General features: G+C 46.4%; 96 protein-coding genes and 1 pseudogene (1 of these 97 only partly in view). 80 read left to right on the top strand and 17 right to left on the bottom strand.

What is annotated here, in order from left to right; translation table 11 throughout:
• Nucleotides 1-509 precede the first annotated feature (509 nt).
• Together BTO30_RS02080 and BTO30_RS02075 are read right to left on the bottom strand one after the other, a co-directional pair.
• Nucleotides 510-1,592 (bottom strand): AI-2E family transporter, encoded by a 1,083-nt coding sequence (locus tag BTO30_RS02080; RefSeq protein ID WP_075397037.1) that lies wholly within the window; start codon nt 1,590-1,592, stop codon nt 510-512.
• Between the two features lie 78 nt (nt 1,593-1,670).
• A complete protein-coding gene (locus BTO30_RS02075; RefSeq protein ID WP_075397036.1) occupies nt 1,671-3,008 on the bottom strand; it encodes a YjiH family protein in 1,338 nt (445 codons plus the stop codon).
• Nucleotides 3,009-3,222: 214 nt separating this feature from the next.
• Here BTO30_RS02075 and BTO30_RS02070 point away from each other — a divergent pair, with 214 nt between their 5' ends.
• Nucleotides 3,223-4,095, top strand: coding sequence for an HAD family hydrolase (locus tag BTO30_RS02070; RefSeq protein ID WP_075397035.1), 873 nt, complete (start codon nt 3,223-3,225; stop codon nt 4,093-4,095).
• 76 nt (nt 4,096-4,171) lie between these two features.
• Nucleotides 4,172-5,419, top strand: coding sequence for a threonine ammonia-lyase IlvA (gene ilvA / locus BTO30_RS02065; protein ID WP_143331890.1), 1,248 nt, complete (start codon nt 4,172-4,174; stop codon nt 5,417-5,419).
• Between the two features lie 32 nt (nt 5,420-5,451).
• Here ilvA and bshB2 read toward each other — a convergent pair whose 3' ends face one another.
• Both bshB2 and BTO30_RS02055 read right to left on the bottom strand, forming a co-directional pair.
• On the bottom strand, nt 5,452-6,153 hold the full coding sequence (bshB2, locus tag BTO30_RS02060) for a bacillithiol biosynthesis deacetylase BshB2 (RefSeq protein WP_425429437.1): 702 nt from the start codon (nt 6,151-6,153) through the stop codon (nt 5,452-5,454).
• 27 nt (nt 6,154-6,180) lie between these two features.
• Nucleotides 6,181-6,528: a YojF family protein gene (locus tag BTO30_RS02055; protein ID WP_075397033.1), complete on the bottom strand. Its 348-nt coding sequence runs from the start codon at nt 6,526-6,528 to the stop codon at nt 6,181-6,183.
• A 123-nt stretch (nt 6,529-6,651) separates the two neighbouring features.
• On the opposite strand from BTO30_RS02055, the gene BTO30_RS02050 reads away from it, so the two are divergent.
• Entirely contained in the window at nt 6,652-7,212 is a 561-nt protein-coding gene (locus BTO30_RS02050) for a nitroreductase family protein (protein ID WP_075397032.1), read from the top strand.
• A 232-nt stretch (nt 7,213-7,444) separates the two neighbouring features.
• Here the strand turns inward: BTO30_RS02050 and pdxK are convergent, their stop codons facing one another.
• A complete protein-coding gene (pdxK, locus tag BTO30_RS02045) occupies nt 7,445-8,242 on the bottom strand; it encodes a pyridoxine/pyridoxal/pyridoxamine kinase (RefSeq protein ID WP_075397031.1) in 798 nt (265 codons plus the stop codon).
• Nucleotides 8,243-8,390: 148 nt separating this feature from the next.
• On the opposite strand from pdxK, the gene BTO30_RS02040 reads away from it, so the two are divergent.
• The 4 genes from BTO30_RS02040 to BTO30_RS02025 are packed head-to-tail and all read left to right on the top strand — an operon-like array spanning nt 8,391 to nt 9,952.
• Nucleotides 8,391-9,074, top strand: a complete 684-nt coding sequence (locus BTO30_RS02040) for a uracil-DNA glycosylase (RefSeq protein ID WP_075397030.1) — start codon at nt 8,391-8,393, stop codon at nt 9,072-9,074.
• 51 nt (nt 9,075-9,125) lie between these two features.
• The gene (locus tag BTO30_RS02035; protein WP_075397029.1) at nt 9,126-9,305 is read left to right on the top strand and encodes a uracil-DNA glycosylase; all 180 of its coding nucleotides are present in this window, start codon (nt 9,126-9,128) and stop codon (nt 9,303-9,305) included.
• Nucleotides 9,302-9,568 (top strand): YwdI family protein, encoded by a 267-nt coding sequence (locus tag BTO30_RS02030; protein ID WP_075397028.1) that lies wholly within the window; start codon nt 9,302-9,304, stop codon nt 9,566-9,568. Before BTO30_RS02035 ends, BTO30_RS02030 begins: the two co-directional genes overlap by 4 nt.
• A 12-nt stretch (nt 9,569-9,580) precedes the next feature.
• Nucleotides 9,581-9,952, top strand: coding sequence for a DUF423 domain-containing protein (locus BTO30_RS02025; RefSeq protein WP_075397027.1), 372 nt, complete (start codon nt 9,581-9,583; stop codon nt 9,950-9,952).
• Between the two features lie 42 nt (nt 9,953-9,994).
• On the opposite strand, the pseudogene gerQ reads toward BTO30_RS02025, so the two are convergent.
• The 3 genes and pseudogenes from gerQ to hemQ all read right to left on the bottom strand — a co-directional run.
• Nucleotides 9,995-10,243: pseudogene (gerQ, locus tag BTO30_RS02020) on the bottom strand (spore coat protein GerQ); the annotation flags it as partial.
• A 109-nt stretch (nt 10,244-10,352) separates the two neighbouring features.
• Nucleotides 10,353-10,775, bottom strand: a complete 423-nt coding sequence (locus BTO30_RS02015; RefSeq protein ID WP_075397069.1) for a cell wall hydrolase — start codon at nt 10,773-10,775, stop codon at nt 10,353-10,355.
• A gap of 137 nt (nt 10,776-10,912) precedes the next feature.
• On the bottom strand, nt 10,913-11,659 hold the full coding sequence (gene hemQ / locus BTO30_RS02010; RefSeq protein ID WP_075397025.1) for a hydrogen peroxide-dependent heme synthase: 747 nt from the start codon (nt 11,657-11,659) through the stop codon (nt 10,913-10,915).
• Nucleotides 11,660-11,770: 111 nt separating this feature from the next.
• Between hemQ and lipL the strand changes: the two genes are divergently transcribed.
• Nucleotides 11,771-12,601 (top strand): octanoyl-[GcvH]:protein N-octanoyltransferase, encoded by an 831-nt coding sequence (gene lipL, locus BTO30_RS02005; RefSeq protein ID WP_075397024.1) that lies wholly within the window; start codon nt 11,771-11,773, stop codon nt 12,599-12,601.
• Nucleotide 12,602: 1 nt separating this feature from the next.
• On the opposite strand, the gene BTO30_RS02000 is transcribed toward lipL, so the two are convergent.
• A complete protein-coding gene (locus BTO30_RS02000) occupies nt 12,603-13,145 on the bottom strand; it encodes an RsfA family transcriptional regulator (protein ID WP_075397023.1) in 543 nt (180 codons plus the stop codon).
• Nucleotides 13,146-13,364: 219 nt separating this feature from the next.
• Between BTO30_RS02000 and BTO30_RS01995 the strand changes: the two genes are divergently transcribed.
• The 4 genes from BTO30_RS01995 to BTO30_RS01980 all read left to right on the top strand — a co-directional run bounded on the left by BTO30_RS01995 (nt 13,365) and on the right by BTO30_RS01980 (nt 16,296).
• Nucleotides 13,365-13,589 carry a YuzB family protein gene (locus BTO30_RS01995; protein ID WP_075397022.1) on the top strand — a complete coding sequence of 75 codons (225 nt, stop codon included), beginning with the start codon at nt 13,365-13,367 and terminating at the stop codon, nt 13,587-13,589.
• 138 nt (nt 13,590-13,727) lie between these two features.
• Nucleotides 13,728-15,035, top strand: a complete 1,308-nt coding sequence (locus BTO30_RS01990; RefSeq protein ID WP_075397021.1) for an HD domain-containing protein — start codon at nt 13,728-13,730, stop codon at nt 15,033-15,035.
• A 129-nt stretch (nt 15,036-15,164) separates the two neighbouring features.
• On the top strand, nt 15,165-15,767 hold the full coding sequence (locus BTO30_RS01985) for a site-2 protease family protein (protein WP_245796295.1): 603 nt from the start codon (nt 15,165-15,167) through the stop codon (nt 15,765-15,767).
• Between the two features lie 22 nt (nt 15,768-15,789).
• Nucleotides 15,790-16,296 carry a YwhD family protein gene (locus BTO30_RS01980; protein WP_075397019.1) on the top strand — a complete coding sequence of 169 codons (507 nt, stop codon included), beginning with the start codon at nt 15,790-15,792 and terminating at the stop codon, nt 16,294-16,296.
• 156 nt (nt 16,297-16,452) lie between these two features.
• On the opposite strand, the gene BTO30_RS01975 is transcribed toward BTO30_RS01980, so the two are convergent.
• The gene (locus BTO30_RS01975) at nt 16,453-18,396 is read right to left on the bottom strand and encodes a transglycosylase domain-containing protein (protein WP_075397018.1); all 1,944 of its coding nucleotides are present in this window, start codon (nt 18,394-18,396) and stop codon (nt 16,453-16,455) included.
• Between the two features lie 142 nt (nt 18,397-18,538).
• On the opposite strand from BTO30_RS01975, the gene speE reads away from it, so the two are divergent.
• The 12 genes from speE to BTO30_RS01915 all read left to right on the top strand — a co-directional run bounded on the left by speE (nt 18,539) and on the right by BTO30_RS01915 (nt 31,768).
• Nucleotides 18,539-19,366, top strand: coding sequence for a polyamine aminopropyltransferase (gene speE / locus BTO30_RS01970; protein WP_075397017.1), 828 nt, complete (start codon nt 18,539-18,541; stop codon nt 19,364-19,366).
• Nucleotides 19,367-19,368: 2 nt separating this feature from the next.
• Nucleotides 19,369-20,238 (top strand): agmatinase, encoded by an 870-nt coding sequence (gene speB, locus BTO30_RS01965; RefSeq protein WP_075397016.1) that lies wholly within the window; start codon nt 19,369-19,371, stop codon nt 20,236-20,238.
• A 193-nt stretch (nt 20,239-20,431) separates the two neighbouring features.
• Entirely contained in the window at nt 20,432-20,866 is a 435-nt protein-coding gene (locus BTO30_RS01960; protein ID WP_245796285.1) for a YwiB family protein, read from the top strand.
• Nucleotides 20,863-22,533 (top strand): arginine--tRNA ligase, encoded by a 1,671-nt coding sequence (gene argS / locus BTO30_RS01955; RefSeq protein ID WP_075397015.1) that lies wholly within the window; start codon nt 20,863-20,865, stop codon nt 22,531-22,533. Before BTO30_RS01960 ends, argS begins: the two co-directional genes overlap by 4 nt.
• 214 nt (nt 22,534-22,747) lie before the next feature.
• On the top strand, nt 22,748-24,832 hold the full coding sequence (locus BTO30_RS01950; RefSeq protein ID WP_075397014.1) for a (Fe-S)-binding protein: 2,085 nt from the start codon (nt 22,748-22,750) through the stop codon (nt 24,830-24,832).
• A gap of 89 nt (nt 24,833-24,921) precedes the next feature.
• Nucleotides 24,922-25,773, top strand: coding sequence for a 3-hydroxybutyryl-CoA dehydrogenase (locus tag BTO30_RS01945; RefSeq protein ID WP_075397013.1), 852 nt, complete (start codon nt 24,922-24,924; stop codon nt 25,771-25,773).
• 15 nt (nt 25,774-25,788) lie between these two features.
• Nucleotides 25,789-26,922, top strand: coding sequence for an acyl-CoA dehydrogenase (locus tag BTO30_RS01940; protein WP_075397012.1), 1,134 nt, complete (start codon nt 25,789-25,791; stop codon nt 26,920-26,922).
• Nucleotides 26,919-28,043, top strand: a complete 1,125-nt coding sequence (locus BTO30_RS01935; RefSeq protein WP_075397011.1) for an acyl-CoA dehydrogenase — start codon at nt 26,919-26,921, stop codon at nt 28,041-28,043. The genes BTO30_RS01940 and BTO30_RS01935 overlap by 4 nt, the downstream gene beginning before the upstream one ends.
• Nucleotides 28,044-28,057: 14 nt before the next feature.
• Nucleotides 28,058-28,696 (top strand): TetR/AcrR family transcriptional regulator, encoded by a 639-nt coding sequence (locus BTO30_RS01930; protein ID WP_075397010.1) that lies wholly within the window; start codon nt 28,058-28,060, stop codon nt 28,694-28,696.
• A 270-nt stretch (nt 28,697-28,966) separates the two neighbouring features.
• Nucleotides 28,967-29,206, top strand: a complete 240-nt coding sequence (locus BTO30_RS01925; RefSeq protein WP_075397009.1) for a hypothetical protein — start codon at nt 28,967-28,969, stop codon at nt 29,204-29,206.
• Between the two features lie 95 nt (nt 29,207-29,301).
• Nucleotides 29,302-29,847, top strand: coding sequence for a DNA-directed RNA polymerase subunit delta (gene rpoE / locus BTO30_RS01920; protein WP_083632247.1), 546 nt, complete (start codon nt 29,302-29,304; stop codon nt 29,845-29,847).
• Nucleotides 29,848-30,166: 319 nt separating this feature from the next.
• Nucleotides 30,167-31,768, top strand: a complete 1,602-nt coding sequence (locus tag BTO30_RS01915; RefSeq protein WP_075397008.1) for a CTP synthase — start codon at nt 30,167-30,169, stop codon at nt 31,766-31,768.
• Between the two features lie 45 nt (nt 31,769-31,813).
• On the opposite strand, the gene BTO30_RS01910 is transcribed toward BTO30_RS01915, so the two are convergent.
• Entirely contained in the window at nt 31,814-32,320 is a 507-nt protein-coding gene (locus BTO30_RS01910; protein WP_211272810.1) for a DUF2529 family protein, read from the bottom strand.
• A gap of 145 nt (nt 32,321-32,465) precedes the next feature.
• Between BTO30_RS01910 and BTO30_RS01905 the strand changes: the two genes are divergently transcribed.
• From BTO30_RS01905 to spoIID, 37 genes are all read left to right on the top strand, one after another.
• A complete protein-coding gene (locus tag BTO30_RS01905) occupies nt 32,466-32,828 on the top strand; it encodes a response regulator (RefSeq protein WP_075397006.1) in 363 nt (120 codons plus the stop codon).
• A gap of 102 nt (nt 32,829-32,930) precedes the next feature.
• Nucleotides 32,931-33,794: a class II fructose-bisphosphate aldolase gene (locus BTO30_RS01900; RefSeq protein ID WP_075397005.1), complete on the top strand. Its 864-nt coding sequence runs from the start codon at nt 32,931-32,933 to the stop codon at nt 33,792-33,794.
• Between the two features lie 130 nt (nt 33,795-33,924).
• On the top strand, nt 33,925-34,572 hold the full coding sequence (gene fsa / locus BTO30_RS01895; protein WP_075397004.1) for a fructose-6-phosphate aldolase: 648 nt from the start codon (nt 33,925-33,927) through the stop codon (nt 34,570-34,572).
• A gap of 92 nt (nt 34,573-34,664) precedes the next feature.
• Nucleotides 34,665-35,951, top strand: coding sequence for a UDP-N-acetylglucosamine 1-carboxyvinyltransferase (locus BTO30_RS01890; protein ID WP_075397003.1), 1,287 nt, complete (start codon nt 34,665-34,667; stop codon nt 35,949-35,951).
• A gap of 96 nt (nt 35,952-36,047) precedes the next feature.
• Nucleotides 36,048-37,013, top strand: a complete 966-nt coding sequence (glpX, locus tag BTO30_RS01885) for a class II fructose-bisphosphatase (RefSeq protein ID WP_075397002.1) — start codon at nt 36,048-36,050, stop codon at nt 37,011-37,013.
• Nucleotides 37,014-37,167: 154 nt separating this feature from the next.
• Nucleotides 37,168-38,451: a transcription termination factor Rho gene (gene rho, locus BTO30_RS01880; RefSeq protein WP_075397001.1), complete on the top strand. Its 1,284-nt coding sequence runs from the start codon at nt 37,168-37,170 to the stop codon at nt 38,449-38,451.
• A gap of 133 nt (nt 38,452-38,584) precedes the next feature.
• Complete coding sequence (rpmE, locus tag BTO30_RS01875) at nt 38,585-38,797, top strand: 50S ribosomal protein L31 (RefSeq protein WP_075397000.1); 213 nt, start codon at nt 38,585-38,587, stop codon at nt 38,795-38,797.
• A gap of 74 nt (nt 38,798-38,871) precedes the next feature.
• On the top strand, nt 38,872-39,444 hold the full coding sequence (locus tag BTO30_RS01870) for a thymidine kinase (RefSeq protein ID WP_075396999.1): 573 nt from the start codon (nt 38,872-38,874) through the stop codon (nt 39,442-39,444).
• A 71-nt stretch (nt 39,445-39,515) separates the two neighbouring features.
• Nucleotides 39,516-41,456: a sigma-54-dependent Fis family transcriptional regulator gene (locus tag BTO30_RS01865; protein ID WP_143331889.1), complete on the top strand. Its 1,941-nt coding sequence runs from the start codon at nt 39,516-39,518 to the stop codon at nt 41,454-41,456.
• A 188-nt stretch (nt 41,457-41,644) separates the two neighbouring features.
• Complete coding sequence (locus BTO30_RS01860; RefSeq protein ID WP_075396998.1) at nt 41,645-42,634, top strand: thiamine pyrophosphate-dependent dehydrogenase E1 component subunit alpha; 990 nt, start codon at nt 41,645-41,647, stop codon at nt 42,632-42,634.
• Nucleotides 42,635-42,664: 30 nt separating this feature from the next.
• Nucleotides 42,665-43,684: an alpha-ketoacid dehydrogenase subunit beta gene (locus tag BTO30_RS01855; RefSeq protein ID WP_075396997.1), complete on the top strand. Its 1,020-nt coding sequence runs from the start codon at nt 42,665-42,667 to the stop codon at nt 43,682-43,684.
• Nucleotides 43,685-43,697: 13 nt separating this feature from the next.
• On the top strand, nt 43,698-45,038 hold the full coding sequence (locus tag BTO30_RS01850) for a dihydrolipoamide acetyltransferase family protein (protein ID WP_075396996.1): 1,341 nt from the start codon (nt 43,698-43,700) through the stop codon (nt 45,036-45,038).
• Nucleotides 45,039-45,116: 78 nt separating this feature from the next.
• Nucleotides 45,117-46,187, top strand: coding sequence for a peptide chain release factor 1 (gene prfA, locus BTO30_RS01845; RefSeq protein ID WP_075396995.1), 1,071 nt, complete (start codon nt 45,117-45,119; stop codon nt 46,185-46,187).
• Complete coding sequence (gene prmC, locus BTO30_RS01840; RefSeq protein WP_075396994.1) at nt 46,187-47,035, top strand: peptide chain release factor N(5)-glutamine methyltransferase; 849 nt, start codon at nt 46,187-46,189, stop codon at nt 47,033-47,035. The genes prfA and prmC overlap by 1 nt, the downstream gene beginning before the upstream one ends.
• 43 nt (nt 47,036-47,078) lie before the next feature.
• The gene (locus BTO30_RS01835; protein WP_075396993.1) at nt 47,079-47,615 is read left to right on the top strand and encodes a stage II sporulation protein R; all 537 of its coding nucleotides are present in this window, start codon (nt 47,079-47,081) and stop codon (nt 47,613-47,615) included.
• Nucleotides 47,616-47,787: 172 nt separating this feature from the next.
• Nucleotides 47,788-48,837: an L-threonylcarbamoyladenylate synthase gene (locus BTO30_RS01830; protein ID WP_211272807.1), complete on the top strand. Its 1,050-nt coding sequence runs from the start codon at nt 47,788-47,790 to the stop codon at nt 48,835-48,837.
• A gap of 59 nt (nt 48,838-48,896) precedes the next feature.
• Complete coding sequence (locus BTO30_RS01825) at nt 48,897-49,424, top strand: manganese efflux pump MntP (RefSeq protein ID WP_075396991.1); 528 nt, start codon at nt 48,897-48,899, stop codon at nt 49,422-49,424.
• A gap of 86 nt (nt 49,425-49,510) precedes the next feature.
• Nucleotides 49,511-49,939 carry a low molecular weight protein arginine phosphatase gene (locus BTO30_RS01820; protein ID WP_075396990.1) on the top strand — a complete coding sequence of 143 codons (429 nt, stop codon included), beginning with the start codon at nt 49,511-49,513 and terminating at the stop codon, nt 49,937-49,939.
• Nucleotides 49,936-51,225, top strand: coding sequence for a methyl-accepting chemotaxis protein (locus BTO30_RS01815; RefSeq protein WP_075396989.1), 1,290 nt, complete (start codon nt 49,936-49,938; stop codon nt 51,223-51,225). The genes BTO30_RS01820 and BTO30_RS01815 overlap by 4 nt, the downstream gene beginning before the upstream one ends.
• Before the next feature lie 57 nt (nt 51,226-51,282).
• Complete coding sequence (rpiB, locus tag BTO30_RS01810) at nt 51,283-51,729, top strand: ribose 5-phosphate isomerase B (protein ID WP_075396988.1); 447 nt, start codon at nt 51,283-51,285, stop codon at nt 51,727-51,729.
• Nucleotides 51,729-52,307 (top strand): TIGR01440 family protein, encoded by a 579-nt coding sequence (locus BTO30_RS01805; protein ID WP_075396987.1) that lies wholly within the window; start codon nt 51,729-51,731, stop codon nt 52,305-52,307. Before rpiB ends, BTO30_RS01805 begins: the two co-directional genes overlap by 1 nt.
• A 168-nt stretch (nt 52,308-52,475) precedes the next feature.
• A complete protein-coding gene (gene glyA, locus BTO30_RS01800; protein ID WP_075396986.1) occupies nt 52,476-53,717 on the top strand; it encodes a serine hydroxymethyltransferase in 1,242 nt (413 codons plus the stop codon).
• A 207-nt stretch (nt 53,718-53,924) separates the two neighbouring features.
• Nucleotides 53,925-54,554: a uracil phosphoribosyltransferase gene (upp, locus tag BTO30_RS01795; RefSeq protein WP_075396985.1), complete on the top strand. Its 630-nt coding sequence runs from the start codon at nt 53,925-53,927 to the stop codon at nt 54,552-54,554.
• A 21-nt stretch (nt 54,555-54,575) separates the two neighbouring features.
• Nucleotides 54,576-55,724 carry a non-hydrolyzing UDP-N-acetylglucosamine 2-epimerase gene (wecB, locus tag BTO30_RS01790; protein WP_075396984.1) on the top strand — a complete coding sequence of 383 codons (1,149 nt, stop codon included), beginning with the start codon at nt 54,576-54,578 and terminating at the stop codon, nt 55,722-55,724.
• 254 nt (nt 55,725-55,978) lie between these two features.
• Nucleotides 55,979-56,203, top strand: a complete 225-nt coding sequence (locus tag BTO30_RS01785; RefSeq protein ID WP_075396983.1) for an AtpZ/AtpI family protein — start codon at nt 55,979-55,981, stop codon at nt 56,201-56,203.
• 6 nt (nt 56,204-56,209) lie between these two features.
• Complete coding sequence (locus BTO30_RS01780; RefSeq protein ID WP_075396982.1) at nt 56,210-56,599, top strand: ATP synthase subunit I; 390 nt, start codon at nt 56,210-56,212, stop codon at nt 56,597-56,599.
• Nucleotides 56,600-56,605: 6 nt separating this feature from the next.
• Nucleotides 56,606-57,328: a F0F1 ATP synthase subunit A gene (atpB, locus tag BTO30_RS01775; protein ID WP_075396981.1), complete on the top strand. Its 723-nt coding sequence runs from the start codon at nt 56,606-56,608 to the stop codon at nt 57,326-57,328.
• 77 nt (nt 57,329-57,405) lie between these two features.
• Nucleotides 57,406-57,618, top strand: a complete 213-nt coding sequence (gene atpE / locus BTO30_RS01770) for a F0F1 ATP synthase subunit C (protein ID WP_045852010.1) — start codon at nt 57,406-57,408, stop codon at nt 57,616-57,618.
• A 339-nt stretch (nt 57,619-57,957) separates the two neighbouring features.
• A complete protein-coding gene (gene atpF / locus BTO30_RS01765) occupies nt 57,958-58,482 on the top strand; it encodes a F0F1 ATP synthase subunit B (protein WP_211272806.1) in 525 nt (174 codons plus the stop codon).
• On the top strand, nt 58,479-59,021 hold the full coding sequence (locus BTO30_RS01760) for a F0F1 ATP synthase subunit delta (protein ID WP_075396980.1): 543 nt from the start codon (nt 58,479-58,481) through the stop codon (nt 59,019-59,021). Before atpF ends, BTO30_RS01760 begins: the two co-directional genes overlap by 4 nt.
• Before the next feature lie 49 nt (nt 59,022-59,070).
• Nucleotides 59,071-60,579: a F0F1 ATP synthase subunit alpha gene (gene atpA / locus BTO30_RS01755; RefSeq protein ID WP_075396979.1), complete on the top strand. Its 1,509-nt coding sequence runs from the start codon at nt 59,071-59,073 to the stop codon at nt 60,577-60,579.
• 80 nt (nt 60,580-60,659) lie between these two features.
• The gene (locus BTO30_RS01750; RefSeq protein ID WP_075396978.1) at nt 60,660-61,520 is read left to right on the top strand and encodes a F0F1 ATP synthase subunit gamma; all 861 of its coding nucleotides are present in this window, start codon (nt 60,660-60,662) and stop codon (nt 61,518-61,520) included.
• 63 nt (nt 61,521-61,583) lie between these two features.
• On the top strand, nt 61,584-63,002 hold the full coding sequence (atpD, locus tag BTO30_RS01745; RefSeq protein WP_075396977.1) for a F0F1 ATP synthase subunit beta: 1,419 nt from the start codon (nt 61,584-61,586) through the stop codon (nt 63,000-63,002).
• Nucleotides 63,003-63,025: 23 nt separating this feature from the next.
• Complete coding sequence (locus tag BTO30_RS01740; protein ID WP_075396976.1) at nt 63,026-63,433, top strand: F0F1 ATP synthase subunit epsilon; 408 nt, start codon at nt 63,026-63,028, stop codon at nt 63,431-63,433.
• A gap of 153 nt (nt 63,434-63,586) precedes the next feature.
• Nucleotides 63,587-63,823, top strand: coding sequence for a DUF1146 family protein (locus BTO30_RS01735; RefSeq protein WP_075396975.1), 237 nt, complete (start codon nt 63,587-63,589; stop codon nt 63,821-63,823).
• A gap of 307 nt (nt 63,824-64,130) precedes the next feature.
• Nucleotides 64,131-65,420: a UDP-N-acetylglucosamine 1-carboxyvinyltransferase gene (gene murA, locus BTO30_RS01730; protein WP_075396974.1), complete on the top strand. Its 1,290-nt coding sequence runs from the start codon at nt 64,131-64,133 to the stop codon at nt 65,418-65,420.
• An 80-nt stretch (nt 65,421-65,500) separates the two neighbouring features.
• Nucleotides 65,501-66,466 carry a stage II sporulation protein D gene (gene spoIID / locus BTO30_RS01725; protein WP_075396973.1) on the top strand — a complete coding sequence of 322 codons (966 nt, stop codon included), beginning with the start codon at nt 65,501-65,503 and terminating at the stop codon, nt 66,464-66,466.
• Between the two features lie 22 nt (nt 66,467-66,488).
• Here spoIID and BTO30_RS01720 read toward each other — a convergent pair whose 3' ends face one another.
• Complete coding sequence (locus tag BTO30_RS01720; RefSeq protein WP_083632245.1) at nt 66,489-66,923, bottom strand: VanZ family protein; 435 nt, start codon at nt 66,921-66,923, stop codon at nt 66,489-66,491.
• Between the two features lie 212 nt (nt 66,924-67,135).
• On the opposite strand from BTO30_RS01720, the gene BTO30_RS01715 reads away from it, so the two are divergent.
• The 9 genes from BTO30_RS01715 (at nt 67,136) to BTO30_RS01670 (ending at nt 73,121) form a co-directional block, all read left to right on the top strand.
• Nucleotides 67,136-67,759: a M23 family metallopeptidase gene (locus BTO30_RS01715; RefSeq protein WP_158023554.1), complete on the top strand. Its 624-nt coding sequence runs from the start codon at nt 67,136-67,138 to the stop codon at nt 67,757-67,759.
• Nucleotides 67,760-67,920: 161 nt separating this feature from the next.
• Nucleotides 67,921-68,172, top strand: a complete 252-nt coding sequence (gene spoIIID / locus BTO30_RS01710) for a sporulation transcriptional regulator SpoIIID (protein WP_075397063.1) — start codon at nt 67,921-67,923, stop codon at nt 68,170-68,172.
• Between the two features lie 181 nt (nt 68,173-68,353).
• Nucleotides 68,354-69,358 (top strand): rod shape-determining protein, encoded by a 1,005-nt coding sequence (mreB, locus tag BTO30_RS01705; protein WP_075396971.1) that lies wholly within the window; start codon nt 68,354-68,356, stop codon nt 69,356-69,358.
• A 253-nt stretch (nt 69,359-69,611) separates the two neighbouring features.
• Entirely contained in the window at nt 69,612-70,412 is an 801-nt protein-coding gene (locus tag BTO30_RS01700; RefSeq protein ID WP_075396970.1) for a flagellar hook-basal body protein, read from the top strand.
• 13 nt (nt 70,413-70,425) lie between these two features.
• Nucleotides 70,426-71,214: a flagellar hook-basal body protein gene (locus tag BTO30_RS01695; RefSeq protein WP_075396969.1), complete on the top strand. Its 789-nt coding sequence runs from the start codon at nt 70,426-70,428 to the stop codon at nt 71,212-71,214.
• Between the two features lie 16 nt (nt 71,215-71,230).
• Complete coding sequence (locus BTO30_RS01690) at nt 71,231-71,434, top strand: DNA-directed RNA polymerase subunit beta (protein ID WP_075396968.1); 204 nt, start codon at nt 71,231-71,233, stop codon at nt 71,432-71,434.
• A 14-nt stretch (nt 71,435-71,448) separates the two neighbouring features.
• Nucleotides 71,449-71,868, top strand: a complete 420-nt coding sequence (gene fabZ / locus BTO30_RS01685; RefSeq protein WP_075396967.1) for a 3-hydroxyacyl-ACP dehydratase FabZ — start codon at nt 71,449-71,451, stop codon at nt 71,866-71,868.
• Nucleotides 71,869-72,284: 416 nt separating this feature from the next.
• Complete coding sequence (locus tag BTO30_RS01675; protein WP_075396965.1) at nt 72,285-72,569, top strand: hypothetical protein; 285 nt, start codon at nt 72,285-72,287, stop codon at nt 72,567-72,569.
• A 153-nt stretch (nt 72,570-72,722) separates the two neighbouring features.
• Nucleotides 72,723-73,121, top strand: a complete 399-nt coding sequence (locus BTO30_RS01670; protein WP_075397062.1) for a hypothetical protein — start codon at nt 72,723-72,725, stop codon at nt 73,119-73,121.
• Nucleotides 73,122-73,336: 215 nt separating this feature from the next.
• Here the strand turns inward: BTO30_RS01670 and BTO30_RS01665 are convergent, their stop codons facing one another.
• Complete coding sequence (locus tag BTO30_RS01665; RefSeq protein WP_075396964.1) at nt 73,337-73,759, bottom strand: YwpF family protein; 423 nt, start codon at nt 73,757-73,759, stop codon at nt 73,337-73,339.
• 242 nt (nt 73,760-74,001) lie between these two features.
• Here BTO30_RS01665 and BTO30_RS01660 point away from each other — a divergent pair, with 242 nt between their 5' ends.
• Nucleotides 74,002-74,373: a single-stranded DNA-binding protein gene (locus BTO30_RS01660; protein WP_075397061.1), complete on the top strand. Its 372-nt coding sequence runs from the start codon at nt 74,002-74,004 to the stop codon at nt 74,371-74,373.
• 17 nt (nt 74,374-74,390) lie between these two features.
• Nucleotides 74,391-74,516, top strand: a complete 126-nt coding sequence (locus BTO30_RS17805; RefSeq protein WP_281248567.1) for a hypothetical protein — start codon at nt 74,391-74,393, stop codon at nt 74,514-74,516.
• 106 nt (nt 74,517-74,622) lie between these two features.
• On the opposite strand, the gene BTO30_RS01655 is transcribed toward BTO30_RS17805, so the two are convergent.
• Together BTO30_RS01655 and BTO30_RS01650 are read right to left on the bottom strand one after the other, a co-directional pair.
• On the bottom strand, nt 74,623-77,352 hold the full coding sequence (locus BTO30_RS01655; protein ID WP_075396963.1) for a DEAD/DEAH box helicase: 2,730 nt from the start codon (nt 77,350-77,352) through the stop codon (nt 74,623-74,625).
• Nucleotides 77,345-78,646: a hypothetical protein gene (locus tag BTO30_RS01650; RefSeq protein ID WP_075396962.1), complete on the bottom strand. Its 1,302-nt coding sequence runs from the start codon at nt 78,644-78,646 to the stop codon at nt 77,345-77,347. The genes BTO30_RS01655 and BTO30_RS01650 overlap by 8 nt, the downstream gene beginning before the upstream one ends.
• A gap of 248 nt (nt 78,647-78,894) precedes the next feature.
• Between BTO30_RS01650 and BTO30_RS01645 the strand changes: the two genes are divergently transcribed.
• The 8 genes from BTO30_RS01645 to BTO30_RS01610 all read left to right on the top strand — a co-directional run bounded on the left by BTO30_RS01645 (nt 78,895) and on the right by BTO30_RS01610 (nt 91,519).
• Nucleotides 78,895-80,325 (top strand): N-acetylmuramoyl-L-alanine amidase, encoded by a 1,431-nt coding sequence (locus tag BTO30_RS01645; RefSeq protein WP_075396961.1) that lies wholly within the window; start codon nt 78,895-78,897, stop codon nt 80,323-80,325.
• 96 nt (nt 80,326-80,421) lie between these two features.
• Nucleotides 80,422-82,368, top strand: coding sequence for a S8 family peptidase (locus tag BTO30_RS01640; protein WP_075396960.1), 1,947 nt, complete (start codon nt 80,422-80,424; stop codon nt 82,366-82,368).
• A gap of 271 nt (nt 82,369-82,639) precedes the next feature.
• Nucleotides 82,640-83,650 (top strand): C40 family peptidase, encoded by a 1,011-nt coding sequence (locus BTO30_RS01635; RefSeq protein ID WP_075396959.1) that lies wholly within the window; start codon nt 82,640-82,642, stop codon nt 83,648-83,650.
• A 99-nt stretch (nt 83,651-83,749) separates the two neighbouring features.
• Nucleotides 83,750-85,747 (top strand): S-layer homology domain-containing protein, encoded by a 1,998-nt coding sequence (locus BTO30_RS01630; RefSeq protein ID WP_075396958.1) that lies wholly within the window; start codon nt 83,750-83,752, stop codon nt 85,745-85,747.
• Nucleotides 85,748-85,880: 133 nt separating this feature from the next.
• Nucleotides 85,881-87,395: a murein biosynthesis integral membrane protein MurJ gene (gene murJ, locus BTO30_RS01625; protein ID WP_211272805.1), complete on the top strand. Its 1,515-nt coding sequence runs from the start codon at nt 85,881-85,883 to the stop codon at nt 87,393-87,395.
• Complete coding sequence (locus tag BTO30_RS01620) at nt 87,392-88,828, top strand: putative periplasmic lipoprotein (protein ID WP_075396956.1); 1,437 nt, start codon at nt 87,392-87,394, stop codon at nt 88,826-88,828. The genes murJ and BTO30_RS01620 overlap by 4 nt, the downstream gene beginning before the upstream one ends.
• A gap of 60 nt (nt 88,829-88,888) precedes the next feature.
• On the top strand, nt 88,889-90,301 hold the full coding sequence (gndA, locus tag BTO30_RS01615) for an NADP-dependent phosphogluconate dehydrogenase (protein ID WP_075396955.1): 1,413 nt from the start codon (nt 88,889-88,891) through the stop codon (nt 90,299-90,301).
• Between the two features lie 288 nt (nt 90,302-90,589).
• The gene (locus tag BTO30_RS01610) at nt 90,590-91,519 is read left to right on the top strand and encodes a nuclease-related domain-containing protein (protein WP_075396954.1); all 930 of its coding nucleotides are present in this window, start codon (nt 90,590-90,592) and stop codon (nt 91,517-91,519) included.
• 395 nt (nt 91,520-91,914) lie between these two features.
• Here BTO30_RS01610 and BTO30_RS01605 read toward each other — a convergent pair whose 3' ends face one another.
• Both BTO30_RS01605 and csaB read right to left on the bottom strand, forming a co-directional pair.
• Entirely contained in the window at nt 91,915-93,081 is a 1,167-nt protein-coding gene (locus BTO30_RS01605) for a glycosyltransferase family 4 protein (protein ID WP_075396953.1), read from the bottom strand.
• Between the two features lie 12 nt (nt 93,082-93,093).
• On the bottom strand, nt 93,094-93,837 hold the 3' portion of the coding sequence (gene csaB / locus BTO30_RS01600) for a polysaccharide pyruvyl transferase CsaB (protein ID WP_075396952.1). It continues 363 nt past the right edge of the window; only the last 744 of its 1,107 coding nucleotides appear in the window; its start codon lies off the right edge, out of view; the stop codon is at nt 93,094-93,096.

Raw genomic sequence — 93,837 nt, 5'->3', positions numbered from 1 at the left:
TATTGTTTCACAGCTTTCATTTTTTCTTCATCCGTAAATTTAGCCAAAAGAAAAGCACCTCCAAATGTTAGATGATGTCTAACATTCGGGGTGCAGTCCAAGATGCAGAGCTCTTTTTTCTTTTGCCGTAATACGTGAAGAAAAGAATAACGGTCAAAATAAACGTCCAACCGAAAAGATAAACCCCATCCCAGTCATATGAATGCCCTGCCAATGCCCACACATTATAGGGGATAAACAAAATAAGAAAAACAAGCGGGATTCCACAGGAAAGGATCAATATATTTTTGATGACTGTGTCAGCGATTACGTTCTCAAGAAAGATCATTATCCTGACAAAAAATAATAAGGCGAATAGAGCTGCAATAAGCAAAAGCATTTCATCTATACAGCCGGATTTTCTGTTTTTAGGCCGGTTTTCTTGCGTTTTTGGACGGGTTTTCCATAAATTCAGCCTTCATGGAGCAGAATTCTGCCTTCCACTCGCACTTATGGGACAAGCCCGCTTATTATTCTACTTCTTTCGCGGCAGCATGGCGAATTTCAGTTCTTTTTTGGTATAAATTGGACAAAATCGTTTTGACAACAGCATAAAATGGAATTGCTAAAATGATTCCCCATATACCGGCGATATTGCCGGCTGCCAGAATGACCGTGATGACCGTCAGCGGGTGAATGTCGAGTGCTTTACCCATCACGTTCGGAGAGATGAAGTTCCCTTCAATCTGCTGGGCGACGAGCATAATAATCCCGACGTAAAGAACCATTTGCGGCTCTTGCAAAAAGGCAATAAAGATCGCCGGAATAACCGCAAGATAGGGGCCGAGAAATGGGATTACATTTGTGAACATTCCAAAGAGCGCAAGCAAAAGTGCGTAATCAAGGCCGATGATTAAGTAGCCGATCAATAGCATAACCCCAACAAGGAAGCTGACTAACAGCTGCCCTTGAATGTACGAACGGAGTGTCACATCGAGATCACTGAGTGTTTTGCGAATCCATGTTTTTCGTTCACCTGAAAAGAACCCGGCAATAAACGGGGCAAATTTTTCATGATCTTTCAGCATGTACACAAGGAAAAATGGTACAAGGATAATTAAGAACAGTCCCTGTACAAAGCCTTGAATAAAATTGATCAGCCATGTGCCGAAGCCCATAACGTAATCGTTCAGCTTGCCTGTCGCATTTTCAAGCGATTCAATGGCAGCGGGAGGCAGCCGGTCTTTTTGGTTGAGTACGAAATCCATCGCTTTTTCGCCTTCTTTGATCATTTGCGGCGAATTATCCACGAGTGACGACACCTGGCTGTTCACGACCGGACCGATAATAGCGTAAATAAGCCAAAATACGAGTCCGAGGATAATGAGAACAGTCGTTAGTGAAGCCCATCGCGGCAGCTTTTTGGATTCAAGCCATTTCATCAGAGGGCGTGTTAAATAAAATAAGACGCCGCCAAGCAATAAGGGCAGGAACACCGTTTTCGCGACAATCACAAGTGGATTAAACACTTCGCGAATTTGCTGGAACATAAAAATAATCAACATGGTTAATAAAATCCCAATTCCGGCTTGGAACCAGAGCTTATTTGTCACAGAAACACATCCTTTCTTCCATTCAACATACCATATTTACCCGATTATACGAAAAAAAAGCCGGAGAGTTCCGGCTTTTTAAAAATAAATATGTGCGGCCGCTGCAATAATCGGCAGAGAAATGAGTGTGCGGATCAAGAAAATGATCAATAAATCTTTAAATGATACAGGAATTTTTGTGCCCAGCAGGAGTCCGCCGATTTCTGACATATAAATGAGCTGTGAAACAGACAGAGCGGCAATGACAAACCGCGTCAGTTCGCTTGGAATGCTTTCACCGAGTATAGCAGGCAAAAACATATCCGCAAATCCGATCATAATGGTCTCGGATGCTTCCCGGGCAAACGGGATTTGCAGCAGCTCAAGCAGCGGGATGAACGGCAGGCCAAGCCATTGGAAGACAGGCGTTGTTTCGGCAATAATGAGAGCGGTTGTACCGAGTGCCATAACGATCGGCGCCACGCCAAGCCACATATCGAGCACGTTTTTACATCCGTCCTGAACGGTTTCGGACAGCTTATTTTGACCCGCGCGTTTAACCGCTTGCTCGTAACCGTATGAAATCGAACTGTAGCCTGCAGGGACGGCTTCATCGTCTTCCTTACGCGGGGTGCCGTCAATAAATGTATCCGGCTTTCTTGATAACGGCGGAATGCGGGGCATAATGAGTGCGCAGGCAATGCCGGCTAAAATCACCGTTACATAAAACGGAATAAAATAATCTGCCAGACCGACTTGCTGGATAACCACAAGGCAAAACGTAATTGATACAACGGAAAACATGGTGCCGATTATAGCTGCTTCTTTTTTCGTATACAAGCCATCTTCGTATTGCCTGCTTGTCAACAGCACACCGACTGTCCCATCACCGAGCCATGAGGCAAGCGCATCTACAGATGAACGGCCCGGCAGTTTAAATAATGGACGCATCACTTTTGTAAGTGAGTAGCCGACAAACTCAAGTAAGCCGAAATTTAACAAAAGCGGCAAAAGAAGCCCGGCAAACAAAAAGACCGAGAATAAAACAGGCAGCAGGGTAAGCAGCAGTGTGCCGCCTGTAACGTCAGACCAGACCGCTTCCGGACCGATCTGAAAAAACGTCATGACAGCAAATATTGCGCCGATCACGCGGACAACAGCCCAGACCGGCGTCACATCAAAGAGCGCTGCAAGAAATGCGGAATGACTTATAAAGGCAGGACGTGTTATTTTAACCATTACAGTCGCGGACGCAGCGAAGACGATTAAAAACGTCATGATGGATGGAATGTACGGGCCGATTAATTCCTGCAGGGCATTGGACATAACCGCGATTGGTATCGTTAAACCATCTTCCACAGGCACAGGTGTCATAAACAACAAAATCCCGATCAATGACGGAACAATGAACAGCCAAGGGGACGTCTTTTCATGCATATATAAAAACCCTTCCTTGTATAAATATTCACACCTTGCCCAGTTTAGTTTATCTATTCCCGAAAATCTACGGAATCAGCCATATTCATAAAATACAGATTTCTGTATACGTTTACAATGCGCATCCCTTATAGATCAGGGCTTTTTTACGTATCCCGAAGGATTTTCATGTTAAAATAAGAAAGGATTAAATATAAACGAGAAGGTGAAAAGAATGATCACAAGCATCGCAACGGATATGGACGGCACGTTACTGAACGGGAAAATGGAAGTGAGCGAAGCAAATCAGGCCGCAATTAAAAAAGCGCAAGGGCTTGGTGTGGAAGTGATTGTCGCAACAGGACGTTCCTACGCTGAAGCCCGCTTTGCATTGGAGGGTACAGGGATTGAGTGCCCGATCATTGCAGTGAATGGAGCGGAAGTGCGCAATGCCGCAGGCGAAGTCATTCAATTCACGGCACTTGCCGATGACATTGCCGACGACATTTACCGCCGGCTGAAAGATGTCGGGGTCTATTTTGAGCTTTACACAAACCAAGGTACATACACAGATAATCCGGATAAAGCAGTTGAGCTGTTAATCGATATTGTCCAATCCGCTCATCCGGAAACATCGGTCGAGGAAATTCGCGAATCGGCTAAGCAGCGGGTAAACCGGAAGCTCGTCCTGCCGGTTGAAGGCTATGAAAAAATTCTTCGTGATATGAATCAGCATATTTATAAATTTTTTGTGTTTTCGACAGATTACATTCTGCTGCAAAAAGCGGCGGACCGGCTTGAAGGTATCTCCGGGGTCGCCGTCAGTTCATCCGGCAATGAAAACCTGGAAGTGACAAACGATCAAGCTCAAAAAGGGATTGCGCTTGAAGCGTATTTATCATCAAAAGGGCTGTCGATGAAAGATGCGCTTGCAGTCGGTGATAATTACAATGATTTGTCGATGTTAGAACGTGTCGGTTATTCGTATGCCATGGGCAATGCGGATGTGAACATTAAAAGAGCCTGCCGGTTTGAAACAGCTGTAAACAACGAGAGCGGTGTGGCGCAGGCGATTGAAGACGCGCTGGAACGAAGTACTGTCAAATAACAGAGGCCCTGTTTAAAACGGGCCTTCTCTATGTTACAATTGTTCATAAAATTCGCAATAAAGAAGGGGAGCCATTTTGAGTAAAGTATCAATCGAAGAAATCGTCGTGGCGAATCAAGTTTTAAAAGATGTCGTCGTGAAAACGCCGCTTCAAAAAAATGAAATTTTATCAGCGCGCTATGGCTGCAACGTGTATTTAAAACGGGAAGATTTGCAAATTGTCCGCTCTTTTAAGCTGCGCGGCGCGTATAACTTTATCCGCAGCCTGACAGAGGAAGAACGCGCAAAAGGGGTTGTTTGCGCAAGTGCCGGCAACCATGCGCAAGGGGTGGCGTATTCATGTTATGCCCTCGGCATCGAAGGGAAAATCTTTATGCCGTCGACAACGCCCCGCCAAAAAGTATCGCAGGTAAAACGATTCGGCGGCGACAAAGTATCCGTCGTTTTGACAGGTGACACATTTGATGATTCGTATACAGCCGCAATGGAATATTGTACAGCGGAAGAAAAAATGTTTGTTCATCCTTTCGACGACTACCGGACGATTGCCGGACAGGGCACAGTCGGCGTTGAAATTTTGAATGACATGCAGGCGCCGATTGATTATTTATTCTGTTCAATTGGCGGAGGCGGCCTTGCTGCTGGTGTTGGCTCTTATTTGAAAGGCATCAGCCCGAGCACGAAATTGATCGGTGTTGAGCCGGCAGGAGCGGCCGGCATGAAAGCGTCGCTGAACAATGGAGAGGTGACACGCCTCGATACGATTGATCCGTTCGTTGATGGCGCTGCTGTAAAACAGGTCGGCGATTTAACCATGGATATTTGCATGGACGTATTGGATGGCATTTCGGTTATTCCGGAAGGCAAAGTATGTACGACGATTTTACAGCTTTATAATGAAAATGCGATCGTTGCGGAGCCTGCGGGCGCATTGTCCGTAGCCGCGCTCGATTTTTATAAGGATGAAATTAAAGGGAAAAATGTCGTGTGTGTGGTCAGCGGCGGTAACAACGATATCGAACGTATGCAGGAAATTAAAGAGCGTTCGCTCATTTATGAAGGGCTCAAGCATTATTTCATCGTTACATTCCCGCAGCGCGCCGGTGCACTTCGTAAATTTATGGATCAAGTACTCGGCGAACATGATGACATTACCCGCTTTGAGTATACAAAGCGCACAAACCGTGATGAAGGACCGGTTCTGGTCGGCATCGAATTGAAACATAAAGAAGATTATGAACCGCTCGTTAAACGCATGAAAGAAAACGGCTTCCCATACATGGAAATCAACAACGACCCGCTGTTGTTTAACTTGTTGATTTAAAGCAAAACGCAGGCATAACGCGCCTGCGTTTTTTACTTTATTTCGCTCACTTTATCATTTTCATCAAACTTGTACGTCCAGAAGTGTTCGTAATTAAACCGGTCATGCAAGTCGCTTCCTTCTTGTGCTACGCCGGATTCAAGCTCTTTCAGCATCCAGATCGTCTGCGAAATGTGCGCTTTCATGGCGGCCATTTTTTGATCATAAACGTGGCGGATATCATATGTGATATCTGCCGCGCCGATTTCATTAAGCGTATTGTTCGCAAATGCGACGCAGTGAAGTTTTGGACGCTTATCCGGTTCAATAGCCCGCACGGCACGAACAACAGCCCGCGCTGTTGCTTCATGGTCCGGGTGAACGGAGTAGCCGGGATAAAAAGTAATAATTAATGATGGGTTCAGCTCGTTAATTAAATCGGTCACGAGATCCATCATTTTTTGATCATCTTCAAATTCGAGCGTTTTATCACGAAGCCCCATCATGCGCAGATCCTGAATGCCGATTGCTTCCGCGGCATTTTTCAATTCCGCTTTGCGGATGTCCGGGAGGGATTCACGCGTCGCAAATGGAGGATTCCCGAGGTTACGGCCCATTTCACCGAGTGTCAGACATGCGTATGTCACCGGTGTTTCACGGGCTGTATGAACTGCAATTGTACCCGATACGCCAAATGCTTCATCATCAGGGTGCGGAAAAATGACGAGCACGTGCCGTTCTTGTTCGATTTCCATCGTTTTCATCCTCTTCATTCCTTTCGTTTACTTAAACGGCGTTTTGCCCATTTGCAAAGCAACAGCCAGTTTTCCGTCAAAATCGTGGCCCGCCATTAACAAGCGGCCATCTTCATCAAAACCATAATGCGTTAATCCTTCCGCATACACCCAGCCGATTTCGAGCTTTAGTCCAACCCGATACGGCCCGTCTCCGACAATCTTTCCATGTTCATATGTAAGCTTTGCATTGCGGATATAGGCGCCTGCAGAAAAAAATTTTTCATTAAAGTGAGAAGCATATGCACCGTTCGTTGTTTCCAGGTGAAGATAAATTTCCTCACCGGCAAACCGGTCAATGAGTTCCTGCACTTTTTCCGGTAAAATCGGTTCCATGCCGTCCAGCCTCCAGTCAAAATCAGTTATTTGTTCATTGTACTAAACTTTTATTCGGATGGCGAAAATCTAGCTTTTTAAGTATGATGGTAGTGGAAACTAATTTGAATAGGGGTGCAATTTATGAATCAATCCATAAAGACAATCATTGCGGAACGCCGCTCCATTAAAAAATTTAACGGAAGCCCGGTTGCAAAGTCGGATGTGACGGCCATTTTGGATGCAGCCGCGTGGGCGCCGAATCATGGTAACCGTGAGCCTTGGCGGTTTATCGTTGCAGCAGAGAGCGGACTTAATGAGATCCGGGATACAATGAAAGAATGCACCATTCAAAAATGGGAAGAAATGCCGGCGGATGAGCTAGAGAAGAAGACAGCCGGATTTAAATTGCCGGGCGCATTTGTGTTTGTCATCGTCCCGGAAGATGTGCGTCAAAAGGAAAGACTTGAAGACTTTTCCGCCGTGAGCGCACTTATTCAAAATGCACAATTGCTCGCGTGGGAGAAAGGGATCGGCACATGCTGGAAAACGCCGGTGTGGATCGATGCGCCGAAATTTAGACAGGCACTTGATGTGAAGCCGGGCGAACGCATTGTAGCGATGCTGCAATTCGGTTATTATGATGAATTGCCAAAAGCGAAAGCGCGCACACCGATCGAACAGAAAATCACATTTTTCGGATAAGGGACTGTCATTAGCAGAAGGACGGCCGAATTCTGACCATTTAGGCCGATTTATTGATGTATGAGCCGGATCCTGCATTAAGGCCGGATTACTGGATATCCGGCCAAAGACCAAAAAAACCGGCCCAAAACCAGAAATTCCGGCTATCTCCTTTATTCGGGTGTGCGGTTTGATGTCAATTAGGGTCATCTTTATAAAAAAAACACCGGCGCAGGCCGGCGGTTAAAAATCCTTATTTTTTATTGTAAGCGCCGTGCATAACCGGGCCGACGTATTCGTTCAGCTTCCAGCCATGTTGAATCGCGGCATTAACAAACTCTTTCGCGTTGTTTACAGCATCTTTTACGTCTTCGCCATTGGCAAGATTCGCTGTGATCGCCGCAGCAAATGTACAGCCGGCACCGTGGTTGTACGTTGTAGGATGCTTTTCGCCTTCAAGCAAAACAAACGCATGGCCATCATAGAAAAGATCAACAGCTTTCTCATGTTCAAGCTGTTTGCCGCCTTTGACAACAACATTTTTCGCGCCAAGTTCATGAATTTTTTTCGCGGCTTCTTTCATGTCCTCAATCGTGCGGATCGGGCCGATTCCTGATAGCTGCCATGCTTCAAATAAGTTTGGTGTGACAACTGTCGCGAGCGGCAAAAGCAAATCGCGCGTTGCTTCAGCTGCTTCCGGATTTAACACTTCATCTTCGCCCTTACAAACCATCACCGGGTCAATGACAACTTTCTCAACACCGTTTGCTTTAATTGATGCTGCCGCAGTCTGAATGATTTCCGGTGTGGCAAGCATACCCGTTTTTAAGGCATCGATGCCTGTAGACATGGCCGTTTTCAGCTGCGCCTCCAGTGCGTCAATCGGGAGCGGGAACACACCATGGCTCCAGCCGTTATCGGGATCCATCGTGACAATCGTCGTCAAAGCCGTCATCCCGTACGTACCATGCTCTTGAAATGTTTTAAGATCAGCCTGGATACCAGCGCCGCCGCTCGTATCCGAACCGGCAATTGTTAATGTTTTTTTCATGTTGAAGTCCCTCCTTTTTACATTTCCTCTAGTGTAAAAAACGATCGGCAAAAGTACAAGAAAAAACACCACAGTTCAGCGTAGACCCGCTCACATTGTTTTTAAACAAACAATGATTCGATTATAATGAACTCAAGAGGTGAACTAGATGGCAAAAAAAATCTTGAAAAACGATTGGGGTCCGCTTCTCGAATCTGAATTTGACGCGCCTTATTATGAGCAGCTCCGGTCCTTTTTAAAAGAAGAATATAAAACCAAAACAATTTATCCGCATATGAACGATATTTTCAACGCGCTTCACTATACGCCCTATGAAAAGGTGAAAGTGGTGATTCTCGGGCAGGACCCATATCACGGGCCCGGACAGGCACACGGACTCAGCTTTTCGGTTCAGCCGGGTATCGCCCCTCCGCCTTCATTAAAAAATATGTATAAAGAACTGCATGAGGATCTAGGCTGTCCCATACCTACTCACGGCTATTTGAAGCAGTGGGCAGACGAAGGAGTGCTGCTTTTAAACACGGTGCTCACGGTTCGGGACGGACAAGCACATTCGCACCGCGGAAAAGGTTGGGAGAGATTCACGGATAAAATCATTTCCCTCATTAGCGAACGTGAGAAGCCGGCCGTATTTTTGCTGTGGGGCCGGCCTGCTCAAAGTAAAAAGTCTTTGATTGACGACAACAAGCATCGGGTGATTCAATCACCGCATCCCAGCCCGCTGTCAGCATCCCGCGGTTTCTTTGGAAGCCGTCCATTTTCAAAGGCGAATGACAGTCTTGTTGAAATAGGCGAAACGCCGATTAATTGGTGTCTCGATGAATTGTCGTAAATGTTTCACGTGAAACATGTCGATTTTTGATAAAATAAAGGGGAGAATGTGTTGTCGAATGAACCGAATTGCTTAAAATGCCGCCATTTTTACGTGACGTGGGACCCTGCCGCACCGCGCGGATGCCGGGGATACGGATTTAAAACGAAGCAGGTTCCGTCTATTGTCGTCCGCGGGTCATCGGGGCATCCATGCTATAAGTTTTCTGCGAAAGCAGGTGAGAAGAAGTGAATGTACCGCATGAAAGAGTGCTTGCGAAAATGGAGCAGGAAATAGCCGCTGCGAGAAGTGCTTCACCGGGTGATATTGAGCGCCATGTGTATGCGATCAAATCCATGTGTGAATTAATAATCGGGTCGAGGGAAAAAGATTATGCGCCCCGATCTGTTTCTGTACAGCCGGTTGTCACACCGTCACCGCAGCCGGCGATTCAACAGACAGAACGGATCGTAACGGATGACGGGTCTAACGGAGATTCAATTTTTGATTTTTAAAGGAGAAGAAGCATGAAATTATTTATGATTTTAGGGGCGGTAAATGCCTTTTTAGCTGTCGCACTCGGCGCATTTGGCGCACACGGTCTTGAAGGAAAAGTCGAGCCAAAGTATTTGGAGATATGGAAAACAGCCGTTCAGTATCAAATGTTTCACGCGATTGGCTTGATGATTGTCGGCTTGTTAATGGGGCAGTTTCCGGGCAGTTCGCTGCTGAACTGGTCCGGCTGGCTTATGCTTGCGGGGATCATCCTATTCTCGGGCAGTTTATTCGTTCTCGCTGTGACAGCAATCAGCAAACTGGGCGCCATTACACCGCTCGGCGGATTGGCTTTTTTAGCTGCATGGGTGCTGGTCATTGCTGCGGCAGTAAAAAATATGTAATTAAACAGGTGATCCCGTCTGCCGGGATCACCTGTTATGTTTTCAGCCTCTGTAAGGATATTCATAGGCGATTTCGCCTTCAAACGTGGCGTAATCAAGATAAAGTAGAGGGATTAAGTAACGCCGGCCCGTAGACGGATCGCTTAATATTAAATGATCACGGCCCGCTGATTCTATACGGCCCCGAAAAACTTTGGCGTTCCATTCTTTATTATTTTCAAACGTCGTGTACAAAGTGGTCATTTTGCCGCGGTTGAGGCGAAAAATGTTTTCGATATAAGATTCTTCCACCACGGGCTGAGCCGGTGCAGCGCCTGGTCCCTGGCCTGGTCTTGGTCCTTGCGACGGCATTGCCATGTAGCCATATCCATAAGGATTCATCTGCATTTTTCCCCCTTATTTAATAAACTCGTGGACAATCAGATGGGAGCGGACTGAAAAAACAGTGTGACTTGTATCGTCCTGTGTTCCACTGGCCGAACCATTGAGCCGGGCAGTCTCCTTCCGGACGAAAAAACCAGAGTGAGTTTGAGGCGGGGTGATACCGGCCGCCATGGATGACTTTTCGGGCAAGGTCTATATCTTTTTCGCGTGCACGTTGATAAAAATAACTCTTCTGAGTCGCTTCAAAACCGCCCGGTGATTGAAAGACCATATCGCGGATATTGCGAATGGCGGTAAAATCCAGACAATCTGCACGTGTTCGATTGACGCCCACATTGCCGACCATCAGCATGCCAAGCGCGCCGTCTCCTTCCGCTTCTGCCCGCATAAGACGGGCGAGAAGCTTTACATCTTCTTCCGTATGAGCAACAACCGCCACATGAACACCTCCCTTTGCAATGTATGCAAATTCACCGTGACTTGTGACCAGCCGGCGGGATTCTTTATCAATAGCCTGCAAATGGTGTGATGCAATCAAAAAAGACCCCATCCTCGGACGGGGTCTGATGCCTTTGTTTAGTTCACATGCATCATTTGGGCAAATTTCTCATCTGTCAGCAAGTTTCCGACGAAAAATGAACCGAATTCGCCGTAGCGTGCGCTTACTTCGTCAAACCGCATTTCGTAAATCAGCTTTTTAAACTGAAGCACGTCATCTGCATAGAGCGTGACTCCCCATTCGTAGTCGTCGAAACCGACAGAACCGGTAATAATTTGCTTCACGAGACCGGCATATTGGCGGCCGATCATGCCATGGCTTCGCATTAAATTGCCGCGGTCTTTCATCGGAAGCATATACCAGTTATCGTCACCTTGACGGCGTTTGTCCATTGGATAGAAGCAGACATACTGTGTTTTTGGAAGCTCCGGATACAACCGCGCACGAATTTGCGGATTTTGGTATGGATCTTCATCGGAAGAAAGATAGTTGCTCAATTCCACAACAGATACGTATGAGTAGGCTGGAATGGTAAATTCAGCGATTTTCAGCTTGTTAAATTCATTTTCAATGACGTTTAATTCTTCCATCGTTGGGCGTAAAATCATCAGCATAAAATCAGCTTTTTGACCGACAATACTATAAAACGAATGGCTGCCCGCTCTTACATCCTGCACCGCATCCAATTTTTCCAGAAACTTGCGGAACTCGCTGATGGCTCCTTCACGCGCATCACTTGACAGCATCTTCCATGTTGTCCAATCAATCGACCGGAAATCATGAAGGCAATACCAGCCTTCTAGCGTTTTTGCTGCTTCACTCATGTTCTTCACTCCTATGTAATGTAGTCTCATTCACACTATACCATAAAACACTTGAACTGATCCTGTCATAGCGCTACAGTAAAAGAGAACAATTTGTGAAGGAGAAGCTTAATGGATCAATCACAAGAATTACTTCGCCGTCCGGTCTGGCGCTTCATCGATCACTCCGCTTACGGACCGGGATTCAACCCCATTCATTCATTTGCGGCCGATGATGCCATCACGACGGCAGTCGGCGCCGGGGAAAGCCCAGCTACGGCCCGGGCGTGGGTACATCACGATACCGTCGTTCTCGGCATTCAGGATACAAAGCTTCCATTTTTAAAAGAAGGGGTTCAAGTACTGGAAGACGCGGGCTTTCGTGTCATTGTCCGCAATTCAGGCGGTCTCGCGGTCATGCTCGATGAAGGCGTGCTGAATTTGTCACTGATTATGCCGGATACGGAAAAAGGCATCGACATTGACCGCGGCTATGAAGCGATGTACGCACTTATCCGCCGGATGTTTCCCGGCGTAACGATTGATGCATATGAAATTGTTGGATCGTACTGCCCGGGGAGCTATGATTTGAGCATTGGCGGAAAAAAATTTGCCGGTATTTCGCAGCGCCGTCTCCGAAAAGGGGTCGCAGTCCAAATTTATTTATGCGTAAACGGCAGCGGGTCCGATCGCGCTGAGCCAATTCGGGATTTTTATGAAGCGGCGAAAAAGGGAGAAGAGACGAAATGGATCTATCCCGATATTCAGCCGGATGTGATGGCATCGCTCGCTGAATTAATCGGGATAAATTTGACCATACAGGATGTCATTGTCCGTTTTTTACAATCGCTGAAAGAAATCGGCGGGCCGCTCGAAGGAGGCGCCATGTCGTCGTTTGAAGCAGCCGCGTTTGACGGGTATTTGGTCCGCATGATCGAGCGTAATGAAAAAGCGTTTAAGTAGTTCATTCAGCCATTTTTTCTAAATTGCCGTTTCGCTCCATTTTGAATGTGACGGCAGCGGGATCTTCATCGTCAAGAGCAACAAACTTTCTGGCACGGTTCATAATCTTCATTAATGTTTCATAGTCTTCCTGCATTGTTTCGGATGATTGCTCTATTTTTTGCAGTTTATGCTGCAGTTTTTCGTTTTCCTCGCGGAGTCTATTGTTTTCCGCTTTTAACATGTCGATGGACTCTAAGCTTTGCAAATAGCCGATCACGTCGGCCATCGTGATACCGTCTGTCTGCGGTGTGTACAGCACTTTTTTCTCGAGTGCCCGGCTTCGCTGCTTCCGCTGTTTTTTTGCAAGACTGAGTGCTTTTTCATATTGCTGGCGGACGACCGCATTCCAGCGAAAGCCGCATGCAGCTGATGTCCGGTTCAGCACATCTCCGACTTCTTCAAAAGCATTCAGCTGCGTGCTCCCTTCACGTACGTGACGGAGAACCGTTTCCGCGAGCAGCAAATCATTTTCTTCGGACCAGGCATCTTGACGAATTTTCATTTGGATGATCTCTCCTTTATGGAATAGTCTTTAAAAAAAGGATTGCCAGAGAAGACTTATTTTATACAGGCTGTACAAAGAAGATTAGAAAGCTTGCAAACACCTTTTTTTCCATGTAAAATACCGTGATGAAGCCTGCACGATGCGGGCCGCAAAGGCGTGGCGGCTGATGCCGGGCTCTTCGCCTTTGATTTATATTGATGGAAAGGAATGTTTTAAATGGCAAATGAATTTCGCGTTTGCGATGATTGTCAGGCAGTTGAACTTAAAACATTGATTCCAAAGCTCGAAAAACTTGACCCGGAAGCAATAATTGATATTAAATGTCAATCATACTGCGGGCCAGGCCGTAAAAAGACATTTGCTTTTGTGAACAATCGACCGGTTGCCGCGCTCACAGAAGACGAGCTTATGGAAAAAATCGTTAAAAAATTAAAATTATAAACACCATCACCTTTTCTTTTGGAACAGGTGATTTTTTATATTATGAAACAGTATATGCGCATTGGAGTGCGAATTTTCCCATAAAGATATGTTTTTCCGTTATAATGGACAAAAATAAGGACTGGCGGGAGGTAGGTCATGAGCTACGCGAAGCAGAAGTTGAAGGAAGAAAAAGTGTTCAAAGATCCGGTTCACCGGTATGTGCATGTGCGTGATGCGGTTATCTGGGATTTAATCGGCACGAAAGAGTTTCAACGGCTGCGCCGGATCCGCCAGCTCGGAACGACGTATTTTACGTTTCACGGGGCAGAGCACAGCCGCTTTAATCACTCCCTTGGCGTGTATGAAATTGTACGCCGTATAGTTGATGATGTGTTTCGCGGCCGGCCGGAGTGGAATTCAGATGAACGTCTCTTAAGCTTGTGCGCGGCGCTACTGCACGATGTCGGCCACGGTCCATTCTCCCATTCGTTTGAAAAGGTATTTGGATTGGATCACGAGATCTATACGGAACGCATTGTACTCGGAGATACGGAGATTCATCGTGTATTGTTAAAAGTGGGTGCTGATTTTCCGGAAAAAGTGGCGGCTGTTATTAATAAAACCTATAAAAATAAACTCGTTGTCAGCTTAATATCAAGCCAGATAGATGCGGATCGGATGGATTATTTACAGCGGGATGCCTATTTTACCGGTGTCAGCTATGGTCATTTTGATATGGAGCGCATCCTGCGGGTTATCCGGCCGCGCGAGGAGCAGGCTGTATTTAAGCAGAGCGGGATGCATGCGGTCGAGGATTACATTATGAGCCGCTATCAAATGTACTGGCAAGTTTATTTTCATCCGGTGACGCGCAGCGCTGAAGTGCTTTTGTCTAAAACGCTGCACCGTGCAAAAGTGCTGTATGAAGAAGGCTATACGTTTGCGCATCATCCGGTTCACTTCCATTCCCTTTTTAAAGGAAACTGTACCCTTTCAGACTACTTGAAGCTCGATGAATCGGTTGTCATGTATTATTTTCAAGTGTGGCAAGATGAAGAGGATGCCATTTTGCGTGATTTATGCAGCCGGTTTATGGATCGGAATTTATTCAAATATGTAGAATTTGATCCTGCGGAAGAGAAGCAGAAGTATGCAGAGTTGGAAGAATTGTTCCGCAAAGCGGGGATAGACCCGGACTATTATCTCGTTCATGATTCATCATCCGATTTGCCATATGACTTTTACCGGCCGGGTATCGAGTCCGAGCGGCAGCCGATCTATTTATTAATGAAAAACGAGACGCTGCAGGAGTTATCCAGACGTTCTGAAATTGTTGATGCGATTTCCGGAAAACGGCGTACGGATCATAAACTGTATTTTCCGGTAGATGTGCTGAGGGATGAATCATCAAACCGGACCTTGAAACGGAAAATTAGAAACATCTTAGAAATTTACCGTAAATGACATTGTGTGCATCATAGATTTGATCTTTTTCAACTTGTTACATAATTATGAAAACGACTATTAAAAATGAAGGAGAATGGCTTTTTGGAAAATTTCTCATTAAACTTTTTAGCCTTTCCACTTGAACAAATGCCGTTTGTGATTATTTCCCTGCTTGTCGCTTTTACAGTGCATGAATTTGCGCATGCGTATACAGCATATAAACTGGGCGATGATACGGCGAAAGAACAAGGCAGATTGACACTCAATCCCATTCAGCATCTTGATCCGATCGGCACGATATTCATTCTTTTGGCAGGATTTGGATGGGCACGTCCTGTGCCGGTGAACAGGCGGAATTTTGCAAATCCGAAGCTTGCCGGCGTACTTGTTTCGCTGGCCGGTCCGCTCAGCAACTTTATCATCGCATTTATCGCGTTCGGGATTTTATTTTTTATGATCGGCAGTGCGCCGCCGTTCGCTGTCCAGCTGTTGAACATGATGGTGTGGCTGAATGTATTGCTGTTTGTATTTAACTTGCTCCCATTTCCGCCGCTTGATGGCTACCGCATTATAGAGGATCTGGCACCGCCGCAAGCGCGCGTGAAAATGACACAATATGAACAGTACGGGGTGCTGCTGTTTTTAGTTTTAGTCATTACGCCGCTTGGAAATTACACTATACATCCATTTTTATCTGTTATGACCGGTGCTGTCAGGGCCGGTTTTCAATCGATTTTCAGTATATTTTAATAAAATAGAGGAGGATCAGTGAATGGAACAAAAAAAGAAAGTCGGCTTCAATATTATTAAAAATGATCCGACAGATGGTCATAAAGGATTTGGAAAAGGTGCGCTCAGTTTAGAGAACGTGTCACCGGTTATCGTCGACGTGGAAGACGGATCGGCTCACATTGACATCGGCGCGATGCATGCGCGCAGTGCCATAGAAAAAGGGATTAAATTTTTGCCGAATAAAGACGAGGCAGCAGGAGCGAAACCGTACTGGCTCGTCTGGGTAACGGTGGACCGGAACGAATCAGGACCATATTACGCGGGGGTAACAGCGTGTGAAATGACCGTCAACCGCGACATCCGCCGCGGTTATAAGTCGCTGCCGGAGCATGTAAACCGGATGGACAAATCATTGAAGAGACATATTATTGTGTCACATATGGACGATCCTTCAAAAAAAATATTGCGTGATTTTCTTGTGGCGCATAACAAAGAAATGTGGGAACGGTCATCCGATGAGCTGAAAGACGGTTTAACGGCCGGATAAATTCGGGTAAGAATGTGTCGGAAAAGTGAACGTTTCGGATTTCGGTTTTCTTCTGTTGCCGGACTTCATGAAAAAAAGTAAACTGAAAGTAATGCATAAAATGCATAAGCTAGGACATGCAAAAGCCCGGGGACAGCACCCCCGGGCTTTTGCATGTCATCGAAACCAATCGGGAAGTTCCGGAAAGACGATATCCTCTTCTTGATCGGCCGCTGGAGGACAGGATTCAACCGGTTCTGTCCCTTTTTCAAAGAGAATGGTATGCCCGTCCGGACAGTCACTGGATGCAAGCTTGCCGCTTTTTAAATCGATGGCCGCCGCTGTCACACCATCGGGCTGCTCAAAAAAGGTCGGTTTTTTTCCTTTATGGATGGTTTCCATGTAGTCCGCCCAAATGACTTTCGCCCGTGACCGGTCTTCTGTTTTGGTAATTTCTGATCCATCATCATAGCCGGTCCATACAACGGATACAGCGGATGGACTGAAGCCGGCCATCCAGTAATCAAAGGGTGTTGAACCTGATTTCCCTGCATATGTCCGCGATAACTTATTAGACATGGATGCCCCCGTAGGCGTCGCATAGTCGCTCATCGATCCGTCGAACATCCCCATCATCATGTGTGTCAATACAGCGATTTTTTTCTCATCAAATCGCTGCTCCGTCCGCTCCTTATATCGATACAGCACTGCTCCATCCGAACTTTCCACTTTTGTAATGAATACCGGCTTCGCATACAGACCGCCTGCTGAAATAACCTTATATGCATTTGCCACTTCCAGAACGGAAACACCGGACGTTCCGAGTGCGAGAGACGGAACAGCCTCAAGCTTTGAGGTCACCCCAAACTGTTTCGCGGTTTGTGCGAGCGTCTCCGGTCCAAGCAGCATATTTGTTTTCACGGCATAAATATTATCTGATACGGCGAGCGCTTCGGCCATCGTTACATTGCGTTCCGCGTACTGGCTGTTGAAATTTTTCGGTGTGTACGTGTCGTTGAATGTTGTCGGTTCACTTTTCCGCATCGTCACCGGTGTAAAGCCGTTTTCAAGTGCCGCGTAATACAAAAACGGCTTCATAAGCGATCCAGGCTGGCGGATTGCCTGAACGGCACGGTTAAAGGGACTGACACTGTAATCGCGTCCGCCGGTTAATGCGGTAACAAAATGATTGGACGGATCAATGGATACGAGAGCGGCTTCGATGCCGGCGTTCGGAGCAATCCCGTTGGCAATGGCTGCGTCCGCCGCCTTTTGATGTTCCGGATTCAGCGTTGTATATACTTTTAGCCCGCTCTGCTCGCGAAACCCGAGTGATTCAAGTTCCGCCCGCACCGCATCAATAAAGTAAGGCGCTTTTATTTTATTTTCAGCATAGGAACCGGTAATGTCAGGAATGTCTGCGTCCGCTTCCTTATAATCATTCGCCGGCAAATCCATTTCCGACAAAATAAGCCGGCGCCGCTCTTCCGATTTTTCACGTGAAGCAAGAGGTGAATAAATGGAAGGGCCTTTCGGTATACCGGCTAAAAGAGCTGCTTCTGAAAGGGTTAAGGCGTCTGCTGATTTATTAAAATAAAAGCGGGATGCAGCTTCAATTCCGTAGGCGCCATGCCCAAAATAAACCGTATTTAAATATCCCTCTAAAATTTCATCTTTCGTATAAAAAAGTTCGAGCCGCGCCGCATACCACGCTTCTTTTAATTTTCGCTGCCAGGTTTTATCATTCGTTAAAAAGACATTCCGCGCATATTGCTGGGTAATCGTGCTCGCTCCCTGCACTTTCGCCATCGCTTTCACATCGGCAATGGCTGCACCGGCAATCCGCTTAAGATCAAAACCGGCATGGCGGTAAAACTTTTTGTCCTCAATCGCGATAACCGCATCCGTTACATGGGGAGAAATATGGTCGAGCTTTACCCAGTAACGCTTTTCGCCGGCATGTGTTTCCGCTGTTTTCGTTCCGTCAGCCGCATAAAAAATGGTCGAGCGGGATACGGTTGTGTCCGGCGGTCCGGCGCTGTACAGTGCATATAAAAGCAACGCTGCTGCGCCGATAAGCAGAACTATAATAGCACCGATCCACTTGATCCATTTTTTCATACAATGCGGCCTCCTTTTTCGTTATGATCTTCAGTATGAAAACAATTCCCCTTTTTTAAACGTCTTTGCACAAAATTACTATGATTTTTCGTCAAATTGTTCTATACTTTTTCGGTAAGTCTTGAAAGGGAGGATTAAAATCATGAGTGAATTATGGTATACCGAAAAGCAGACAGACAATTACGGCATCACGATGAAAGTGAAACGTACTTTGCATACAGAACAAACCGATTTTCAATATTTAGAAATGGCGGAAACAGAAGAATGGGGCAATATGCTGTTTTTGGACGGCATGGTCATGACAAGCCAGCGCGATGAGTTCGTTTATCATGAAATGGTGGCGCACGTGCCGCTTTTCACACATCCGAATCCGGAAAATGTGCTTGTTGTCGGCGGCGGTGACGGCGGTGTCATCCGTGAAGTGCTGAAACATCCTTCTGTGAAAAAAGCGACTCTGGCTGAAATCGATGGAAAAGTCATTGAATACTCGAAAAAATACTTGCCTGAAATTGCCGGCGAATTGGAAAATCCTCGCGTGGAAGTAAAAGTGGGCGATGGTTTCATGCACATTGCTGAGTCTGAAAACGAATATGACGTGATTATGGTTGACTCGACGGAGCCGGTAGGACCTGCCGTAAACTTATTCACAAAAGGCTTTTATGCCGGTATTTCAAAAGCGTTGAAAGAAGACGGTATTTTCGTGGCGCAATGTGACAACCCTTGGTTTAAAGCGGACTTGATTCGTCAAGTGCAGGCGGATGTAAAAGAAATTTTCCCGATTACACGCCTATACACAGCAAACATCCCAACCTATCCGAGCGGTTTATGGTGCTTCACGATCGGTTCGAAAAAATATGATCCACTGGCGGTGGAAGACAGCCGTTTCCACGAAATCGAAACGAAATATTACACGAAGGACCTGCATAAGGCGTGCTTCGCTTTACCAAAATTCGTGCAGGATTTGACATAATTATGAGATTTGACGAAGCGTACTCAGGAAATGTATTTATCGGCACGCAGACGTCTTATGAAGACAGCGATGTCGTGTTGTATGGCATGCCGATGGATTGGACGGTCAGCTACCGTCCCGGTTCCCGTTTCGGCCCGGCACGCATTCGGGAAGTATCGATCGGTCTTGAAGAATACAGTGCGTATTTAGACCGGGAATTGCATGAAGTTGCTTATTTTGACGCCGGTGATATTCCGCTTCCGTTCGGAAACGCGCAGCGCAGCCTCGATATCATTGAAGAATACATTGAAGGGCTGCTTGAGGCAGGTAAAAAACCGCTTGGCATGGGCGGCGAGCATCTTGTGTCATGGCCGGTTATGAAAGCCGCCGCGAAAAAATACAAAGATCTTGCCATCATTCATTTTGATGCGCATACGGACTTGCGTATGGAATATGAAGGGGAGCCCTTGTCCCACTCAACGCCGATCCGAAAAATCGCCGAGCATATCGGTCCGTCAAATGTATATTCATTCGGTATCCGCTCCGGCATGAAAGAAGAATTCGAATGGGCGAAAGAAAACGGCATGCACATTTCAAAATTTGAAGTGCTGGAGCCGCTGAAAGAAATATTGCCGACACTTGCCGGCCGTCCGGTATATGTGACAATTGATATCGATGTTTTGGATCCGGCACACGCACCAGGTACTGGAACGGTTGACTGCGGGGGGATCACGTCGAAAGAACTGCTTGCCTCGATACATGCCATTGCCGGTTCTGATGTCAACGTGATCGGCGCCGATCTCGTTGAAGTTGCACCCATTTACGATAACTCTGAACAAACGGCGAATACAGCGTCCAAGTTAATTCGCGAAATGCTGCTTGGTTTCTTTTAAAAGCGTGTCCGGCTTTAAGCCGGGCGCTTTTTTTGTGCGCCAAAGGGAACATTTCGTCACGAACAAAGCTGAATGGTCACGGAAAGCGGATTTTGGTCACGTTCAAAGCGAAATACTCACGAAAAAACAAGATTTCAGCCTTCGTCGTTTCTGTGATAAAATAAACACACATTGACAAAGGAAGTGATTCGGCGTGGCAGATGAGCGGATGCCGGTGAAAATCCGGGTGAAGACGGATGTGGCGCACGAAGGGGAAAACGAGACTTTTGAACTGTCGTTGTTCGGGAGGCTTTTTAAAAAAGACGGCTCAACATTTTTAAAATACGACGAAGTGCAGGAAGAAGGTGTCGTCCATACAATCGTAAAACTGGCTGAGGAAAATGCGCTTATTTTACGGAGCGGGGCGCTGAAGATGCGAATGATTTTTGAACAAGGGCAGCAGCTGAACGGCTCCTACGAAAGTCAGTATGGCACACTGCTCGTGACAACGGATACGACAGCTTTCAAACACAAAACGAACGACAAAGGCACTGGACAGGCGCAGCTGACATACCGGCTGCTTATGCAAGGTGACCCGGTCGGCACGTATACGATGAACATTCATTACGAACTGGAGGAACAATTGTGAACATTGCAGAACAAATGCAGGCGCAGCTGAAAGAAGAAATTAAAGCAGCTGTGCTGAAAGCGGGACTCGCCGCCGAAAACGAAATTCCGGCGGTCATTTTAGAAACACCGAAAGAAAAAGCGCACGGCGACTATTCAACCAATATGGCGATGCAGCTTGCCCGCGTGGCAAAAAAAGCACCGCGTCAAATTGCGGAAGCCATTCAAGCCAATATCGACCTGTCCAAAGGCTCGATTGAAAAAATTGATATTGCGGGCCCGGGCTTTATCAACTTTTACATGAACAACAGCTACTTAACGAATCTTGTTCCGGCTGTTCTTGAAGCAGGGGATGCATATGGCGAATCAAACGCCGGTAACAATCAAAAAATTCAGGTCGAATTCGTATCCGCTAACCCGACTGGCGATCTTCATCTCGGTCATGCCCGCGGTGCGTCAGTCGGCGACTCTTTGTGCAACGTCCTGACTAAAGCAGGCTATGATGTTACACGCGAATACTATATTAACGACGCCGGCAATCAGATTCATAACCTTGCTCTGTCCGTTGAAGCACGCTATTTCCAAGCGCTCGGTCAAGAGAAAGAGATGCCGGAAGACGGCTACCACGGCAAAGACATTATCGGCATCGGCAAAGAGCTGGCCGACAAATACGGCGACAAGTTCGCCCAAATGTCAGAAGAAGACCGCTACAAAGCGTTCCGTGAACACGGTTTAAAGCTGGAGCTGGCAAAATTACAGCGCGACCTCGCTGATTTCCGCGTCAAATTCGATGTATGGTTCTCTGAAACATCATTATACGAAAACGGCAAAATCGATGAAGCGCTTGAGGCGCTCTGCCAAAATGGACACGTGTATGAAGAAGAAGGCGCGGTCTGGTTCCGTTCCACAACGTTCGGTGACGATAAAAACCGTGTTCTTCGCAAACAGGACGGTTCATACACATATTTAACACCGGATATTGCGTACCATAAAGACAAATTTGAAAGAGGCTTTGAAAAAGTCATTAACATTTGGGGTGCTGATCACCACGGCTACATCCCGCGTATGAAAGCAGCCGTTGAAGCACTTGGCATTGACCGTGACCGCCTTGAAGTAGAGATTATTCAAATGGTACAGCTGTACAAAGACGGCGAGAAGATGAAGATGAGCAAGCGGACAGGAAAAGCTGTCACGATGCGTGAGCTGGTAGAAGAAGTCGGCTTAGATGCCGTCCGTTATTTTTTTGCCATGCGCAGCGGCGATACGCATCTTGATTTTGATCTGGATCTGGCTGTTTCCCAGTCGAATGAAAACCCGGTTTACTACGCGCAGTACGCGCACGCCCGCATTTCGAGCATTTTGCGCCAGGCGGCTGACCAAGGTCTTAATGTGTCCGCTGATGCGAAAGCCGCTCTCTTGACGGCGGAAAAAGAAATCGATCTGCTGAAAAAAGTCGGTGATTTCCCGCAGGTTGTCGCAGAAGCCGCTGAGAAGCGCATTCCACATCGTATCACGAACTATGTGCAGGACCTTGCTGCAGCGTTCCACAGCTTTTATGGAGCAGAAAAAGTCGTGGATAAAGACAATGAAGAACTGTCACAAGCACGTCTTGCACTTGTGAAATCTGTGCAGATCACATTGAAAAATGCGCTTGCCTTAATCGGTGTATCCGCACCGGAAAAAATGTAATGAAGAGAAGCTGCCAGGCGCGAACCTGGCAGCTTTTTAAAAATAAAATGGGAACTAGGAGCGTGCTGCTTAAATAAATATCCCGCAGTTTTCCATGTAAATGAGGAAAGAAATCAAAAAATTTCATCAAAAGACGGTTGACTGAATGCTCATTCATATATTAGGATAAGAGTAATCAAAGGGGTATTTTTTATGGGGAAGGAAGTGCGCGGATATGACTGGTTTGCTTTGGCTCAATTTAATCGCCGCCATTTTTGTAATCGCTTACGCGGTGTGGTTATTTGTTTATTTGCTGAAAACGCGCTACGAATTTATTCAGCTCGGCAAAAAAGAAGAGTTTGACCGGCGCAAAGACGAACGCATCCAAAATATAATGGTCAATGTCTTTGGACAGAAAAAATTACTAAAAGATAAAAAGAGCGGCGCGATTCACGTGATGTTTTTTTACGGCTTTATTCTTGTGCAGCTCGGAGCGGTTGATTTTATCATCAAGGGGATCGTACCGGGCGCGCGTTTGCCGCTGGGACCGCTGTACGGGGGATTCAAGTTTTTCCAGGAAATTGTTACACTCATGATTCTTGTCGCGGTCGTCTGGGCGTTTTACCGACGCTACATTGAAAAGCTTGTCCGGCTGAAACGCGGCTGGAAAAGCGGGCTTGTACTGATTTTTATCGGATCGTTAATGGTATCGGTACTCGTAGGAAATGGGATGGACCTCATCTGGCATGAAGACAATGTCCATTTCACATGGATGGAGCCGGCCGCTTCATCCGTTGCGGTTTTATTCGCCGGCCTCCCGCAGCAAATGGTCATCGCTTTATTTTACGTTATGTGGTGGATTCACTTATTTGTGCTGCTTACGTTCCTTGTGTACGTGCCGCAGTCGAAGCATGCGCATTTAATTGCCGGCCCGGTGAATACGTATTTCCACCGGTTAAATAAAGCAGGCACTCTCCGGAAAATTGATTTTGAAGATGAAACACAGGAATCTTTCGGGGCAGGAAAAATAGAGGACTTTACACAGGCACAGATGATCGATTTTTATGCCTGTGTGGAATGCGGCCGCTGTACCAATATGTGTCCGGCCACCGGCACAGGCAAAATGCTGTCGCCGATGGATTTGATCGTCAAGCTGCGTGATCATCTCACGTTTACCGGTGCTGCGGTTACGTCCAAGCAGCCGTGGGTTCCGGCGTTCGCCTTTGCGGATACGCAAGGGAATAAAATCGCCAAAGGCATTGAACCGTACAGCCCGGCGATGATCGGTGACGTGATCACGGAAGAAGAGATCTGGGCATGTACGACGTGCCGCAACTGTGAAGATCAGTGTCCAGTCATGAATGAGCACGTCGATAAAATTATCGACATGCGCCGTTACCTTGTGCTGACAGAAGGAAAAATGAACCCAGATGCCCAGCGTGCTATGCAAAACATCGAGCGTCAGGGCAATCCATGGGGATTGAACAGAAAAGATAAAGAAAAATGGCGCGAGCTGCGCGATGATGTTCACATTCCGACGATGAAAGAAGCGCAAAAAGCCGGAGAAGAACCGGAGTATTTATTCTGGGTCGGTTCCATGGGCGCGTTTGACAGCCGCAGCCAAAAGATAGCGCTGTCATTTGCGAAATTGCTCAATGAAGCTGGTGTATCTTTTGCCATTCTTGGCAACAAAGAAAAAAATTCAGGAGATACACCACGCCGTCTCGGCAATGAATTTTTATTTCAGGAGCTGGCGGCAGCGAACATTGCTGAATTGGAGAAGAATAATGTAAAAAAAATCGTGACAATCGACCCGCATGCATACAATATTTTTAAAAATGAATATCCGGATTTTGGTTTTACAGCAGATGTCTACCACCATACAGAACTGCTGGATGCGCTCGTAAAAGAAGGCCGGTTAAAACCGCGGCATGCCGTGGAAGAAACGATTACGTTCCACGACTCATGCTACCTCGGCCGCTACAATGAGGTATATGATCCGCCAAGGGAAATTTTGAAGTCGATACCGGGTGTGAAGCTTGTGGAAATGGCCAGACGACGCGAAACCGGCATGTGCTGCGGTGCCGGCGGCGGGCTGATGTGGATGGAAGAGGACACAGGCCACCGTGTGAACGTCGCCCGCACCGAGCAGGCACTGGATGTCAACCCGTCTGTCATCAGCTCAGGCTGTCCATTTTGCCTAACAATGCTGTCGGACGGAACGAAAGCGAAGGAAGTGGAAGAGAAAGTTGCCACGTATGACGTCGCAGAGCTGCTTGAAAAATCCATTTACGGCATAAAAGAAGAGGTAAGTGCATAAGCAAGCGGGGAGCGGATTTTCAAGCTTCCCGTTTTACCCATTTAAAATGGTATCAACTAAAAAAACTGCAGGAAGCTGGAGGGTGAAGGATGAAACTGAAAAAAATTATGGTGATCGGAGCGGGACAGATGGGGTCTGGAATCGCGCAGGTTTGCGCACAGGCGGGCTTTGATGTGCTGCTGCATGATCTGGAGAAAGATCGGATTGACCGGGGACTTCACGCAATTGCTAAAAATTTGACCCGCCAGGTAGAAAAAAATCGGATGACTGAAAGCGAAAAATCAGCTGTACTTGAGCGGCTGATTCCGTCAATGGACCTTCATGATGCTGGTGGAGTGGATATTGTCATTGAAGCGGTTGTGGAGAACATGGACGTTAAACGTGACATTTTTGCGCAGCTGGATGAAATTACGCCTGACCATACAATTCTGGCATCGAATACGTCGTCTTTGCCGATTACGGAAATTGCGGCAGCGACGGACCGCCCGGAGAACGTGATTGGGATGCATTTTATGAATCCGGTGCCGGTGATGAAGCTGGTGGAGATTATACGCGGTCTGGCGACGGCAGATGATGTGTACAAGAAAATTGAAGACTTGACGAAGATGCTCGGGAAAATCCCGGTGGAAGTAAATGATTTTCCGGGATTTGTGTCAAACCGTATTTTGATGCCTATGATTAATGAAGCAATTTATACGCTTTATGAAGGGGTTGCAACAAAGGAAGCAATTGATGATGTGATGAAGCTTGGGATGAATCATCCGATGGGGCCGATTGAGCTCGCTGATTTTATCGGACTCGATACGTGTTTATCCATTATGGAAATTTTACATGAAGGGTTTGGTGACGATAAATATCGGCCGTGTCCGCTGCTCCGGAAATATGTAAAAGCCGGCTGGGTCGGTAAAAAAGCAGGGCGCGGATTCTACACGTACGAATAAACGGAGGCGATTCGGATGGAATTTCGGCTGACTGATGAGCAGGAAATGATGAGGAAGATGGTGCGTGGCTTTGCCGAAAAAGAAGCGGCGCCCTTTGTGGAAAAAATGGAAGCGGGAGAATTCCCGCATGAGCTTCTGAAAAAAATGGCGTCAATCGGGCTGATGGGCGTGACCGTTCCGGCTCAATATGGCGGCAGTGAAATGGATCATACATCGTACGTGATTGCGATTCATGAGCTGTCAAAAGTAAGTGCAGCGGCCGGTGTTATATTATCCGTGCACACATCAGTCGGCACGAATCCGATTCTCTATTTTGGGACGGCCGCTCAAAAGGAAAAATATGTGCCGAAGCTCGCATCTGGCGAATGGCTCGGCGCCTTTTGTTTAACTGAGCCGTCGTCCGGTTCAGATGCGGCATCGCTGAAAACGACCGCTGTTAAAAAAGGCGGTGATTACGTTATAAACGGCTCCAAAGCGTTTATTACGAACGGCGGCGCGGCAGATACGTATATTGTTTTTGCCAAAACAGACCGCGGGATTTCCGCATTTATCGTGGAAAAAGACGCACCGGGGCTTGTCATCGGCAAGGAAGAACAAAAAATGGGCTTGCACGGGTCAAATACGGTACAGCTGACATTTGAGGATATGAAGGTACCGGCTGAAAGCCTGCTCGGTGAAGAAGGGGAAGGATTTAAAATCGCGATGGCCAATCTCGATGGGGGGCGGATTGGGATCGCGGCACAGGCACTTGGCATAGCGGAAGCGGCTTATGAGTCTGCGGTGAAATATGCAAAGGAACGTCATCAGTTTGGGAAACCGATTGCCGCGCAGCAAGGAGTTGCCTTTAAAATCGCGGATATGGCAACGGCCGTTGAAGCGGCGCGTCTACTCGTTTACAGAGCGGCGGATCTTCGTTCAAAAGGGCTGCCATGCGGCAAAGAAGCGTCAATGGCTAAATTATTTGCATCGCAGACAGCCGTTGACACGGCCATTGAGTGCGTGCAAATTTTCGGTGGATATGGTTATACGAAAGACTATCCGGCCGAACGGTATTTCCGCGACGCAAAAGTGACGCAAATTTACGAGGGAACATCGGAAATTCAACGCATTGTCATTGGCAAGCATTTGCTGAGGGGGAATGGAAAATGAACTTTACATTAACAGAAGAACATGACATGATCCGCAAGATGGTCCGTGATTTCGCCCGGAAGGAAGTCGCGCCTACAGCTGCAGAGCGCGATGAGGAAGAGCGGTTTGATATAGAGATCTTCTGGAAAATGGCGGAGCTCGGCTTAACAGGCATCCCGTGGCCGGAAGAATATGGCGGAATCGGCAGTGATTATCTTGCTTATTGCATTGCTGTTGAAGAATTGTCCCGTGTGTGTGCGTCAACGGGCGTCACATTGTCTGCCCACACATCGCTTGCCGGGTGGCCCGTTTACACATTCGGTACAGAAGAGCAGAAGCAAAAGTATTTAAAACCGATGGCTCAGGGAGAAAAAATCGGCGCGTACGGATTGACCGAACCAGGTTCAGGCTCAGACGCGGGCGGAATGAAAACGACAGCCCGTAAAGATGGCGATGATTACATACTCAACGGCTCGAAAATTTTCATTACAAATGGCGGTATTGCCGATATTTACATTGTGTTTGCCTTAATGGAGGAAGGAGTGACCGCCTTTATTGTCGAAAAAGAGTTTGACGGTTTTTCAGCCGGCAAAAAAGAAAAAAAGCTTGGCATTCGCTCATCACCGACAACTGAAATTATTTTTGATCAGTGCCGTGTGCCGGCAGAAAATATTCTCGGTGAAATCGGCAGCGGCTTTAAAGTGGCAATGATGACGCTTGATGGCGGACGGAACGGGATTGCGGCACAGGCAGTCGGCATTGCGCAGGGGGCACTTGATGCATCAATTGAATATGCAAAAGAGCGGCATCAATTCGGCAAGCCGATTGCAGCTAATCAAGGAATTTCTTTTAAGTTAGCTGATATGGCAACGGCGATAGAAGCATCAAGGCTCTTGACGTATCAGGCGGCATGGCTCGAATCAGAAGGGCTGCCGTACGGAAAAGCGTCAGCGATGTCGAAACTGATGGCAGGTGATACGGCGATGAAGGTGACAACAGAAGCGGTGCAGATTTTCGGCGGGTACGGCTATACGAAAGACTATCCGGTCGAACGGTTTATGCGTGATGCGAAAATAACGCAGATTTATGAAGGAACGCAGGAAATCCAGCGGCTCGTTATTTCCCGCATGCTGACAAAGTAAGGTGGTTCGAAACAATGACAGATCGAAAACGGCAAGTATACGCATCTGTGAAAGATGTCCAGCTCATTGAAAAACGGCGCTCGGAGATGATTCGCGGAGCCGTTCAGTTATTTAAACAAAAAGGATTTCACCGGACGACAACACGCGAGATTGCCAAAGCGTCCGGTTTCAGTATCGGCACATTATATGAATACATCCGGACGAAGGAAGATGTTCTTTATCTTGTGTGCGACAGTATTTATGATCAGGTAAAAGCCCGCTTGCAGCAAATCGACCTTGAGCAGGGAACACTTGAAAATTTAAAATTGGGCATCAGTTATTATTTCCACGTCATGGATGAAATGCAGGATGAAGTGCTGGTCATGTATCAGGAAGCAAAATCTCTTTCAAAAGAAGCGCTTCCTTACGTACTGAAAAAAGAAACGGAAATGGCGGAAGTATTTGAAACACTCATTCAGCGATGTGTCGACCGCGGTGTGCTCAATATGAACAAGGAACAGGTCCATTTAATGGCACAAAATTTGTTTGTGCAGGGACAAATGTGGGGGTTCCGCCGCTGGATACTGCAAAAATCATTCACACTTGATGAATACATTGCTTTGCAGACCGATTTGTTCTTTTCCGGTGTGAATGGATACAGACGAAGAGAGTAGTGGAAAATGGCCACATAAATTGGAATTTCATCACATTTAGAAGCAAAGAGCCTGCTCTAAGGATAGAGCGGGCTGGATGCATTTTTTTGGGAACGTCTAGAAGAAAGCAAACTTTCATAAAATCGGTACAAAAAGAGAAATGTCCGACGAAAGTTTCTTTTTTTTTCGGATAGCGATTATTTTCAAAAAATAAGGGAATATTTATAAAATCATTTACAATAATGATATATACATAATACATTAAAGAAGTAAAATGAAAGAAAAAGTCGAATGGAAGGACGTGAAGGTGTGAAGCGTGTCATGCAATATGCTGCGATTGTGGTTGTTGCCATTATTTCTTACTGGTTTTATTTAAAACAATTTGGAGCAGTTCCATTCCTTCTCATCTCCATTTTTTTCTTCTATAAAGCATATCGGGAATACCGCGGACGGACGATCAAACAGAAAAGCACGCCCCAAATAGACCATTCAGCCTCATCTACTGGAAAAAAAGCAGAAATCATCACATAAATATGGCATACAGCCATATTTTTTGTTTATAATGGAGAATATGCTAAAAACGTTTTGCTCTTTTGAGGGCGTGCTAATAGAGAAGGGAAGTGCGGATGGTGAGTTTGCAACAATATTCCACAGAACAATTAAAAGAAATGTCATTCCTTGAGCTGGCGCATCTAATTCTTGCTGATAAGCGGAAGCCGGTTTCGTTTAAAGAAATGCTTTCACAAATTCAAAAATACCTTGAAATTTCAGATGACGAAGTAAAATCACGTATGGTTCAATTTTATACGGATTTGAACATTGACGGAAGTTTTTTGCCTTTAGGTGAAAACCGCTGGGGGCTGCGTGCATGGTATCCGGTTGAGAAGCTTGAAGAAGAAACGACCACGGCTGCTGTGAAGACACGCAAGAAAAAGACGAAAAAAGCCGTGGAAGAAGATTTTGAAGAAGAAATCATTGAAGACGAAGATGATCTGGATGTTTTCGAGGAAGAAGATTTCGACGACATTGAAGATGATATTGATGTGGACGAAGACGATTTGGATGACGATCTTGAAGATGATCTCGATGTGGAATTGGATGACGACATTGAAGATGACGATTTTGAGGAAGAAGAAGGCGCTGAAGACGAGTACGATCTCGGCGATAAATAACCAATAATCTTCGCTTGACTATTTGATCGTCGAATTGTAGTATTTTATTTGGGCTCTTTTACGAGACGATTAAATTTAGTCGATGACGCTCCTCTTACTGAGAAGTAAGCGGGGCGTTTTTTGTATTTCCCTCACCTAAGGGGCAGTAAAACCCCCATCTCAAAACGTGGCAATATACTGCATACTGCAGCTTTAAGCAGGGGTCAACTGCCCCTAAAGGTCCGATTTGATCAACTAACAACCAGCGGGGTTGTTTTATCCCCGCTGTTTGAAGTTTCACTTTATGGAGAAAAAGAAGCATCGAAGGAGGATTTTCACTTTGACGAAATATATTTTCGTAACAGGCGGGGTTGTTTCATCACTTGGAAAAGGAATTACCGCTGCATCACTCGGCCGTCTTCTAAAGAACCGCGGCTTAAAAGTATTTATTCAAAAGTTTGATCCGTACATTAACGTGGACCCGGGTACAATGAGCCCGTATCAGCACGGTGAAGTATTCGTTACAGATGATGGTGCAGAAACGGATCTGGACCTTGGGCACTATGAGCGTTTTATCGATATTAACTTAACGAAACTAAGCAATATTACAACGGGTAAAGTGTATTCAACCGTCCTCCGAAAAGAGCGCCGCGGCGAATATTTGGGCGGCACGGTGCAGGTCATCCCGCACATTACGAATGAAATTAAAGAGCGCGTCTTCCGCGCCGGCAAAGAGTCCGGTGCAGATGTCGTTATTACGGAAATCGGCGGCACGGTTGGCGATATCGAGTCACTTCCATTCCTTGAGGCGATCCGTCAAATTAAAAGTGATGTCGGTCAGGATAATGTTCTATACATTCACTGTACGCTTATCCCTTATTTAAAAGCAGCCGGCGAAATGAAAACGAAGCCGACACAGCATAGCGTAAAAGAATTGCGCAGCCTCGGCATTCAGCCAAATATTATTGTGGTCCGCACCGAAATGCCGATTTCTCAGGATATGAAAGATAAGCTTGCGTTATTCTGTGATATTGCGAAAGAAGCCGTTATCGAAGCAACAGATGCGGATACACTTTATGCGGTTCCGATCATGCTTCAAAAGCAAAAAATGGACGACCTTGTGTGCCGTCTATTGAAAATACAATGCCATGACGCGGATATGACGGAATGGAATGCGCTCGTTGAGAAAGTCCGTAATTTGCCGAACAAAACGCGTATTGCGCTTGTCGGTAAATATGTGGAACTGCAGGATGCTTATATTTCCGTTGCCGAGTCATTGAAACATGCCGGTTATCAGTTCGATACAGATGTGGAAATTGATTGGGTGAACTCAGCCGAACTTTCAGAAGAAAATGCGGCAGAGCGTTTGAAAGACGCAGCCGGTATTCTTGTACCGGGCGGGTTTGGCGACCGCGGTATCGACGGGAAGCTTGCAGCGATTAAATATGCCCGTGAAAATAATGTGCCGTTTTTCGGTATTTGCCTTGGCATGCAGCTGGCATCTATTGAGTATGCCCGCAACGTATTGAACCTGGATGGTGCGCATTCGGCGGAAATCGTTCCGGATACCCCATACCCGATTATCGACCTGCTGCCTGAACAAAAAGACATTGAAGATCTGGGCGGAACACTTCGCCTTGGTTTGTATGCATGTAAATTAAAAGAAGGGACGCGTGCCCGCGAAGCGTATAATGAAGAAATCGTATACGAGCGTCACCGTCACCGTTATGAATTTAACAATGAATTCCGCGAACAAATGGAGAAAAAAGGATTTATTTTCTCCGGCACAAGTCCGGATGGCCGTCTTGTGGAAATCGTGGAGCTTGCCGACCATCCATGGTTTGTGGCAGCGCAGTTCCATCCGGAATTCACATCACGCCCGACACGCCCGCAGCCGCTATTTAAGCAATTTGTGCAGGCTTCGATCGAAAATCATAAATAAAAAGAAGAAAAGAGCTGTCTCAGATCTAAGAGACAGCTCTTTTCTTCATTTATATTCGCGTACAATTTCTTCAATCGTCATTTTTAATAAAAAGTAGGCAAATAAGCCGGTGATGGATGATGGGAACCCCGTTCGCCCGCCTTCATCATCTGGTAAAAGGCCTTTTGTTAATCGCATATCGATAAAGGCATCCGCCAGCTCCTCAATGCCGCCCTCGTCTCGTTTGGAAGAAATTGCTGCGAAGGGGATGCCTGCAGCCGCTAATGTTTTTGCCAGCTCCATCGCTCCATCATGGTCTGAAAAGCGGGAGGCAATCAATACGCGATCCGCTTCCGTTAACCGGGCAGAAGGTGACCAACTCTGAACGCGTCCCAATGTTTCTGCTCCATTGATGGCTTCCATTTCAATAGCGGCCATCTCGTCAAATCCCTTCATATATATAGTCCCTTCGCTAATCAATGCCTGGGCAAGAAGACGTCCTGCATCCTCAATTGAAAATTCTTCTTTTTCACTGATTCTTTTTAACAATCCGCTCAACTGTGTCATAAACATTTTTGACAACACGATCACTCTTTCTCTTTTTATTCTTTATTATAGTATGCGTAAGAAAATGAAGGAAGGAATTTGAAAAAGAACGGCGAATGTAACAATAAAAGGGAATGAAGAACGGGAAGCATATAATATAGGGGGAAAAAAAGTGGCAGCAAACATTTTAATTGTCGATGATCAATATGGTATACGTATTTTATTGAATGAAGTGTTAAAAAAAGAAGGGTACAATACTTTACAGGCGGCGAGCGGACCGGAAGCCGTAAAATTAGCAAAGGAACATATTCCTGATCTTGTGCTGCTGGATATGAAAATTCCGGGCATGGACGGGATTGAAATTTTAAAACGCATGAAAGCGGATAACCCGAATATCCGCGCCATTATTATGACGGCTTATGGTGAACTGGATATGATCCAGGAAGCAAAAAATATCGGGGCGATCATGCATGTTCCGAAACCGTTTGATATTGATGATATTCGTAAAACGGTTAAGGATCATTTACTCCATTAAAGGAATAACGTATTTTCTGTTGGTAATGAAAAGATGAATTTGATATGATACAAATGTGGTTTTCACATAAAGCAACAAATTCCCTTACAGGAGGAAACAATAATGCCATTAGTATCCATGACAGAAATGTTAAACACAGCGAAAGAACAAAAGTACGCTGTAGGTCAATTCAACTTGAATAACCTTGAATTCACACAGGCGATTTTACAGGCTGCTGAGGAAGAGAAATCACCGGTCATTCTGGGTGTATCTGAAGGGGCAGCACGTTATATGGGCGGCTTCAAATTAGTTGTCGCAATGGTAAAAGAATTAATGGACGAATACGGCGTAACAGTTCCTGTTGCGATTCATCTTGATCACGGTTCAAGCTTCGAAAGCTGTGCAAAAGCGATTCATGCAGGTTTCACATCTGTCATGATCGACGGTTCCCACCATCCGCTTGAAGAAAATATTGCGTTGACGAAAAAAGTGGTTGAGCTTGCTCATTTCCACGGTGTTTCTGTTGAAGCGGAACTTGGCCGTATCGGCGGCCAGGAAGATGATTTAATCGTTGACGATGCGGATGCAATGTATGCAATCCCGTCTGAGTGCGATCAGCTTGTCCGCGAAACAGGCGTTGATTGCTTCGCTCCTGCACTTGGTTCTGTACATGGTCCGTATAAAGGCGAACCAAACCTTGGTTTCGACCGCATGAAAGAAGTAATGGAATTGACAGGTGTACCTCTAGTCCTTCACGGTGGTACTGGTATTCCGACAAAAGATATCGAAAAAGCCATCTCTCTTGGTACAGCAAAAATTAACGTGAACACGGAAAACCAAATCGCTTCTGCGAAAGCAGTCCGCGAAACACTTGCTGCAAAACCGGAAGAGTATGATCCGCGTAAATACCTCGGACCAGCACGCGATGCCATTAAAGAAACAGTTAAAGGCAAAATGCGCGAATTCGGTTCTTCAGGCAAAGCGTAATTTAGCACCATAATTGAACGAGACGCAATAACCGCCTTTTTTAATAAATAGGCGGTTGTTGTATATAATCGAACAGGACGCTGCGCATGAAGCCATTGATCCTTAATAAATTGAAAAGAGGGAATATTTAATGAAATTTTTTATCGACACAGCTAACATGGACGAAATCCGCGAAGCACACTCTTGGGGCATTCTTTCAGGTGTGACAACAAACCCGTCACTCGTAGCAAAAGAAACAGTCCCTTTCCACGATCGTCTTCGTGAAATCACAGAGCTTGTTTCGGATTCTGTCAGCGCGGAAGTGATTGCTCTTGATGCGGAAGGCATGATTGAAGAAGGCCGTGAACTGGCGAAAATTGCACCAAATATTACAGTTAAAGTGCCGATGACGCCAGAAGGCTTGAAAGCGGTAGCGGTCTTTGCAAAAGAAGGTATTAAGACGAATGTAACACTTATTTTCAGTGCGAACCAGGCGTTGATGGCAGCGCGTGCAGGTGCCACTTACGTATCGCCGTTCTTGGGCCGGCTTGATGATATCGGGCATGATGGACTGGAACTCATCGAAACCATTGCCGACATTTTTGCGATCCACGGTATTGAAACAGAAATTATTGCCGCATCGATCCGTCATCCGCAGCACGTGACAGCAGCAGCACTTAAAGGAGCACACATTTCAACAACTCCGTTTAAAGTGCTTCAGCAATTATTTAAACATCCATTAACGGATAAAGGAATTGAAGGATTCCTTGCTGATTGGGAAAACCGCAAAGCGAAATAATATCGTACATGAGACGAATTTATATAGGTTAAACTAGGACTACCAAGAAAGCTTTCCCGCTTTCCGTTTACGCTGAAAGAAGGGAGTACAAGATGGAAAAATTAAAAATTGAAGGGGGACGCCGGCTCAAGGGCACGGTGAAAGTGGACGGTGCGAAAAACAGCGCCGTCGCACTTGTGCCGGCTGCCATTTTAGCGGAGTCGCCCATTACGATTGAAGGCTTACCGGATATTTCAGATATCCACATGTTAAAAGGACTGCTCGAAGAAATAGGCGGCGGTGTGACATTTGAAGACGGTGAAATGACCATTGACCCGACAAAGATGACGGCAATGCCTCTTCCGAACGGGAAAGTGAAAAAATTGCGTGCGTCTTATTATTTAATGGGCGCGATGCTTGGCCGTTTTAATAAAGCGGTTATCGGTCTCCCGGGCGGCTGTCATCTCGGCCCGCGTCCGATTGACCAGCACATTAAAGGATTTGAAGCGCTCGGAGCGGAAGTGACGAATGAGCAGGGTGCTATTTATTTGCGTGCCGCTGAACTGCGCGGCGCCCGCATTTATTTAGATGTTGTCAGCGTCGGTGCGACAATTAACATTATGCTTGCGGCTGTCCGTGCCAAAGGGCAGACGATTATCGAAAATGCCGCCAAAGAGCCTGAAATTATTGATGTGGCGACATTGCTGTCAAATATGGGTGCCAAAATTAAAGGTGCAGGGACTGATGTGATTCGAATTGACGGTGTGGAAGAGCTGCATGGCTGCCGACACACCATTATTCCGGACCGTATTGAAGCAGGAACGTTTATGATTATGGCCGCAGCGGCAGGAAGCGGTGTTGTCATTGATAACGTCATTCCGCTCCATCTTGAATCATTAACAGCGAAACTCCGTGAAATGAACGTGCCGATTGAAATTGGAGAGGACCGTATTTTTGTCGGAAAAGCTGGACCGCTCAAAACAGTAGATATTAAAACACTTGTCTATCCGGGATTTCCGACCGATTTGCAGCAGCCGTTTACCGCTCTTTTGACGAAAGCGGAAGGTTCTGCGATTGTGACCGATACAATTTATCCAGCCCGTTTCAAACATATTGACGAGCTGCGCCGCATGGGTGCCAATGTGAAAACGGAAGGCCGTTCAGCCATTGTAAACGGGCCGGTCGCGCTGCAGGGAGCTAAAGTAAAAGCGAGTGATTTGCGGGCAGGAGCGGCACTCGTACTGGCAGGGCTCATGGCCGATGGTGTAACGGAAGTAACAGGGCTTGAACATATTGACCGCGGCTACAGCCGTTTAACAGAAAAGCTGACATCGCTGGGCGCAAATATTTGGCGTGAAGAAATGTCTGAAGAAGAATTTGAAGAGATAAAAAGCTCATAAGTTTTTTTCGGTAAAAGAGCTAATTGTGTTACAATATATAAAATAATGAGTTATACAAATTTACTATTTGTTTGTAACACGGGAGGAAAAAGAGCTATGGAGAGAAGTTTATCGATGGAACTCGTTCGCGTAACAGAAGCAGCAGCACAGGCTTCTGCGCGCTGGATGGGACGGGGCTTAAAAGATGAAGCGGACGGCGCAGCAACTTCCGCCATGCGTGATGTGTTTGACACAATTCCGATGAAAGGAACGGTTGTCATCGGTGAAGGTGAAATGGATGAGGCCCCGATGCTGTATATCGGGGAAAAGCTGGGTACTGGCTACGGTCCGCGGGTTGATGTGGCAGTAGATCCGCTTGAAGGTACAAACATCGTTGCGGCGGGCGGCTGGAATGCACTGGCTGTTTTGGCGGTAGCCGATGACGGCAACTTGTTGAATGCACCGGACATGTACATGGATAAAATTGCTGTCGGACCGGAAGCAGTCGGCCAAATCGATATTAATGCTTCAGTAACGGACAATTTAAGAGCGGTGGCACGAGCGAAAAATAAAGATATTCAAGATGTTGTAGCCACGATTTTGAACCGTGAACGTCATGAGCATATTATTGCGGAACTGCGCGAAGCAGGAGCGCGCATTAAACTTATTAATGATGGTGACGTTGCAGGTGCAATTAACACGGCATTCGATATGACAGGCGTGGACATTTTATTCGGCTCTGGCGGTGCACCGGAAGGCGTTATTTCAGCGGTTGCTTTAAAAGCGCTTGGCGGCGAAATTCAAGGACGTCTGTTACCGCAAAGCGATGCAGAGCTGGAACGCTGCAAAAAAATGGGGCTCGATGTGGATAAAGTGCTTCGCATGGAAGACCTTGTCCGCGGTGATGATGCCATTTTTGCCGCAACAGGCGTAACAGATGGTGAACTATTACGCGGTGTCCAATTTAAAGGAACATATGCGGAAACACAATCGGTCGTTATGCGTGCGAAATCCGGCACTGTTCGTTTCATTGACGGCCGTCATAGCTTAAACAAAAAACCAAATCTGGTCATTAAGCCATAAGAATATTCTTCTTTGACCAACAGCGGTGAAGCCGGTCCGGTTCTCCGCTGTTTTGTTTGATCTGAAAACCACTGACCTATTGCTTCAAGACAGACGGACGAGGCGTGCCGTCCCTTCCTTTTACTAAATCAATCTAATAAAGCGTGGTGCCATAATGGAAGAATTAACAATTAATCATCTTGAAAATTTAAAATTGAAAGAATTATATGAGCTTGCGAAAACATATAAAATTTCCTATTACAGCAAACTAACGAAAAAAGAGCTCATTTTTGCGATTTTAAAAGCGCGTGCAGAACAACAAGGATTCTTCTTTATGGAAGGGGTCCTTGAAATCATTCAATCGGAAGGCTTTGGTTTCCTTCGCCCGATCAATTATTCTGCGAGTTCGGAAGACATTTATATTTCGGCATCGCAAATTCGCCGCTTTGACTTGCGCAACGGCGATAAAGTATCCGGAAAAGTGCGTCCTCCGAAAGAAAATGAACGATATTACGGCCTGCTTCATGTAGAAGCGGTCAATGGCGAAGACCCGGAAACAGCGAAGGAACGTGTCCATTTCCCGGCCTTGACGCCGCTTTATCCCGATCGCCAGATTATGCTGGAAACAGAAGCGAGGCATTTATCAACGCGTATTATGGATCTCGTTTCGCCGGTCGGTTTTGGCCAGCGCGGTCTGATTGTGGCGCCGCCAAAAGCGGGGAAAACGATGCTGTTAAAAGAAATAGCCAACTCCATTACAGCAAATCACCCGGATGCGGAACTGATCGTCCTTTTAATTGACGAGCGCCCGGAAGAAGTCACCGACATCGAGCGTTCGGTTCAGGCGGAAGTCGTCAGCTCCACGTTTGATGAAGTGCCTGAAAACCATATAAAAGTAGCGGAGCTTGTACTGGAGCGCGCCATGCGCCTCGTTGAACATAAGCGTGATGTCATTATTTTAATGGACTCGATTACCCGTCTTGCCCGCGCCTACAACCTTGTCATTCCGCCAAGTGGACGAACGCTTTCCGGCGGTATTGACCCGGCAGCATTTCACCGCCCGAAGCGCTTTTTCGGTGCTGCCCGGAACATTGAAGAAGGCGGCAGCCTGACGATTCTTGCCACCGCGCTCGTTGATACAGGCTCCCGTATGGATGACGTGATCTATGAGGAATTTAAAGGAACGGGCAACATGGAGCTTCATTTGGACCGGTCGCTTGCGGAACGCCGTATTTTCCCGGCAATCGATATCCGCCGCTCCGGCACACGGAAAGAAGAGCTTTTAATCGGCAAAGAACAGCTTGAAATGGTATGGGCGATCCGTAAAACGATGTCGGATACGCCGGACCTTGCAGAGAAAGTGCTTCGCCGTCTCCGCCAGACAAAGAGCAATGAGGATTTCACCGCTCAGCTGCAGGCGGAAATGAAGAAGACCGGCGCTTCAAAAAAAATGCTGTGAAAATAATTTGCGAAAAAGGGAGTACCCTGTTATAATATGTTTTGTGTGATTTGAAGAAAAGTACAAAAAACTTGTGCTTATTCATATAACAACTCTGTTTCGGAATGACTCAGGGCGGAAGGAGAGAAAAGACATGCAAGCAGGAATTCATCCTAACTACAAGAAAGCACTAGTTAAATGTGCATGCGGCAACGAGTTCGAAACTGGTTCCGTGAAAGAAGAAATTCGCGTAGAGGTTTGCTCTGAATGCCATCCATTCTACACTGGACGTCAGAAATTCGCTGACGCAGGCGGACGTGTGGATCGCTTCAACAAAAAATATGGCCTTAAAGATCAAGCAAGATAATGATAGACAAGGACAGGTAAGGAGTGCAAACTGCTTGCCTGTTTTTTTGTACAAAAAAGGGAGGACCACCCATTATGGCCCAGTTATTTTTTAAATATGGCGCAATGAACAGCGGCAAATCAATTGAAATTTTAAAAGTTGCCCATAATTATGAAGAACAAAATAAACCGGTTCTTCTTTTTACATCCGGTCTCGATACACGCGATGAAGTCGGTTATATTTCAAGCAGAATTGGCCTGCGCCGCCAGGCAAACCCCATTTTTACAGAGACAAATGTCTTTGAAGCTGTACGCGGTGATCATTCGGATCCATCCTGCATTTTAGTGGATGAAGTGCAGTTTTTAACAAAGGAACATGTACTGCAGCTCGCTCAAATTGTCGATGAACTGAACATTCCGGTCATGGGATTTGGCTTGAAAAATGATTTTCAAAATGAATTGTTTGAAGGCAGTAAGTACATGCTGATTTATGCGGATAAAGTAGAGGAAATGAAAACGATCTGCTGGTTTTGTGAGCGGAAGGCAACGATGAATCTTCGTGTGGATGAAGCCGGAAAACCAGTCTACACCGGTGAGCAGATTCAAATTGGCGGCAATGATTCCTATTATCCGGTCTGCCGTAAATGTCACCAAAACCCGCCGCTTTAAAGAAGCGGCAGGTTTTTTTTGCGTTTTGTCGAAATAATCAAATAGAAACCGATGAGAAAGGAGCTGGAGCAGTGCAAAAAGACAAGCAGCAGCTTTATGAAATATGGAAGCGCTTTATCGGAGAGGGTGAAATGGACAGACGGCTGGCCCCTTTTATTCAAACGTCATGGATCCGTTCAAAAAAAAATGGCGTAAATGCTTTTCGCCGCGGCGGATCGGTCGCGAAAGAGCAATTGAAAAAAGCCTTGAAGGAAAAATCGCTGCTTATTGAAGTGTCGCTGCCGCTTATGGAAAGTCTTTATGCTATTGTGGAAGGTTCTGGATTTCTGGTCATTTTGTGCGATGAAACGGGGATGTTGTTAAAAGTAATTGGAGATGAAGAAACGATTCGGGAAGCGGAAAAAATGTCATTTGTAGAGGGAGCGGTCTGGAATGAGCGTGAACTTGGGACCAATGCGATTGGAACAGCGATTGTCGAAGGGCAGCCGCTTCAAGTATATGCGCATGAACATTATTGTGCAGCCTGTCATGCGTGGACGTGCTCAGCAGCCCCTATTCGCGGAAAAAATGGAGAGATTATTGGCGTGCTCAATATGTCCGGTCCGTTTGATAAAGTAAATCCGCATACACTTGGAATGGTTGTGTCAGCAGTGAAGGCAATTGAAACACACCTTCAGTTACTGGAAAAATCCGAAAAAAACGAAAGGATGAAACGATATTTAGAGGCGACAACCAATACACTGACAGATGGACTGCTTATCATGGATCAAAACGGGCGCATCGTCAAAACAAATGGAGCCCTTCAGAAAATTGCGGGAATGAATGAAGAAGAGATGACGGGGAAAATGGTGATTTCTATCTTTAAAAACCGTATTTTTCATGACGTGCTGGGAGGGCGTGCGCGGGAGGGAGATAAAGAGATTCGCCTGCATATAAATGGACGGGAAGAAAGGAAGCATGTTCTTCTCGGGATGCATCCGATTGCCGGCAGTATTGGCTGGCTCATTCAATTTAAAGAAATACAGCAGGTGCGGCAGTTTGTGAATGCAATGACGGGCAGCCAGGCGAAAATAACCTTTCAGGGAATAATCGGGCGCTCTCCCGCTTTTATGACGCAAATTCAAGAAGCGAAACAAGCCGCGATGACTGATGCGAATGTACTTCTGCTTGGAGAGAGCGGAACAGGAAAAGATGTGTTTGCCCAGGCGATTCATAATGCGGGCGAACGGCGTCATAAACCGTTTATCGCGATTAATTGCGGAGCCATCCCCCGCGACTTGCTCGGCAGTGAGTTGTTTGGCTATGAAGAAGGGGCATTTACAGGCGCACGAAAAGGCGGCAGTCCGGGGAAGTTTGAATTAGCGGACGGCGGCACGATTTTCCTTGATGAAATCGGGGAAATGTCGCTCGAAATGCAGGTGGTGCTATTGCGTGTTCTGCAAACAAAAGAAGTGACCCGAATCGGCGGACACCGGGTGCTGCCGGTGAACGTCCGGATCATTGCGGCAACGAATAAAAAGCTGGAAGAGGAAGTGCGGAATGAAACGTTTCGCGAAGATTTATTTTACCGGCTGAACGTGATTCCGATCCGGATTCCGCCGCTCCGTGAACGAAAAGAAGATATTCCGCTGCTTGCCCGCTATTTTGCCGGCGAATGCAGCCGGCGGATCGGCAAGCAAATTGACAGCATCTCGCCGGCGGTTAATGAAATGCTTTGCAGGTATGAATGGCCGGGCAATGTCCGTGAACTGCAAAACATACTGGAGCGCTCTATTCATAAAACAACCGGTACCATCCTTGATATGAGTACACTGCCGGATGAACTTTTTCATCAATATACAGCTGCACCTTTAAAACCATCCAAAACCATCATGACAAAAGAAGAATGGAAAAAGCAGGCGCTTCTGCATGCTCTATCGCTTCATGAAAATAACTACAGCCGTGCTGCCAAAAGCCTCGGTATATCAAGAAGTACGCTTTACCGGCAAATGGAGCGGTTTCATTTAAAATAAGTGTCCCTTTATCGTACAACTGTCCTGTTTTGAAGCAATTTTTGTTGCAAAATGGGACAGTTTTTATGTGAAACAAACTATTTTTGTAAGCGCATACAAAATGGTGGTGATTTATCCGTATCTTTCACGCTGGCACGGTATTTGCAAGTAAGAGGGTGAATCCAATAATGGTTAAAGGGGGCTCTATCATGACAATTCCTGTTGAACAAGCGAAATGGATGTATGTAACGATGGTGAAAATCCGGTATTTTGAAGACGAAATGGAGAAAGCGTACGGAGAAGGCAAAAGCCCGGTATTTAACATTGGTTCCGGGCCGGTCCCGGGCGAAATGCATTTAGCGACCGGACAGGAGCCGGCCGCTGTTGGAATTTGTGCTCATTTAACAGCGGAGGATACGGTGACATCGCCGCATCGGCCGCATCATCACGCGATTGCTAAAAATGTAAATCTCGATAAAATGGCCGCTGAAATTTTCGGAAAAGTAACGGGGCTTGGCAAAGGAAAAGGCGGCCATATGCATTTGTTTGATCCAGCGGTAAAATTTTCGTGCGGCGGTATTGTCGGCGCTGGTATTCCTCATGCTGTCGGCGCGGCGTTAGCAGCAAAAATGAAGAAAAAAGACTGGGTCGCAGTTTCGTTTATTGGTGAAGGGGCTGCGAATCAAGGCGCATTTCATGAATCATTAAATATGGCGGGTCTCTGGAAGCTGCCGCTCATTATTGTTGTAGAAAATAATGATTACGGAATTTCGGTTCCGAAATCCGCTTCCACCGCCATTGAATCGAATGATAAACGGGCTGCCGCCTATTCAAATGTCGCCGGTGCCTACGTAAAAGACAACGATCCTGCGGAAATGTACCGCGTATCTGAAGAAGCAGTGAGACGGGCGCGCAATGGAGAGGGACCGACCATTATTGAAATTGAAACGTATCGCTACCTCGGACATTTTCAAGGTGATCCTGAATTGTACCGTGAAAAAGATGAGGTGCCGGCATTGAGAGAGAAAGATCCAATTGTTAAATGGAAAACCACATTACGGAATGAGTTTTCTGTTTCTGAACAAGAGATTGAAGAAATGGAGAAGCGGGCGAAACGAGACGTGGAAAATGCCTATCGATTTGCGCGTGAAAGTGAAGAGCCGTCCCTTGAATCAGCGCTTGAAGATGTCTTTATTTAATCAAAATTAGATGAAAGGAAATGATGAGCGATGACAACAGTAAAACAGCGGATGCTGACAGGAAACAAAGCAATGGCAGAAGCAATTGCGATTGAAATGGAGCGAAATCCGAATGTGTTTGTGCTTGGGGAAGATGTCGGAAAATACGGCGGCATTTTCGGATCGACACAAGGGCTCATAGACCGATTTGGTGAACAGCGCGTCATGGATACTCCTATTTCCGAAACAGCCTTTATCGGGGCGGCCATTGGGGCGGCGGCAGAAGGAATGCGCCCGATTGTTGAATTAATGTTTGTCGATTTTTTCGGTGTTTGTATGGATCAAATATACAACCATATGGCTAAAATCCCGTATATGTCGGGCGGAAATGTTAAGCTGCCAATGGTATTGATGACGGCAGTGGGCGGCGGTTATTCCGATGCTGCGCAGCACTCACAAACATTGTATGCGACATTTGCGCACTTGCCGGGTATGAAGGTGGCGGCGCCGTCTACACCGTATGACTTGAAAGGAATGATGGCGTCCGCGATCCGGGATGACAATCCGGTTGTCTTTATGTTCCACAAAGCGCTTCAAGGACTTGGCTGGATGGATCAGCTTGACGCGGCTGTCGGCGAGGTGCCGGAAGGGGAGTACACCGTTCCGCTTGGCAAAGCAAAAGTGGTGCGTGAAGGAAAAGATGTCACCATCGTAGGACTGCAAATGACGGTGCACTATGTACTTGAAGCAGCGGCGAAACTGAAGGAAGACGGCATCGATGCAGAAGTCATTGATTTGCGTTCGCTTGTGCCGCTTGATCGGGAGACGATCATTGAATCAGTGAAAAAGACCCATCGGCTTGTTGTGGTAGACGAAGACTATTTATCATACGGAATGACGGCTGAAGTATCCGCGAGTGTGGCAGAAAAGGCTCTTTATGACCTTGAAGCGCCGATCCGCCGTATTGCTGTTCCAGATGTGCCGATTCCATACAATAAAAAGTTAGAGCAGTTTGTACTCCCGAATGCCGGACGTATTTATGATGAAGTCATCCAATTAATGAACGAGTAAGGGGATATGAGCCATGACCAATACCGATTTAACAACGGTAACACTCCCGCGATTATCGGACAGCGATGACGAAAGTGTCATTGTGTTCTGGCATAAATCAGTGGGAGATGAAGTGAAACAAGGCGATGTGCTTGTTGAAGTGCAGACCGCCAAAGCCGTCAATGAAATTGAAGCACCGGCAGACGGTATTTTAACAAATATCCACATCGCCAGAGGAGATGTGGCATCCGTTGGGAATGTGCTGGCTGAGATTGAAGCTGGCACATCCCAATCTGCCGGCCAAACGTCAGAAACAGCAAAGCAAAATTTTGTTAAAGCTTCTCCGCGTGTGCGGAAAATTGCAAAGGAGCTAGGGGTAAATTTAGCTGACGTTTCACCTACTGGACCGAATGGACGGCCGACTGAAGAGGACGTCCGGCAATTTGCAGAGCAGCCAGCCGAAACAAAAACAGAAACGTCACAACAGAAACACCGTGTCATTGCCACGCCTTCTGTGCGCAAATACGCCCGTTCAAAAGGCGTTAACATTGATGATGTACAGGGGATGGGCGGCAATGGGCGCATAACGGGAGACGATATCGACCATCACATAAAGCTGAAGCAGTCTGCCTCCCTTTCAGACGAGTCTAAGGCAATCTCTCTCTCTTCTGAAAAAGACAGCCGGATAGAAGTGGAGAAAATGTCCATTACCCGAAAAGCGATTTCCGCTGCCATGACACACTCAAAGCAAACGATCCCGCACGTTACGCATTTCAGTCAGGCAGAAGTGTCGGAGCTTGTCCGTTTACGTCATTCATGGAATGAAACGGCTGTTGGAAACATCACGTATTTGCCGTTTATTATCAAAGCGCTTGTACAAACCTTGAAAAAACATCGGTTATTAAACGCCTCGATTCGTGAAGAAACTGATGAAGTCGTCTATAAATATTTTTACAACATCGGCATTGCCGTTCAAACAGAAGACGGCCTTCTCGTGCCTGTCATAAAAGACTGCGATCAAAAATCCGTCATTGGCCTCGCAGAGGAACTGCATGAGTTAACGGAGAAAGCGCGAGCCGGTAACTTATCGGCTGCGGATATGAAGGATGGGACATGCACCATTTCCAACATTGGATCTGCGAAAGGCAGCTGGTTTACACCGGTCATTCATCACCCGGAAACCGCTATTTTAGGTGTTGGCATGATTGAAAAACAGCCGGTTGTCAAAGACAACGACATTGTGATTGGTCAGGTTATGCCGCTTTCATTAAGCTACGATCACCGGTTAATTGACGGGGCAGCCGCTCAACATGCATTAAACGACTTAAAAGCGTCGCTTGAAAACCCGGCTAAACTGTTCATGGAGCTCATATAAATAGCAGAGCGGCATTGTCGAAGTGAATCCCTCTATACTATAATGAAACCATTATGTAAAAAGATAGAGGTGAACGGCATGTTTGACCGACTGCAGGCGGTGGAAGACCGCTATGAAAAATTAAATGAGCTGTTAAGTGATCCGGATATTGTCAACGATTCGAAAAAGCTGCGCGATTACTCGAAAGAACAGTCCGATATTCAAGAGACGGTTGAAGTGTACCGTGAATATAAAGAAGCGAAAGAGCAGTACGCCGATGCAAAAGCGATGCTTGAAGATAAACTTGATGCAGAGATGCGTGACATGGTGAAAGAAGAGCTGAATGAGCTGGAAGAAACGCTTGCTGATCTTGAAGCCCGGTTGAAAATTTTATTGATCCCAAAAGATCCGAATGATGATAAAAACGTTATTATGGAAATTCGCGGGGCAGCGGGCGGAGATGAAGCTGCCCTGTTTGCCGGCGACCTGTACCGCATGTACTCGCGCTATGCAGAAGCAAACGGCTGGAAAATTGATGTGATTGAAGCGAACGCAACGGGACTCGGCGGCTACAAAGAGATCATTTTTATGATTAACGGCCGCGGTGCGTATTCCAAATTGAAATATGAAAACGGCGCCCATCGTGTGCAGCGCGTGCCGGAAACGGAATCAGGCGGACGCATTCATACATCGACGGCAACCGTTGCCGTTTTGCCGGAAACGGAAGAAGTAGAAGTGGAAGTGCACGAAAAAGATATCCGTGTCGATACGTTTGCATCAAGCGGTCCCGGCGGGCAGTCGGTTAATACGACGATGTCCGCCGTCCGGCTGACGCATGTGCCGACGGGTATTGTCGTGTCCTGCCAGGATGAAAAATCGCAAATTAAAAATAAAGAAAAAGCAATGAAAGTACTCCGCGCCCGCATTTACGATAAATTTCAAAAAGAAGCACAGGCGGAATACGATGCCGTTCGCAAATCAGCGGTTGGCACAGGCGATCGTTCCGAGCGGATTCGCACATATAATTTTCCGCAAAACCGTGTAACCGATCATCGCATCGGGTTGACGATTCAAAAGCTCGATCAAATTCTTGAAGGAAAAGTCGGCGAAGTCATCGATGCCCTCATCGTGGAAGATCAATCAAGCCGTCTTGAAAACCTGGAGGATTAATGGTGGCCAACAAAATTTACGAAGCCCTTCATTGGGCTTCTTCGTTTTTAATAAAGCATGACCGCGATGCCAATGCTGGCGAGTATATGATGAAACATATACTGCAGGCAGAGCGCCCGCAGCTGCTTGCCAGACTTCATGAGACGCTGACGGATGAGCAGGCAGCTGAATTTGACCGTCTTGTCCGCCTACATGCGGATGGCGTGCCGGTTCAGCATATTACCGGTACGGAAGAATTTTACGGCCGGACATTTATGGTCAACGGTCATGTACTGATTCCACGTCCGGAAACAGAAGAACTTGTGTATCATTCACTTGAAAAAATCGCTCATATGAAGTCGCCTGTCATTGCGGACATCGGGACAGGAAGCGGCGCCATTGCGGTGACGATGAAAAATGAACGGCCCGATGCAGCCGTGTATGCGGTCGACCTATCAGAAGCGGCACTTCAAACAGCCAGACAGAATGCCCAAATACTCAATGCGGACGTGCATTTTTTATACGGTGATTTGCTTGAACCGCTGATCAGCCGCCATATAAAAGTGGATTTGCTCGTATCGAATCCCCCGTACATTCCGATTGATGAGCGTGAAACGTTATCCACAGTCGTGGTGGATCATGAACCGCATATGGCTCTTTTCGGCGGCGAAGATGGACTGGATTTATACCGGAAAATGGCCAAACAGCTGCCGTTTGTTTTACAAGAAGGCGGAGTCGCCGGTGTAGAAACAGGTGCGGGCCAGACAGAAGCTGTCGCCGCTCTTTTTCAAAAGGCATTTCCTGATGGAAAGGTCCAAATTATAGATGATATTAACGGAAAAGATAGAATGGTATTTTTGCACGTATAAAAGGAATCCGCCCCGGCGATACTGAAGCCGGGAGGGATTTTTAATGAAAACAATGACAATGATTCTATATTTATATGGACTTTCGGCAGCTGCTTCTTTTATGATGTATTTTGCTCCGGCAGACGAGACAGCCGGCGGTATTCCGGATGATTCGATCCGCATCCGTGTGGTTGCGCATGATAATAGCGTGGACGAACAGAAGCGAAAAGAAGACGTACATCTTGCCATTGCAGCAGAAATCAGTAAATGGGCGCAGACAGCCGATTCGGCAGAAGAATCCCGGCTCATGATTAAAAAAAATATGGATGCGATAAAAAAAATCGCCGGTGAGGCAGCGGGCACTGAACACAATGTTCAGATAACATTGGGCCAGGAAGAGTTTCCGGCCAAGCAATATGGCCGCTTCTTATATCCGCCGGGTATATATGAGTCGCTTGTCGTCACAATCGGTGAGGGGAATGGCGCTAATTGGTGGTGTGTACTGTACCCTGCACTTTGTTTTCCGGAAGAGCAAGAACGGGAAAAAGAGACCGAATATAAATGGGCGGTTGTCGAATTATGGGGACAACTGCGAAATTGATTGCATTTTTCTGATAATATCCACATTCATCCACAGAGTTATTCACAAAATGGGATAATCTATACACATATTGTGGATAAATGTGTGCAAAACAAAAACCGAGAGTCGATTTATGTATAGAATTGGACTGGAAAATAGAGATTTTGTAAATAAATAAGCAAAGGTGACGAAAATGGAGACAAAACACTGGAATGTGGATAAGTCGGGTATAACTGAAAAAAATTATCCACAAATTAAAGAAGCGGCCGGCTTAATTCAAGCGGGTGAAGTGGTAGCATTCCCGACTGAAACGGTTTACGGCCTTGGCGGACAGGTAAAAATGGATAGTGCGGTGCAAAAAATATTCACAGCAAAAGGGCGTCCGTCCGATAATCCGCTTATTGTTCATATTGCAGAGCGCGATGATGTGGATAACTTAGCCGAAAAGATACCGGATTATGCACAAAAACTGATGGATGCCTTTTGGCCGGGGCCTTTGACGATCATCGTACCCAAAAAAGACGGGGTGCTGTCAGAGCTTGTGACAGCAGGTCTTGATACTGTTGCGATTCGTATGCCCGATCATCCGGCAGCGCTCGCGATCATTAAAGAAACCGGTATCCCGGTCGCCGCACCAAGCGCGAATCGATCAGGAAAACCAAGTCCGACAAAGGCGGCCCATGTAATTGACGATCTTAACGGCCGCATTGCGGGAGTCGTGGATGGCGGTGAAACGGGCGTTGGACTTGAATCAACCGTGGTAGACTGCACGGGGCCATTTCCGGTGATTTTGCGTCCTGGCGGTGTGACGCAGGCGGATATTGAAGCCGTCGCCGGGAAAGTGGGGACAGAATCCGGCATGAAAAATAAAGAAGAAACACCAAAGTCACCGGGAATGAAGTATACGCATTACGCTCCTGAAGCACCTCTCTATTTAATAGAAGGAACAACCGCGCAAATTCAACAGAAAATTAACGAATTACGAGCAGAAGGGAACAAGGTCGGCGTCCTGGCGACGGAAGAAAGCAGGTCTTTTTATGCGGCGGATACCATTATATCCTGTGGACGACGTGCCGATCTGGAATCAGTTGCTAAAAGCTTGTATGGAGCGCTCCGCTCATTTAATGAGCATCCCGTTGATCTCATTTTGGCCGAAACGTTCCCGTCAGAAGGAGTGGGCGCGGCGATTATGAACCGGCTCGAGAAGGCAGCCGGCGGGCGCTGGTTAAAAAAAGTCGATTGATCCGGTGATCAACCGGCTTTTTTTGTGGATAAAATACGATTTGATGAATATAGATAGGCATGGACATCATCATACTTTCACTGGCGTTGTCGGCGGATGCATTCGGGGCGGCATTGGCGGTTGGAATGCGCAGGATGGGTTTGTGGAATATGCTTGTCATGAGCTTGACTGTCGGTATTATGCATATCATCATGCCGCTTACCAGCATGACAGCAGGGAACGAATTGCAGGAGATATTCGGCCGTGCCATTTTTTCGGCGGGCGGTGTGATTTTAGTGCTGACGGGACTGCAGATGGTGCTGTCACTGCTGAAAAATGAATCGGACATAAAACGGCCGGTGGGCATTGGTATTTTATTTTTTGCTTTTGGCGTGAGTATGGACAGTTTTTCAACGGGGCTTTCACTCGGGGTACTTGGGATGGACAAGATGATGGCGGTTGTCAGTTTTGGTTTATCATCCGCTTTATTTACGATGGCGGGGCTCCTGCTCAGCCGGCGGCTGGGTGCTATGGCCGGCAAAGCAGGAGAAGCGGCGGGCGGTCTGGTACTCATGTTTCTCGGATTAAAATGGCTGCTTTCAGTATGAATAGTCCTTTTCTAAATGAAAAGGACTATTTTCCTGTTTATAGATGCATTATAATGAAAGAAAACGTACATAAAAGGTGGTTGTTCATGAATATTTTGTTTGTTTGCACGGGCAACACGTGCCGCAGTCCGATGGCGGCGGCTATTTTACGGAAAAAGCGGCCGGAGTGGAATGTGCGGTCTGCCGGTTTATTTGCCAGTCCGGGTGAGCCGGCTTCAATCGGTACAAGGACTGTTTTGTCAGAAAAAGGAATTGATTTGCAGCATTCTTCTGCACAATTAACGGAAGAACTGGTGGAGTGGGCTGATCTCATTTTGACGATGACGGCTTCTCATAAACAGACAATTGATATTCATTTTCCGCATGTTAAAGAAAAAACTTATACGTTAAAAGGCGCGCACGGAGATGTGATCGATCCATTTGGAGGACCGGTGGAAGTTTACCGCCAAACCTATGATGAATTGCTTTTTTTTATTGAAAAATGGCTTCGCGGGGAGAAAGGAAGTAGACAATGAGAGAAAAGAAGTCGTATTCATTTGGAATCCGAAAAAAAATCGTGTTACTCGTCACCCTGCTGGCGGTTATTACATACACCGTAAGCGCTTTGTTTATATATTATGTGTATCCGCTCTACTTTTCACATATGAATGAAACGTTTTTCACCTTTTTAACGCTTACTTTAGGAATACTCTGGTCGGGCATTCTCGCCTATTTTGCAGCGTCTTATTTTGTCAATCCGATCGTCCGTCTGGAAGCGGCATCAAGGGAAGCGGCAAACGGGCATATTGACAAAGAAGTCGAACTGCCGGACGGAGACGATGAAATCCGGGCGCTTGCCGTTGCTTTTAACGACATGATGACGAATTTGCGGACGATGGTCAGCAGCATTGAAAGCAATTTTTCCGATACAAATGAAAGTGTCAGCCATATTGCCGGGATAAGCGGACAGGCGGCAGAGAAAGCAGAAGAAATGGCCCGTACCGCAGCGGAAATTTCAACAGGCGCTGAAAGTTCCGCTATGGCAGTTCAGGCCACAGCGGAAGCAATGGAAGAAGTGGCCGGAATTGCCGGAGATGTACAGCGGAAAGCGAAAGAATCGGCACAGCAGGCAGAAGGAATGGTGCAGGATTTGAATGTGAGCAGAGAGACATTCCAGTCGCTCATTTCCGGCATGGACGCGCTTTCGGCGGACAATACAGAATCGCTTGAAGCGGTGCGCTCACTGGAGGAAAACGCCCGAAAAGTCGGCAAAGTTATCGGGCTTGTCGGTGACATCGCCGCACAGACGAATTTACTCGCATTAAATGCATCAATTGAAGCGGCCCGCGCCGGTGAACATGGCAAAGGATTCGCAGTGGTAGCGGAAGAAGTGCGAAAGCTGGCCGATGAAAGTGCGTCAGCTGTACAAAGCATTTCCGACCTGGTGAAACAAATTCAGCAGGAAGTGGACCACGTTGTCCATAAAATTACCGTTCAGGCGGAAGCGGCCGGTGAAGGGGTAAGAAAAGGCGCATCTGCCCAAGAAGCTGTCGGACAGATGAGCGGCAAAATTACAAGTATGGCGGAGGCTGTTGAAGAGATCTCCCGTCTTGTTGACCGCCAAATGGTGAAAATTGAGCAAACATCAAGACAGTCTCAAGAAGTCGCGGCGATTGCCGAAGAGACATCCGCCGGTGCCAATGAAGTGACGCGGGCAGCGGAAGACCAATCGGATGTTATCGGCGAAATCGGCCATGTCAGCCGTCATTTGCAAGAGCAGGCAGCTGCATTAAAATCGGTTATTACGCGGTTTAAATTGTAAATCGTCATAAAAATATGAGAAAATAACCTAATACAGAGCATGAAAGGGGCGTTTTAAATGAAAGTGGCAATTGCATCTGATCACGGAGGCGTGAATATTCGTGAAGAATTAAAACAGCTGCTTGAAGAACTCGGCATAGAATATGAAGATTTTGGATGTGACTGCAGCACATCTGTTGATTATCCTGACTATGCCCTGCCGGTCGCGAAAAAAGTGGCAGCCGGTGAATTTGACCGCGGCATTCTCGTGTGCGGAACCGGCATTGGGATGTCCATTGCGGCGAACAAAGTAGAGGGCATTCGCTGTGCGCTTGTTCACGACGTGTTTAGTGCTAAAGTGACACGCCAGCATAACAACAGCAACATCCTCGCGATGGGTGAACGTGTTATTGGCCCAGGGCTTGCGCGTGAAATTGCGCAAACGTGGCTGACGACTGACTTTGAAGCGGGGCGTCATGCGAATCGGATCGGTAAAATTACCGAATATGAAAAGAGAGTGCAGTAATGGAAGCGGCCGCAGGGTGGAAAGAGGAGCTCAATGTCCTTTTGACCGAACTGCATGAACAGGCACAATTTAAACCGGGTCAGCTGTTTGTGGTCGGCTGTTCCACATCAGAAGTGTCAGGCGGACGGATCGGGACAGCAGGTACAGAGGAAACAGCCGCTGCTTTATATGAAGCTTTTGATTCATTTGCTTCGATGACGGGCGTTCATTTGGCGTTTCAATGCTGTGAGCATTTGAACAGGGCCATTGTGATGGAACGGAAAGCGGCGGAAAAATTCGGGTACGAAGAGGTCGCTGCTGTTCCGGTCCGCACAGCAGGCGGCGCGATGGCATCTTATGCATATCGGCAAAAAGACTGCGTACTGGTCGAGTTTGTAAAGGCAGACGGCGGCATTGACATTGGCGACACATTTATCGGCATGCACTTGAAGCATGTAGCCGTTCCGGTGCGCACGTCAGGAAATTCGGTCGGCGCGGCCCATGTGACAATGGCGAAAACGCGGCCAAAGCTCATTGGCGGCCCGCGCGCTGTGTATGAAAAAACGAATGTAAGCGATTCGATTGATGATGAATGTTAAGGATTTGCTGTCTTTTTCGTGAAAGACAGCTATTTTTTTATGAAAAAATACGTGAAAAGCATAAAATGCAGTTGAAAGATTCGGAAAACGTGTTAGAATGAAAGAGAATTTTTTAACGGATATCGGTCAATACTATTTTCATTTCATAGATTGGGAAGGAGAACAACGATGAGTAAAATTCAAACGCAAGATCCCGCTGTATTTGCAGCAATTGAAGATGAACTAAAACGCCAGCAAACGAAAATTGAGCTGATTGCTTCTGAAAACTTTGTTTCTGAAGCCGTTATGGAAGCCCAAGGTTCTGTTTTGACAAACAAATATGCAGAAGGTTACCCTGGCAAACGCTACTATGGCGGCTGTGAGCATGTGGACGTTGTGGAAGATTTAGCGCGCGACCGAGCGAAAGAAATTTTCGGTGCCGAGTATGTAAACGTGCAGCCGCATTCAGGTGCACAGGCAAACATGGCGGTTTACTTCACCATTTTGGAAACAGGCGACACGGTTCTTGGTATGAATTTGTCTCACGGCGGTCACTTAACGCACGGAAGCCCTGTTAACTTCAGCGGCGTACAATACAATTTCATTGAGTACGGCGTAACGAAAGATGAGCAAGTAATCGATTATGAAGATGTCCGCCAAAAAGCGCTTGAGCACAAGCCGAAATTGATCGTTGCCGGTGCAAGTGCGTATCCGCGTGCCATTGATTTTGCGAAATTCCGTGAAATCGCTGATGAAGTAGGCGCATACTTGATGGTTGACATGGCACACATCGCCGGTCTTGTGGCAGCCGGCCTTCATCAAAATCCGGTTCCTTACGCTCACTTTGTGACAACGACAACGCATAAAACATTGCGCGGTCCACGCGGCGGCATGATTTTGTCCAGCGAAGAGTTCGGCAAAAAGCTTGATAAATCCATCTTCCCTGGTATTCAAGGCGGCCCGCTTATGCACGTGATCGCGGCAAAAGCTGTTGCATTTGGCGAAGCGCTTCAAGAAGATTTCAAAGTATATGCACAAAACGTCATTGACAATGCAAGCCGTTTGGCAGCAGGCCTTTCAAAAGAAGGAATCGATATCGTTTCCGGCGGCACAGACAACCACTTATTGCTGATCGATCTTCGCTCACTCGGTTTGACTGGTAAAGTAGCGGAAGCGGTTCTTGATGAAGTTGGTATTACGGTAAACAAAAACACAATTCCATACGATCCGGAAAGCCCGTTCGTTACAAGCGGTATCCGAATCGGTACAGCAGCTGTTACATCACGCGGTTTTGACTTGGCTGCAATGGACGAAGTGGCATCCATCATCGCAAAAACATTGAAAAACCATGAAGACGAAGCGGTATTAAAAGAGTCAGCTGAGCGTGTAGCAGCATTGACATCACAATACGCTCTTTATCAACAAGCATAAGATAGACAAAGGACTGCCGGTCATGAACCGGCAGTTTTTTTGTTTCGCCGCGGAAAAGCAAAAATGGCTGCGCTTCCTGCAGTTTATTCACGAAAATTTCGATTTTTCCATGCGCCGGTCATTTTGTTGCCCGCCCTACTCTTTTCAAGTAAAATAGGAAAGAACTTTGACAAGGAAATTGTGAATGTAACATTGAGGAGTGGAATAATGGGAAAAGTATATGTATTCGATCATCCGTTAATTCAGCATAAGCTGACGATGATCCGTGATAAAGAAACAGGAACAAAAGATTTTCGTGAACTGACAGATGAAGTAGCGACATTGATGGCGTTTGAAATTACACGCGATCTTCCACTTGAAGAAGTAACGGTTCAAACACCTGTATGCGATGCGAAAGCGAAAGTTCTTGCCGGTAAAAAGCTTGGCATCGTGCCTATTTTGCGCGCGGGTATCGGCATGGTTGACGGTGTATTGAAGCTGATTCCGGCTGCGAAAGTGGGACATGTTGGTCTGTATCGCGATCCGGAAACATTGCAGCCTGTTGAATATTACGTCAAGCTGCCGTCAGATGTGGAAGAGCGCGATTTTATCGTTGTTGATCCAATGCTTGCAACAGGCGGCTCCGCGGTTGAAGCGATCAACTCGCTCAAAAAACGCGGTGCGAAAAACATTAAATTTATGTGCCTGATTGCTGCTCCGGAAGGCGTTGATGCCATTAAGGATGCACATCCGGACGTGGATATTTATATTGCCGCACTCGATGAAAAATTAAACGAAAAAGGGTACATTGTTCCAGGTCTTGGCGATGCCGGGGACCGTTTATTCGGAACAAAATAAAGAAAAGCAGGTGGAGAGATAATGGATCGCCCGATTAAAGTAATGACGATTTTCGGCACGCGGCCGGAAGCAATTAAAATGGCGCCGCTCGTTTTGGAACTCAAAAACCGCCCGGATGAATTTGAAGCCATTGTGACTGTCACAGCGCAGCACCGCCAAATGCTTGACCAGGTGCTCAATATTTTCAACATTACGCCGGATTATGACTTGAACATTATGAAAGACCGGCAAACGCTGATCGATGTGACCACGCGCGGTCTTGAAGGACTGGATGCGGTCATGAAAGAAGTGAAACCGGATATTGTGCTTGTTCATGGGGACACAACAACGACATTTATAGCCGGCCTTGCCGCGTTTTATAACCAGATTGCCATCGGTCACGTAGAAGCGGGCCTTCGCACATGGAATAAATATTCACCGTACCCGGAAGAAATGAATCGTCAGCTTACGGGCGTTATGGCAGATCTTCATTTTTCACCAACCGAGCAATCCGAGCAAAATCTGCTGAATGAAAACAAAAAGAAAGAATCGATTTTCGTAACAGGAAACACGGCTATTGATGCATTGAAGACGACAGTGAAAGAAGACTATACACATGAGGTACTGGAGCAGCTCGGCTCGGACCGTCTCGTATTGATGACCGCACACCGCCGTGAAAACCTGGGCGAACCGATGAAAAATATGTTCCGCGCGATTAAACGTCTCGTTGACGATCATGAAGGTATACAAGTGGTCTATCCCGTTCATTTAAATCCGGTCGTTCGGGAAACCGCGGATTCCATTCTCGGCAATGATCCGCGCATTCATTTAATCGAACCGCTTGATGTGATTGATTTTCATAACTTTGCGGAGCGCGCGCACATTATTTTGACCGATTCCGGCGGCGTTCAGGAAGAAGCACCGTCATTGGGGGTACCGGTTCTTGTGCTGCGTGATACGACAGAGCGTCCGGAAGGGATCGACGCGGGCACGCTGAAACTTGCCGGTACAGATGAAGAAACCATTTACTCACTGGCGTCAGAGCTGTTAACAAATGATGCGGCCTATGAGAAAATGTCGAAAGCGTCCAATCCATACGGCGATGGCGAAGCGTCACGCCGAATCTGCGATGCCATCCGCTACTATTTTAACGCGGCGGACAAAGCACCGGAGCGTTTTAGAGCGAAATAAAATAAGAAGGTCGTCCGTAAATAACGGACGACCTTCTGTTATATTGAAATAATTGTTCGGGAAACAGTGAAAAAATTTGAGCATTTTGTGAATAATCCCTGCATTCCAATGAGGTTTTCGTTCACAACACATTGACATTGAAAAAGGGCTATTGTATGCTAACAAAGGGTAAGGAGATTGGATTTTATACATAGTGAAACCGTTTTTTTTGCCGCTGCTTTAAACGTATTCAAGCATGCTAAACGAGGTGTGTGATGAACCGGGATCAAGAAAACCGACCTTTTAGGGCTATGGCGCTTTATAGCACCGTTTTAGCCCAGCTCGCCGGATCCATGATCGCCGGTATTTTTGCCGGCTTGGCGCTTGACAAACGTTTCAATACAGTGCCTCTTTTTTTAATCATCGGACTGCTGGGAGGACTCTCGGCAGGAATTTATGCCATGCTGCGTACAATTCAACATTTCAACTCAGGAGACTAGCTTTTTATGCCCGAACTCCAGCATTCCATTAAACGACAGCGAAAATACTTGCTTTATCTGCTCGCCATCTTTGTACTTGGCTGGGGATTCACATCGGCGCAGGCTATATACGCAGGTCTTGTTCTTGGGACTTCGCTCAGCCTTTATAATCACTGGATTATTTCGAAGCGGATTGAACGCTTCAGCAAAGCAGTGGAAGAAGGCCGTAAAATTCCGTCTCTTGGTACGATTTTGCGAATGGGTTCAGCGGCACTTGCGGCGATGATCGCTCTCCAAAACCCTGATCAATTCCATTTGATCAGTACCGTTATTGGATTAATGACTGCTTATGCGGTGATTATGATAGATTTTGGAATCCAACATTTTATAAAACGCACGAACGGGAAAGAGAGGTGAAATAATTTGGGTCACGAGTCTCCGTTACGTGACGTCGATATTTTCGGGGTCACTTTGACGTTCAACCTGTCCAACATTTTAATGGTTACCGTTGCAAGTTTAATTGTCTTTTTAATTGCGATTGCCGCAACACGTAATCTGGCGATGAAACCGACAGGCATTCAAAACTTCTTTGAATGGGTTATGGACTTTGTTAAAGGAATTGTTAAAAGCAACATGGACTGGAAAACCGGTGGTCGCTTTCACATTCTTGGCATCACATTAATTATGTACATTTTCGTATCGAACATGCTTGGACTTCCGTTCGCAATTGTATACGATAATGAACTATGGTGGAAATCACCGACAGCTGATCCGGTTATTACGTTGACGCTGGCAGTGATGGTTGTCGGATTGTCACATTACTACGGCATCCGCATGAAAGGTTTTTCCGAATATGGAAAAGACTTTTTCCGTCCGATGTGGTTTATGTTTCCGCTGAAGCTGATTGAAGAGTTTGCGAATACGCTGACGCTCGGTCTGCGGCTTTACGGTAACATTTTCGCGGGGGAAATTTTGCTGACGCTCCTTGCAGGATCACTTGCAACTGGAGTCGGCGGTCATCTGGCGGCGGTTATTCCAACGCTTGCTTGGATGGGATTCTCAGTCTTTATCGGTGCCATTCAGGCATTCATTTTCACAATGTTAACAATGGTTTATATTGCCCACAAAGTGAGCAGCGACCATTAAAATATTTACTGTTCAGTTTCTGGACAAATCTTTATGCTAGTAAATCATGCTTTTAAAAATAAGGAGGAAAAATTAAAATGGGTCTTTTAGCAGCAGCAATTGCAATTGGTTTAGCGGCCGTTGGTGCCGGTGTAGGTAACGGTCTGATCGTATCGAAAACAGTCGAAGGTATGGCTCGTCAGCCAGAAGCACGTGGTATGCTTCAAACAACAATGTTCATCGGGGTAGCACTAGTAGAGGCGATTCCGATCATCGCCGTAGTTATCGCGTTCATGGTACAAGGTCAATAATTAAGGGATCGAATGCTAAGAACGCCGCGTCCTGCGGCAACGCATTCGTGACCCGCATCACGCGGGCCCGCGGCTGGCGTTCGTTTAGAGGCGACAGGCATAAGGCTGACTTATGACCCGAGCCTCTAGCGCCCGGAGCTGGACAATAATAAGGATTGAATGCTGTGCCGCGTCCTGCGGCAACGCATTCATGACTCACGTCGTGTGAGCCCAATGGCGAAGATCACATTTCAATGCGAACCTTCGCCATTGCTTTATGTTTAAATGGCAATTAAGGCATATTATGAATGAATTTCTTTCCCTATGCAGGGAGAGTCGGAACCTCTTGAAGGGAGTGAAATGATCGTGACGACAAACGCATACGTACTTGGAGCCGGAGCCGGTTTTAATGGCGGCGATATCCTGTTCCAGCTTGCTATGTTTATCATCTTGCTCGCATTGCTGAAGAAATATGCCTGGGGTCCGCTTATGGGCATCATGCAGCAGCGTGAAGAGCACATTGCATCTGAAATCGAAGCGGCAGAAAAAAGCCGTGTCGAAGCGAATCAACTATTGGAAGAAACGCGTGCCGAGTTAAAAGCAGCTCGTCTTGAAGCGCAAAATACAATCGAAAATGCCAAAAAACTTGGCGAAGAGCAAAAAGCGGAGATCATTGCGGCTGCCCGCGCTGAATCTGAACGCTTGAAAGAATCTGCGAAGCTTGAAATCGCACAGGAAAAAGACCAGGCGATGGCTGCACTGCGCGAGCAGGTTGCCGCATTGTCTGTAATGATCGCATCGAAAGTCATTGAAAAAGAACTTTCAGTTGCCGATCAAGAACAGCTGATTAATGAGTACATTAAAGAGGCAGGCGAAGAGCGATGAGTAAATCCGGAGCGGCAAAACGCTACGCGATCGCGCTTTTTGAACTGGCGAAAGAACAGAACCAAGTGGTGGAAATAGAACAGGAACTGCGCGTTGTCAAGCAGGTATTCAGTGAGAACAAAGAACTTCAAACACTTCTCGAATCACCGAAGCTCTCTATTGTAAACAAACAGGCTTTCGTTCAATCCGCTTTTGCACAGGCTTCTTCACCTGTGGTCAATACATTGAAATTGCTCGTTCAGCGTCACCGCACAATTGAAGTGACATTTGTTTGTGATGAATTTATTGAATTGGCAAATGAAGAGCGTGGTACAGCAGATGCACGTGTGTATTCTGTCCGTCCGCTATCACCTGTTGAAGAAACAGCTGTATCTGCTGCTTTCTCCCGAAAAGTCGGGAAGCAGACACTTAACATTGAAAACATTGTGGATCCGGAATTGCTGGGCGGTTTAAAAGTCCGCATTGGAAACCGCATTTTTGACGGCAGTTTGCGCGGCAAGCTGAACCGTCTTGAAAAACAACTTACAACGAATTCATAAATTAGAAAGAAGCAGAAATGCTTCTTGAAGAAACTGAGGGGTGACATGCATGAGCATCAAAGCTGAAGAAATCAGTGCGCTGATAAAAAAGCAAATTGAAAACTTCCAGTCCGATATTACAGTTAGCGACGTCGGTACTGTCATCCAGGTTGGGGACGGTATCGCACGTGCTCATGGCCTCGACAACGTTATGGCGGGAGAGCTTCTTGAGTTCTCAAACGGCGTCATGGGTATGGCTCAAAACCTGGAAGAAAACAACGTAGGTATTATCATTCTTGGTCCTTATACAGGCATCAAAGAAGGCGATGAAGTGCGCCGCACAGGCCGCATCATGGAAGTACCGGTTGGCGAAGAGCTGATCGGCCGCGTTGTTAACTCACTTGGTCAGCCAGTCGATGGTCTTGGTCCAATTAACACGACAAAAACTCGTCCAATCGAAAGCCCGGCAACAGGCGTTATGGACCGTAAATCAGTTCATGAGCCATTGCAAACAGGGATTAAAGCGATTGACGCCCTTGTGCCAATCGGCCGCGGTCAGCGTGAATTAATCATTGGTGACCGTCAAACAGGTAAAACAACGGTTGCAATCGATACAATCTTGAACCAGCGTGATCAAGATATGGTTTGTATTTACGTTGCGATCGGCCAAAAAGAATCAACGGTACGTAACGCAGTTGAAACACTTCGTAAACACGGTGCACTTGACTACACAATCGTTGTGACGGCTTCAGCATCACAGCCGGCTCCAATGTTGTTCCTTGCACCTTACACAGGCGTTTCAATGGCGGAAGAATTTATGTTCAACGGCAAGCACGTTTTGATCGTATATGATGATCTTTCTAAACAAGCGGCAGCTTACCGTGAACTTTCCCTTCTTCTTCGCCGTCCTCCAGGTCGTGAAGCTTACCCTGGTGACGTATTCTACTTGCATTCTCGTTTGCTTGAGCGTGCAGCGAAGTTGAACGATACACTTGGTGCCGGTTCAATTACAGCTCTTCCTTTCGTTGAAACACAAGCGGGTGATATCTCTGCTTACATTCCAACGAATGTTATTTCTATCACAGATGGACAGATCTTCCTTCAATCTGACTTGTTCTTCTCCGGCGTACGTCCGGCGATCAACGCGGGTCTTTCTGTATCACGTGTTGGTGGTTCAGCGCAAATTAAAGCGATGAAAAAGGTAGCAGGTACACTTCGTCTTGACCTTGCCGCTTACCGTGAGCTTGAAGCATTCGCGCAGTTCGGTTCTGATCTTGATGCGATCACGCAGGCAAAATTGAACCGTGGTGCACGTACAGTTGAAGTGTTGAAACAGGACTTGAACAAACCGCTTAAAGTTGAGCGCCAGGTTGTCATTCTTTATGCTTTGACACGCGGTTACCTTGACGATATTCCGGTTTCTGATATTACTCGTTTCGAAGATGAACTGTTACACTGGCTCGATAAAAACCACACAAATGTGTACGATCATATTCGCACAACGAAAGAACTTCCGTCTGATGACGAATTGAAGTCAGCGATCAACGAGTTTAAAAAATCGTTTGTGAAATCCGAATAATGGCAGATTGAGGGCGGTACCGTCAACCGGACGTCCGCCCTGTCTGCGTCATCAAACACAGTAAAGGGTGGTGAGAGAAAGTGGCATCGTTACGCGACATACAAACACGTATTACATCGACAAAAAAGACGAGTCAGATTACGAAAGCCATGCAAATGGTATCTGCTTCTAAATTGAACCGTGCGGAAACAAATGCGAAAAGCTTTGTTCCCTACATGGAGAAAATTCAGGAAGTGGTGGCGTCAATCGCACTCGGCAGTAAAGATGTAACACATCCGATGCTCGTCTCCCGCCCCGTTAAAAAAACCGGGTACCTTGTCATCACATCGGACCGCGGTTTGGCGGGAGCCTATAACAGCAGCATTTTGCGCTACGTATATAAGAAAATTCAAGAACGTCATAAATCGAAAGATGAGTATGTGGTTATTGCTGTCGGACGTGTCGGACGGGATTTCTTCCGCATGCGCGGCATCGAAGCAATTGAAAGCATCACCGGTCTTCCGGATCAGCCATCTTTTGCAGACGTGAAAGAGATCGTACGTAAAACCGTCGATCTATTTTCAGAAGGTACATATGATGAGCTTTATATGTACTACAACCATTTCGTCAACGCGATCCAACAGGACGTGACGGAGAAGAAAGTCTTGCCTTTGACGGATATTGAATCGTCAGGCGGCCGTCTTTCTTCATATGAATTTGAACCATCCGCAGAAGAAATTCTTGAAGTTTTGCTTCCTCAATATGCAGAAAGCTTAATTTACGGAGCCCTTCTTGACGGAAAAGCGAGTGAGCACGCTGCGCGTATGACGGCTATGCAAAATGCGACCGACAACGCCAAAGAGCTTATCAGCTCGTTAACTCTTCAATACAACCGTGCGCGCCAGGCAGCCATCACGCAAGAAATTACAGAGATTGTCGGCGGAGCAGCAGCACTAGAATAAATCGAAAAAGTGGACGTTAATAGTCCCAATCACTATACATTTAGTAAAACAGGAGGGAAAAAGATGAACAAAGGACGCGTTCTTCAAGTCATGGGTCCGGTCGTTGACGTTAAGTTTGAAAACGGTCAACTTCCTGCCATTTATAACGCCTTGAAAGTTCAAATCGCCGCTGAAGCCGGTGATAAAGCTTCAGAACTGACGCTGGAAGTAGCGACGCACCTTGGCGATGATTCCATCCGTGCAATCGCGATGGCGTCTACAGACGGCCTTCAGCGTAACCAGGAAGTAATTGATACAGGAAGCGCGATTTCTGTACCGGTTGGAGATGTTACACTCGGCCGTGTATTTAACGTACTTGGTGAAACAATTGACCTTGCAGCACCAATTGAGGCAGGCGCACGCCGCGATGCCATTCACCGTCAGGCACCTACATTCGAACAGCTTTCAACAGAAGTTGAAATCTTAGAAACGGGTATTAAAGTTGTTGACCTTCTTGCTCCTTATATTAAAGGCGGTAAAATCGGTCTCTTCGGCGGTGCCGGTGTAGGTAAAACAGTACTTATTCAGGAATTGATCAACAACATCGCACAGGAGCACGGTGGTATTTCCGTATTCGCAGGTGTTGGAGAACGTACTCGTGAAGGAAATGACCTTTTCCACGAGATGAGCGATTCCGGCGTTATTTCAAAAACAGCGATGGTATTCGGTCAAATGAACGAGCCGCCTGGTGCGCGTATGCGTGTTGCCTTGACAGGTCTTACAATGGCTGAATATTTCCGTGATGATCAAGGACAGGACGTACTGTTCTTCATCGATAACATCTTCCGTTTCACGCAAGCAGGTTCTGAAGTATCTGCCCTTCTTGGCCGTCTTCCATCTGCGGTAGGTTACCAGCCGACACTTGCAACGGAAATGGGTCAGCTTCAAGAGCGTATCACATCTACTAACGTAGGTTCCGTCACATCGATCCAGGCGATTTACGTCCCGGCCGATGACTATACGGATCCGGCACCGGCGACAACATTCGCCCATTTGGATGCGACAACGAACCTTGAGCGTAAACTTTCTGAGATGGGTATTTACCCTGCGGTAGATCCACTCGCGTCCACATCACGTGCCCTTTCTCCTGAAATCGTAGGTGAAGAGCACTACAATGTTGCGCGTGCGGTTCAGCAAACATTGCAGCGCTACAAAGAATTGCAGGATATCATTGCAATCCTTGGTATGGACGAATTGTCAGAGGATGATAAATTGACGGTTGCGCGTGCGCGTCGTATTCAATTCTTCCTTTCACAAAACTTCCACGTTGCCGAGCAGTTCACAGGCCAAAAAGGATCGTATGTACAGGTACAAGATACAGTACGCGGATTTAAAGAAATTCTTGACGGCAAACACGACAACCTTCCTGAAGATGCGTTCCGTCTTGTTGGCGGCATTGAAGAAGTTGTTGCGAAAGCGCAAGAGATGGGTGCACAAGTTTAATATAGGGATCAGGAGGTTTAGCTATGAAGACATTTAACGTCAATATCGTCACTCCTGACGGCCCGGTAGTGGATACGAACGTGGAACTCGTCAGCGCGAAAGCACAAAGCGGCGAGCTGGGCATCATGGCCGGCCACGTGCCGATGGTCGCTCCCTTACAAATCGGTGCTGTCCGTCTTGTTTTGGGCGGAAACACATCCGAAGTGGTCGCTATCAGCGGCGGCTTTCTCGAAGTTCGTCCTGATCAGGTAACGATATTAGCGCAAGCTGCTGAAAAAGCGGAAAACATTGATGTTGCCCGTGCAAAAGAAGCGCAAATGCGCGCCGAACGCCGTTTGCAGGATAAGCAGGATCATATCGATTTTAAACGTGCCGAACTCGCATTGAAACGGGCGACTAACCGGATTAATGTGTCTCAAGGCAAATTATAAGAAAAAAAGCTGTCCATCGTTTCTACGATTGGACAGCTTTTTTCAATCCGCGGGCATCGCGGATTAATAAACTGCAATTATGAATGATGGAACAATGATTCAAGGGAAACGAACCCGGATCGCTGAATAAACTAAAGAAGGAGCCATGTAACTATGATTGAATCATTCGGACAGGAAGCGCTTATTAGCATGATCATGAGCTTATTTTTCATCGGTCTTTCGTTTTGGGCGCTGCAGGCGATCCGCTTTGAAAAATTACTGCGAAAAAATCAGGTGGCGAGAGCGCGTCTCCTTTATTTGCTGCTTTCGATTGTCATTGGTTCCGCCGTCAGCAGCTTCTTTCTTGACTACTTGCTCTGGTCCCGGCAGCTGCCGATGTTATTCTCATAAAAAATCAGTGTGTTGACCTACTTGCCTTTTTTTGAAAAATAATATAAATTTGGATGGGGTTATTTTGTGAAAAGCTCATCATTTTGGTTTGCCGGTTATCTATAGGGGGAAACAAAAAAAGATGGATTTCTTGAGCAATTTCACAAATTTTCTACAATATGTGCTTAATTTCACTTGTTAGAAACGTGAACAAGATGATAAGCTTTAAGAAGTTTTGTCGAAGTTATGAAAAGACATTGGAAAGGGCTGGCACGTCAGTCCACTGATTTGAATATGTATAATAGAAAAGGACGCGGAGGGGAACAGTTTGGACAAAATTATCGTCCGCGGCGGCCGTCAATTGAACGGGACCGTCAAAGTTGAAGGTGCAAAAAACTCGGTGCTGCCAGTGCTTGCAGCGACATTACTGGCTAAAGAAGGGAAATGTGTCATTCGTGACGTACCGACTTTATCCGATGTATATACGATCAACGAAGTATTGCGCCACTTAAATTGCGAAGTAACATTTGAAAACAATACTGTAACAATTGATGCAACGAAACAGCTTTTAATTGAAGCACCATTTGAATACGTTCGTAAAATGCGTGCGTCTGTCCTGGTGATGGGTGCGCTGCTTGCACGGAACGGAAAAGCACGTGTGGCTTTACCGGGCGGATGTGCTATCGGTTCACGTCCCATTGATCAGCACTTAAAAGGTTTCGAAGCGATGGGTGCGAAAGTCCGTGTTGAAAATGGATTTATTGAAGCGGAAACAGATGGCCGTCTTAAAGGGGCGAAAATTTATCTTGATTTCCCAAGTGTCGGCGCTACTGAAAACATCATGACCGCTGCAGCGCTTGCAGACGGTACAACCATCCTTGAAAACGCAGCAAAAGAACCGGAAATTGTGGACCTTGCGAATCTCATTAATAAAATGGGAGGAAAAGTCATCGGTGCCGGAACAGAAACCATCCGCATTGAAGGTGTAGACGTTCTTCAAGGAGCGGATCATGCTATCATTCCAGACCGTATTGAAGCAGGTACATTTATGACGGCAGCAGCCATTACAGGCGGTAACGTGCTGATTGAAGGCGCGGTGGCCGAGCACATGTCCTCATTAATTGCCAAAATGCGTGAAATGGGCATTAAGATTATCGAAGAAGAAAATGGCATTCGCGTAATCGGACCGGAAAAATTAAAATCGGTGGACATTAAAACGATGCCGCATCCCGGTTTTCCAACAGATATGCAGTCACAAATGATGGCGCTTATGTTGAAAGCAGAAGGAACGGGTGTTATTACAGAAACGGTTTTTGAAAACCGTTTTATGCATGTCGAAGAGTTTCGACGCATGAATGCCAATGTGAAGATTGAAGGGCGTTCGGTCATTCTTGACGGGCCATCTAATCTGCAGGGAGCAGAAGTGGCTGCGACTGATTTACGTGCCGCTGCTGCTTTAATCGTTGCTGGGCTTATCGCAGACGGTTATACGCGTGTTACGGAACTGAAGCATCTTGACCGCGGTTACGTGAATTTCCATGGCAAACTGGCTGCGCTCGGTGCTGATATTGAACGAGTAACGGAGACAGCAGAAACACCGGTCACAGTGAAAAGCTGAATTTATTTTTATTATATTATGAAAGAAACCGTCTGTTTGGGCAGGCGGTTTTTTTATGTTTTGTCATAATAAGTATAGTCATGCATATCCCTTTTTATACAGCAAGGAGGGATTTTGTTTTGAAAAAACCGTTTTATCTATTCCTTTTTATTTTGATCGCAGCCATAGCCATTCCAGCTGTCGGGCTTTTTTTGTCGGAGGAAGAAGAAGCCGTTCAAGAAAAAGATGAGCCGTCAGTTGACGTTGTCCGATCAGACACCCGGCAAACAGAAACCGTCCCTCTTGAAGAATATGTGGCCGGTGTTGTTGCGGCTGAAATGCCGGCGTCGTTTGAAAAAGAGGCATTAAAAGCGCAGGCAGTGGCCGCCAGAACCTTTATTTTGACGCAGACGCTCGCTGGATTGGAAGTGACGGATACGGTTGATGATCAAGTATTTAAGGACGAGGCAGAATTAAAAGAAATATGGGGTGCAGATTACGCTCAAAATAAGAAAAAGATAGAGGAAGCGGCAAAAGAAACAGAAGGGGAAGTGCTGACGTATAACGGAGCCCCCATTACGGCTGCTTTTTTTTCATCGGGCAACGGCAAAACGGAAAATGCGGAAGATTACTGGCAGTCACCGCTTCCGTATTTGATCAGCGTGGACAGCCCCTGGGATGAAGAAGCACCAAATTTTGAGCAGGAAATGGTTATGCCGCGTACTCAGGTGGAAGAGAAGCTTGGTGTCTCTTTGACGGCAGCCGGGGAGGCGGGGACGGTGACAGCACGGACAGCAGGCGGCCGCGTTGCCAAAATAAAACTCGGTGAAAAAACCTTTACAGGACGGGAAATAAGGGAGGCACTCGGACTTCCATCTGCGGATTTTCATATACAATCTTCCGGTGACAAAGTGATCATTACGACAAAAGGATATGGACATGGCGTCGGGATGAGCCAATACGGAGCGAACGGAATGGCAAAAGAAGGAAATAATTATTTAGAAATCACCGCCCATTATTATCCCGGAGCAGCGATTGAATCCGCAGAAGCTTTTTTAAAAAAATAAAAAATGACGTCCGCAGTTTTTATTAATGCGGACGTGCCCATTCACTGAACTCTGCCATCCAGCGGCCGATCCGTGAATTTTTTTCAAAATACATATATTTAACGAACGTAAAAGCAATAAGGACACCCGTCACATCTTTAATGGCATCGATTACTGTAGCTGAACGGTACGGCACAAAGGCCTGATGAATTTCATCTGCCAGCCCGTAAAAGGAAGCAAAGATGGCTGCTGCCAAACTGATGAGCGGTGTCAGTTTGCCATTCACTAAAAAAGCATTAATAATCAATCCGTACAAGATCGCAAATTCAAATAGATGGAGTGCCTCTTTTATAAACCGATCAACGGATTGATCAGGTAAATCCATAATCGTATCGTGCGGAAGACCTGACATGATCCAAATGGCAATCATGTAAACGACAGGTGCCGCCATCGACAATAATCGTATCAATTTTTTCACTTCCACACCTCATTCACGACATGACAATATATTGATTTTATCATCTCATCGCAGTGCTTTTTTTATTGTTTGTGGCATTTTTTTAACGATTTTAGGAATATTGTTACACACATGTATAAAAAATCCTTTACCTGTTCACACTGCATGATGAGGTGATGAACATGAATGAGGGCGGAAAAAAATCTCTCCCCCCAAAATTGAAGGACTTTTTCATGAAAAGAAGAGCACTGCCGGCAATCTATCTCGCTTGCGCCATTTTACTTATTTCCAGTCTCATGATGTATGAAGTGATGGACCGTGACAAGGATGAAACGGCTGTTACAGAACCGGTACCTGCTTCAAATGACATGAATGATACAACAATCAGTGTAAATGGCACACCGGAAAAAATGAGCAAGCCTTCCAATGCGGAAGTGATTGTCAAAACATCCTTTTACGATGAAAAAGCAGCTGAAGATGATCAGCAAAAAGCACTTGTCGTCTATAACGACACGTATTATGAAAGTTCAGGCATCGACTACGTACTAGAGAATGGGAAAACCTTTGATGTAACGGCCCCGCTCTCCGGCACTGTCACGGATGTTCGTGAAGACGCATTTTTGGGCAATTATATCGAAATTGATCATGGAGACAGCATCTTGACCACATTCCAATCCGTAACGGATATTCAAGTGAAGAAAGGCGATAAAGTGAAGCAGGGTGACAAGCTCGGGGAAGCAGGCAGGAGTTTGATGAATGAATCTGCCGGCATCCATGTTCACTTTGAAGTTGAGAAAGACGGCAGTGCATTAAATCCGAATACACTGTATGGAAAAGCGGCAGCCGAATGGAAATAACCATTCATATTTCCCGGGAAATGATCATATGGTAGTAAAAAGGAAAGGGGCTCCTGGAATGAGACCGCCCCGAAACAATGAATAAAGATGCGCATCTGCTCGAATCTACAGAAGCAAAGTCTCATTTCGCCCGTCCCGGTTCCGGTGAAGGAGGCGTGCATGTGCGCGATTACATCAAAGAAAGAGCGCTCAAAATCGGAGTGTATATCGTCGAAACGAACAAAACGGTGCGTGATATCGCAAAAGAATTTGGTATTTCAAAAAGCACTGTCCATAAAGACTTAACGGAGCGGCTGCCGGGCCTCAGTCCGGAATTATCGGCACGCGTCGAACATATTTTACACTACCACAAATCGATCCGGCACTTGCGTGGAGGAGAAGCAACAAAAGAAAAATGGAAATCTGCAAATTGAATCGGATTGGGTCCCGCCGACTATACTGATGGCGGGACTTTTTGTAATGGAGAAACGGTTTTTCGTCATTCTTGGTACATTTCGTCCATTGTTGGGCGTTTATATGCTAAAATAAATATTTGGAACATAAAACCTAAAAGGTATGATAATAGATAGAGAAAATGCAGGGGGGAAATGGAACATGTTATCTAAAGATATCGGGATCGACCTCGGGACAGCAAATGTGCTCATTCATGTAAAAGGACAAGGCATCGTGTTGAATGAACCGTCCGTCGTCGCCTTAGACCGCACGACCAATAAAGTGCTGGCTGTCGGAAAAGAAGCGTACCAGATGGTCGGCCGGACACCGGGCAATATTGTGGCGATTCGTCCGCTTCGTGATGGCGTGATTGCCGATTTTGATTTGACAGAATCAATGCTGAAACATTTTATGAATAAATTGAATGTTAAAGGATTTTTATCAAAGCCGCGCATTTTAATTTGCTGTCCTACACAAATTACAGCGGTGGAACAAAAAGCAATCCGGGAAGCGGCAGAAAAAAGCGGCGGCAAAAAGGTTTATCTTGAAGAAGAGCCGAAAGTCGCCGCAGTGGGCGCCGGTATGGATATTTTTGAGCCGAGCGGAAACATGGTCATTGATATCGGCGGCGGTACAACGGATGTCGCTGTCTTATCCCTTGGTGCGATTGTCACAGCTGAATCCATTAAGGTAGCCGGCGACACATTTGACGCAGATATTATGAGCTATGTGAAGAAAGAATATAAAATGCTGATCGGTGAACGTACTGCGGAAGCCATCAAGGTCAATGTCGGCACGGTGTATCCAAAAACACGCAATGAGGAAATGGAAATTCGCGGCCGCGACATTATGACCGGGCTTCCGCGTATCCTGACCATTAATTCAGCCGAGATTGAAGGGGCATTACGTGAATCCGTCATGCAAATTGTTCAGGCATCGAAAAATGTCCTTGAGAAAACACCACCTGAACTGTCGGCGGACATTATCGACCGCGGCGTTATGCTGACGGGCGGGGGCGCATTATTGCATGGCATGGATCAGCTTATGACTAATGAACTGAAAGTGCCTGTGTTTATCGCGGAAAACCCGATGAACTGCGTGGCAGTCGGAACGGGCATGATGCTCGACAATATGGATCGGCTTTCTTCTAAAAAGCAGCGTAACTGATGCAGGACAAACGGATAGGGCAGCTTTTGTTCCATGTTTACTAACAATTGAAGCTGCTCTTTCAAAAAGCGGCGCAATTCACCCTGATTTCAGGTGCATTGCGCCGCTTTTTTTGTTAAACGCACAGGAGGATGGTGTGCGTGAAGAAAACTCTTGCTAACTTTGTCTCATTCTGCATTATTTTCTGTTAATTTCCGCTTTTTCTATTGTATAATATAATTAGTGTCTACTGCTTGAAAATGAGGTGAACAATTTGTTTAGAGGGTTTTACACAGCCGCTTCAGGTATGATTGCTCAGCAGCGGCGTACAGAAATTTTAACGAATAATATGTCAAACGTGAACACACCAGGCTATAAAGCAGACCAGACAAGCATGCGTGCTTTTCCAGAAATGCTGTTACAGCGTATTGATGAAACATCCATCCCGGTTAAAAATAAACTGAATTTACCATTCGAGCCATATGTCGGCGCTTTAAACACCGGCGTTTATTTACAGGAAACAATGCCAAATTTTCGTCAAGGTGACATTCGTGAAACCGGGCTGTCCACCGATCTTGCATTGCAGGGCGAATCCGTCTTTTTTACGGTTCAAAATGCAGCCGGCGAAACGCGCTACACGCGCAATGGAAACTTTACTTTGGATCTTGAAGGCTATTTAACAACAGCTTCCGGTCTTTACGTTCAAGATACAGAAGGCGACCGTATACAGCTGACTTCGGATCAGTTTATCGTTGACAGTCAGGGCCGTATCACTGAAAATGGTGCCGAGGTGGCCCAAATCGGCGTTGCCTATGCAGAGGATCCAAATGCGCTCATAAAAGAAGGGGACGGACTATACCGCATAGACGGTGCGGCGCTTCCAACAGCGTTTGGTGCTGCTGATGCGGCGTTTACTGTTCAGCAATCCTTTCTTGAAGGGTCCACAACAGATACAGCCCGCACAATGACGGATATGCTGACGGCGTACCGGGCATTTGAAGCGAATCAAAAGGTGCTGACGGCGTATGACCGCAGCATGGAAAAAGCCGCGAACGAAGTCGGCAGAGTGACGTAAAGGAGCGTACAGCATGAATAGAACAATGATTAATGCCGTCAATGCGCTATCACAGCTTCAAAAAAGAATGGATGTCACGAGTAACAACGTGGCGAATATGAATACAACCGGTTATAAAAGAAGCGATGCGGCATTTAGGGATCTCGTTCATCAGCAGACGAATAATTTGAATCGTCAAACGGAGGATATCGGCCGTCTGACACCGTTAGGCATTCGTCTTGGTGTTGGCGCGATGATGGCACAGGCGCAAATGGTCGGCACACAGGGAGCACTTCAGCAAACAGGCAGAGCGCTTGATTTTGCTTTGTCTCAGCCGAATCAATTTTTCAAAGTGCTCGTTCAAAATGAAGATGGTACCGGCCGCGTTCATTATACGCGCGATGGCTCATTTTCCATTACTCCGGCTGGCGGCGAAAACGTCATGCTCGTGACATCTGAAGGCTACCCGGTGCTTGATGAAGCAAATAATCCGATCGTCATGACGCCTGAAGAAATGGCGGAGCAGGCGGGAGGCTTAATAGGTCTCATACAAGTGGATAAACCGCAATTTTTAGAGCGCACAGGGGACAATCTGTTTGTGCTGCCGGAAGACCCGGCGGTGGCGGAAGGACAGGTTTTACGTGATCTTAATGCCGCTGAGCGTGAAGCTTCCGGCATTCAAGCTGGTTTTCTTGAAATGTCAAACGTGGATTTTTCAAAAGAAATGAGCGATTTGATGATGACACAGCGTTCCTATCAATTTCAATCAAAAGCGATTTCAATCGCGGATCAAATGCTCGGCTTAATTAATGGGGTCAGATAGAGGGGAAGGATGACCAGTGACTGAACAATGGAAGCGGAAAAAAGAAACCCGCCTCACCCCCCTCGGCAGATTCATGTTAACATCTTTTCTCATGATCATCACAGCTGTCACGGGTGCAGTGATCGGCTACAGCATTATCGGTACCGGCAACCCGTTAGACGTGTTTGTGCCTGACACATGGATTCAATTATTCGATGTAATTGTTAAAAGTCTCTTCTAAAGGTGGGTATCTCAATGGATATTCGTGAAATTAAAGAAACAATCCCGCACCGCTACCCTTTTCTTCTTGTGGACCGTATCGTCGAAGTAGAAGATGGAAAGCGGGCAGTGGGTATTAAAAACGTAACCGCGAATGAAGAATTTTTCAACGGACATTTTCCGGATTATCCGGTGATGCCGGGCGTGTTAATCGTTGAAGCGCTCGCCCAGGTCGGCGCCGTCGCGATGCTGAAAAAAGAAGAAAACAAAGGCCGTCTTGCCTTTTTCGCGGGAATCGACAATTGCCGCTTCAAGCGTCAGGTCGTTCCGGGCGATCAGCTGCGTCTCGAAGTCGAAATGACCCGCCTGCGCGGCTCCATCGGCAAAGCGAAAGCAATGGCTTCTGTAGAAGGCGAGCTTGTGTGCGAAGCGGAATTAATGTTTGCGCTGGAATAGGTGCTGTCCTATAAGTTGTAGATGCCGGGCCTGATTATGCATTATTTAGGCCGGTTTGTTGATATGACAGCCGGATTCTATATCATTGAAGGCTGGATTCGACAAAATCCGGCTATCGAAATGAATAAGGTGCTGCCTCGATAAATGTTTGAGGCGGCCCTTCTTTATTTGCTGCCGGAAACGCTGGACAGAACCGCTGAAGGCTGCATAGAAAGATGAAAAATGAAGCAGAATGAAGTGAAAGCTGTTTTCGTCGTCAAAAATAGGACCATTTACGACGTTTATTTTTCTTTTGCCAATCTTCATAGGGTCTTAACACCCTTTTTGTAAAATGGACGATTAATTTTTCCAGCAGCGGGAAACAATACAACCAGTAAGAGCAAAAAATCGTCATTAGCGAAAGGGGATTTTTACGAATGAATGCGAAACTGTTGAAATTAGCCGGTGGATCTGCCCTGGCTGCCATGCTGCTTGTAGGATGCGCGGGAAATGATGATGAACCTGCGGATGATAATCCGGCGGTTGAAGATGATGTTCAAGATGAAGATGTTGAAGACGACGTCATAATGGATGAAAACGACGAAACAGAAGATACGAACACTGACGATGACATGGACCCGGCAACGGATGAAAATACACCGGAAGAAGATGTGATTGAAGACCAGAACGATATGCAAGACGCCGATAATAAAGACAGCTGACAACAAAAGCATCGCGCCGCATTGGAATCGGCCGATGCTTTTTTAAATCCGAAAAAATTTTGTCACCAGTTCGAAAGTATGATAAAGTATAAGAGTTATTATTTTCGAGGAGTCAATGAGGCTATTTCCAGGAGGTACCTATTGGCAATGTCAATGTTAAACAGCTTATCACACGGTGTGAAAATCAGTATTACCCGGTCGATTACTACTGCTTTTGAACAATATATGGCGAAAATTATGTGGGATGAAGAAAGCTATCATCCGCAAGATTTTATGAAAGAGTGGCAGCGCTATATTCAGCAGAACGCTTCATGGTTCAATCAGGTTCCGGACGATATGAAATTAGATCCGCGCTTTCACGAAGACCTTGCTCAAAAAATCAATGAAGTGGTTGATAAAATCTTTTCGGAAGAGCCGACACCGGACCAGATCAAAACGATCGATTCTCTTCAAAAAGAACTCGGCACTAACTATGATTTTTCCTGTAAAGCGGAAGCACGTTTTTATATCGACTTTTTAACAAATTCGATAAAAAAAAAGCCGAACAGCTAAGCCCTGCTGATGAACGGGAGCTTGCGCTGGCTTCACTTCTGTACTATCAGGTATATGATGTAGATTTACCGGCGCATTCCTACACAAAGCAGGACATTCACTATATTATTCGATTATTGCAGCATACAATCCAAACCGGCTATGACGGTCTGCAATCAACGGTGGTTCATTGATTAAAGACAGGCGCTTTCCGATCAACAGGGAAGCGCTTCTTTTCATTTTTCCGGTACGTTTGGACGTTTTCGGATGACGTCCGTAAACGCGCGCAGCAGTTCTTCTCCTTCCAGACCCTGTTTTATAAGTGATTCCAGCAGCAGCTTTGCATACTCATTTCGCATCTGGCGGAGCTGCGCATCAAACAGCACGCTGATGCCGTGATCAAGCTTTTGAATCATGCGGATTGAAACGGAAAAAATGGCCGGATCATTCCCTCGGTGAGTGATAGCGATATGAGCGGTTAAATCCGTTTCATGTTCAAAGCGGCGGATCATCGTTTCTTCTGTTTCATCCAGAAATAATTCAATCAGCCAGGTCTTTTTTTCATCTTCCCGGTTAATCACCAGACCGTCCCGAAACGGAATTATTTGTGAATTCCCCTCTTTTTTTAAAAAAATTTCAGCGACCTTGAATGTTTTCATATCAACGATTCTCCCTTCTTGGAAGCGTTTTATACGAACAGTGTAACATAAAACTGCAATTTATCGCTTTTTTCACAATGACCAGGAGGTTTCTTGAGAAAGTTCGACAACAGTAGATTTATTTCGATTTTTTTCGATAAAGAAAACAGTGTGATGAATGGGGGAAAGTTGAAAAACCGCTGTTTGCCCTTTTGAACGCCCTTTTTTATGATAAAAACAGCAAGACGAAAGGAGGGATGAAGCTGATTAATCAAGTGACGCTCGTTGGCAGACTGACGAAGAATCCGGAACTGAAACACACAGCTGATGGACGGCCGCTCATTCAAACGACCATCGCCGTCAGCAGGCCATACCGAAATGCTCACGGAGAAACAGATACAGATTTTATTTACTGCACGATCTGGAACCGAATCGCTGAAAACACCGCGAAATATTGCGAGAAAGGCTCACTGATCGCCGTACTTGGCACGATTCAGACAAGAAATTACAAGGATAACAGCGGTAAAACAGTGTATGTCACTGAAGTGCTTGTTCATACCGTACGCTTTTTGGGAAAAAAACAGCCGGACGTAAAAGAACCGGCGGAAATGATTGAGACTGTCCCGCTTATTTGAGAAAAGGAGTTGTCTTGATGAGTGAACGGGTCGAACGTGTCCTTGAAGATATGATTTTTCAGCTTGGAAAAACAACCGCTCTCATTCATCAGCTCAAAGCAAGAATTGAAAAGTTGGAGGAGCAGCAAAAGCAGCCACAGTAACCGGCCGGGCAGCTGGTTACTGTATGAGAAGCCTCTTGCCCTGCGAAATGGCGCCAGCCCCCGCTCCGTCTGATGTACCCCTTACATTCAGACGGAGCTTTTTTTGTCAATCCAGTTTAAACAGTTCACTGAGTGCCTGATTATCAAGATCAGCGATAAAAGCCCCGCTTTGAATAATTTCACTGCTTGCTGCCTGTTTGGATTCAATCATCGCATCAATTTTCTCTTCAATTGTACCGGTTGTAATGAATTTGTGAACGTGCACAAATCGGCTCTGTCCAATCCGGTATGCCCGGTCTGTGGCCTGGTTTTCGACCGCGGGATTCCACCATCGGTCATAATGGATGACGTGATTGGCCGCTGTTAAATTCAGCCCGGTCCCGCCTGCTTTAAGCGATAACAGGAAAAAAGGAAATTCACCGTGTTGAAAACGCTCCACGAGCTTGTCTCGTTCCTGCTTTGGTGTGGAGCCGTTTAAAAACGGAACGTCAAGCCCAAATTCATCCGCCATTTCACGCTGAATCATCTCCCCCATACCAATGTATTGTGTAAAAATTAAACATGCTTCTCCCCGTCCATAAATATTGGCCGCAAGCTCCATTAACTTTTCCATTTTGGCAGAACGGACGCGTATATTGTCCGGCCGTTCTTCCTTTAAGAAAAGAGCAGGATGGCTGCACAGTTGTTTCAATTCATTTAAAAGACGCAGGATGAGACCGCACCGTTCAAAGGCGGACAGCTGGCCGATCTGTTCCATCGTATCGCGGACCGTCCGTTCATACAGCGCCGCCTGTTCTTTCGAAAGCGGACAGTATTCTTTTTGCTCGACTTTGTCAGGAAGACCGAGCGCCGCCTCCGGATCGTTTTTCGTCCGGCGCAATAAAAAGGGCCGTATTTTTGCCTGCAAAGCCGCTACGCGATCGGCATCATGATCCTTTTCAATCGGCACCATATACGATTTTTGAAATTGAGCGAGTGAACCGAGCCAGCCCCGGTTTATGAAATCAAAAATAGTCCACAGTTCAGACAGCCGGTTTTCCATCGGTGTTCCGGTCAAGGCAATGGGATGAAGGCTGTTTAACTTCCGGACAGCCCGTGACTGCTTCGTCCCGGCATTTTTAATATTTTGCGCTTCATCCAGTGCCGCTGTACTCCATACGACCTGTTCAAGCGTTTCAAAATCAGAATGGACAAGCCCGTATGTCGTCAATACAACATCGACTTCTGATATTTCTTTTAAAAATGCTTCTCCGCGCGGACGGTCTTTCCCGTAATAAAGCATAACGGACAAATCCGGGGCAAATGCGGCCAGTTCACGCTGCCAGTTGCCGAGTACGGACGTCGGACAGATAATCAACGCAGGTGCTTCCGGCTGTTCGTTTTTTTCAACGTGAAGCAAATAAGAAATGAGCTGAACCGTTTTACCGAGTCCCATGTCATCGGCGAGGCAGGCTCCAAAACCGCATTCCCGCAAAAATAACAGCCAGCTCATGCCGGCTTGCTGGTACGGACGCAGCTCGCCTTGAAGGGCCTCCGGAGCCGGCAGAAGGGGAATGTCGGATGCGCTTTTCAGACGTTCAATCATCGTCTGCAGCGACCGGTTTAAACGTATGTGAACCCGGGCCGCATCCTCTGTATCGGTAAACTCCTGATTCAATACATCGACGACAGTCACCCCGTCTTGCTTTGCTTTCTCCATTAACGCTTTTATTTTGCCGATGGCAGCCGGATCGAGATGCACCCAGCGGCCATTCGATTTAATGAGACGCCGCTCGCTGCTTGCGAGCTGCATAAATTCTTCTTCGCTCATTTCTATGCCGCCGAGGGCGACTTTAAAATCAAATTCTAAAATGGCATTCATTCCGACAAAGGACTGTTTATTCGTATCGCGTACATCGGCTGCCACAGATACGGCAGCCGACCGCACAGATTCCCACCATGGCGGAAGCAGTACGGGAATGCCGAGCGCGGTTAATTTTTCACCGCTGCCGGTTAAAAAACCAATGGCTTCCGCTTCAGATAGCGACTCCTTTAAAGCGCCATTTTCATTTAGTTCAGGAAAAAGGCGGAGCCAGCGCTGTATTTCTTCATTTGCGGTTAATTTATAGGGCTCTGCCGACTTTGGCCATTTCTTATGAAAAGAATATACTTTTTCAGATGGTTTGTTCCGGATTAATACCGCTTCTAAATGCCACCCTTCATCATCCGCATGCGGTTCTGATAAACGCAGGCCGGGTTCATACACTGCGGGTTCATCACCGGCGAGATAAGAGCGGAGCCGTACAGGATCAAAATAACGATTCAGCTCATCCGCAGTCAATTGACCGTTAAATGATTCCGCAATGGCCGTGATGCCGGGATGGGCGTGTGCCGCAATTAGCGGGAAGACACGTTCCACAAACGTGCGGCGGCTTTCGTTAAAAATCGTTTCTTCCCAGAATGAGTCCGCAAACTCATCGTGAACATCTTCCGGCACAGGCCAAGTAATACCTTCATCTGTAAACGCCGGCATCGCTTCAAATACCGCTTCATATAAAACAGGGGCACACGCTAAGCTGAAATGGCCGGCTTCATCCCATTCAAACCGGGCAAAACGGTTAAAATGTTCCGCCTTAAACAATGATACCCAGTCAAATGGAGTTAATTTAACGGCTTTTTCTCCGTCGAGCTGTCCGTACGTCAAATTTGTTCCGTAGAAGCTTTCCCGGTGGCCGGCAAATAAAAGACGGGTCCAGGATTCAGGAGGCAGCCATTGTCCGCCCGAATCCATTGCCCGCAAATAAAAAGACCCGTTTTCGTAGTGTGTCACAAGATGAATCGTTCCATGTTTAATCATGTAAAAGTCCGCCTTTTTTGCATTCTTCCTGAAACGCCCGCAGCCGTTTCGTATCGTCCGCCAGCCAGTTCAGCCACCGTTCAAATTCATCGGTCCGTTTTAATTTTTTATACATTGTCCGCATGCGTTTGATGAATTTCACAGCTTGACGATAAGCATTCCGGTTTCGCCCGGCAATAAGGACTGAGATGCCGTGGTGAAGAAGCGGCAATGTCTCTTCCGGAGCTTCTTTGATCGCTGTTTTCAATCCGGCTTGGTCAAGGTCTGGAAGTTCGGCATCCATGAGCAGCTGCAAATCGACCCATTCAGCATAATCGCCCCGTCCGATTAAAAAATAGCTGAGCGATACATAGCTGAACGGCAAGAGAGCGGTATAAAACTCTTTTACGAGCGCAGGAGCACGGCCAGCCAGATCGTCTTCATCCATAAGCCGGATGAGCTGACGCACAAATAACCGTCTGCTGTAGTCATCCTGGATGAGTAAAATACCCTCACCGGCGAGAGATGCAGCGGCCCTCAGTACTGGAATAAATCGATCCGACCGCCTCGCATCCTGGAGCCAATGAAGGAAGTATAAAAAGACATCGATCGGTCCGGCAGCCGCCGTTTCTACAAATTTATCCATCTCGCCAAGCAAATAGAGCTGATGCATATGCGCCGCCGTCTGCACGGTACTGCTTCCGGTGCCGGGAGCGGTTCTTTGCAGCTCAGCGCGCCGCCAATCCATTTTCGTGAAAAGGGAATCCCAGAGAAGGCGGTATAAATCAAGCCGTGCCGCCGGAAAAAGTTCAAACGGAAAAGATAAAAGCCGTCCGGTATCGCCTTTTAACAGATCAATGTAGGGCTCAAAGGCGAACGGAATCGCCCCGCCCGTCATCTTCACAGCATCAAATACTTCATCGGCCAAATAAAAAAGGATATCATATCCGGCACGCTCCGCTGTGTCAGGCGTCAATTTCGTTTCGTCAAAACGCTCAGCCAGGGCGGAAAACGTATAAAAAGCGGCGAACATACGAAATAAAACGGCCCATTCCCGATCAGCCGGCGCTTTTTTCAATAATTTTTGATATACATCTTTTGCGGCGTAGTCTGTATTGTATGGATGTTCTTCCATTTTTTCGATGGTGATCCGGCTGTAAACAGCGGAGGTAATGGTTTCTTTCCATTGTTCAGGAGAATTCCCGATTCCCCGAACAGGGTGTAAATCAGATGCACGCATGACACCGGGAATGGAAAAAAGATCCGCCCGATGAAAAGAAGATTGATCTGGAAGCAGCGTTTTCGCCTTCGTCAAAGTAGATGGCACCCTTTCGGTTCTGTAAGATTTCTTCATTATAGCATGAAACAGACCCGAATACGCAACAAAAAAGAACAAACGTTCCTTTGTTTCGTTCAAGTGACACATGTTACAGATATATTACATTTTTAGGGAAAATCTATCAAAATAGCGGTTATTTCGATAAATGTTAAAAAAGAACGGTGTTTAGTTTCATCTTTCTATGCTAGACTTAAGTGGTAAATTTTAAGAAAGGAGACAAAGTTGTGAAGAGAAAAGTGTTTTACAGTTTGCTTGCGTTACTTGTAATATTTCCTCTGTTCAATGTGACTTCACCTGCTCAGGCGGCGGGTTTTACTGATGTACCTGCACGTGCGCTGGAGGAAGTAACGTTTCTATCCGATGGCAATATTGCGAAAGGCTCATCTGCCGCAATATTCAACTCGAATCGGACGATTACAAGAGCGGAAGCGGCTATCTTTCTTGGACGCGCCCTTCAACTGAATGGCACGCCAAGAAAAACGGTTTTCAGAGACGTGGACCGAAGCTCTTCAGTTGCGGGTTATATACAATCTGGCGTCGATCATAACATTATTCTAGGGTATTTATCGGGTGTAAGCGCGGGGAATTTTTATCCAAACAAAGCGATTACACGCGGTGAAATGGCGATTATGATTGCCAATGCATTTAAATATTCATACGGAGGAACTGCTTCCGGGGCAGCGAAGGCGTTAATGGACCGCGGAGTCGCGGATGGGATGGGGAATGGGTCATTTGGCTCAGGTAACCTGATTAAACGTGCGGATTTCGCTGTGTTTTTAGCGCGCGCCATTAATCCGGAATTCCGTACAAAAGATTCAGTCAGCTTTACAAAATCATTATGGTCCAATGCACCAAACTTAAATATTCGTTCCGGTCCTTCGACAGCCTACCCTTCAATTGGCAAATTGTCGGAAAATCAGCAAGTATCCGGCGCTCATTCAGTCGGCAAATGGACCTATGTAAAATCAGGTGCGACCGTTGGTTTTGTCAGCACAGCTTATTTGCGCACAACAGCGGCAAAACCGGCTGCAACGCCACCTGTAACAGAAAGTGCAGATTCACGTCTTTCCGGGCAGACGATTATCATTGACCCTGGACACGGCGGCAGCGATCCGGGCGCAATCAGTTTCGGTCTGAGAGAAAAAGATGTTGTGCTTACAACAGGACTGAAAGTAAACAATCTATTGAAGCAAACGCCTTTTAACGTAAAAATGACGCGTTCAACGGATACATTTGTCTCGTTAAGCGCGCGGCCGGCTTTTGCTGTTAGAAACGGCGGCGATGTATTTGTCAGCATTCATGCAAATGCGGCGAGTGCAAGTGCAACCGGTACGGAAACATTTTATTATTCAGCAGCCACAAATCCATATACAGCGGACAGCAGGCTGCTCGCAACGAAAATTCAAAATCGCATGATTGCAGCATGGAATTTGAGAAATCGCGGCGTGAAAACTGGGAATTTTGCTGTTCTTCGGGAAAATAATATGCCGGCTGCACTGGCTGAACTTGGCTTTATCACGAACAAAAGCGACAATGACAAGCTCAAATCTGATTATTGGTTAACTTCTGCTTCCAAAGCGATTTATTATGGTATTTTGGACTATTATAAAGCGAAAGGCTACGATGTCGATTCACTTTATAACGTACCAAAATAGGAAAATAATAAATAGAATATTAAGGTTATAAACGGTACAATGAAGAGGGGACCCCCAAAAGGGCCTCTCTTTATTTTTATATTTTGGAAGAACGAGGTGATTGATCTGGGTACTCACAAACATTTACTTGCGCTGCTTTTCGCCGCCCTTTTCTTCTTCATCTATACCCCTGATTTCTCATTGGCAAACTCAGCGGATGTCAGACAGGCGGTCATTTTATTTGATGAAAAAGTGAACAATGAATTGCTTGAGCAATATTCGGAATCAATCGACTATGTATATGAAGCGATTCCGGCTGCGACGATTACCGTGACTGAGACGCAAAAGAAAGCACTGTCCATGGCGAAGGACGTCGAATCGATTGAATTCGACATGCCGGTAAAGTCATCGGCTCAGACAGTTCCGTACGGGTATAAACTGGTCGGTGCGGAAAAGAGGCTTCCATCCACATTAACCGGAAAGGGCATCAAGATCGGCATTCTTGATTCGGGAATTGACACAAAACACCCTGATCTAGCCGGCAGAACGGCAGGCGGCATTTGTTTAATGGATGTCATTGATGCACAAGCCTGCGCAAATACATTCAATGATGACTACGGCCACGGCACACATGTCGCGGGTATTATTGCGGCGAATAACAATACGATCGGCACGGTGGGGATTGCGCCGAATGCGAGTCTATATTCCATTAAAGTCCTTGATAGCAACGGCTTCGGTACGACGAGCACGATGCTGAAAGGGATTGATTACGGAATTAAACAGAAGCTGGACATTTTAAACATAAGTATTACAACACCTGATCAGGACAGCGCGCTGCAGAAGATGCTCCAGCAAGCGTATGATTCAGGTATTTTGATCATTGCGGCTGCCGGTAATATAGGCGAACCGGCAAAAAGCGGTTCATCAACTGTTCAATATCCGGCAAAATACGAAAGTGTCATTGCGGTTTCTTCCATAGATTCCTCCAAAAAGATGGACCCGGGTTCATCCATCGGAAAAGAAGTGGAGCTCGCGGCGCCAGGTGTAAACATTTACAGCACTTATCCAACGTCTATTCAATCATCCGGATATTATCACTTAACCGGTACATCGATGGCGGCGCCTTACGTCACAGGGATGGCGGCCCTGTATATGGAAAAGTATCCAGAAATGACAAACGTGCAAATCCGAAAACTGCTTCAGCGGAATGCACTTGATTTAGGAGCGGCAGGCCGTGATGCATACTTTGGGTATGGACTTGTTCAGGCGGATCTGTATCCCGTTGAAGGTGAGGTAAAACTTCCGTACACAATGGATGGAAAAGGGAAAATCACAATCGATACGTCGATGCTCGCTTCCCGTTTTGGAAAGTACCATGTGTATCGGGGCACGTCGCTTGTGAAGAAAAATGCGGCTGCGGATCAATTTGTCGACTATGCGTCAAAAGGGGCGCTGTCCTATCATTTTTACCCGGTTGAAAACGGAGTGAAAGCGGACATTCCGGCAGCAATGCTGAAAATTTCCAATACAGGTCCAGCGCTTTCGGATATTAGCACTTCCATATGGTATAACCGGTTTGTTATTTACTTGCACCATGAAAAAATCCTGCAGGGCTACCAAAACAATGCGATTCGTCCGACTAGCAAAATTACACGCGGAGAAGCAGCGATTCTGATCGGAAAAGCGCTCGGTTATGACGGCGCTGTCCGGAAGACCCGTTTTACCGATGTGACTGACCAGGTGCTGGCATCAGGTTACATTGAACAGCTGGCGCAAAATAAGATCATAACCGGGTTTTCAGACAAAACGTTTCGTCCATATGACGAGGTGTCGCGGGCTGAAATGGCGATCTTAATTGCCAAAGCGTATAAGATTAAAACAAGCACAGTATCAACGATGAAAGATCTCAGCGCGAATGTGACCGGTTATCAGTACATTAATGGGATGATAAATGCCGGAATTGTCACTGGTTTTGCGGATAACACCTTCAGACCGGGGATGAAAATAACACGCGCTGAATTTGCGAAATTTTTATCCTTAACGATGAATCCTGATATGCGATAAAAAAAGCGGCACGGGTCATTCCTGTGCTGCTTTTTTTGCGCTTAATTGATTGAATATTTAGTAATATTTCAATTTTGTTTCAACAATTTAATATAAAAAGGATGGAATATAGCAGATTAGCGACAATTTGGACCTGTATTGTAAAGAATTATGTCGGATGAAGACACTTCATTGTAATGGAAACGTAAAACTAATCATTGTTTTGTTTTGTTACAATGAAATTAATAGAAAAAGAGAGAGAAAAACACATGGGAGTTTTGGGAGGTTTATGGTGAACAGGTTCAAAAAAGTACTCGCGGCATTTCTTGCGGCTGTCATGTTCGTAACACTATCACCGCTTACTTCATTTAAAACAGAAGCGGCATCGGCAACAGTTGGAGAAATTGTCACGGCGTACGGAAAGAAGTTTATGGGAGTCCCTTATGTCTTTGGCGGAACATCACCAAGAGGTTTTGATTGTTCAGGATTCACTCAATATATCTTTAAAAATTCGGCCGGTATTTCACTGCCGCGGACGGCGGAACAGCAATATAAAATAGGGAAAGCTGTCTCAAAAAGTAATTTACAGCCGGGCGATTTGATTTTTTACGCAAATACATATAAACCGGGTATTTCACACGTAGGTGTATATGCTGGCGGTAATATAGTATTGAATGCAACATCAAGCAGCGGCATTACACTTGTTTCCATGAATGATTCTTACTGGGGTTCAAAATACGCCGGTGCGAAACGTGTTATTACGGATCAAAACTGGTTTACTGATGTATCGAAGTCAGACAACACCTATGCAGCCATCAAATCACTGACAGACCAAGAAATTATCGCCGGTTTTGACAATTTGCAATTCCGTCCTGACGCAAAAGTTACACGCGGACAAGCGGCGGCGATCATTAACCGCGTATTGAAAATTACACCAGCTCAAGTTTCTCATTTTAGAGATGTAGGGACGTCTTACTATTTTGCGAAAGATATTGCCGCGATGAAAGAAGCGGGCATTATAAACGGCTACTCAGATAACACATTCCGCGCGGGTGCTGAAATGACACGCGACGAAATGGCGAGCATCATTAAACGCGCATTTAACTTAAACATGACACAATCAGCAGCCGCAAGTGTCAAATATACAGATATTCGTGCCGGTCACTGGGCATATGACGGCATCATCGCCATCGCATCACTTGACCGTACAGGCTATTATTCAGGTACAAAATACAACGGAACGAAAGATGCGTCACGTGAAGCATTCGCCGTTGCAATCTATAACGCTATGAAAACACAGTAAGAAAATTGAAAGAGTCCCGGGATGTGTATTCCAGGGGCTTTTTTTTCTATATAATAGAATAGAATAATGCCACCAGAGTTGAAAGGAGTCTCTTCTTAGATGAAAAAAGCATTCTCAATCATGATGGCACTACTCTTACTGTTCCCGCTTTTTCAGCCATTAAACGTCAAAGTGGAAGCGGCGGCGGATGATGTCACGGGCATCACGCTGGAAAAAGAGATTCGTGCGATTATAAACGCAGGTATTATGGGTGGATACGCGGATGGAACCTATCGCCCGGGAAATAATGTGACACGTGAAGAATTTGCGACATTTTTGGCGCGCGCGCTGGACTTGCCGGAAGGACCGGCTGTATTCAGTGATGTGTCCGCAACGGCCGCGCTCGCTCCATACATTCAGGCATCCGCAGCCGCAGGAATTGTTAAAGGAACAACGGATGGAAAATTCCACCCGAAAGCGACCATTACCCGAAAAGATATGGCCATGATGATCAGCAATGCCCTTCAATATTTAAAATTGGATGCCGTGTATACAGAACCGACGTTTACGGATGTTTCAACACTTGGAGAAGCTTATAAAACGGCGATCGGTAAAAGCGTCAGCCTGAAAATTATTAACGGTGTGTCAAAAGATCAATTTGCCCCCTTTGCGACAGCGACACGCGATCAGGCATCCGCTTTTATTTACCGCCTTCTAAAAGCGAACGGTATCGTACCGGAAGAGATTGAACCGCCGGTGCGGCCGTACCGCACAGCGAACATTGATGCAAACGGGAACATTTCCTACGCCTCTTTATCCTATGAAACATATGAGCAGGCGAAAAATGTAATGGTTAACCGCGGCGATGAGCTTTTGTTTGAAAACGGCCGTATTATTAAAATGAAAGATAACAGCGGAGTCGTCTTTACAAGACCCCTGACCGGATCAGGCGGCACAGTTAACTTATATACAGATCCTGAATTAAAAACAGCCAAAACCTATGTAACTGGAAATTCAATGACCGCCACCACGTTTCCGTATCCGACTGCTGAAGTCAAATATGTCACATCAACGGACAAATATGTGCAAGTATACCTTGGCGGCGAAAACTATTATATGAAGCCGTCTGACGCGATGATGGTGCCATTTGAAGGAGCAGCAGGCCGCAGCTTTTATGAAAATGCAGGCGGCTCTCTCGTCCATCAAATTTATATTGTGGAGACAGGGAAATATGTATCGTATTCAATGGGTGCGGCACCTGCTTTCATGAAAACAGGAACGAAATATTACAGCTGGGACGGATTCACTTTTTACAATGAATCAGGCAGTCTTGTCGGCCGTGCCTATCAATATTTCCAATATTTATCTGCGCGCGCGTCATCCTCCTATTCAGCAGCTGAACTGGATGCCTATATTATGGCGGCTCTTGCTGAACGTGAAAAGGGTGGCCTTGCAAAATATAAAGATGCCACCAAGAAAAGCAAATTGATCGGGCTTGGCGCCACATTGAAAAAAGTAGAGTCAGAGAAACGTGTCAATGCGCTATTAATTTTAGCGATGGCGATTCATGAAAGTGATTACGGGATTAGCAATCATGCACAGACGAATAACAACTTGTTTGGCATAGGGGTTGTAGATTCCAACCATACGCAGGGTGTTTCGTTCAGCACGGTTGAAGAAGGGGTCTCTATCCTCGCAAATGTGTATTTAAATGGTGATTATATAGACAGCAAAGGTAATCAAGGGGCAGGCTATCTGAAAACAAATACGTGGCGGTCATATGGCGCAGCGCCGGGGACCAAAGCGAACGGCATTAACGTTAAATATGCATCAGACCCGTACTGGGGCGCAAAAGTAGCCGGTCATATGTATCGGATTGATAAGGCGCTTGGCGGTAAAGATTACAAGAAATATACGCTTGGATTCACAAGCGAGACGGGTTTAAATGTAAGAAATGAGCCCAACTCATCAGCACCGATTCAATTTACGTACAACATGACAAGAATGCCGGTGACCATTTTAGAGAAAGGCACGTGGCATAAAGTGATCTCTGACAATCTTGCAACAAGAGAAGGATATGTACACAGCCATTATGTAAATCTCCTTCAGCTTCCATAAACGAAAAAAGGGGGTGCCCAAAGTCTGTAAAATAGACCCGGGCATCCTCCTTTTTTATGCTGCCTCGCACAGAGCGAAAAAGTAAGGTAAAATAAAGAAGGGAATTTACTAACTATCGGGGTGTACGATTATTATGTCATTGAAAAAAACAGCGCTCTGGCTTGGACTGCTGGCGATCGTTGTCAAACTGTCCGGTTTTCTGCGTGAAAGTATTGTGGCGTATCAGTTTGGGGCCAGCAGCGAAACAGATGGGTACAAAATCGCTTTTGCCTTTATTACGCTCGTCATTGCGATGATCGCAGGCGGATTTAATAATGTATTTTTGCCGTTATACGTAAAGAATCGGAAAGAGAATTCAGAAAAGACGGACCGGAATGCGAATGGAATCATGAATTTGACGTTTCTCCTTTTTCTTTTAATTTCCGCACTGGGTGCGCTGCTTGCCCCGTATTTCATTCCGCTCATGTATAGAGGGATGAGTCCGGAAACGGCGGAAACGGCGATTTCTGTCACGCAATTTTTCTTTGCGTTCATGTCTATTATCGCGCTAACGAGCATTTTGGATTCTTATTTGCAAGGCAGGCGCATTTTTGTCCCGTCTCAAATTGCAAAATTAACCCAGACCATTATGGGGGTTGCGTTTGCGCTTCTTTTTGCGGACCAGTGGGGCATAGCAAGTCTCGGGTATGGATTTATTGCCGGAGCGATTATGGGGATCTTTATTCAATTTTATTATTTGTACAAGACAGACTATCGTTGGCAGCCTGTCGTTTCCGTCGAAAAGGAATTTAAAAACACACTGCTTGTTCTGCTTGCCCCGGCGCTTGTTAGTGCGGCAGTCGGACAGGTGAACATGTTCGTCAATCAAATTTTTGCTGTGAAAATCGGCGGGGCTATTTCGTATTTGAATTATGCGTCGCTTCTTGCCTCTATTCCGCATACCATTTATGCGACGACGATTGCGGTCATTATTTTCACTCTTCTGGCAGAACAAATAAATGATAAAAAAAGGTTTCAAAACACCTTTTTCAGCGGCATTCAAATTTCGCTGGTCACCCTCGCGCCGATTGCGGCCGGCCTGTATGTCGTCGGGGAACCGGCACTTTCGTTTATTTACGAACGGGGGAAATTTACAGCCGAGGATACGTATAATACATACGCAGCGCTCGTCTTTTATTTGCCGATTATTGTCACGCAAGGCATGCAGTATATCGTCGCCAAAGCCTTATATGCACAGGGAAAAGCAAAGACGGTGTTCCGCATCAGTATTGTGACGATCGCCTTAAATGCCTTTCTGAACTGGCTGTTTATTGATCCGTTCGGCTATCCGGGTCTCGCCCTGACCAGCTCGCTCGTATCCGTCTACTATTTCACAGCATGTACGATTTTCGTTTATAAAGATTTTGATAAATCCGAACCGGCCCGCCTAATCGGCCTTCTATTACGAACAGCGGTTGTAACGGCGTTTATGGCTGTGCCTCTTTCATTCATCCGGCCATTTGTGGACGATCTTTATTCGTTATGGCAGCTGGCGATTCTTGTGCCAATCGGCATCGTCCTGTATGCGGCGGGATTGTTTTTCTTCTATAAAGAAGGCTTCCGTACCATGATGGCGATCGTTAGACGAAAACGGAGCCATTTATCGTGAAAAAATGGCTTATCATCGCGTCGATTTTGCTGGCGGGGTGTTCGGGTGATCAGGAAGCGGAGCCAATTTCGGCAGCGCAAACCATTTCCATTGGCGGACAGACGCTTGTTCTGGAAGCGGAGCAATTGCGTCCCGGGAACGAATCCGAACCGGATGGACTGGATATATTATATGAAGATACACGTTATCATTACAAAGCCGGCAATAAATCGGATGTAACTGTCAATGTGCGTAAAATCAATAACGGTGACCGCTTTGTGATGGTGAGGCTGCAAGGGGAAGGGAGCATTAACGGGACGATATCGATCCAGGAAGCGAATGATTATTACTTCATCGACTGGACGAAAAATATGCCTGAACGCATACGTGATAAAGAGATTGGGAGGGATGCTCTTCGCCCGCCTGTTGGACTGTTCCGTTATACAAATAACGGGACATTTATCAACGAACTCGTTATGAGCCACACCTTTACATCGCGTGAAGTCAATAAGCTGTACGGGAACGGCGGTGAAAGCAGAGTACGTGAACTGCTTTCGGAAAAGAACACGAGCCGCCATTCAACAGAAGGGATTCAATTCACATTGGAAGCGGACCGCGGTGAGATAGCGGAGCAATGGTTTTTGCTGGCGGAAGAACCGCTTTTTAACCAAACTGCTCATTTGAACAGCTGGATTACATTTCAGCAGAATGAGTACCAGCGGGTAAACAATTGGTTTACAGTGGACGGCGCTTTGAAAAAATTACCATGGTCCATCGAGCCGTCGCTTCAAAATGGCTATGGGCGCAAACTGGACATGATGCTGGACAAAGAAGCGATAAACCGGTATTTTAAACAAAAAGACCGGTACTTTTATAATTTAACCGTTCAGTCCGCAGCCAATTTATGGACCTACCGCCAGTCTTATGAGGATCGTGTCTGGAAAACGGAATATACGAGCGTGCCGCTTAAAGAAAAATATGCGCTTACTGCCCCTTATGTGGATAAACGCCAAAACGCATTCATTGTCCGATATTTGAACGAGATCGGTGAAGAATTTGACGTGGACGAACTGACAAAAATCCTGCCGGAATACAGTGACTACCTGCTCAATTTAATCGCCATCGATAACGTTTTGCCAATGGAGAAAGGCTATTTGCCGGCCGACTTTTATGTGCAGGGTCCAAGCCGGCGCAATATGCCGGCATCACTCCGCCATGCGCTGAATGAAGCGGATCTGCTTATGGAAGCCTACCGTATAACCGGTAATAAGAAATATAGAGACGCTGTCCGGGGTATTCGGCGCGGGATCGAATCGGCGGGCGCCGGTGATGGAGCCGTCACAGTGGAAGATTTAAAACGGCATGAATTTAAATGGAAATCACTGGGCGGAAAACCGAGCCCGGCGGTTCAAAAAATAATTGAAAGTAAAGAAGAGTATTTAAATTCAAAATAAGTTTCGCTATAATGCTTTATTAAGGGGAAAAATAGACAGGTGAAAGGAAGGAATACACATATGACAACACAACAAATCGGCGTTGTAGGTCTTGCCGTTATGGGCAAAAACCTTGCGCTCAACATCGAAAGCAGAGGCTATTCAGTAGCTGTTTACAACCGTTCGGCTGATAAAACGACTTCTTTTTTACAGGAAGAAGCAAAAGGGAAGAATTTTAAAGGCACGTACAGCGTTGAAGAATTCGTCAACTCACTTGAAAAACCGCGCAAAATTTTGCTGATGGTGAAAGCGGGTGCCGCAACAGATGCCACAATCGATGCATTAAAGCCGCACCTTGATAAAGGGGATATTTTAATCGACGGCGGAAACACATTCTTCCAAGATACGGTTCGCCGTAATAAAGAGCTTGCCGGCCTTGGCCTTCATTTCGTCGGCACAGGTGTATCCGGCGGTGAAGAAGGAGCGCTTAAAGGTCCTTCTATCATGCCGGGCGGCCAGCGCGAAGCCTTTGAACTTGTCCGCCCGATTTTTGAAGCGATCGCTGCGAAAGTGGATGGCGAAGCATGTACAACGTATATCGGTCCGGATGGCGCCGGCCACTACGTGAAAATGGTGCACAACGGCATCGAGTACGGCGACATGCAGTTAATTTCTGAAGCATATTTCATCATGAAGCATATGCTTGGATTGTCTACAGACGAGCTTCATGAAGTATTTGCGGAATGGAACAAAGGCGAGCTGGACAGCTACCTGATCGAAATTACGGCCGATATTTTCAAAAAGCAGGATGACGAAACAGGCAAGCCGCTTGTAGACGTGATCTTAGATGCCGCCGGCCAAAAAGGAACTGGCAAATGGACGAGCCAAAACGCGCTTGACCTTGGCGTGCCGCTTTCCATCATCACAGAATCGGTATTTGCGCGCTTCATCTCAGCGTTGAAAGACGAGCGTGTACAGGCAAGCAAGCAGTTGACAGGCCCTGAAATCAAGCCGTTTGAAGGCGACAAAAAAGAAATGATCGAAGCGGTCCGCCAGGCGCTTTACATGAGCAAAATCTGTTCATACGCGCAAGGCTTTGCCCAAATGAAAGCTGCATCAGAAGAATACGGATGGGATCTCCGCTACGGCGATATCGCTATGATTTTCCGCGGCGGCTGCATCATCCGCGCGCAATTCCTGCAAAAAATCAAAGACGCATTCGACCGCGATCCGAAATTGGCGAATCTGCTTCTTGACGAGTACTTCCAGGGTATCGTGCAGAACTATCAGTCGGCACTGCGCCGCGTCGTAACAATGGCCGTAGAACGCGGTATCCCGGTACCATCATTCTCAAGCGCGATTGTCTACTTCGACAGCTACCGCACAGAAACGCTGCCTGCGAACTTGATCCAAGCACAGCGCGACTACTTCGGAGCACATACGTACAAACGCATTGATAAAGAAGGCACATTCCATACTGAATGGATGAAATAAGAGAAATCCCCGCCGCGAGCGGGGGTTTTTTGTTTATGGCCGGAAACACTCTCCTGTGGGCCGGAATTTGGGAGGAATGGCCGAAAAATTCGCGCGTGGGCCGATTTTTTTCAAACAAGGCCGGAAAAATGCACACCTGGGCCGGAATAATTTTATTTCGGCCCACAGCTGAGGAAACCGGCCCAAATCTCAATTATCCGGCCTTTGAAAAAAATCCCTTCAAATTTGAAGGGATTTTTGCATGGAAGTCGTATAGTTTACATGATCCCAATGAAAGGAGAGAAACAATTGAAAAAATCCATTTTGTATGCCAAATTGGAATCATTAGACCGCCGTTTAATCAAGCCTTCCAGAGAAGTAAAAGAGGAAATTGCCCGTTGTGCAGCCGGATTTGAGGGGGAGAGGAAACTGTTATATTATTTATCCGAGATTAATGGTCCCATCCGAATTCTCCATGATATCCGCCTTCCATTTCCAAATGGATTTGCCCACTTTCAGATCGATACGCTGGTTATCACCCGGTCACTTCTTCTCATTATTGACGCTAAACATTTCAGCGGCCATCTCATTTTTGACAGAAATACGAGACAGCTGATCCGCGGACAGCAGACGTTTGAAGATCCGATCACGCAAGTTCTCCGGCATAAAAGAGGGCTGGAGCATTGGCTGGACAAACCGGTTCCGATCCTGCCTGTTGTCGCACTTACCCATCCGAATGTCCGAATGGAAATGACCCCTTCAGATTCCGCCGATCAATCCTTCATTATGTATGCACAGGAAATTCCTGCTAAATTAGATGAATTCCTTCATCAAAAAAATCCAATCCTAACCGAAAAAGAAGTCCATCTGCTTGCCAACAGACTTCAATTCTATCATAAGCCGTACGATCCTGATGTGGTAACACAATTTCGTATTTGCCCAGAACAGCTGCAGCAAGGCATTCAATGTTTCCAATGCAAACAATGGTCCGTAAAACGAGTGAAAAGAAAATGGATTTGCTTTAATTGCGGGGCTGCTTTAAAAGATCCGCATCTGCCGGCGTTAAAAGACTATGTCCGCTTGTTTGGCGTCCGAACAGTCAACAGACAAATGAGAGAATTCACCGGAATCGAATCAGCTTCTGCTGTAAAAAAATTGCTTAGAAAATGGGCGGTGGAAAAAGAAGGAGAAACAAAAGGAAGAGTATACATTCTCCCGGAAGAATGGAAATGGGAATAAGTGCTATATTCACGGCCGGAAAAACCATCCTGCGGGCCGGATTTTTGAAAAATAGGCCGGAAAAATGCGCGCCAAGGCCGAAATAAATTTTTTCCGGCCCGCGCGCTGAGGAATCCGGCCCAGCGGTCAAAATATCGGCCTTCAAAGTTTTAAAGTCCGGAGAAATTCGTTCCTTGGCCGGATTTTTGTGAAAAAGGCCGAAAAACGGTCACCAAGGCCGAAAAAAAGAAAAATGGGCCGATTATATTAAAATAAGGCCGAAAAAAAGTACCCGTGAGCCGGAAAAATTATATTTCGGCCCAGAAGCAAAGGAATCCGGCCCAACTTAAAATATTCCGGCCCAAACACCCGAAAATCCGGCCCAACACCACTCCCGGCAACAAATAAAGCTCCCCTTAAAGGGAAGCTTTATAAATGGCTTCATATTTCTCAGCTGCAGCTAAATGCGAGTACTCGTCTTCAATTTTCTTCCGGGCAGCGGCCGCGAAACGGGCACCTTTTTCCGGATGATCCAATAAATCGATCATCGCTGCTGACAACTCTTCGACATTTTTCTCTTCCACCAGCAATCCGTCCACACCGTGATCGACGATTTCTTTTAACCCGCCGACTGCACAAGCAATCAATGGAGATCCTGATCCCATTGCTTCCAAAGCGGAAATCGATGTCGCTTCTTCCACGCCTTCCGAATACACACTAGGCACTAAAACGACATCAGCCAAAGCGTAATATTCTTTAATCACGTCATGCGGAATCGCGCCCAGCAGCTCCACATTTTCCCCGATGCCGCGCTCCGCAATCAATTTTTTCATTTCATCCATCGCTTCGCCCGTTCCGGCATAAATCAATTTCGCGTCCGGATACTTCTCAAGCACCGCCGGCAGTGACAAAATCGGGTAAATAACCCCGTTTTTCTTTGTCAGGCGGCGCGGTACAAAGAAGACCGGCGCATCAGCCGGAACGCCGTGCTTTTCTCGATAAGCCGCTTTATTTTCCGCATCCGGTTTAAAATCATCGACATTAATAAAATTACGGATCGCCGTGCCCTCAATGCCGGCTTCCTTTTTCACGTAATGTTTAATGCGCGTATCCACCGTAATAATCGCTCGCGTTTTCCGGTACGCTTCAATTTCCTGCTGCAGCAAAAATCTCTCTTCCGCGCTGCCTTTTAAAATATTGCCGGCCGACAGCGCCTCAAACGTCAAATAGCCGTGAACCGTTGATACGACCGGCAGCCCCGCATCCAGCGCCGCGAATGTCGCATACACTTCCTGCGCGTTCACAATATCATAATTCTTCGCTTTCTGCGCTTCCATCAGCTTTTGAAGCATCTTTTTCCGCTGCTTCAAGCCAAACACAAATCCTTTTCCTTTTGACACTTTATTCATTAAAAAGCCCGGTCCGCGCACTGCCGCTTTTTGCTGAAACTCGGGGATATCGGTAAACGACAAAATATCCACTTCATGTCCGCGCGCCTCAAGCCCGGCTTTCAGCGTCGCCACGTGCACAGACAGCCCGCCCGTATGCGGATAATGGTACACCGTTGCAAGCAAAATCTTCATCCCGACAACCTCCTACATGAAATGCTTTTTCAGCAATTCAATATTTTCAAGCGCTTCCTGCCGCATAACTGCCGCATTTTTGGCCACCTGCCTGCTTAACGCATCGCGATTCATCAGCACATCACGCGTATTCGCCGCCAGCTTGTCCCGGTCGAGCTCTTCCAGACGGAACGAATACTCCCACATCCCGCTCCGCTTCAGCAAACTCTCCACCTTTTTATCGTAGCTGATCCCGACATGCGGCACACCTGCCAGCGCCGAGAAAATCAATGAATGCAAACGTAGCCCGACCGTCGCCTCGCACGCACCGATAAAATTCAAATACTGATTCGGCGAAAAATCCCCCGCAAGCAAATGGCAGGACTCCGCATTCTGCATCTTTGCCAGCACACGCTTGGACGCATCCACATCGTGATGTCCTTCCATCGGCACAAACACAGGCGTCACATCATCCTGCTCAATCAGCTCATCAAGCGCTGAAGCCAGCTTATCCTCATAATCATTATGCTCAAACCACGGCCGAACGGACACAGCGAGAAGCTTTTCACCGCCTGTCAAATTCAAACTTTGCATACACGCATCATCCTGTTTTTTCTGAAAAGCAAACACGATATCAGCGGTCACAACCGTTTGCGGGCGCGTCACCTTCAGGTTTTCCAAATAATCTTTCGAATACTGGTCACGAACCGTAATGAAGTCCGCTTTGTTCGCGAAACGCCGCATTAAAAATTTGCCCCATGCGGACGTGACCGGACC

It is taken from the genome of Domibacillus antri (assembly GCF_001936625.1).
GTDB lineage: Bacteria > Bacillota > Bacilli > Bacillales > Domibacillaceae > Domibacillus > Domibacillus antri.
Note: the sequence above shows the minus strand (reverse complement) of the source record. Positions and strands in the feature narration are given on the sequence as shown.

What these genes read in the sequence shown, in the direction of transcription:
- BTO30_RS01930 (WP_075397010.1), top strand. Translation starts at nt 28,058, where the DNA reads ATGACAGATCGAAAACGGCAAGTATACGCATCTGTGAAAGATGTCCAG.
- BTO30_RS01935 (WP_075397011.1), top strand. Translation starts at nt 26,919, where the DNA reads ATGAACTTTACATTAACAGAAGAACATGACATGATCCGCAAGATGGTC.
- gndA (WP_075396955.1), top strand. Translation starts at nt 88,889, where the DNA reads ATGACAACACAACAAATCGGCGTTGTAGGTCTTGCCGTTATGGGCAAA.
- BTO30_RS01805 (WP_075396987.1), top strand. Translation starts at nt 51,729, where the DNA reads ATGGAAGCGGCCGCAGGGTGGAAAGAGGAGCTCAATGTCCTTTTGACC.
- BTO30_RS01655 (WP_075396963.1), bottom strand. Translation starts at nt 77,352, where the DNA reads ATGATTAAACATGGAACGATTCATCTTGTGACACACTACGAAAACGGG.
- BTO30_RS01900 (WP_075397005.1), top strand. Translation starts at nt 32,931, where the DNA reads ATGCCATTAGTATCCATGACAGAAATGTTAAACACAGCGAAAGAACAA.
- BTO30_RS01890 (WP_075397003.1), top strand. Translation starts at nt 34,665, where the DNA reads ATGGAAAAATTAAAAATTGAAGGGGGACGCCGGCTCAAGGGCACGGTG.
- fsa (WP_075397004.1), top strand. Translation starts at nt 33,925, where the DNA reads ATGAAATTTTTTATCGACACAGCTAACATGGACGAAATCCGCGAAGCA.
- BTO30_RS01830 (WP_211272807.1), top strand. Translation starts at nt 47,788, where the DNA reads ATGGAGACAAAACACTGGAATGTGGATAAGTCGGGTATAACTGAAAAA.
- atpD (WP_075396977.1), top strand. Translation starts at nt 61,584, where the DNA reads ATGAACAAAGGACGCGTTCTTCAAGTCATGGGTCCGGTCGTTGACGTT.
- glyA (WP_075396986.1), top strand. Translation starts at nt 52,476, where the DNA reads ATGAGTAAAATTCAAACGCAAGATCCCGCTGTATTTGCAGCAATTGAA.
- BTO30_RS02025 (WP_075397027.1), top strand. Translation starts at nt 9,581, where the DNA reads ATGAAATTATTTATGATTTTAGGGGCGGTAAATGCCTTTTTAGCTGTC.
- BTO30_RS01670 (WP_075397062.1), top strand. Translation starts at nt 72,723, where the DNA reads ATGTTAAACAGCTTATCACACGGTGTGAAAATCAGTATTACCCGGTCG.
- prmC (WP_075396994.1), top strand. Translation starts at nt 46,187, where the DNA reads ATGGTGGCCAACAAAATTTACGAAGCCCTTCATTGGGCTTCTTCGTTT.
- BTO30_RS02070 (WP_075397035.1), top strand. Translation starts at nt 3,223, where the DNA reads ATGATCACAAGCATCGCAACGGATATGGACGGCACGTTACTGAACGGG.
- BTO30_RS01950 (WP_075397014.1), top strand. Translation starts at nt 22,748, where the DNA reads ATGACTGGTTTGCTTTGGCTCAATTTAATCGCCGCCATTTTTGTAATC.
- BTO30_RS01910 (WP_211272810.1), bottom strand. Translation starts at nt 32,320, where the DNA reads ATGTTTATGACACAGTTGAGCGGATTGTTAAAAAGAATCAGTGAAAAA.
- atpF (WP_211272806.1), top strand. Translation starts at nt 57,958, where the DNA reads ATGATCGTGACGACAAACGCATACGTACTTGGAGCCGGAGCCGGTTTT.
- BTO30_RS02055 (WP_075397033.1), bottom strand. Translation starts at nt 6,528, where the DNA reads ATGGAACCGATTTTACCGGAAAAAGTGCAGGAACTCATTGACCGGTTT.
- bshB2 (WP_425429437.1), bottom strand. Translation starts at nt 6,153, where the DNA reads ATGGAAATCGAACAAGAACGGCACGTGCTCGTCATTTTTCCGCACCCT.
- BTO30_RS01715 (WP_158023554.1), top strand. Translation starts at nt 67,136, where the DNA reads ATGAAAAGAAGAGCACTGCCGGCAATCTATCTCGCTTGCGCCATTTTA.
- murJ (WP_211272805.1), top strand. Translation starts at nt 85,881, where the DNA reads ATGTCATTGAAAAAAACAGCGCTCTGGCTTGGACTGCTGGCGATCGTT.
- speE (WP_075397017.1), top strand. Translation starts at nt 18,539, where the DNA reads ATGAGTGAATTATGGTATACCGAAAAGCAGACAGACAATTACGGCATC.
- BTO30_RS01990 (WP_075397021.1), top strand. Translation starts at nt 13,728, where the DNA reads ATGAGCTACGCGAAGCAGAAGTTGAAGGAAGAAAAAGTGTTCAAAGAT.
- BTO30_RS02075 (WP_075397036.1), bottom strand. Translation starts at nt 3,008, where the DNA reads ATGCATGAAAAGACGTCCCCTTGGCTGTTCATTGTTCCGTCATTGATC.
- BTO30_RS01785 (WP_075396983.1), top strand. Translation starts at nt 55,979, where the DNA reads ATGAACCGGGATCAAGAAAACCGACCTTTTAGGGCTATGGCGCTTTAT.
- BTO30_RS01835 (WP_075396993.1), top strand. Translation starts at nt 47,079, where the DNA reads ATGAAAACAATGACAATGATTCTATATTTATATGGACTTTCGGCAGCT.
- BTO30_RS17805 (WP_281248567.1), top strand. Translation starts at nt 74,391, where the DNA reads ATGAGTGAACGGGTCGAACGTGTCCTTGAAGATATGATTTTTCAGCTT.
- pdxK (WP_075397031.1), bottom strand. Translation starts at nt 8,242, where the DNA reads ATGAAAAAAACATTAACAATTGCCGGTTCGGATACGAGCGGCGGCGCT.
- BTO30_RS01945 (WP_075397013.1), top strand. Translation starts at nt 24,922, where the DNA reads ATGAAACTGAAAAAAATTATGGTGATCGGAGCGGGACAGATGGGGTCT.
- fabZ (WP_075396967.1), top strand. Translation starts at nt 71,449, where the DNA reads ATGGATATTCGTGAAATTAAAGAAACAATCCCGCACCGCTACCCTTTT.
- BTO30_RS01630 (WP_075396958.1), top strand. Translation starts at nt 83,750, where the DNA reads ATGAAAAAAGCATTCTCAATCATGATGGCACTACTCTTACTGTTCCCG.
- BTO30_RS01675 (WP_075396965.1), top strand. Translation starts at nt 72,285, where the DNA reads ATGAATGCGAAACTGTTGAAATTAGCCGGTGGATCTGCCCTGGCTGCC.
- lipL (WP_075397024.1), top strand. Translation starts at nt 11,771, where the DNA reads ATGGATCAATCACAAGAATTACTTCGCCGTCCGGTCTGGCGCTTCATC.
- BTO30_RS01850 (WP_075396996.1), top strand. Translation starts at nt 43,698, where the DNA reads ATGACCAATACCGATTTAACAACGGTAACACTCCCGCGATTATCGGAC.
- rpoE (WP_083632247.1), top strand. Translation starts at nt 29,302, where the DNA reads ATGGTGAGTTTGCAACAATATTCCACAGAACAATTAAAAGAAATGTCA.
- BTO30_RS01980 (WP_075397019.1), top strand. Translation starts at nt 15,790, where the DNA reads ATGGAACAAAAAAAGAAAGTCGGCTTCAATATTATTAAAAATGATCCG.
- upp (WP_075396985.1), top strand. Translation starts at nt 53,925, where the DNA reads ATGGGAAAAGTATATGTATTCGATCATCCGTTAATTCAGCATAAGCTG.
- BTO30_RS01825 (WP_075396991.1), top strand. Translation starts at nt 48,897, where the DNA reads ATGGACATCATCATACTTTCACTGGCGTTGTCGGCGGATGCATTCGGG.
- BTO30_RS01820 (WP_075396990.1), top strand. Translation starts at nt 49,511, where the DNA reads ATGAATATTTTGTTTGTTTGCACGGGCAACACGTGCCGCAGTCCGATG.
- prfA (WP_075396995.1), top strand. Translation starts at nt 45,117, where the DNA reads ATGTTTGACCGACTGCAGGCGGTGGAAGACCGCTATGAAAAATTAAAT.
- BTO30_RS01695 (WP_075396969.1), top strand. Translation starts at nt 70,426, where the DNA reads ATGAATAGAACAATGATTAATGCCGTCAATGCGCTATCACAGCTTCAA.
- rpmE (WP_075397000.1), top strand. Translation starts at nt 38,585, where the DNA reads ATGCAAGCAGGAATTCATCCTAACTACAAGAAAGCACTAGTTAAATGT.
- glpX (WP_075397002.1), top strand. Translation starts at nt 36,048, where the DNA reads ATGGAGAGAAGTTTATCGATGGAACTCGTTCGCGTAACAGAAGCAGCA.
- BTO30_RS02000 (WP_075397023.1), bottom strand. Translation starts at nt 13,145, where the DNA reads ATGAAAATTCGTCAAGATGCCTGGTCCGAAGAAAATGATTTGCTGCTC.
- BTO30_RS01995 (WP_075397022.1), top strand. Translation starts at nt 13,365, where the DNA reads ATGGCAAATGAATTTCGCGTTTGCGATGATTGTCAGGCAGTTGAACTT.
- BTO30_RS01870 (WP_075396999.1), top strand. Translation starts at nt 38,872, where the DNA reads ATGGCCCAGTTATTTTTTAAATATGGCGCAATGAACAGCGGCAAATCA.
- BTO30_RS01925 (WP_075397009.1), top strand. Translation starts at nt 28,967, where the DNA reads ATGGAAGGACGTGAAGGTGTGAAGCGTGTCATGCAATATGCTGCGATT.
- BTO30_RS01815 (WP_075396989.1), top strand. Translation starts at nt 49,936, where the DNA reads ATGAGAGAAAAGAAGTCGTATTCATTTGGAATCCGAAAAAAAATCGTG.
- BTO30_RS01975 (WP_075397018.1), bottom strand. Translation starts at nt 18,396, where the DNA reads ATGAAAAAATGGATCAAGTGGATCGGTGCTATTATAGTTCTGCTTATC.
- BTO30_RS01860 (WP_075396998.1), top strand. Translation starts at nt 41,645, where the DNA reads ATGACAATTCCTGTTGAACAAGCGAAATGGATGTATGTAACGATGGTG.
- BTO30_RS01665 (WP_075396964.1), bottom strand. Translation starts at nt 73,759, where the DNA reads ATGAAAACATTCAAGGTCGCTGAAATTTTTTTAAAAAAAGAGGGGAAT.
- BTO30_RS01985 (WP_245796295.1), top strand. Translation starts at nt 15,165, where the DNA reads ATGCCGTTTGTGATTATTTCCCTGCTTGTCGCTTTTACAGTGCATGAA.
- rpiB (WP_075396988.1), top strand. Translation starts at nt 51,283, where the DNA reads ATGAAAGTGGCAATTGCATCTGATCACGGAGGCGTGAATATTCGTGAA.
- hemQ (WP_075397025.1), bottom strand. Translation starts at nt 11,659, where the DNA reads ATGAGTGAAGCAGCAAAAACGCTAGAAGGCTGGTATTGCCTTCATGAT.
- spoIID (WP_075396973.1), top strand. Translation starts at nt 65,501, where the DNA reads ATGCATATCCCTTTTTATACAGCAAGGAGGGATTTTGTTTTGAAAAAA.
- BTO30_RS02050 (WP_075397032.1), top strand. Translation starts at nt 6,652, where the DNA reads ATGAATCAATCCATAAAGACAATCATTGCGGAACGCCGCTCCATTAAA.
- atpE (WP_045852010.1), top strand. Translation starts at nt 57,406, where the DNA reads ATGGGTCTTTTAGCAGCAGCAATTGCAATTGGTTTAGCGGCCGTTGGT.
- BTO30_RS02040 (WP_075397030.1), top strand. Translation starts at nt 8,391, where the DNA reads ATGGCAAAAAAAATCTTGAAAAACGATTGGGGTCCGCTTCTCGAATCT.
- BTO30_RS01760 (WP_075396980.1), top strand. Translation starts at nt 58,479, where the DNA reads ATGAGTAAATCCGGAGCGGCAAAACGCTACGCGATCGCGCTTTTTGAA.
- BTO30_RS01735 (WP_075396975.1), top strand. Translation starts at nt 63,587, where the DNA reads ATGATTGAATCATTCGGACAGGAAGCGCTTATTAGCATGATCATGAGC.
- atpA (WP_075396979.1), top strand. Translation starts at nt 59,071, where the DNA reads ATGAGCATCAAAGCTGAAGAAATCAGTGCGCTGATAAAAAAGCAAATT.
- rho (WP_075397001.1), top strand. Translation starts at nt 37,168, where the DNA reads ATGGAAGAATTAACAATTAATCATCTTGAAAATTTAAAATTGAAAGAA.
- speB (WP_075397016.1), top strand. Translation starts at nt 19,369, where the DNA reads ATGAGATTTGACGAAGCGTACTCAGGAAATGTATTTATCGGCACGCAG.
- BTO30_RS01940 (WP_075397012.1), top strand. Translation starts at nt 25,789, where the DNA reads ATGGAATTTCGGCTGACTGATGAGCAGGAAATGATGAGGAAGATGGTG.
- BTO30_RS01855 (WP_075396997.1), top strand. Translation starts at nt 42,665, where the DNA reads ATGACAACAGTAAAACAGCGGATGCTGACAGGAAACAAAGCAATGGCA.
- BTO30_RS01740 (WP_075396976.1), top strand. Translation starts at nt 63,026, where the DNA reads ATGAAGACATTTAACGTCAATATCGTCACTCCTGACGGCCCGGTAGTG.
- BTO30_RS01780 (WP_075396982.1), top strand. Translation starts at nt 56,210, where the DNA reads ATGCCCGAACTCCAGCATTCCATTAAACGACAGCGAAAATACTTGCTT.
- BTO30_RS01605 (WP_075396953.1), bottom strand. Translation starts at nt 93,081, where the DNA reads ATGAAGATTTTGCTTGCAACGGTGTACCATTATCCGCATACGGGCGGG.
- mreB (WP_075396971.1), top strand. Translation starts at nt 68,354, where the DNA reads ATGTTATCTAAAGATATCGGGATCGACCTCGGGACAGCAAATGTGCTC.
- wecB (WP_075396984.1), top strand. Translation starts at nt 54,576, where the DNA reads ATGGATCGCCCGATTAAAGTAATGACGATTTTCGGCACGCGGCCGGAA.